At 60.1% G+C, this 112,013-nt stretch carries 112 protein-coding genes, 5 tRNA genes and 3 pseudogenes (2 of these 120 only partly in view); 53 read left to right on the top strand and 67 right to left on the bottom strand.

Translation table 11 applies throughout. The annotated features are described in order from the left end of the window. A protein-coding gene (locus B2Y33_RS09265; RefSeq protein WP_206405381.1) for an autotransporter domain-containing protein crosses the window boundary here: on the top strand, positions 1-2,268 show its 3' portion. The gene continues 894 nt to the left of window position 1, outside the view; only the last 2,268 of its 3,162 coding nucleotides appear in the window; its start codon lies beyond the left edge, outside the window; the stop codon is at positions 2,266-2,268. Between the two features lie 189 nt (positions 2,269-2,457). On the opposite strand, the gene B2Y33_RS09260 is transcribed toward B2Y33_RS09265, so the two are convergent. Beyond that, a complete protein-coding gene (locus B2Y33_RS09260; protein ID WP_049695840.1) occupies positions 2,458-3,171 on the bottom strand; it encodes a hypothetical protein in 714 nt (237 codons plus the stop codon). Between the two features lie 471 nt (positions 3,172-3,642). On the opposite strand from B2Y33_RS09260, the gene B2Y33_RS09255 reads away from it, so the two are divergent. Next, entirely contained in the window at positions 3,643-3,885 is a 243-nt protein-coding gene (locus B2Y33_RS09255; RefSeq protein WP_027916055.1) for a hypothetical protein, read from the top strand. 115 nt (positions 3,886-4,000) lie between these two features. Next, positions 4,001-4,273, top strand: coding sequence for a DUF3077 domain-containing protein (locus B2Y33_RS09250; RefSeq protein WP_028686410.1), 273 nt, complete (start codon positions 4,001-4,003; stop codon positions 4,271-4,273). A gap of 23 nt (positions 4,274-4,296) precedes the next feature. Here the strand turns inward: B2Y33_RS09250 and B2Y33_RS09245 are convergent, their stop codons facing one another. After that, positions 4,297-5,475 (bottom strand): multidrug effflux MFS transporter, encoded by a 1,179-nt coding sequence (locus B2Y33_RS09245; RefSeq protein ID WP_028686411.1) that lies wholly within the window; start codon positions 5,473-5,475, stop codon positions 4,297-4,299. A gap of 144 nt (positions 5,476-5,619) precedes the next feature. On the opposite strand from B2Y33_RS09245, the gene B2Y33_RS09240 reads away from it, so the two are divergent. From B2Y33_RS09240 to B2Y33_RS09230, 3 genes are all read left to right on the top strand, one after another. Next, positions 5,620-6,489, top strand: a complete 870-nt coding sequence (locus B2Y33_RS09240; protein WP_027916058.1) for a LysR family transcriptional regulator — start codon at positions 5,620-5,622, stop codon at positions 6,487-6,489. Positions 6,490-6,655: 166 nt separating this feature from the next. Next, positions 6,656-7,066: a VOC family protein gene (locus B2Y33_RS09235; RefSeq protein ID WP_027916059.1), complete on the top strand. Its 411-nt coding sequence runs from the start codon at positions 6,656-6,658 to the stop codon at positions 7,064-7,066. Positions 7,067-7,227: 161 nt separating this feature from the next. Beyond that, positions 7,228-9,843 carry a GAF domain-containing hybrid sensor histidine kinase/response regulator gene (locus tag B2Y33_RS09230; protein WP_225806647.1) on the top strand — a complete coding sequence of 872 codons (2,616 nt, stop codon included), beginning with the start codon at positions 7,228-7,230 and terminating at the stop codon, positions 9,841-9,843. 51 nt (positions 9,844-9,894) lie between these two features. On the opposite strand, the gene B2Y33_RS09225 is transcribed toward B2Y33_RS09230, so the two are convergent. From B2Y33_RS09225 to pcaQ, 7 genes are all read right to left on the bottom strand, one after another. Further along, positions 9,895-10,065 (bottom strand): hypothetical protein, encoded by a 171-nt coding sequence (locus B2Y33_RS09225; RefSeq protein ID WP_166741483.1) that lies wholly within the window; start codon positions 10,063-10,065, stop codon positions 9,895-9,897. A gap of 226 nt (positions 10,066-10,291) precedes the next feature. Further along, complete coding sequence (gene pcaC / locus B2Y33_RS09220) at positions 10,292-10,693, bottom strand: 4-carboxymuconolactone decarboxylase (protein ID WP_181074318.1); 402 nt, start codon at positions 10,691-10,693, stop codon at positions 10,292-10,294. Between the two features lie 18 nt (positions 10,694-10,711). Continuing rightward, positions 10,712-11,500 carry a 3-oxoadipate enol-lactonase gene (pcaD, locus tag B2Y33_RS09215; protein WP_181074317.1) on the bottom strand — a complete coding sequence of 263 codons (789 nt, stop codon included), beginning with the start codon at positions 11,498-11,500 and terminating at the stop codon, positions 10,712-10,714. Next, positions 11,501-12,871 (bottom strand): 3-carboxy-cis,cis-muconate cycloisomerase, encoded by a 1,371-nt coding sequence (locus tag B2Y33_RS09210; protein WP_181074316.1) that lies wholly within the window; start codon positions 12,869-12,871, stop codon positions 11,501-11,503. It abuts the gene before it with no gap. Between the two features lie 206 nt (positions 12,872-13,077). Then, on the bottom strand, positions 13,078-13,683 hold the full coding sequence (gene pcaG, locus B2Y33_RS09205; protein WP_027916063.1) for a protocatechuate 3,4-dioxygenase subunit alpha: 606 nt from the start codon (positions 13,681-13,683) through the stop codon (positions 13,078-13,080). Between the two features lie 12 nt (positions 13,684-13,695). Continuing rightward, positions 13,696-14,415 carry a protocatechuate 3,4-dioxygenase subunit beta gene (gene pcaH / locus B2Y33_RS09200; protein WP_104926308.1) on the bottom strand — a complete coding sequence of 240 codons (720 nt, stop codon included), beginning with the start codon at positions 14,413-14,415 and terminating at the stop codon, positions 13,696-13,698. A gap of 120 nt (positions 14,416-14,535) precedes the next feature. Beyond that, entirely contained in the window at positions 14,536-15,465 is a 930-nt protein-coding gene (pcaQ, locus tag B2Y33_RS09195; protein WP_027916065.1) for a pca operon transcription factor PcaQ, read from the bottom strand. Positions 15,466-16,147: 682 nt separating this feature from the next. On the opposite strand from pcaQ, the gene B2Y33_RS09190 reads away from it, so the two are divergent. From B2Y33_RS09190 to B2Y33_RS09175, 4 genes are all read left to right on the top strand, one after another. Further along, on the top strand, positions 16,148-18,565 hold the full coding sequence (locus B2Y33_RS09190) for a glucose/quinate/shikimate family membrane-bound PQQ-dependent dehydrogenase (RefSeq protein ID WP_206405382.1): 2,418 nt from the start codon (positions 16,148-16,150) through the stop codon (positions 18,563-18,565). Between the two features lie 115 nt (positions 18,566-18,680). Continuing rightward, positions 18,681-19,961: a carbohydrate porin gene (locus tag B2Y33_RS09185; RefSeq protein ID WP_027916067.1), complete on the top strand. Its 1,281-nt coding sequence runs from the start codon at positions 18,681-18,683 to the stop codon at positions 19,959-19,961. 329 nt (positions 19,962-20,290) lie between these two features. Then, positions 20,291-20,740: a type II 3-dehydroquinate dehydratase gene (gene aroQ, locus B2Y33_RS09180; protein WP_027916068.1), complete on the top strand. Its 450-nt coding sequence runs from the start codon at positions 20,291-20,293 to the stop codon at positions 20,738-20,740. Beyond that, positions 20,737-21,585 (top strand): shikimate dehydrogenase, encoded by an 849-nt coding sequence (locus B2Y33_RS09175; RefSeq protein WP_027916069.1) that lies wholly within the window; start codon positions 20,737-20,739, stop codon positions 21,583-21,585. Before aroQ ends, B2Y33_RS09175 begins: the two co-directional genes overlap by 4 nt. 216 nt (positions 21,586-21,801) lie before the next feature. On the opposite strand, the gene B2Y33_RS09170 is transcribed toward B2Y33_RS09175, so the two are convergent. Together B2Y33_RS09170 and quiC are read right to left on the bottom strand one after the other, a co-directional pair. Then, on the bottom strand, positions 21,802-22,473 hold the full coding sequence (locus B2Y33_RS09170; RefSeq protein ID WP_027916070.1) for a TetR/AcrR family transcriptional regulator: 672 nt from the start codon (positions 22,471-22,473) through the stop codon (positions 21,802-21,804). A 128-nt stretch (positions 22,474-22,601) separates the two neighbouring features. Next, a complete protein-coding gene (gene quiC / locus B2Y33_RS09165; RefSeq protein ID WP_206405383.1) occupies positions 22,602-24,509 on the bottom strand; it encodes a 3-dehydroshikimate dehydratase QuiC in 1,908 nt (635 codons plus the stop codon). Positions 24,510-24,811: 302 nt separating this feature from the next. Here quiC and B2Y33_RS09160 point away from each other — a divergent pair, with 302 nt between their 5' ends. Both B2Y33_RS09160 and B2Y33_RS09155 read left to right on the top strand, forming a co-directional pair. After that, on the top strand, positions 24,812-26,188 hold the full coding sequence (locus tag B2Y33_RS09160; protein WP_196109957.1) for an MFS transporter: 1,377 nt from the start codon (positions 24,812-24,814) through the stop codon (positions 26,186-26,188). Between the two features lie 218 nt (positions 26,189-26,406). Then, positions 26,407-26,588, top strand: a pseudogene (locus tag B2Y33_RS09155) (site-specific integrase); the annotation flags it as partial. Positions 26,589-26,707: 119 nt separating this feature from the next. Here B2Y33_RS09155 and B2Y33_RS09150 read toward each other — a convergent pair. The 9 genes from B2Y33_RS09150 to thrS all read right to left on the bottom strand — a co-directional run bounded on the left by B2Y33_RS09150 (position 26,708) and on the right by thrS (position 34,196). After that, positions 26,708-26,784 (bottom strand) — tRNA-Pro (locus B2Y33_RS09150). Between the two features lie 112 nt (positions 26,785-26,896). Further along, on the bottom strand, positions 26,897-27,253 hold the full coding sequence (locus B2Y33_RS09145; RefSeq protein ID WP_003250681.1) for a MerR family transcriptional regulator: 357 nt from the start codon (positions 27,251-27,253) through the stop codon (positions 26,897-26,899). Then, positions 27,234-27,536, bottom strand: a complete 303-nt coding sequence (gene ihfA, locus B2Y33_RS09140; protein ID WP_003250679.1) for an integration host factor subunit alpha — start codon at positions 27,534-27,536, stop codon at positions 27,234-27,236. The genes B2Y33_RS09145 and ihfA overlap by 20 nt, the downstream gene beginning before the upstream one ends. 4 nt (positions 27,537-27,540) lie before the next feature. After that, positions 27,541-29,922, bottom strand: coding sequence for a phenylalanine--tRNA ligase subunit beta (gene pheT / locus B2Y33_RS09135; RefSeq protein WP_206405384.1), 2,382 nt, complete (start codon positions 29,920-29,922; stop codon positions 27,541-27,543). A gap of 33 nt (positions 29,923-29,955) precedes the next feature. Continuing rightward, positions 29,956-30,972, bottom strand: a complete 1,017-nt coding sequence (gene pheS, locus B2Y33_RS09130) for a phenylalanine--tRNA ligase subunit alpha (RefSeq protein WP_027916075.1) — start codon at positions 30,970-30,972, stop codon at positions 29,956-29,958. 109 nt (positions 30,973-31,081) lie between these two features. Next, positions 31,082-31,438, bottom strand: a complete 357-nt coding sequence (gene rplT, locus B2Y33_RS09125) for a 50S ribosomal protein L20 (RefSeq protein WP_003250671.1) — start codon at positions 31,436-31,438, stop codon at positions 31,082-31,084. 27 nt (positions 31,439-31,465) lie between these two features. After that, positions 31,466-31,660, bottom strand: a complete 195-nt coding sequence (rpmI, locus tag B2Y33_RS09120; RefSeq protein ID WP_003250667.1) for a 50S ribosomal protein L35 — start codon at positions 31,658-31,660, stop codon at positions 31,466-31,468. A gap of 62 nt (positions 31,661-31,722) precedes the next feature. Continuing rightward, the gene (gene infC, locus B2Y33_RS09115; protein WP_173645890.1) at positions 31,723-32,274 is read right to left on the bottom strand and encodes a translation initiation factor IF-3; all 552 of its coding nucleotides are present in this window, start codon (positions 32,272-32,274) and stop codon (positions 31,723-31,725) included. Further along, a complete protein-coding gene (thrS, locus tag B2Y33_RS09110) occupies positions 32,274-34,196 on the bottom strand; it encodes a threonine--tRNA ligase (RefSeq protein ID WP_206405385.1) in 1,923 nt (640 codons plus the stop codon). The genes infC and thrS overlap by 1 nt, the downstream gene beginning before the upstream one ends. Before the next feature lie 336 nt (positions 34,197-34,532). Here thrS and B2Y33_RS09105 point away from each other — a divergent pair, with 336 nt between their 5' ends. Beyond that, positions 34,533-34,838, top strand: a complete 306-nt coding sequence (locus B2Y33_RS09105) for a hypothetical protein (RefSeq protein WP_027916078.1) — start codon at positions 34,533-34,535, stop codon at positions 34,836-34,838. A 162-nt stretch (positions 34,839-35,000) separates the two neighbouring features. Further along, entirely contained in the window at positions 35,001-35,213 is a 213-nt protein-coding gene (locus tag B2Y33_RS09100) for a cold-shock protein (protein ID WP_027916079.1), read from the top strand. A gap of 105 nt (positions 35,214-35,318) precedes the next feature. Here B2Y33_RS09100 and B2Y33_RS09095 read toward each other — a convergent pair whose 3' ends face one another. Then, a complete protein-coding gene (locus B2Y33_RS09095) occupies positions 35,319-35,639 on the bottom strand; it encodes an I78 family peptidase inhibitor (protein WP_027916080.1) in 321 nt (106 codons plus the stop codon). 258 nt (positions 35,640-35,897) lie between these two features. On the opposite strand from B2Y33_RS09095, the gene B2Y33_RS09090 reads away from it, so the two are divergent. Beyond that, a complete protein-coding gene (locus B2Y33_RS09090) occupies positions 35,898-36,110 on the top strand; it encodes a hypothetical protein (protein WP_027916081.1) in 213 nt (70 codons plus the stop codon). Here the strand turns inward: B2Y33_RS09090 and B2Y33_RS09085 are convergent. The 7 genes from B2Y33_RS09085 to B2Y33_RS09055 are packed head-to-tail and all read right to left on the bottom strand — an operon-like array spanning position 36,082 to position 42,997. Next, positions 36,082-37,083 (bottom strand): nucleoside hydrolase, encoded by a 1,002-nt coding sequence (locus B2Y33_RS09085; protein ID WP_027916082.1) that lies wholly within the window; start codon positions 37,081-37,083, stop codon positions 36,082-36,084. The genes B2Y33_RS09090 and B2Y33_RS09085 overlap by 29 nt on opposite strands. Positions 37,084-37,132: 49 nt before the next feature. Then, a complete protein-coding gene (rbsD, locus tag B2Y33_RS09080) occupies positions 37,133-37,531 on the bottom strand; it encodes a D-ribose pyranase (protein ID WP_027916083.1) in 399 nt (132 codons plus the stop codon). Next, complete coding sequence (gene rbsK, locus B2Y33_RS09075; RefSeq protein ID WP_027916084.1) at positions 37,528-38,436, bottom strand: ribokinase; 909 nt, start codon at positions 38,434-38,436, stop codon at positions 37,528-37,530. The genes rbsD and rbsK overlap by 4 nt, the downstream gene beginning before the upstream one ends. Before the next feature lie 9 nt (positions 38,437-38,445). Beyond that, positions 38,446-39,468, bottom strand: coding sequence for a LacI family DNA-binding transcriptional regulator (locus B2Y33_RS09070; protein WP_027916085.1), 1,023 nt, complete (start codon positions 39,466-39,468; stop codon positions 38,446-38,448). A 3-nt stretch (positions 39,469-39,471) separates the two neighbouring features. Then, complete coding sequence (locus tag B2Y33_RS09065) at positions 39,472-40,467, bottom strand: ABC transporter permease (RefSeq protein ID WP_027916086.1); 996 nt, start codon at positions 40,465-40,467, stop codon at positions 39,472-39,474. After that, complete coding sequence (locus tag B2Y33_RS09060) at positions 40,464-42,017, bottom strand: sugar ABC transporter ATP-binding protein (RefSeq protein WP_027916087.1); 1,554 nt, start codon at positions 42,015-42,017, stop codon at positions 40,464-40,466. The genes B2Y33_RS09065 and B2Y33_RS09060 overlap by 4 nt, the downstream gene beginning before the upstream one ends. A gap of 20 nt (positions 42,018-42,037) precedes the next feature. Beyond that, positions 42,038-42,997, bottom strand: coding sequence for a sugar ABC transporter substrate-binding protein (locus tag B2Y33_RS09055; protein ID WP_206405386.1), 960 nt, complete (start codon positions 42,995-42,997; stop codon positions 42,038-42,040). Positions 42,998-43,372: 375 nt separating this feature from the next. Here B2Y33_RS09055 and B2Y33_RS09050 point away from each other — a divergent pair, with 375 nt between their 5' ends. Both B2Y33_RS09050 and B2Y33_RS09045 read left to right on the top strand, forming a co-directional pair. Further along, complete coding sequence (locus tag B2Y33_RS09050; protein ID WP_206405387.1) at positions 43,373-44,461, top strand: asparaginase; 1,089 nt, start codon at positions 43,373-43,375, stop codon at positions 44,459-44,461. A gap of 458 nt (positions 44,462-44,919) precedes the next feature. Continuing rightward, the gene (locus B2Y33_RS09045; RefSeq protein WP_088523184.1) at positions 44,920-45,423 is read left to right on the top strand and encodes a hypothetical protein; all 504 of its coding nucleotides are present in this window, start codon (positions 44,920-44,922) and stop codon (positions 45,421-45,423) included. Between the two features lie 85 nt (positions 45,424-45,508). Here the strand turns inward: B2Y33_RS09045 and B2Y33_RS09040 are convergent, their stop codons facing one another. Continuing rightward, positions 45,509-47,506, bottom strand: a complete 1,998-nt coding sequence (locus B2Y33_RS09040) for a TonB-dependent receptor family protein (protein WP_231977277.1) — start codon at positions 47,504-47,506, stop codon at positions 45,509-45,511. Between the two features lie 266 nt (positions 47,507-47,772). On the opposite strand from B2Y33_RS09040, the gene B2Y33_RS09035 reads away from it, so the two are divergent. After that, positions 47,773-48,018, top strand: coding sequence for a DUF1654 domain-containing protein (locus B2Y33_RS09035; protein WP_028686430.1), 246 nt, complete (start codon positions 47,773-47,775; stop codon positions 48,016-48,018). A gap of 7 nt (positions 48,019-48,025) precedes the next feature. Further along, a complete protein-coding gene (locus B2Y33_RS09030; RefSeq protein WP_027916093.1) occupies positions 48,026-48,715 on the top strand; it encodes an endonuclease in 690 nt (229 codons plus the stop codon). Positions 48,716-48,733: 18 nt separating this feature from the next. On the opposite strand, the gene B2Y33_RS09025 is transcribed toward B2Y33_RS09030, so the two are convergent. From B2Y33_RS09025 to B2Y33_RS09015, 3 genes are all read right to left on the bottom strand, one after another. Then, positions 48,734-49,303 carry an SPOR domain-containing protein gene (locus B2Y33_RS09025; RefSeq protein ID WP_027916094.1) on the bottom strand — a complete coding sequence of 190 codons (570 nt, stop codon included), beginning with the start codon at positions 49,301-49,303 and terminating at the stop codon, positions 48,734-48,736. A 133-nt stretch (positions 49,304-49,436) separates the two neighbouring features. Beyond that, positions 49,437-49,513: transfer RNA gene (locus B2Y33_RS09020), tRNA-Val, on the bottom strand. A 160-nt stretch (positions 49,514-49,673) separates the two neighbouring features. Further along, positions 49,674-49,750, bottom strand: a tRNA-Val gene (locus B2Y33_RS09015). A 199-nt stretch (positions 49,751-49,949) separates the two neighbouring features. Between B2Y33_RS09015 and B2Y33_RS09010 the strand changes: the two genes are divergently transcribed. Beyond that, a complete protein-coding gene (locus B2Y33_RS09010) occupies positions 49,950-51,233 on the top strand; it encodes an NAD(P)/FAD-dependent oxidoreductase (RefSeq protein WP_027916095.1) in 1,284 nt (427 codons plus the stop codon). A 149-nt stretch (positions 51,234-51,382) separates the two neighbouring features. On the opposite strand, the gene B2Y33_RS09005 is transcribed toward B2Y33_RS09010, so the two are convergent. After that, on the bottom strand, positions 51,383-52,066 hold the full coding sequence (locus B2Y33_RS09005) for a peptidase C39 family protein (protein WP_027916096.1): 684 nt from the start codon (positions 52,064-52,066) through the stop codon (positions 51,383-51,385). 221 nt (positions 52,067-52,287) lie between these two features. On the opposite strand from B2Y33_RS09005, the gene B2Y33_RS09000 reads away from it, so the two are divergent. Further along, complete coding sequence (locus B2Y33_RS09000; protein WP_165919234.1) at positions 52,288-52,464, top strand: hypothetical protein; 177 nt, start codon at positions 52,288-52,290, stop codon at positions 52,462-52,464. Between the two features lie 49 nt (positions 52,465-52,513). Here the strand turns inward: B2Y33_RS09000 and B2Y33_RS08995 are convergent, their stop codons facing one another. Both B2Y33_RS08995 and B2Y33_RS08990 read right to left on the bottom strand, forming a co-directional pair. After that, on the bottom strand, positions 52,514-53,266 hold the full coding sequence (locus B2Y33_RS08995) for a TerC family protein (RefSeq protein ID WP_027916097.1): 753 nt from the start codon (positions 53,264-53,266) through the stop codon (positions 52,514-52,516). A 29-nt stretch (positions 53,267-53,295) separates the two neighbouring features. Beyond that, complete coding sequence (locus B2Y33_RS08990; protein WP_059183857.1) at positions 53,296-53,535, bottom strand: hypothetical protein; 240 nt, start codon at positions 53,533-53,535, stop codon at positions 53,296-53,298. A gap of 132 nt (positions 53,536-53,667) precedes the next feature. Between B2Y33_RS08990 and nhaR the strand changes: the two genes are divergently transcribed. The 3 genes from nhaR (at position 53,668) to B2Y33_RS08975 (ending at position 56,579) form a co-directional block, all read left to right on the top strand. After that, on the top strand, positions 53,668-54,561 hold the full coding sequence (gene nhaR, locus B2Y33_RS08985) for a transcriptional activator NhaR (protein WP_206405389.1): 894 nt from the start codon (positions 53,668-53,670) through the stop codon (positions 54,559-54,561). Between the two features lie 83 nt (positions 54,562-54,644). Next, entirely contained in the window at positions 54,645-55,856 is a 1,212-nt protein-coding gene (gene sstT / locus B2Y33_RS08980) for a serine/threonine transporter SstT (RefSeq protein ID WP_049695793.1), read from the top strand. 75 nt (positions 55,857-55,931) lie between these two features. After that, a complete protein-coding gene (locus B2Y33_RS08975; protein WP_049695792.1) occupies positions 55,932-56,579 on the top strand; it encodes a YceH family protein in 648 nt (215 codons plus the stop codon). A gap of 3 nt (positions 56,580-56,582) precedes the next feature. Here the strand turns inward: B2Y33_RS08975 and B2Y33_RS08970 are convergent, their stop codons facing one another. From B2Y33_RS08970 to B2Y33_RS08935, 8 genes are all read right to left on the bottom strand, one after another. Continuing rightward, positions 56,583-56,771, bottom strand: coding sequence for a hypothetical protein (locus tag B2Y33_RS08970; RefSeq protein ID WP_027916102.1), 189 nt, complete (start codon positions 56,769-56,771; stop codon positions 56,583-56,585). 146 nt (positions 56,772-56,917) lie between these two features. After that, positions 56,918-58,480 (bottom strand): alkyl hydroperoxide reductase subunit F, encoded by a 1,563-nt coding sequence (gene ahpF / locus B2Y33_RS08965; RefSeq protein WP_206405390.1) that lies wholly within the window; start codon positions 58,478-58,480, stop codon positions 56,918-56,920. A 186-nt stretch (positions 58,481-58,666) separates the two neighbouring features. After that, positions 58,667-59,230: an alkyl hydroperoxide reductase subunit C gene (ahpC, locus tag B2Y33_RS08960; RefSeq protein ID WP_028686434.1), complete on the bottom strand. Its 564-nt coding sequence runs from the start codon at positions 59,228-59,230 to the stop codon at positions 58,667-58,669. 248 nt (positions 59,231-59,478) lie between these two features. Next, on the bottom strand, positions 59,479-60,834 hold the full coding sequence (gorA, locus tag B2Y33_RS08955) for a glutathione-disulfide reductase (RefSeq protein ID WP_027916105.1): 1,356 nt from the start codon (positions 60,832-60,834) through the stop codon (positions 59,479-59,481). Positions 60,835-60,982: 148 nt separating this feature from the next. Further along, positions 60,983-61,822, bottom strand: a complete 840-nt coding sequence (gene galU, locus B2Y33_RS08950; protein WP_027916106.1) for a UTP--glucose-1-phosphate uridylyltransferase GalU — start codon at positions 61,820-61,822, stop codon at positions 60,983-60,985. Between the two features lie 183 nt (positions 61,823-62,005). Beyond that, on the bottom strand, positions 62,006-62,917 hold the full coding sequence (locus B2Y33_RS08945) for a c-type cytochrome (protein ID WP_059183854.1): 912 nt from the start codon (positions 62,915-62,917) through the stop codon (positions 62,006-62,008). Further along, positions 62,914-63,564, bottom strand: coding sequence for a c-type cytochrome (locus B2Y33_RS08940; protein ID WP_104926317.1), 651 nt, complete (start codon positions 63,562-63,564; stop codon positions 62,914-62,916). Before B2Y33_RS08940 ends, B2Y33_RS08945 begins: the two co-directional genes overlap by 4 nt. Positions 63,565-63,641: 77 nt before the next feature. Continuing rightward, the gene (locus B2Y33_RS08935; RefSeq protein ID WP_027916109.1) at positions 63,642-64,004 is read right to left on the bottom strand and encodes a hypothetical protein; all 363 of its coding nucleotides are present in this window, start codon (positions 64,002-64,004) and stop codon (positions 63,642-63,644) included. 159 nt (positions 64,005-64,163) lie between these two features. On the opposite strand from B2Y33_RS08935, the gene B2Y33_RS08930 reads away from it, so the two are divergent. The 8 genes from B2Y33_RS08930 to csrA all read left to right on the top strand — a co-directional run bounded on the left by B2Y33_RS08930 (position 64,164) and on the right by csrA (position 69,942). Beyond that, a complete protein-coding gene (locus B2Y33_RS08930; protein WP_027916110.1) occupies positions 64,164-64,466 on the top strand; it encodes a DUF1883 domain-containing protein in 303 nt (100 codons plus the stop codon). 8 nt (positions 64,467-64,474) lie between these two features. After that, positions 64,475-64,645, top strand: a complete 171-nt coding sequence (locus B2Y33_RS08925) for a hypothetical protein (protein ID WP_088523181.1) — start codon at positions 64,475-64,477, stop codon at positions 64,643-64,645. Between the two features lie 39 nt (positions 64,646-64,684). Further along, a complete protein-coding gene (locus B2Y33_RS08920; protein ID WP_059183853.1) occupies positions 64,685-65,761 on the top strand; it encodes an NAD(P)H-dependent flavin oxidoreductase in 1,077 nt (358 codons plus the stop codon). Positions 65,762-65,877: 116 nt separating this feature from the next. Beyond that, positions 65,878-66,630, top strand: a complete 753-nt coding sequence (gene modA, locus B2Y33_RS08915; protein ID WP_027916112.1) for a molybdate ABC transporter substrate-binding protein — start codon at positions 65,878-65,880, stop codon at positions 66,628-66,630. Further along, on the top strand, positions 66,630-67,310 hold the full coding sequence (modB, locus tag B2Y33_RS08910; RefSeq protein WP_027916113.1) for a molybdate ABC transporter permease subunit: 681 nt from the start codon (positions 66,630-66,632) through the stop codon (positions 67,308-67,310). Before modA ends, modB begins: the two co-directional genes overlap by 1 nt. Before the next feature lies 1 nt (position 67,311). Further along, positions 67,312-68,403, top strand: coding sequence for a molybdenum ABC transporter ATP-binding protein (gene modC, locus B2Y33_RS08905; protein WP_028686440.1), 1,092 nt, complete (start codon positions 67,312-67,314; stop codon positions 68,401-68,403). A 71-nt stretch (positions 68,404-68,474) separates the two neighbouring features. After that, positions 68,475-69,497, top strand: a complete 1,023-nt coding sequence (locus tag B2Y33_RS08900) for a DNA topoisomerase IB (RefSeq protein ID WP_027916115.1) — start codon at positions 68,475-68,477, stop codon at positions 69,495-69,497. 253 nt (positions 69,498-69,750) lie between these two features. After that, complete coding sequence (gene csrA / locus B2Y33_RS08895) at positions 69,751-69,942, top strand: carbon storage regulator CsrA (protein ID WP_027916116.1); 192 nt, start codon at positions 69,751-69,753, stop codon at positions 69,940-69,942. 41 nt (positions 69,943-69,983) lie between these two features. On the opposite strand, the gene B2Y33_RS08890 is transcribed toward csrA, so the two are convergent. Genes B2Y33_RS08890 through B2Y33_RS08880 form a run of 3 tightly spaced genes read right to left on the bottom strand, consistent with a single transcriptional unit; the run spans position 69,984 to position 72,959 of the window. Continuing rightward, the gene (locus B2Y33_RS08890) at positions 69,984-70,337 is read right to left on the bottom strand and encodes a response regulator (protein WP_027916117.1); all 354 of its coding nucleotides are present in this window, start codon (positions 70,335-70,337) and stop codon (positions 69,984-69,986) included. 11 nt (positions 70,338-70,348) lie between these two features. Continuing rightward, on the bottom strand, positions 70,349-71,794 hold the full coding sequence (locus B2Y33_RS08885; protein ID WP_206405391.1) for an ATPase domain-containing protein: 1,446 nt from the start codon (positions 71,792-71,794) through the stop codon (positions 70,349-70,351). Positions 71,795-71,804: 10 nt separating this feature from the next. Continuing rightward, positions 71,805-72,959: a two-component system sensor histidine kinase NtrB gene (locus tag B2Y33_RS08880; RefSeq protein WP_027916119.1), complete on the bottom strand. Its 1,155-nt coding sequence runs from the start codon at positions 72,957-72,959 to the stop codon at positions 71,805-71,807. Positions 72,960-73,249: 290 nt separating this feature from the next. Here B2Y33_RS08880 and B2Y33_RS08875 point away from each other — a divergent pair. Beyond that, positions 73,250-73,334: transfer RNA gene (locus B2Y33_RS08875), tRNA-Leu, on the top strand. 59 nt (positions 73,335-73,393) lie between these two features. Here the strand turns inward: B2Y33_RS08875 and B2Y33_RS08870 are convergent. Beyond that, positions 73,394-73,582: a hypothetical protein gene (locus tag B2Y33_RS08870; RefSeq protein ID WP_027916120.1), complete on the bottom strand. Its 189-nt coding sequence runs from the start codon at positions 73,580-73,582 to the stop codon at positions 73,394-73,396. A gap of 432 nt (positions 73,583-74,014) precedes the next feature. On the opposite strand from B2Y33_RS08870, the gene adhP reads away from it, so the two are divergent. Then, positions 74,015-75,025, top strand: coding sequence for an alcohol dehydrogenase AdhP (adhP, locus tag B2Y33_RS08865; RefSeq protein WP_028686444.1), 1,011 nt, complete (start codon positions 74,015-74,017; stop codon positions 75,023-75,025). A 99-nt stretch (positions 75,026-75,124) separates the two neighbouring features. On the opposite strand, the gene B2Y33_RS08860 is transcribed toward adhP, so the two are convergent. Next, a complete protein-coding gene (locus B2Y33_RS08860) occupies positions 75,125-75,358 on the bottom strand; it encodes a hypothetical protein (RefSeq protein WP_088523180.1) in 234 nt (77 codons plus the stop codon). Between the two features lie 367 nt (positions 75,359-75,725). On the opposite strand from B2Y33_RS08860, the gene B2Y33_RS08855 reads away from it, so the two are divergent. The 4 genes from B2Y33_RS08855 (at position 75,726) to B2Y33_RS08840 (ending at position 78,403) form a co-directional block, all read left to right on the top strand. Next, entirely contained in the window at positions 75,726-75,947 is a 222-nt protein-coding gene (locus B2Y33_RS08855; protein ID WP_027916123.1) for a hypothetical protein, read from the top strand. Positions 75,948-75,982: 35 nt separating this feature from the next. Next, entirely contained in the window at positions 75,983-76,219 is a 237-nt protein-coding gene (locus tag B2Y33_RS08850; protein WP_080992835.1) for a hypothetical protein, read from the top strand. A 129-nt stretch (positions 76,220-76,348) separates the two neighbouring features. Then, complete coding sequence (locus tag B2Y33_RS08845) at positions 76,349-77,335, top strand: DUF1852 domain-containing protein (RefSeq protein ID WP_059183852.1); 987 nt, start codon at positions 76,349-76,351, stop codon at positions 77,333-77,335. A gap of 27 nt (positions 77,336-77,362) precedes the next feature. Beyond that, positions 77,363-78,403, top strand: coding sequence for a methionine synthase (locus B2Y33_RS08840; RefSeq protein WP_028686447.1), 1,041 nt, complete (start codon positions 77,363-77,365; stop codon positions 78,401-78,403). Between the two features lie 222 nt (positions 78,404-78,625). Here the strand turns inward: B2Y33_RS08840 and hcnC are convergent, their stop codons facing one another. The 6 genes from hcnC to B2Y33_RS08810 form a co-directional block, all read right to left on the bottom strand. Continuing rightward, the gene (hcnC, locus tag B2Y33_RS08835; protein WP_206405392.1) at positions 78,626-79,864 is read right to left on the bottom strand and encodes an NAD(P)/FAD-dependent oxidoreductase; all 1,239 of its coding nucleotides are present in this window, start codon (positions 79,862-79,864) and stop codon (positions 78,626-78,628) included. Position 79,865: 1 nt separating this feature from the next. Further along, positions 79,866-81,260 (bottom strand): cyanide-forming glycine dehydrogenase subunit HcnB, encoded by a 1,395-nt coding sequence (hcnB, locus tag B2Y33_RS08830; RefSeq protein ID WP_028686448.1) that lies wholly within the window; start codon positions 81,258-81,260, stop codon positions 79,866-79,868. Beyond that, positions 81,257-81,562 carry a cyanide-forming glycine dehydrogenase subunit HcnA gene (gene hcnA, locus B2Y33_RS08825; RefSeq protein WP_033695161.1) on the bottom strand — a complete coding sequence of 102 codons (306 nt, stop codon included), beginning with the start codon at positions 81,560-81,562 and terminating at the stop codon, positions 81,257-81,259. Before hcnA ends, hcnB begins: the two co-directional genes overlap by 4 nt. A 210-nt stretch (positions 81,563-81,772) precedes the next feature. Further along, positions 81,773-82,468 (bottom strand): lipopolysaccharide kinase InaA family protein, encoded by a 696-nt coding sequence (locus tag B2Y33_RS08820; protein WP_080992834.1) that lies wholly within the window; start codon positions 82,466-82,468, stop codon positions 81,773-81,775. A 207-nt stretch (positions 82,469-82,675) separates the two neighbouring features. Further along, a complete protein-coding gene (umuC, locus tag B2Y33_RS08815; protein WP_028686450.1) occupies positions 82,676-83,950 on the bottom strand; it encodes a translesion error-prone DNA polymerase V subunit UmuC in 1,275 nt (424 codons plus the stop codon). After that, on the bottom strand, positions 83,940-84,368 hold the full coding sequence (locus tag B2Y33_RS08810) for a LexA family protein (protein ID WP_027916131.1): 429 nt from the start codon (positions 84,366-84,368) through the stop codon (positions 83,940-83,942). Before B2Y33_RS08810 ends, umuC begins: the two co-directional genes overlap by 11 nt. 103 nt (positions 84,369-84,471) lie before the next feature. Between B2Y33_RS08810 and B2Y33_RS08805 the strand changes: the two genes are divergently transcribed. Further along, positions 84,472-85,191 (top strand): SOS response-associated peptidase family protein, encoded by a 720-nt coding sequence (locus B2Y33_RS08805; RefSeq protein ID WP_027916132.1) that lies wholly within the window; start codon positions 84,472-84,474, stop codon positions 85,189-85,191. 123 nt (positions 85,192-85,314) lie between these two features. Continuing rightward, the gene (gene trbK, locus B2Y33_RS08800; protein ID WP_042139095.1) at positions 85,315-85,560 is read left to right on the top strand and encodes an entry exclusion lipoprotein TrbK; all 246 of its coding nucleotides are present in this window, start codon (positions 85,315-85,317) and stop codon (positions 85,558-85,560) included. A 228-nt stretch (positions 85,561-85,788) separates the two neighbouring features. On the opposite strand, the gene B2Y33_RS08795 is transcribed toward trbK, so the two are convergent. Then, a complete protein-coding gene (locus B2Y33_RS08795; protein WP_027916134.1) occupies positions 85,789-87,048 on the bottom strand; it encodes an MFS transporter in 1,260 nt (419 codons plus the stop codon). 349 nt (positions 87,049-87,397) lie between these two features. Between B2Y33_RS08795 and hglS the strand changes: the two genes are divergently transcribed. Both hglS and B2Y33_RS08785 read left to right on the top strand, forming a co-directional pair. Continuing rightward, a complete protein-coding gene (hglS, locus tag B2Y33_RS08790; RefSeq protein ID WP_206405393.1) occupies positions 87,398-88,780 on the top strand; it encodes a 2-oxoadipate dioxygenase/decarboxylase HglS in 1,383 nt (460 codons plus the stop codon). An 81-nt stretch (positions 88,781-88,861) separates the two neighbouring features. Further along, complete coding sequence (locus tag B2Y33_RS08785; RefSeq protein ID WP_027916136.1) at positions 88,862-89,749, top strand: LysR family transcriptional regulator; 888 nt, start codon at positions 88,862-88,864, stop codon at positions 89,747-89,749. A 42-nt stretch (positions 89,750-89,791) separates the two neighbouring features. On the opposite strand, the gene B2Y33_RS08780 is transcribed toward B2Y33_RS08785, so the two are convergent. The 3 genes from B2Y33_RS08780 to sohB all read right to left on the bottom strand — a co-directional run bounded on the left by B2Y33_RS08780 (position 89,792) and on the right by sohB (position 91,711). Further along, positions 89,792-89,992 carry a hypothetical protein gene (locus B2Y33_RS08780; protein WP_027916137.1) on the bottom strand — a complete coding sequence of 67 codons (201 nt, stop codon included), beginning with the start codon at positions 89,990-89,992 and terminating at the stop codon, positions 89,792-89,794. A 474-nt stretch (positions 89,993-90,466) separates the two neighbouring features. Next, a tRNA-Cys gene (locus tag B2Y33_RS08775) sits at positions 90,467-90,540 on the bottom strand. 151 nt (positions 90,541-90,691) lie between these two features. Then, complete coding sequence (gene sohB / locus B2Y33_RS08770; RefSeq protein ID WP_027916138.1) at positions 90,692-91,711, bottom strand: protease SohB; 1,020 nt, start codon at positions 91,709-91,711, stop codon at positions 90,692-90,694. A gap of 196 nt (positions 91,712-91,907) precedes the next feature. Between sohB and B2Y33_RS08765 the strand changes: the two genes are divergently transcribed. From B2Y33_RS08765 to B2Y33_RS08750, 4 genes are all read left to right on the top strand, one after another. Further along, positions 91,908-92,618 carry a histidine phosphatase family protein gene (locus B2Y33_RS08765; RefSeq protein WP_111475612.1) on the top strand — a complete coding sequence of 237 codons (711 nt, stop codon included), beginning with the start codon at positions 91,908-91,910 and terminating at the stop codon, positions 92,616-92,618. 56 nt (positions 92,619-92,674) lie between these two features. Then, a complete protein-coding gene (locus B2Y33_RS08760) occupies positions 92,675-92,992 on the top strand; it encodes an SCP2 sterol-binding domain-containing protein (protein ID WP_027916140.1) in 318 nt (105 codons plus the stop codon). A gap of 199 nt (positions 92,993-93,191) precedes the next feature. Beyond that, positions 93,192-94,259, top strand: a complete 1,068-nt coding sequence (locus B2Y33_RS08755) for a phosphotransferase family protein (protein ID WP_028686509.1) — start codon at positions 93,192-93,194, stop codon at positions 94,257-94,259. A 37-nt stretch (positions 94,260-94,296) separates the two neighbouring features. Then, the gene (locus B2Y33_RS08750; protein ID WP_059183849.1) at positions 94,297-95,064 is read left to right on the top strand and encodes an SDR family oxidoreductase; all 768 of its coding nucleotides are present in this window, start codon (positions 94,297-94,299) and stop codon (positions 95,062-95,064) included. On the opposite strand, the gene B2Y33_RS08745 is transcribed toward B2Y33_RS08750, so the two are convergent. Together B2Y33_RS08745 and B2Y33_RS08740 are read right to left on the bottom strand one after the other, a co-directional pair. Further along, on the bottom strand, positions 95,065-95,886 hold the full coding sequence (locus B2Y33_RS08745) for a class I SAM-dependent methyltransferase (protein ID WP_027916143.1): 822 nt from the start codon (positions 95,884-95,886) through the stop codon (positions 95,065-95,067). Between the two features lie 104 nt (positions 95,887-95,990). After that, entirely contained in the window at positions 95,991-96,341 is a 351-nt protein-coding gene (locus B2Y33_RS08740) for a hypothetical protein (protein WP_023535507.1), read from the bottom strand. Positions 96,342-96,458: 117 nt separating this feature from the next. Here B2Y33_RS08740 and B2Y33_RS08735 point away from each other — a divergent pair, with 117 nt between their 5' ends. From B2Y33_RS08735 to B2Y33_RS08725, 3 genes are all read left to right on the top strand, one after another. Beyond that, positions 96,459-96,746 (top strand): RcnB family protein, encoded by a 288-nt coding sequence (locus tag B2Y33_RS08735; RefSeq protein ID WP_027916144.1) that lies wholly within the window; start codon positions 96,459-96,461, stop codon positions 96,744-96,746. Positions 96,747-96,904: 158 nt separating this feature from the next. Beyond that, the gene (locus tag B2Y33_RS08730) at positions 96,905-98,734 is read left to right on the top strand and encodes an SLC13 family permease (protein WP_206405394.1); all 1,830 of its coding nucleotides are present in this window, start codon (positions 96,905-96,907) and stop codon (positions 98,732-98,734) included. Between the two features lie 119 nt (positions 98,735-98,853). Continuing rightward, positions 98,854-100,275 (top strand): GGDEF domain-containing protein, encoded by a 1,422-nt coding sequence (locus tag B2Y33_RS08725; RefSeq protein WP_027916146.1) that lies wholly within the window; start codon positions 98,854-98,856, stop codon positions 100,273-100,275. 657 nt (positions 100,276-100,932) lie between these two features. On the opposite strand, the gene B2Y33_RS08720 is transcribed toward B2Y33_RS08725, so the two are convergent. Beyond that, on the bottom strand, positions 100,933-101,286 hold the full coding sequence (locus tag B2Y33_RS08720; protein ID WP_206405395.1) for an SH3 domain-containing protein: 354 nt from the start codon (positions 101,284-101,286) through the stop codon (positions 100,933-100,935). Positions 101,287-101,497: 211 nt separating this feature from the next. Between B2Y33_RS08720 and B2Y33_RS08715 the strand changes: the two genes are divergently transcribed. From B2Y33_RS08715 to B2Y33_RS08705, 4 genes and pseudogenes are all read left to right on the top strand, one after another. Further along, positions 101,498-101,683, top strand: a complete 186-nt coding sequence (locus tag B2Y33_RS08715) for a hypothetical protein (RefSeq protein WP_027916148.1) — start codon at positions 101,498-101,500, stop codon at positions 101,681-101,683. 407 nt (positions 101,684-102,090) lie between these two features. After that, positions 102,091-102,621 (top strand): annotated as a pseudogene (locus B2Y33_RS23230) (MCP four helix bundle domain-containing protein); the annotation flags it as partial. A 93-nt stretch (positions 102,622-102,714) separates the two neighbouring features. Next, a pseudogene (locus B2Y33_RS23225) lies at positions 102,715-103,716 on the top strand (methyl-accepting chemotaxis protein); the annotation flags it as partial. A 220-nt stretch (positions 103,717-103,936) separates the two neighbouring features. Further along, positions 103,937-104,464: a ProQ/FinO family protein gene (locus B2Y33_RS08705; RefSeq protein WP_027916150.1), complete on the top strand. Its 528-nt coding sequence runs from the start codon at positions 103,937-103,939 to the stop codon at positions 104,462-104,464. A 116-nt stretch (positions 104,465-104,580) separates the two neighbouring features. Here B2Y33_RS08705 and B2Y33_RS08700 read toward each other — a convergent pair whose 3' ends face one another. The 6 genes from B2Y33_RS08700 to nicD form a co-directional block, all read right to left on the bottom strand. Beyond that, on the bottom strand, positions 104,581-106,797 hold the full coding sequence (locus B2Y33_RS08700) for a TonB-dependent siderophore receptor (protein ID WP_206405396.1): 2,217 nt from the start codon (positions 106,795-106,797) through the stop codon (positions 104,581-104,583). A gap of 188 nt (positions 106,798-106,985) precedes the next feature. Beyond that, a complete protein-coding gene (locus B2Y33_RS08695) occupies positions 106,986-108,278 on the bottom strand; it encodes an OprD family porin (RefSeq protein ID WP_206405397.1) in 1,293 nt (430 codons plus the stop codon). A 135-nt stretch (positions 108,279-108,413) separates the two neighbouring features. After that, on the bottom strand, positions 108,414-109,727 hold the full coding sequence (locus B2Y33_RS08690) for an MFS transporter (RefSeq protein WP_206405398.1): 1,314 nt from the start codon (positions 109,725-109,727) through the stop codon (positions 108,414-108,416). 209 nt (positions 109,728-109,936) lie between these two features. Beyond that, positions 109,937-110,578: an N-carbamoylsarcosine amidohydrolase gene (locus B2Y33_RS08685; RefSeq protein ID WP_206405399.1), complete on the bottom strand. Its 642-nt coding sequence runs from the start codon at positions 110,576-110,578 to the stop codon at positions 109,937-109,939. A 15-nt stretch (positions 110,579-110,593) separates the two neighbouring features. Next, on the bottom strand, positions 110,594-111,346 hold the full coding sequence (locus tag B2Y33_RS08680; protein ID WP_028686517.1) for a maleate cis-trans isomerase family protein: 753 nt from the start codon (positions 111,344-111,346) through the stop codon (positions 110,594-110,596). Between the two features lie 13 nt (positions 111,347-111,359). Beyond that, a protein-coding gene (nicD, locus tag B2Y33_RS08675) for an N-formylmaleamate deformylase (protein ID WP_196109969.1) crosses the window boundary here: on the bottom strand, positions 111,360-112,013 show its 3' portion. It continues 153 nt past the right edge of the window; 654 of the gene's 807 nt are visible here — the last part of the coding sequence; its start codon lies beyond the right edge, outside the window; its stop codon occupies positions 111,360-111,362.

Here is a 112,013-nt window from a genome sequence, read left to right as displayed (position 1 = left end):
AGCATCGGTGGTGCCGTCGTGCGGGACGATGCGCGTACCGACATCGATGCCATCAGCGCCGGTTCTGCCCAGGCGGCGGGCCGTCTCGATCCGCAAACCGCCATTCGCTTCGGCGCCGGCAGCGGTGCGCTGGCGTTCAACCATACCGACAGCAACCTGCAAGTGAACAACCGCATCAGTGGCGCGGGCCGTGTGTACGCGTTCAGTGGCGACACCACCTTGGGCGGCGACCTGACGGGCCTTTCCGGCAGCACGGTAGTGCGTGGCGGGCGGCTGGTACTCGACGGCGATGTAGACCAGACCAACCCACGAGGCACGTCATTGCTGAGTGTGGGCAACGGCACCTTGGTGGTCAACGGTACCGTCGGGCATACCGACGCTTCTGGCAACTACAGCAACCGTGCCCAAGTACTGGCAGGTGGCGTGCTGGCCGGTAACGGACAGGTCGGGAGCACGCAGGTAGCCTCGGGCGGTACGCTGTCGCCAGGTGAAGCGGCACTCGGCACCTTGAACATCAAGGGCGACCTGGACATGGCCGAAGGCTCCAGGTACGCCGCCGACATTGCAGGCAATGGCGGCGCCGACCGGGTTAACGTCAGCGGCAGCGCAACCCTGCGCGGTACGCGTGTAGACGTGACCACCCTCAACGATGCGCAAAGCTATCAGACCGGCCAGACCTACACCCTGCTGGCCGCCCAGGGCGGCGTGGTGGAGGGCGCAGCAGCAGGTACCGCGTATGCGCAGGCGTTCACCAACTCGGCATTTCTCAATGTCAGCCTGCAGCGCACCGCCAATGAACTGAACCTGACCATTGCGCAGAAAGGCACTACACCGCCTGTCGAACCACCTGTGGAGCCGCCTGTGGAGCCTCCCGTGGAACCGCCGGTACAGCCACCTGTAGAGCCCCCGGTCGAGCCGCCCGTGCAGCCGCCGGTACAGCCACCTGTAGAGCCCCCGGTCGAGCCGCCCGTGCAGCCGCCCGTGCAGCCGCCGGTCGAGCCACCTGTCCAACCCCCGGTGCAGCCGCCTGTAGAACCGCCCGTCGAGCCCCCGGTGCAGCCCCCGGTCGAGCCACCCGTGGAACCCCCGGTACAGCCGCCGGTCGAGCCACCTGTTCAACCGCCAACGACAGGCACCCCGGGCATCTTCCAGACCGTGGCGCTCACACAGAACCAGTGGAATACGGCGGGTGCCCTGAGTGGATTGCAACAGAGCGGCGCCCCCCTGCGGCTTTACAACAACTTGCTGGTACTGGATGCAGCCAGTGCCCGCAATGCCATCGATCAGCTGTCCGGTGATTACCACAGCAGCACGGGCACCGCGCTGATTGCCAACAGTCAGGTCGTGTCTGGGGTGCTCGGCACCCGCGTTCGCGGTCTGTTGGACAACAACACCGTGCACATGCCGACAGGGGCATCGAACCTGATGCCGGCCACCCCAGAGGCGCAAGGCGGCGCATGGGCACAAGTGTTCGGCAACTGGTCGAAGCTCGATGGCAACAACGGCGCCAGCGGCTTGCACCAACGCACCGGCGGTGTGCTGATCGGCGCAGACGGCAGCATCACCCAGGATTGGCGTGCCGGCGTGTACGGCGGTTATAGCCGCTCCAAGTTCGATGCCGATGACCGCGATGCCAAGGGTCACAGCGACAACTATCACCTGGGCCTGTACACCGGCGCCCAGATCGACGCGCTGCGCCTGAGTGCAGATGTGGGCTACACCTGGCACAAGCTCGACAGCAGCCGCAACGTTGCGTTTGCCGGTTACAGCGACCATCTCAAGGGCAAGCGCGACGCCAACACGCTGCAAGCCAGTGGCGAAGCGGCCTACCGCATCGGCCTGGGCGCGGTGGCGTTGGAGCCGTTCGTAGGGGTGTCCTACGTGAACTACGACGCCGACCGTTTCCGCGAAAAGGGCGGCGCAGCGGCCCTGAACGTGTCGAGCGAGAAACAGGACACCTGGTTCTCCACGGTCGGCATGCGGGCCTCGACCCACACACGCGTGGCCAGTCACGATACCCAACTGTTCGGCTCCCTGGGCTGGCGCCGAGCCTACGGCGACCTGGACCCACGCAATGAGCAGGCGTTTGCAGGCGGACCGAACTTCGAGGTGCAAGGGATTGCCCAGACGCGAAACGTGGCACTCACTGAAGTGGGGGCGAAGGTGCAGCTGAACCGTCAGACCGATGTAGGGCTGTCGTATCAAGGGCAGTTTGGCTCTGATTCCCGGTTCCATTCGGTCAATGCCGGGATCACGGTTCGCTTCTGAGGAGCGGCGGGGGTAGAGCCCCCTGCCCGCCATAGTGACTGCTACATCCGGGGCTGCCAGGCAGCCTTGGATGGGCTGCGCACGCGCTCGCACAAGATCAATCCCCTGCGGTTGTGCAGGGGCGCCAGCCCATAGCGGCACAACGCTGCCTCAAACAGAGAGATCACATTACCTCCGGCCCGCGCTCACTCAGGGGCGCATCAGCGGCTCGATCCCGATCCACGTCTTGACCGGTTGATAGCACAGTTGCAACGGTGGGATGGCGACGTCCTGACCCTGCACCTGCAGATTGCCCAGGTGAATGGTCCACTTGGACTCGGCGTCAAACGTGTCCGTCGGGAAAATCACATAAACGGACCCGTAACGCTTGTTGTTGGTGATCTTCGGAATTTTGCTGTGCACTTCGTCTGCGTTGATGTCATACGGCGAAGGTCGCGCCTGCTGCGGCGCGAATGTCGGATAGTCATATACCGGGCCACCCAGATAAAGCTCGGGTCTGGCATTCAATCGCGAACCGTCATTGAGGGTGATGAACGCCTGCCGGCTGTCATAGAGGATGGGTATCGGCGCGGCCCCGCGTGCGGAACCGGACGCAGGCCGCTGACGCCCCTCGTTGTAAGCGATCAGTTGTACATAGAATTCCGGTCGCGGGTATTTTTCCCCTGGGTACTGTACATGCAGCACCTGCTCGAATGGTTCGTCGCGCCAGCGCGCGGAGTAATCATAGAGGTAGGTTTCGAGGTGGATGGCTCCGCCGTCTGGCAGGCCTGCAACCTGAAATTCGTGCTTCGTTTCGCAAACATCCGCGTACGCTGCGCGCTCCCGTTTCCACGGCACGCAGGCAGTAAGCGAGGCTGCACAAAAAAAGATAAGGAGTGAAAGCGTGCGCGTGCGATAAGTCATGACCGGCCCTGGTCTGGCGTGATGAGTGATTTCAGGTACTGACGCGTGGGTTCGATATCCATGTTGCCCATAGGCGAACGTACCAAGGTATTGGACAAAGGTGGATGAGCTAGGTCCGTGTGTTCAATCATCGAAGACGCCAAGGGGTGACAGTGCAGCAATCGCATTGCGAAAAAATCAGATTTAAGCCCTTCCCTGTAGGCCATTTCCCAAAGATACTCCCTGCGCCCATTTGTTGTTGCACATGAACGGTGTGGATTCTAGTCTCGCCGGGTCGCTGCCAATTCAGCGACCGGTTTTGACGGACCGAGAACGCTGCCTCATGTGCACACTTTATGGTGGCTGTACGTGCGGGCACCCTGTGGTGCGCCGAGTGCCAACGTCTCGGTCCGTCAACCCGCGTACAGCTACCACCCTCATTGCTTGACGGCCTGAATGTGGTAGTTCCTCCTTCCACGTTGGAGTTGAACCATGCTCAAGATCGTCCCCGATCCCCCTCTTCACAGTGGCTCCCTTGAAGACATTTTGGTCCAGGCCACCGAATACGCCACGTGCGCGGCCGCCGTGGTGCAACAGGCCATGTCACTGGGTTTCAGGTCGCCCGCTTCGGTGCTGATGCTGACCTCTCTGCATGAACTCGAGACGCTGAAGGCTCTGCTCGAGTCAGCGGTAACGCATGTCCAGATGCGACCGAAGCATCCAATCTGCCATTGACCCGTAACTGTTGAAAAGTGCGCTCGCATGGCGAACCGTCCGTTCACCCCGCTGGGTGTTGGTTCGCCAGCGATGTGGCTCGTGCAAGCACTGCACCCTTTTGAGGAGAACGAAGATGTCCGGAGAAGAAACCACGTTTACCGTTGGCCAAACCACCTTCTATCAGGGCACCGACCAAACAAGCCCTCTCTTCCGTATCGAGCCCGGTATACCCTGTGAGATGGCCCGCGAGCAGGCCTCGGAGCTAATGGGTTACGCTCGGGACATGACCCTTGACGGCTTGATGGAAGACAAGCAGCACTTGATCTGGGCTTCCCACTACCTCTGCGCGATGGCCAAGGCCTTGCTTGACGACGCGCAACTGGGCGAAGCGCTGAGCCAGCATTAAGCGTGCAGGCCAACCCGAGCGCGCTACCCTCGCTGCGCCGGTTGCTTGCGATAGGCCAAAGGGTTGCACGCAGACAATGCCACACAGCTCAACACCGCCACCGCCCCGGCGAGTACACCAAACCCTGTGCCTGATACCGCACTCACACCCATTGCCACAACGGCTGCGCTGCCAATCTGGCAAAACCCCACCATCCCCGATGCAGTGGCCGCATGCCCATGTTCGCTGGCGATAGCCCCCGAAATCGCCAGCGACAACGACGAGCCGTTGGCCAGGCTGACCAGGCACATCGGCAGCACCACGGCCGTCACGCTGCGCCACCCCATGGTATAAGCCAGAAGGAACCCCATGGCGCCCACTACGAAGCAGGTAATGCCTATCGCAACAATACGGTCGTAAGGCAAGCGGTCAAGCAACCGCCGGGTCAACCGGTTAGCTCCGATGATGCCCAAAGTAAGCGGCACGTACAGCCACCCGCTTTGCGCCTCGCTCAAGCCTGCTTGTACGAAAAGAAATGGCGACTGCGTCAAATAAACGAACCAGGCGCAGTAGATTGAACACACCACTACTGTGTAGCGGCAAAAGTTGCGGTCACCCAGTACGCGGCCGAAGCCGGCGAAGGGTCCCGTCCTGGTACGCGTCGCGACCGGTAGCGTTTCAGGCAATACAAACAGTGCCAGAAGCAGTGCTAGCGCCCCGAATGCGGCAACGAACAGAAAGTCGGCTCGCCAGCCGAACGCCACGGCCAAGTGCCCGCCGATTGCAGGGGCCAAGGCCGGCGACAGTGACACAAGGGGGTAAACCACGGCGTAGACTTTCGCCGAAGTGCGCTTGTCGCAGGTATCGGCAATCAACGCGCGACCAATCACCAGCCCCGCCGCCGCTCCCAGCGCTTCTACCATACGCCACGCTATAAAGCCCATGTAGCTGCTGGACAGCGCGCAGCCCATGGAGCCCAGCAGATAGAGAACGCCACCGGCCAGCAGCACGGGCTTGCGTCCACGTCGGTCAGACAGTGGGCCATAAACCAACTGCGCAAAAGCCAGTGCCAGCAAATAGAACGAGACGGTTTGCGGCATTTGCCAACTGGCAACGCCAAATTCAGTGGCCATGCCCGGCATCGCGGGTAGGTAGATATCCGAGGCGACGAGGCCGAAGGCGCTCAGCATGGAGACTGTCAGGATGAAAGATAAGCGAGGCATGGTGCTCCTGATACCCGGCTTAAGCCGGCTGCGTGATTCGGACGGTGATTCAAGCCCGCTATGTTATGCAGCGTGTATCAATGCGAAAATGCACGTAATCGCAGTCCAGGGCTGCATATTTGCATCTTCAGGAAGCGTGCAACGATGAATTGGGATGACGTACGTATTTTCCTCGCGGTGCACCGTGCCGGCACCCTGCGGGCCGCAGCCACGGCGTTGGGCATCGACCAGACCACAGTCGGTCGGCGTCTGGCGGGGCTTGAGCAGACGCTGGGCAGCCGATTGTTTCTTCGCAGCACCGGTGGCCTGGCGTTGACTACCACCGGGCAACAGCTCGTACAGAAGGCTGAAGAGATGGAGCGGATGGCCGTCTCCTTCGAGCGCCAGGGTGAGGGCAACGATCCTCATCCATCGGGTGAGGTGCGCCTCACCACCACCGATGCGCTGGCCGTGGATTTCGTCATACCTGCGATCGAGCAACTGCGGGTCACTCATCCGCAGGTGCGGGTAATTCTGACCACCACCACTCGTCTACTGGACTTGGGGCGCAGGGAGGCCGACGTGGCCGTGCGCACCGTACGGCCGGAGCAACCTGACCTGATCGTGCGCCGGCTGGCTCACTGGCCTGTGGGGCTGTATGCGGCACAGCGGTACCTTGACCTGCGTGGAAAGCCAGAACCTGGCAGCGCCTTGGTAGGCCATGACATCGCCTTTTACCAACAAGGTGTAACCGCCCGGCAGGACGATACACTGGCGGGAGAGCCCAGGTCCGGCGGCCGGGTAGTCGCGGAGCTGGACTCGAGCCTCATGTTGGCGACCTTCGTGCGCGCCGGGCTGGCCCTGGGTGAGCTGCCGGAATACATGGCCCAGCGCGATGCCAGTTTGGTGCGCGTCTGGCCTGATCGACAGCGGGCCACGCCCTATGAAGCCTGGCTCGTGTTGCATCGGGACCTGGCACACACGGCACGGGTGAGGGTTGTAGTGGATGCGATTGTTGCGGCTTTTGCCGAGTGAGGGTCATCTAGGCGCTGCTGGGCCTAACCCCTCATCGCCAGTGAGCCTTAAGCTTTCTGAACCCAGCTACCCTGGGCGTGACATCTGACTGGGTGAGCGATGGCATTGCCTTTCTCAGATGAGCTGTGTGTTACTGCTGTCGATCAACGGATCTTATGGAGCGTAGATGTTCAGCCACATTCAGCTAGGTGCTCGCGACCTGCCGGCCATGATCAGGTTCTACGATGCCGTACTTGCCACCCTGGGGCTTGTCCGCATGCCCGACAACCACGATGGCGGCCCGCAGGGTGCTGGATGGCAAAGGCCGGACAGGGAGTGGCCTCAGTTCTACGTGCAACTGCCGTTCAACGGACTGCCGGCGACATGGGGAAACGGCGTGCAAATAAGTTTTGCCGCCGCTTCGCAGGATCAGGTGCAGGCGGCATGGCGTACAGCCTTGGCGATGGGTGCTCAAGATGAGGGCGCACCTGGGTTGAGGCCGCAGTATGCCTCGGATTACTACGGTGCTTATTGCCGGGATATTGAAGGGAACAAACTCTGCTTTGTGCATGCAGCTGGCGTGATGTCGCCAACATGATCAAACAGGACGAATTCCCCACCTTGTTAGTGCTAGAGGTGGGTTTTTCTGAGAGACTCCCGGTTCTACGCGTCCGCCAGTAAACGCCGGTAACGCACTCCCCTTCTTTTTCGCACTGACCAGACTACAGATCAAGACGCTGTGGCCGTTGGGAGATTCGTTTGCGCAATGATTCCAAGCACCCGGCCAGCGATGACCGCCTCAACCACGTGCTCAATGCCAGCGAGCGCCTGGCCAGGGCCGAATCCGTGGAAGAAGTCGTTGCCGTGTTGCGAGACAATGCACGCGCGGCGGTAGGAGCTGAAGGTATTACAGTCATCCTCGAAAATCACGGCAAGTGCCTCTACGTAGCCGAGGATTCGGCATCTGCCCTATGGCAAGGGCAGGATTTTCCAGCCGACACCTGTGTTTCAGGGTGGGCCATGCAGCATCAAGAAACGGTTGTCATCGCTGACATTCGGCTCGACTCACGCATACCCAGCCAGGCGTACTCCTCGACTTTCGTCCGCAGCCTTGTGATGGTGCCCATCGGGCGGCCTTTGCCGGTGGCTGCGTTGGGCGCATATTGGTCCGAGGCAAAAGACCATGATCTCGATACGATCAACAGATTGGAGAACCTGGCGCGGCTGGCAACGATTGCCATCGAAAATGCGCGTCTGACCCAAGCGCGTAACCGTGGGGCGGCACTTGCAGCGGCGCAAAACCGAATCCTGGCACTGGCGGTTACATCGACCCCTCTGAGCACCACGCTGGAGGCGATCGTTCGCGAGGTGGAGGGGCTATCGGTTTCAGGTTTCGTTGGGAGCATTCTGCTCTTTGATGAGCGGGTAAGCCATGTGCACCACTGTGCAAGCCCCAGCCTGCCTGGCGTCTACCGTGAAGCCCTTGCGGGCGCCCCCATCGACCTGGGGCTGGATGCCTCGAGCACCCTGGCGGCAGTGGACATCAGCACCCGCTCTCGGTGGGCCACCCTTGGCGATTTGACCTTCGAACATGGGCTGCACCCCTGCTGGTCGACATCGATCCGTTCAGCCCAGGGCGAAGTGCTTGGCCTATTCGTCCTGTACCACGCTGAGCGCCGGGAACCACTGCCCGCCGATATGGAAATCATCGATTTCGTGACCCAGACCGTGGGGCTGGTCGTGCACCGCTCCCGTTCGGACTGCGCGGTTCGTTCCAGTGAGCAGAGGCTGCGTCTGGCAGTTGACCATGCTGACGTAGGCTTCTGGGACGTGGATTTCATCAATGACACGCTGGTATGGCCTTCGCAGACCAAGGCGATGTTCGGGATGTCAGCTGACGCGCCGGTCACCCTCCAAGATTTCTATGCAGGCATACACCCTGACGACTACGAGGCAACGATCGACGCATTCGCGGCAGCGATCGATCCGCTGCGCCGTGCACTCTACGACGTGGACTATCGAACCGTCGGCCGCGATGACGGCATCGTACGCTGGGTGGCGGCCAAAGGCCGTGGCGTCTTCGACCACACCGGCCGGTGCTTGCGCGTGACCGGGACAGCGATAGACATCACTGCTCGCAAGGTCGCCGAAAACGCGCTCAAAGAGCTCAACGCCTCCCTCGAAGAGCGGATCGCCAGAGCCATTGCAGAGCGTGAAGAAGTACAAAAAGCATTGCGTCAAAGCCAGAAGATGGAAGCGATGGGGCAACTTACCGGCGGCGTCGCTCACGACTTCAACAACCTCCTCACCCCTATCGTCGGCACCCTGGACATGCTCCAGCGCCGGGGCGTGGGCGGCGAACGCGAGCAACGGCTGATCGCTGGTGCGATGCAGTCGGCAGAACGTGCCACGACGCTTGTCCAGCGGCTGCTTGCCTTCGCACGTCGACAACCCCTTCAGACGAGTTCGGTGGACGTGGCAAAGTTATTGAACGGCATGGCCGACCTTGTGGCCAGCACCATTGGGCCTCAAATCAAGGTCGTGGTCGATGTTCCGGCAAATCTGCCAGCGGCCATCGCGGATCTCAATCAACTTGAGATGGCCATGCTCAATCTTTCGGTGAATGCGCGTGACGCGATGCTTGACGGCGGCACGATGCGCATTTCCGCCAGCACGGAAATGGTCGACATTGACCACCGCTCGAAACTTCCGGCAGGCGAGTACCTGTGCCTGTCAGTTGCTGATACGGGGATTGGCATGGATGCGACCACCCTCGCCCACGCGGTGGAGCCATTCTTTTCAACCAAAGGTATCGGCAAAGGCACCGGGCTGGGCTTATCCATGGTGCATGGCCTGGCCTCGCAACTTAACGGTGCGCTCACCCTTCATAGCGCTCCAGGGCTAGGTACGAATGTAGAGCTTTGGCTGCCTCGCAGCACAACCGAACCCAATGAGGCACTGCGCATCGACCCACTCCAGGAGTCACCGCTGGTGCGCGGCACCGTGCTGCTGGTGGACGACGAAGAACTGGTGCGGGCAAGTACGGCGTACATGCTCGCTGAGCTGGGATACTGCGTGGTCGAGGCTGCGTCCGGTGAGCAGGCATTGGAATTGATGCACACTAAACAGCCGTTCGACCTGCTTGTCACCGATCATCTCATGCCCGGCATCAGTGGGACCGAGCTGGCTAGAGCGGTTCGCATTAGCAGACCTGACATTGCGATTCTGATCATCTCCGGCTACGCAGAACGTGAAGGCATTGATCCGGCGCTGCCTCGGCTCAACAAACCCTTTCGAAAGTATGAGTTGGCCACAAGGTTAGCTGGGCTGCGCGGCGGATCGAGGGACGCGCCTTTATTGCCTCAGGTGGTTTGAAGGGTCAGATTTTGCAGTTGCACTCATCCATCAGTTAGGCAAGTACGCGCCTCAGGCCCGCTTGCGATACCCAGCTATGAGCAATGCCAGCCCAGGCGTCAGCAAGCCGACTGCGGTATACCCGAAAGCGGCCTGCCCTGAGGCGCCAACGGCTGCAAATGCCGTACCCACGGCAATCAGGGGTATGGCGACGAAGTAAAACGGTTTAGCTACCTTGCTCATATCGAACCTCCTGTTAGCACTCATGTGTGCGGGGCATCCAAGCTTACATGCACGCGTGTTCGGTAGGGTAGCCATGCTTGACCAAGCCCCCCTACTTGAACGCCGATAACTACAGCCCGCTTCGACCGTTCGAAAAAGTTAGTACGTAGGGCTGCGCCGCGTTGCAACCGTAACTGCCCGCTCGGCGATTGATGGCGCGTCTTTCAACCCTGGCGACTCGAGGCATTCATCTGGCAGAATCGAGGGATTCCACGCCAAGCTCGTCCCACACCGATTCGGCCAGGTGGAAGGTGGCGTTGGCAGCCGGGATGCCGCAGTAGATGGCGCTCTGCATCAGCAACTCCTTGATTTCCTCTCGCGTTACGCCGTTGTTCTTGGCCGCGCGCAAATGCAGCTTCAGTTCACCTTCGCGGTTCATGCCGATGAGCATCGCAATAGTGATGAGGCTGCGTGTGTGGCGCGACAGGCCCGGGCGAGTCCAGATATCGCCCCAGGCATGGCGGGTAATCATTTCCTGAAACTCTTGGTTGAACGGCGTCAGGTGCTTGAGACTGTGATCAACATGGGCTTCACCCAGCACAGCGCGGCGTACCTGCATACCAGCTTCGTACCGTTGTTTCTCGTCCATCGGATGGTCCTCGCGCGCTTAGGCGGTCAGGAAGGCCAGCACGTGCTGGCTGAAGGCATCACTGGCCTGCACGTTGGAAAGGTGCGCGGCGTGGAGTTCGACCAGCTCGGCACCGACAATGCGCGCCTGCATCAGGCGGCCGTGCTCGATGTTAGTCACCGGATCGCTGCTGGCGCAGATGATCAGTGTCGGCACACCGATAGCACCGAGCTGCTCGCGATAGTCGGCGTCGCGCACCGCAGCACAACTGGCGGCGTAGCCTTGCGGTGAAGTCTGTGCCAACATGTCGACAATGGGCTCGACCTTGGCGGGCTCGGCCTTGGCGAAGTCGGCGGTGAACCACCGTGAGATCGAGGCATCGCGCAGATCGCGCATGGCCTGAACGCCACCGGCCAGCACGACTTCGATGCGCGAATTCCACACCTGCGCATTGCCGATTTTTGCAGCCGTGTTGCAAAGCACCAGGCGCTCGATACGCTCAGGGGCATGGATCGCCAGCCACTGGCCAATCAGCCCACCCATGGACAGGCCGCAGAAGCTTGCCCGCTGAATATCAAGTCCGTCGAGCAACGTCAGCACGTCGCCCCCAAGTTGTTCGATGCTGTAGGGGCCCTCGCTGACCAGCGACCGCCCATGGCCTCGGGTATCGTAACGAAGTACTTGAAAGTGCTCGGTGAAAGCCACCATTTGCGCATTCCACATGTGCAGGTCGGTGCCCAGCGAGTTGGACAGCACCAATACGGGCGCACCAGGCGGTCCTTCGAGTTGATAGTTGAGGTCGCCATCGGCAAGTTGTAGGGTAGGCATCTAAAGCTCCTCACGCGAAACGTTCGAATGTGCAGCGACAGCACATTGGACCCATCGGCGCGCTTGACCGAGGTATTGGGCCGGGTCGAGCAGGCGATCAAGCTCAGTGGCACAGAGCTGTGCGCTGACTTCGGTGTTGGCCGACAGCACTGCGCGAAGGTGAGTCCCCTCCTCCACCGCCTCGCGGCAACACTGTTCGATCAAGTGGTGGGCGGCATCCCGTCCGATGCGCTGCGCCAGAGAAATGCTCACCGCCTCGGCCAGTACCAGACCTTGTGTCAGTTCGATATTGCTGCGCATGCGCTCGGCATCCACCTCCATCCCAGATACCACCAGCAACGCCTGCTGCAGTGCGCCGGAAATCATGCAACACAGCTCCGGAAGGGTTTCCCATTCTGCATGCCATAAGCCCAGACTGCGTTCGTGCTCCTGCGGCATGGCCGCGAGCATGGTGGAGACCAGCCCTGGCGCGCGTACGGCGACGCCGATCAGCACGGCGGCGCTGACCGGGTTGCGTTTGTGCGGCATGGTCGAAGAGCCACCCTTGCCCGGCGCGGAAGGTTCGAAAACTTCACCGACCTCGGTCTGCATCATCAAACTCAAGTCCCGGCCCAGCTTGCCCAGGCTGCCGGCGATCAAGCCGAGCAGGCTCGCGAACTCGACCAGGCGATCGCGATGCGTATGCCAAGGTTGTTCAGGCAAATTCAGCCCCAACTCGCGGGCCAAGGCCTCGCTGACTGGCCAAGCCTGCTCGCCCAATGCTGCCAGGGTGCCGGAAGCACCCCCGAACTGGAGCACCAGTAGACGTGGCTTTAGCTGCTCAAGGCGCTGGCGGTGGCGAGTCACTACACCGAGCATGCCTGCCAGTTTCATGCCCAAGGTTACCGGCGTGGCCTGCTGCAACCAAGTGCGCCCGATCATTGGGGTATCGGTATGACACTCGGCCTGCGTTGCCAAGGCGTTGGCCAGATCGGCGAGATCGCTTTCGAGCACCTCGACAGCGGCGCGCAGCTGTAGCACCAAGCCACTGTCCATGACGTCCTGGCTGGTGGCGCCATAGTGTACGTAGCGTTCTGCGTCTGGGCTTAGGGCGGCGACGCGCTTGCCCAGCGCCTTGACCAGTGGAATCGCCGAGTTGCCAGCGCTGACGATTGCATGTGCCAGCTCCGCCGGATCGTAGAGGTCGGCGTTGCAGGCGGCGACGATCGGCGATAGCACCTCAGCGGGAATCAAACCGGTGCTCGCCTCGGCACGTGCCAACGCGGCCTCGAAATCCAGCATACCCTGCAGTCGTCCACTGTCGCAGAAGATCGCACGCATGGCCGGCCGGGTGAAATACAAGTCGAAAAGTAGATTGCTTGGGCTGCTCAAGCGGGTACTCCAAAAATCGGGAAAGTTATCTGGTGCACAGCGTCTGCCTCAGGGGCCCACCGGCAAAATCAGGACCGCTGCGCGGACCTTCTTTCGAGCTGAGAGGCCGCAAGGGCAGCTCAGGCCCGTTCGACAGCCAGCGCGCCAAGCCCTGACTACGCTCCTGGCGACGGCTCGGCAACAGAGCCAGCGCCAAATGGGTACGCTCAGCAGTCAAAAAAAACGGTTTCCCCCTCGCCTTGGATCCGCATATCGAAACGGTAGGCCAGATTGCCGTTCACCTCACAGCGTTTGGCGATCAACGTCTGGCGACGCTGTGGCTGCTCGATCAAGTTGAGTACCGGATCGTCCTGATTGGCCTGGACTTCATCATCGAAGTAGATACGCGTATGCAGGTGGATATTGATACCCCGGGCGAAAAGCAACACGTTGATGTGCGGTGCCATCGGCACTCCAGCGGCGTTTTTCACGACACCCGGCTTCACCGTCTGCAACGTCCACTCGCCCGCATCGAAGGTCGTGGCGGTACGTCCGAAGCTGTTGAACGACTTCTCCAAGTCAAAGCGGGTGTCGTAGACCCCTTCATGGTTGGCCTGCCAGATTTCAAGGAAGGAATCGCGCACTAAATGGCCATTGCCATCATAGACATGGCCGAACAGCAGAATGTGCTCGCCAGGGGCATCTGGCTTGGCCAATTGATTCCAGATTTCCTGCGGACGTGGGGCAACACCGGCGGCTTCCAGAGCCAGTCCGATATGAACGTAAGGTCCGGCGGTCTGCGAAGGGGTTTCGGGCAGCAGTTCAATAGGCATGTACGTGAGTCCTTAGCGGTTTTCGAAGTGCGTCTTGCGCTGGCCGCGCAATACGATGTCGAAACGGTAGGCCAGGCAATCCATGGGGTTGGCCATGCCCATGTCGAGCTTGGCGATCAGGCTCTGTACCGCTAGCGGGTTTGCGATCGACTTGACGATGGGGCACATCGCAATCAAGGGGTCGCCTTCGAAATACAGCTGGGTGATCAATTTAGCGGAGATCGACGGGCCACTGATGGAGAAGTGGATGTGCGCTGGGCGCCAGTCATTGGGTCCGTTACGCCACGGGTACGGGCCGGGCTTGACGGTACGGAACATGTAGTTGCCTGCGCTATCTGTCAGCGTGCGGCCGACACCTCCAAAGTTGGGGTCCATCGGTGCCAAGTAGCGGTCGTTCTTGTGTCGATAGCGGCCACCAGCATTGGCCTGCCACATCTCCACCAAGGTATGCGGGATCGGCTTGCCGTATTGGTCCATGACCCGGCCGGAGACGATGATGCGCTCGCCGATCGGCAGGCTGCCGGTGTTGAAGTTGAGCAGCAGGTCGTTGTCATGATCGCCCATCTTCAGGTGCGAAAAGTCCGGCCCTGTGGTCTCCGAAATAGACTGCGCAATGCTCACCAACGCCTGTCGCGGCGAGCGGGTGATCGACGTTTTATAATCGGGCGTAAGGGCTTTGGGGTGCCAGTTGCGGTCTCGTATGACGAAACGGCCGGTGTCCAGTTCGGACATGGCGGTCTCCTGTTGTTGGCGTTATAGGAGCCTGGAAACTATCAGGCATGTGCGCCGCAGTTTCCGCGAGCCTGCCGGATCTGAAAACTGAAAAGGCGCCGCGTATCCATAACCAACGGGTTATGGATACGCGTGCACGCGATACTCCTGGCCTAGCTCGCGCAACACTTCCTGGCACCAGCGTGCGCCGAGGGACAGTGGTAAGGCGGCGTTGCTGCAGATGCCCACCGAGCCACCCCCCTCTTGCAGCTGCGGCGCCAGTTCCACCAACTCCCCTTTGGCCAGGGGGCTGCGCACGGCATCGGTCGGCGCCACCCAAACCGCTTCGCTGGTATCGACATAACGCCGGCTCAGGCTTAATGACAGGGTTTCCAGTCGTCGATTTGGCAAACGCAGACCGTGCTCGACGAGCAGGCTTTCGATGCGTTTGCGGATAGTAGTGCCAACTGTCGGAAGGACCATTGGATAGTCCTCCAGCGCGACCGTATCGAAAGCCCTCTCGAGCAGTGGATGGCCGGCTCGTACCACCAGGGTCAGGGGCTCGTTGTAGAGATGCTCGAAGGTCAGTCCTTGGATCTGCGGACTATCAGTCATGCGCCCGACAACCAAGTCCAGCTCGCCCACGCGCAATTGCGACAGAAGAGGCGCGCTGGGCCCGGTAACCACGCTGATCACCAGCGAGCAATGGCGCCTGTGCAGACGGCGCACCACCTCCGGCAGAAACTCGCCCTCGACCGTGGACAGCACGCCAAGGCGCACGTTGCTGGGTTGGAAGTCTCCGCCGCGTAGGCTCTCCACCCCTTCGCGCAGTGTCTGCACGCTGGGCCCGGCATAACGCAGGAAGACCACCCCGGCCTCAGTCAGCGTGGCGCCTTCCTTACCACGCTCGAACAACTGTGCGGTCAGCGCATCCTCTAGCTCCTTGAGCGTCTTGGAGACGGCAGGCTGGCTGATCGCTAGCCGATCGGCTGCACGCGCCAGGCTGCCTAGGCGTGCCACTTCCAAGAAGCACTGCAGGTGACGAAACTTGATGCGTTTGTCGATGCTCATCGGTCACTCCAGAAGGCCTTGGGCCACTGCCCCGTGCCGGGTTAGAACACGCCGTGAACGTACACCAGCACGCAAAGGCTCATCGGGTCGGAGAACGCCTGTACCGTCATACCGGTGTAGCCAAATTGCGCTTGGCCTCCTGGAGCAGGCGCTGAGTGATCGTATGCAGCATTTTGCTCGTAATTGACCTCACGGCGGCCGATTACTATAAACGCCGTAACGCCGACATCAAACGCTCACGTTGGGCTGGCTACCCGTCAAGGACCTATTACTGCCCAAGGTAGACGTGGCACAGGCAGAGAAACAACAGCGCCATAAATCGACGGTGAGCATAAATCGCTGATGCGCCGGTAACTCAGGTGGTCATTTTCGTCGATCACTGGGGTCCACTGTGGCCAGCCAATGTCCGTCAGAAAGGTCAGATTGATGAGACCGGGCGGCTGCCAGGTCTGATGCCTGAAAGCTCAACCTACACATAGCCGTGACAAATCGATGTTTTTGACGAAATTTTCACGTCATTTAACTCGGCATGTTATAGAAAATTACCTACACATTTCGATAATTTCGTCGCATCTTGGCAACGTTGGCGTTGCAATACGCTATCTCGGAGATAAATGTACTAACTTGTTAATTAGCTTGCTAAGGGCTTATGCTTTGCGCATTCCATCGCGAGATCCTTGGCATGAACGACTCACCGCGCGCATCTGGCGCCTCGAAAATCATTCTGGTTGGCTTTGGCGCGGTCATCGCCCTGCTTGGCCTACTGCTGGCTGCTGGCGGCATCAAGCTGGCCAGTCTGGGCGGCTCTTGGTACTTCCTGATCGGCGGTTTGGCCATGGCGATCGCCGGCATCCTTATCGCCCGCAGTAAGGTCGCTGGGGCCTGGCTGTATGCCGCGTTCCTGCTCGGCACCGCACTGTGGGCCGTGATTGATACCGGACTGGTGTTCTGGCCATTGTTCTCGCGCCTGTTCATGTTTGCCGTGATCGGTACCGTCGTCGCGCTGGTGTACCCGCTGCTCAAGCGCGCCAACGGTACCGGTACTGGACGCGGTGCCTACGCTGTCGCTGGTGTGATGGCGGTAGCGGTTGTGGTCGCGGCCGGCAACATGTTCGTCGCCCACCCAAGCGTGGCCCCGACCGGAATAGGCCCGGGGCTGACCGCAGTCGCACCTGCGCATGCGCAAAAAGACTGGGCTCACTACGGCAATACCGAAGGGGGCAGCCGCTTTGCCGCCCTTGATCAGATCAACCGCGGTAACGTCGACAAGCTGCAGGTCGCCTGGACCTACCACACCGGCGATGTCGCTATCAGTGATGGCAACGGTGCCGAAGACCAGCTGACCCCGCTCCAGGTCGGCAACAAAGTATTCATCTGCACGCCGCACAACAATCTGATTGCACTCGATGCCGACACCGGCAATGAGCTGTGGAAAAACACCATCAACGCCCAATCGAAAGTCTGGCAGCGCTGCCGCGGCCTGGCCTACTTCGACGCCACTGCGCCACTGGCCCAGCCCACCCAGCCGAACAGCTCACCCGTCGTTGCAGCTGCGCTAGCGCCTGGCGCCAACTGCCAGCGCCGCCTGCTGACCAATACCATCGACGGTCGCCTGATTGCAGTCGACGCTGACACTGGCGAGTTCTGCCAGGGCTTTGGCACCAATGGTCAGGTCAACCTGAAGGCTGGCCTGGGCGATGTACCGGACTCCTTCTACCAGCTGTCCTCGGCACCGCTGATGGCCGGCACCACCGTGGTTGTTGGCGGCCGTGTTGCAGACAACGTACAGACCGACATGCCAGGTGGCGTGATCCGTGGCTTTGACGTCATCACTGGGCAAATGCGCTGGGCCTTCGACCCAGGCAACCCTGAGGACCGCAATGCCCCCGCCGACGGCAGCACCTACGTGCGCAGTACGCCGAACAGCTGGGCGCCGATGTCCTATGACCCTGCGATGAACACCGTGTTTCTGCCGATGGGCTCATCGTCCACCGACATCTACGGTGTTGAACGCAGCAAGCTCGACCACACTTACGGCGCCTCGGTATTGGCCTTGGACGCCACTACCGGTGACGAGAAGTGGGTTTACCAGACCGTCCACAACGACCTGTGGGACTTCGACCTGCCGATGCAGCCGAGCCTGATCGACTTCACCAAGGACGACGGCCGGACCGTCCCTGCGGTGGTAATCGGTACCAAGGCCGGGCAGATCTACGTGCTCGACCGTGCTACCGGCAAACCGCTGACCCAGGTCGACGAGGTGCCGGTCAAGCCAAGCAACATCCCCAACGAGCCGTACTCACCCACTCAGCCCAAGTCGGTCGGTATGCCGCAGATCGGTGCTCAAACCCTGACCGAATCGGACATGTGGGGCGCTACGCCATACGACCAACTATTGTGCCGCATCGACTTCAAGAAGATGCGCTATGACGGCCTTTACACCGCACCTGGCACCGACGTATCGCTGAGCTTCCCGGGCTCGCTGGGCGGCATGAACTGGGGCAGCATCTCCACTGACCCGGTGCATGGTTTCATCTTCGTCAACGACATGCGCCTGGGGCTGTGGAGTCAGATGATTCCGTCGCAGAATCAGGCTGAAGCTGCCAGTGGTGGCGAAGCACTGAACACCGGGATGGGGGCGGTACCGCTCAAAGGTACGCCGTACGCAGTGAACAAGAACCGCTTCCTGTCGATTGCCGGAATCCCGTGTCAGGCGCCACCGTTCGGCACCCTGACCGCAATTGACATGAAGACCCGCCAGGTCGCCTGGCAAGTGCCGGTCGGCACCGTTGAAGACACGGGTCCGCTTGGCATCCGCATGCACCTGCCGATCAAGATCGGCCTGCCAACGCTGGGCGGCACCCTGTCGACCCAAGGCGGCTTGGTGTTCATTGCCGGTACCCAGGACTTTTACCTGCGCGCCTTCAACAGTGGCAACGGTGAAGAAGTCTGGAAGGCTCGCTTGCCCGTCGGCAGCCAGGGTGGCCCGATGACTTACGTGTCGCCCAAGACTGGCAAGCAGTACGTGGTCGTCACCGCAGGCGGTGCCCGCCAGTCGACTGACCGTGGCGATTATGTAATCGCCTACGCCTTGCCATAACTGGCGCCTCTCCCGTACAGCACGAGGCCGCTCCTGCACACACGTTGCAGTGGCGGCCTCATGCATTTAGCGGCGCCGTTCATCATCACCTTGCGATTTCCAGGAAAGCTGCGTAATGTCCTTCGTGTTCCGTTTGTCCCTTGCTCCCATCACCGCCGGCCTGCTTCTGGTCCTGGCCAGCAACGGTGCCATGGCCGAAGCCGATCTGCTGCGCCGCAGCACCTTCACTGGCGACTGGGGCGGCCTGCGCCATCAATTAGAAGACAACGGCGTCAAGTTCAGCGCTGACTACAGCGGCGAAACCGCCTACAACACCGATGGCGGTCTGCACCGCTCGGCGCGCTATTCGCAGAACATCAAGCTTGGCGTGCAGTTCGACTTGTCCCGCTTGTACGGACTGGACAACGCCGGCAAGGTCCAACTGAGCATCAACGACCGCCGCGGGCACAGCGCTTCGGAAGAACTGGTAGGCAACCGCCTGCCGATCCAGGAAAACTTCGGTGGCCTGTACACCCGCCTCACCGAGCTCAGCTATGAGCGCAACTTTACCCCGGCGCTGAATATCAAGCTCGGCTACATGGCCATGGGCAACGACCTTGGCGGCCTCGACAGCGGGATCCTGTGCAACTTCATGAATGCCGGCTTTTGCGGGCATCCGCTGAACATGTCCGGCGGCAGTGGCTGGACCAATTACCCCAACGCGCGGCTCGGTGCACGGGTCAAATACGACCTGTCGCCAGCCTGGCAAGTGCGCGTGGCGGCGTTCAATGTCGACCCCGAGAGCAACGGCAACTCCAGCCGTGCCTGGAAGCTTGGCCCCAAGCACACCACAGGCACGGTGGTGCCGGTGGAGCTGGTGTACAGGCTGCTGGGCGAGCTACCGGGTGAGTACAAAGTGGGTTATTACTACGACAGCTCAAACGTCAAGCGCATTGGCCGCAATGACGAAGTGGCCGGCCGTGGTGGGCACTACCTGCTGATCGATCAGGCGGTATGGAATGACCCGGGCGTGGCAGGCCGCAGTTTGCATGCCTTTGGTCAGTACTCGGCATCGAGCAAGGCTGCATCGCCGTTTACAAAATGGTATGGCACGGGTGTTGTGCTGTATCAGCCGTTTGCAGGGCGCCCGCGGGATACCTTGTCGCTGGGCTACGGCCGCGCCGTACCGAACCCCCGTAGTCGAGCTGTGCTGGAGGATGCAGCTGCGCGCAATGATCAGGAGTTCCCGACCATCGACAGTGCCGAGCAGTTGATCGAGCTGAGCTATGGATATCAGGTCACACCCTGGCTCAATCTGCGACCGGATCTGCAGTACATCATCGAGCCTGGGGCATTTACCGGCGCTGATATTGATAATGCGCTGGTAGTCGGATTGCAGGTCAAGGCCAGTTTCTGAAGCGCTCTGGATGGCACGGCTTGGTAGTCCTTTCCGCTTCCTGGGTGTCCTCTCGTCATGCTTGCAGCCCCTGGGGTCGGGGCAACGAGACGCCCCATGGTCGGGCATGGCGATAGCTAGACGGCGCGAACACGGCTGTAGCAACAAAGCTACGCGTGGACCTGTTAGACAGGCCCCAACACAGCGCATTCAAGTTTCGCGCTGCCAGGCAGCCGAACTTCGTGGTTCGGTAATCGCACATATTCAACGTGCAATCACGTACATCGATTGACGAATTAACCAGATAGTACAAACATCGGAGCTCCCAATAACAACACAGTGATCTGCCAATGACGCCCCGCATCCTCGTGCTCAACGGCCCCAATCTCAATCTGCTTGGCACCCGCGAGCCGGACCAGTACGGTCGCGAAACGTTTAGCGACCTCGCTAATAGCTGCGGCGCCAGCGCTCGCGATCTGGGCCTGGACATCGAATTCCGCCAGACCAACCACGAAGGCGAATTGATCGAATGGATCCACGCTGCCCGCAGCCGTTGCGCCGGTATTGTGATCAACCCAGGCGCGTGGACCCATACGTCGGTGGCCATTCGTGATGCACTGGTGGCCAGCGAGCTACCGGTGATCGAAGTGCACTTGTCCAATGTGCACAAGCGCGAGCCGTTCCGGCATAACTCATTCGTTTCATCGATTGCAGTCGGGGTGATATGCGGTCTGGGCAGCGCAGGTTATCGCATGGCGCTGGCACACCTTGGGCACATGTTTGTCGAGCAAGCAGCATGAGCGAGCAAAGCATTCTGGTTGGCCTGATTGGCCGCGGCATCCAGGCATCGCGCACCCCTGCTCTACATGAGTGTGAGGGCGACGCGCAATCGTTGCGTTACTTGTACCGGCTGATCGATGCCGATGAGTTAGGACTCAAAAACAGCGCCCTGCCCGATTTGCTCGATGCTGCTCAGCGCACCGGTTTTACCGGACTCAACATCACCTTCCCGTTCAAGCAAGCGGTCGTGCCGTTGCTCGATGAACTGTCCGATGAGGCGCGTAGCATCGGCGCGGTCAACACGGTGGTCTTCAAGGACGGCAAGCGGATCGGCCACAACACCGATTGCCTGGGCTTCGCCGAGGGGTTCAGACACGGCCTGGCTGACGTCCAAAAACGGCGTGTGGTGCAGATGGGCGCCGGTGGCGCCGGGTCTGCCGTCGCCCATGCGCTGCTGACCGAAGGTGTCGAACAGTTGGCGCTGTTCGACATAGATTTCGCCCGCGGGCAAGCTCTGGTCGACAACCTCAACGAGCGCTTCGGTGCAGGCCGAACCAGCCTTGGCATTGACCTGGCCGCCACCCTGGCTGACGCCGATGGCCTAGTCAATACAACGCCGGTGGGTATGGTCAAGCTACCGGGCACACCCGTGCCCGTCGGATTGCTGCATGCACGGCTATGGGTCGCCGAGATCATCTACTTCCCGCTTGATACGGCACTCCTGCGCCACGCTCGAGCACTCGGTTGCCGGACCCTGGACGGTGGCAAGATGGCGGTGTTCCAGGCGGTCAAGGCATTCGAGCTGATCAGCGGCAATGCTGCTGATGCTGGCAGGATGCAGGCGCATTTCGCCAGCATGGACTGAAGTGAGCTCGCCTGTTGGTGTAGATACCTGACACTGACGGGCCCAGGGGGCCTGATCAGGCAGTCGTTCATGAGCGCCGCACCGTGCTGATGCCCTTGCCGGACCGCTTCGATGCATTCGCCGTGGATCAGCCCAGCAAGGGCATCACGCTTTGGCTGCTCAATGACGATCAGGCGTTTTGCGGTCATTGGGCAGGTACAGCACGTGCCGTCTCTTTCATGCCTGGATATAGCGCAGCACCACGTCGCCGATCATCTGTTTGTGGCGCTGCTTGATCTGCTCGTCGGTCATATCGATCTGGAAGATCTCACCGAAGGTGTGTCGGTTGGAGACCCGATAGAAGCAGAACGAGCTCATCAGCATATGCAGGTCGATGACTTCGATACCCGCGCGAAAAACGCCCTCGGCAACGCCGCGTTCCAGCGAGCGGCCGAGCGTCTTCAACACCACGCTGCTCATCTCGCGGATCACCGGTGATTGCTTGACGTATTCGCCATAGTGGATATTTTCGGTCGAGACGATACGCACGAAGTCGACGTTGTGATCATGGTGATCGAAGGTGAACTCCACCAGTCGGCGGATGGCCTGCTCCGGCGGCAATGACTCCAGATCCAGGCTGTGCTCGGTCTTGCGAATGTCGCCATAAAGCTTGACCAGGCACTCGACGTAGAGCTGCTCCTTGCTGCCAAAATAGTAATAGATCATGCGCTTGGAAGCAGCAGTACGCTCGGCGATGGCGTCGACGCGGGCACCGGCCAGGCCCTGCTGGACGAACTCGCCAATTGCGGCCTGAAGGATATCCTCGCGGGTCTTCTCCGGGTTGTTCTTGCGCGATTTACGGCCCCCGTCGGAGGCAGGCTCGCCAAGGCTGACTACGGAATCATTCATACCCACTCACAGCCTGATTATTGGAATGGGTGGGATTATCCGTCACTGGTGCGACGCAGGGAAGCGCGCGGAGGGTGGCACCGGTCAGGTTTTGTCACAGGGGCGCCGGCCCAGGGCCGGCATCTGCCTTACAACACCGGTTTGCGCGGGGCCCCGCTGCGGGCTTTGGCCATGGCCGCCAGGCGGACCGCAACATTGGCAGCGCCATAACCGGCATACCCACCCTTGCGCTGAATGATTTCGAAGAAGAAACGCTTCTCGAAGGGCTCGGTATACACATGGAACAGCTCGCCACCCTGCGCATCACGGTCGTACAGCACATTGTAGTAAGCCAGTTCGCTAAGGAATTCGTCGTCGAAATCAAACCTGGCCGCGAGGTCATCGTAATAATTCAACGGGATCTCCAGCAGCGGCACGCCAGCGTTTTTCGCCCGCGCCACCTCGCCAAAGATGTCGGCACAGTCAAAGGCGATGTGGTGCACTCCCGAACCACGGTAGCTTGACAGCGCGTGAGCAATTGCGGTGTTGCGATTCTCGGAAATGTTCAGTGGCAGGCGCAGTGTGGAGCATTGGCTGCGCAAGGCACGGCTCTTGACCAGGCCATAGGGATCGGGCAAGACCACTTCGTCGTCGGCCTCGAAGTCGAACAGGCTCTTGTAGAACAGCACCCAGCTGTCCAGCGATTCGGCCGGAATGGCCAGGGCCATGTGATCAATGCGTTGCAGGCCGCCGCCAGCGTCGGGGGCGGCATCCAGGCGGAAATCGCTGTCGTAGATGGTATGCCCGGCACCTGCCTGCTCGACCAAGTAGATCAGGCTGCCATCCGGCGAACGCACGGCCGGGATCTCGCGTTCGTTGGGCCCGACCAGGCCACGGAACGGCTGACCACCGTAGGCGGTAGCGCGCTGCAAGGCGGCCTGAGCGTCCTTGACCCGTAGTGCGATGGCGCACAACGAGGGACCATGGGCTTCGAAGAAGTTGTGTGCAAATGAATAGGGCTCAGCGTTGAGCACGATGTTGATATCGCCTTGACGCAGCAGTCGAACACCCTTGCTGCGGTGAGCGCCGGCTTCGACAAAACCCAGACGCTCGAGCCAACCACCCAGACGTGCACCGACTGACTCATCGACGGCAAACTCAAGGAATTCTACACCGTCGTAGGCACTGGCGGGGGCTGGGTCAAACAGTACCCCAGGCTCGATCCGCTGGGCTTCGTGCTGCAATTGCAGGCGCGTCTTTTCTTCCAGATACAGGAGTGAACGCAGCCCATCGGCGGCAATCTGCCGGGTAGGTGCGGCGCGAAAGCCATCGTTGAAGATTTCCAGCGACAACGGCCCGCGGTAGCCGGTTTGCAGAATCGGTGCGAGAAAGCCCGCCAGGTCCATCTCGCCCTGCCCTGGGAAGCAGCGGAAATGACGGCTCCACTCCAGTACATCCATGGCCAGGATGGGTGCATCCGCCATTTGCACGAAGAAAATCTTGTCGCCTGGAATCTGACGGATAGCGCTCGGGTCGCCCCGCAGTGACAAGGTATGGAAGCTGTCGAGGATCACGCCCAGCTCCGGATGATCGGCCTGGCGGATCAGGTCCCAGCCCTGCTGGTAGGTATTGACGTGCCGGCCCCAGGCCAACGCTTCATAGCCAATACGCAGGCCGCGGACACCGGCACGTTCGGCCAGCAGCCGCAGGTCGTCGACCAGAAGCTGCCCATCGCCCAGTGCGTCCGCCTGACTGTTGCTGCACACCAGCATCAGATCAGTGCCTAGTTCCTGCATCAGGTCGAATTTGCGTTCGGCGCGCTCGAGGTTTTTCTCCAGACGCTCGCGGCGACAGCCTTCGAAATCGCGAAATGGCTGGAACAGGGTGATGGCGATGCCTAGATCGGCGCACATCTGACGGATCTCGCGCGGGCTACCGGCGTAGTAGAGCAGGTCATTTTCAAAAATCTCGACGCCGTCAAAGCCGGCTGCGGCGATGGCTTCGAGTTTCTCCGGCAGAGTGCCGCTCAAGGATACGGTGGCAATCGAACGCTGCATGCTGGGGTTCCCTTTATCTGAAAGGCATCAGCCAACGAACCCTTGCAGGCGCTTGGCGCACTCGATTATTCGCGGGTAAAGTCACGCCATCAATGGGTTTTGTACGAAATGGTTAGTTTTCGTTCGATTACCGAACGAAAGCGGGTTTGTCGAATTGATTCGCCGCTCACGCCTGGTTGAACATGGATCCAGTTACAGATCATTCGAGCATTTCACTGCCCTGCGAACGCTCAGCAGATCCTGACCTACAAGCCCAACGTCACGACCTAACAAGTTCAATAACAAGAACAACGGAGACAACAATGGCTCACTCCAGCTCCCAAGCTAAGAAAGCGACCGCCAGTGGGTGGATAGGCTCGGCTCTCGAGTACTATGACTTTTTTATCTACGCCCAAGCCGCAGCTTTGATCTTCCCGCAGTTGTTCTTCCCGTCGATGGACCCCACGATGGCCATCATCGCGTCGCTGGCAACTTATGGCGTCGGTTACCTGGCCCGTCCCGTGGGTGCGGTTGTCCTCGGTCACTGGGGCGATACCCGCGGTCGCAAAAACGTTTTGCTGCTGTGCATGTTTCTGATGGGTATTTCGACCATGGCCGTAGGCCTGCTGCCCACTTACCACGACATTGGCATCATTGCCCCAATTGTTCTTGCGCTGCTGCGCCTGGTTCAGGGCTTTGCAGTTGCTGGTGAAATCTCCGGTGCTAGCGCCATGATCATGGAACATGCGCCCTTCGGACGGCGAGGTTACTACGCCAGCTTCACCTTGCAGGGGGTTCAGGCCGGTCAGATAATGGCTGCTGCGGTGTTCCTGCCACTGGCCTACTTCATGCCAAGCGAAGCGTTCAGCGATTGGGGCTGGCGCATTCCTTTCCTGCTCAGCGCATTCGTGCTGGTAGCCGGTTTCATCATCCGCAAGGAGGTCCATGAGACCCCGGCCTTCGTCGAGGGCGAACAGGTAGACAAGATCGCCCGCTCGCCCGTCAAAGAAGCCTTCAAGTACAGCTGGAAGCACATGGTGCTGGTCGTGTTCATGGCGCTGATGAACGTCATTCCGGTGGTTGCGACGGTGTTCGGCGCAGCCTATGCAGTTCAGCCGGCCTACGGCATTGGTTTTGACCAAAGCGTCTACCTGTGGATCCCAGTAGTGGGCAACATCGTCGCAGTGCTCTTGATCCCGTTCGTTGGTAGCCTGTCTGACAAGATCGGCCGGCGTCCGATCATGATCACTGGCTGTCTGGGCTCGGGGCTGCTGGCTTTCGGTTATCTGTATGCGATCAGTATCCAGAGCGTGCCGCTGGCCTTTGCCGCTTCGATCCTCATGTGGGGTATGGTCTACCAAGGCTACAATGCAGTTTTCCCAAGCTTCTTCCCGGAGCTGTTCAACACGCGCTACCGCGTCTCGGCCATGGCCATCGCACAGAACGTCAGCACCATGTGCACCGCCATGCTGCCAGCAATCTTTGCTGCCATTGCACCACCGGGCTCGGACAACATCTGGCTTATTGTGGGGGGGTCGGCGTTTTTCATCACCTGCATCTGTGCCTTAGCCGCCTATGTCGCGCCTGAGACATACCGCTTGGCGATGGAAGATCTCGGCAGCCCAGACGCCAAGCCGATCGATGAAAATGCATACGGCGCCCTCTGCAAAGACAGGCTCAAGCCTGCTGCCACTCACTGAAAACCGGTCGGGGCGGCATGCAGCCCCACCCGCCAGCGCCCATTCGCCACGCAGCATCAGTCAAAGTTTGAGTCAGCCAGCTCGGTGTTGCCCTGTATTCAGCGACGCTCAGGCAGGGTCATTGCCGAGACGGCAATGACCGAGTCATCTTCCAGCCACGCTGGCACGCTTGGCTGATAGCGCTGACCGCTGCCGACGAGCGCAGCACTGTAGTCTAGGCCTCGATCAGGATTCACAATTTCGAGCACACTTTCGGTCGGCGCCTGAAGGCTGCAGGGTTAACCAAAGAAGACCGCAAGCCGTCTTAGGACACAAGAATGGCAACGTGACCAGTTACTCTCCGGGCACGGAGATCAGCCAACTCATTGAGGCGGCAAACAAAGTTCCAGCCAGGGACTAGTTGGCCAAGGCTGTGCAGGTTGAAGAGGAACCATGCGTAACACCCTGAGAAGTCACGCAAAAGTCACGGACATGAAAAAGGCCACCCCTTTCGGAAATGGCCTAAGTCATTGAATATAATGGTCGGGACGGAGTGATTCGAACACTCGACCCCTTGCACCCCATGCAAGTGCGCTACCGGGCTGCGCTACGCCCCGACTCGGTTTGAAGCATGTTCTCGTTACCGCTGAGAACGATGAAGAATATACCCTAACCTTTTGATTAATGGAAGCTTTTTTTAAAAAAATTTCCACTCATCTTAAACAACGGTCACTTCTTCAACACCACCAGCACATCTTCCAGCTCCACAATCATCTGACGAATCAGCTGTTTGTACTGGCTCGACTCATCCTTGGCCTCATCACTGGAAAGCCGCAAGCGCGCCCCGCCGATGGTAAAGCCCTGGTCGTAAAGCAATGCGCGGATCTGGCGGATCATCAGCACGTCTTGGCGCTGATAATAACGCCGGTTGCCCCGCCGCTTCACAGGATTGAGCTGATCGAACTCCTGCTCCCAATACCGCAGCACGTGCGGTTTTACAGCGCAAAGTTCGCTCACTTCACCAATGGTGAAGTACCGTTTGCCCGGTATGGGGGGCAGTTCGTCGTTATGGCTTGGTTCCAGCATAGGCCTCAACCCGGGCCTTCAACTTCTGCCCTGGACGAAAGGTGACGACGCGCCGTGCGGTGATCGGGATTTCTTCCCCAGTCTTGGGGTTGCGGCCCGGCCGTTGGCGTTTATCGCGAAGGTCGAAGTTGCCGAAACCGGACAACTTGACCTGCTCGTTCTCTTCAAGTGCGTGCCGAATTTCTTCGAAAAACAGCTCGACCAGCTCCTTGGCCTCACGCTTGTTAAGCCCCAGCTCCTCGTACAGCCTCTCGGCCATCTCAGCTTTCGTCAGAGCACCCATGCCGTTATTTCCTTAACGTGGTGTTCAACCTTTGTTCGAGCGAGGTGAGGATAGTGTGCAAGGTAGTGTTCACCTCATCGTCGTTAAGAGTGCGCGATGGATGCTGCCAGGTCAAGCCGACTGCCAGGCTTTTTCTATCAGGATCAATGCCTTTACCCTGGTAGACATCAAACAGCCTGAGGTCTGTGAGCCATTCGCCTGCATTGTCACGAATTACGTCAAGTACGTCTTGAGACGCTACATCACGTCCTGCGATCAACGCCAGGTCACGACGGGTTTCCGGGAACTTGGACAGCTCGCTGAATTTCGGCAACCGGCCTTCGACCACATCGGCCAGCACCAACTCGAAAACGAAGACTTGACGGTCCAGGTCCAGGGCTTTTGCAAGCTCGGGATGGAGCGCGCCCAAATAGCCAACAACCTTGCCTTCACGCTGGATTTCAGCCGTCTGACCAGGGTGCAAGGCTGGATGCTTGCCAGCGACGAAGGTGAAATCGTCCAGCGCGCCGGAATAACCCAACAAGGCTTCCACATCGGCCTTCACGTCGAAGAAGTCGATGGTGTCACGGCCATTGGCCCAGCCTTCAGGCAAGCGGCTGCCCGTAACGACGCCGGCAATCATCGGCTCCTGCGCCAAGTTGCCCAGTTGGCCAACGAAACGCAGGCCACTTTCGAACAAGCGCACCCGGTCCTGCTGGCGATTGAGGTTGTGCTGCACTGCCTTGACCAGGCCCGGCCACAAGGAGGCACGCATGGCCGCCATGTCGCTGGAGATGGGGTTGGCCAGCAACAGTGGCTCTACGCCTGGGCTGAACAACTCGAACAGTTTGGGATCGATGAAGCTGTAGGTAATGGCTTCCTGATAACCACGAGCAACCAGCAGACGACGCAGGTTCGGCAGCTCGCCACGGGTTTCCGGACGGGCTTGCGGCGCCAGGCATGCCTGCGGGTAACGCACGGGCAAGTTGTTGTAACCGTACAGTCGCGCGAGCTCTTCGATCAGGTCGACTTCAAGGCTGATATCGAAGCGGTGGCTCGGAACGTTGACCGTCCACTGCCCTGCCCCGTCCGCCTCGGTAGCCAGACCAAGGTTGTGGAGCAACTGCTCGACCTGGGCCGGGTCCATTTCCATGCCAAGCATCTGGGCGATGCGCTCGGCACGCAAGGTAACCGGGGCGATGCTGGGCAGGTGTTGTTCGCTGACGGCTTCGACGATGGGGCCGGCTTCACCGCCTACCACTTCCAGTAGCAACGCGGTCGCACGCTCCATGGCTTCACGGGCCAACTGGGAATCGACGCCGCGCTCGTAACGGTGCGAGGCATCCGTGTGCAGGCCGTAGGAGCGGGCTTTGCCTGCGACGGAAATCGGCTCGAAGAACGCGCTTTCCAGGAACAGATCGCGGGTTTTGGCAGTATCGACGCCGCTGTGCTCGCCGCCCATGACGCCGGCGATGGCCAGGGCGCGGGTGTGGTCGGCGATGACCAGGGTGTCGGCACGCAGTGCAACTTCCTGGCCGTCTAGCAGGACGAGTTTTTCGCCCTCTTCGGCCATGCGCACGCGAATGCCGCCGTTGATCTCTGCCAGGTCAAAAGCGTGCATCGGCTGGCCGAGTTCGAGCATCACGTAGTTGGTGATATCTACGGCAGCGTCGATGCTGCGCACGTCGCTGCGGCGCAGACGCTCGACCATCCAAAGCGGCGTCGGCTTGCTCAGGTCAACGTTGCGGATCACCCGACCCAGGTAACGTGGGCAGGCAGCCGGCGCTTGGACCTCGACCGGGCGTACTTCGTCGTGCGCGGCAGCCACGGCGGGTACCAGCGGGCGGGTAACCGGTACGTCGTACAGCGCGCTGACGTCGCGGGCCAGGCCAGCGATCGACAGGCAATCGCCCCGGTTGGGGGTAAGTCCGATTTCGATACTGGCATCATCCAGACTCAGGTACTGGCGAATGTCCTCGCCTACCGGCGCATCGCTGGCCAGTTCGAGCAGACCGTCGTTTTCTTCACTGATCTGCAATTCCGCCGCCGAGCAGAGCATGCCGAAGGACTCCACACCGCGCAGCTTGGCCTTCTTGATCTTGAAGTCGCCAGGCAGTTCGGCGCCGATCATGGCAAACGGGATCTTGATCCCTGGCCGTGCGTTAGGCGCGCCGCACACGACCTGGAACGTTTCCTGACCATTGCTGACCTGGCACACACGCAGCTTGTCGGCGTCCGGGTGTTGTTCGGTGGCAAGGATTTCACCCACCACGATGCCGCTGAACTGGCCAGCAGCAGGGGTTACGCTGTCGACTTCCAGGCCGGCCATGGACAGGCGGGCCACCAGTTCGTCACGGGAGACTTGCGGGTTTACCCAACCGCGCAGCCACTGTTCACTGAATTTCATGCTGTTCTTCTCCTGAAGGTTGCGTCGATTGGCTTAGCGGAATTGGGCTAAGAACCGCAGGTCGTTGTCGAAGAACAAACGCAGATCATTGACGCCATAGCGCAGCATGGCCAGGCGCTCGGCGCCCATGCCGAAGGCAAAGCCCTGGAATTCTTCAGGATCGATGCCCGACATGCGCAGCACGTTCGGGTGCACCATGCCGCAGCCCATCACTTCCAACCAGCCGGTCTGCTTGCATACCCGGCAGCCATTGCCCGAGCACATGACGCACTGGATATCCACCTCAGCAGACGGCTCGGTGAAGGGGAAGAACGATGGACGGAAACGCACCGCCAGTTCTTTTTCGAAGAACACACGCAGAAATTCTTCGATGGTGCCCTTGAGGTCGGCGAAATTGATGCCGCGGTCAATCAGCAAGCCTTCGACCTGGTGGAACATCGGCGAGTGAGTGATATCCGAGTCGCAGCGGTAAACGCGGCCAGGGCATACAATGCGAATGGGTGGCTGGGTGGACTCCATGGTCCGTACCTGCACCGGCGATGTGTGGGTACGCAGCAGCATGTTGGCGTTGAAATAGAAGGTATCGTGCATCGCCCGGGCCGGATGGTGGCCCGGGATGTTGAGCGCTTCGAAGTTGTGATAGTCGTCTTCGACTTCAGGACCTTCGGCAATGCCGTAGCCAATGTGCGTGAAGAACTGTTCGATGCGTTCGAGTGTACGGGTGATGGGGTGCAAGCCACCGGTGGCCTGGCCACGGCCTGGCAGGGTCACATCAATGCATTCGGCAGCCAGGCGAGCGCTGAGCTCGGCTTCTTCGAAGGCTGCCTTGCGTGCGTTCAGCACAACGGTGACGCGCTCTTTGGCGTCGTTGATCAGCGCGCCCACTTTGGGCCGCTCCTCGGCTGGCAGGTTGCCCAGGGTCTTCATCACCTGGGTCAGCTCGCCCTTCTTGCCGAGATAGTTGACCCGGATCTGTTCCAGGGCATTGATGTCTTCAGCGCGCTCCACGGCCTCCAGGGCTTGGGAGACCAGCGCATCCAGGTTTTCCATGTACAGACTCCAGATACGAAAATAGGGGAAGAGCTTTGAAGGCTCTTCCCCTATCGATGACGTTCAATGCCCGGCGACGCAAGCGTCGCCGGGTGATTGTCGCGGGTACTTAAGCCAGAACGGCTTTAGCTTTCTCGACAATCGCAGCAAACGCCGCTTTTTCGTTCACTGCCAGATCGGCCAGAACCTTACGGTCGATTTCGATCGAAGCCTTTTTCAGGCCAGCAATCAAACGGCTGTAGGACAGACCGTTGGTGCGGGCACCGGCGTTGATACGAGCGATCCACAGTGCGCGGAACTGACGCTTCTTCTGGCGACGGTCGCGGTAGGCGTATTGGCCTGCCTTGATGACCGCTTGCTTGGCAACACGGAATACGCGCGAACGTGCACCGTAGTAACCTTTAGCCAGTTTCAGAATTTTCTTGTGACGCTTACGGGCGATGACGCCACGCTTAACACGAGCCATGAGTAACTTCCTCTATCTTAACCAGAATTAACGTACGCGCAGCATGCGCTCGACTTTTGCCACGTCGGACGGGTGCAGCAAGCTTGCACCGCGCAGTTGACGCTTACGCTTGGTCGACATTTTGGTCAGGATGTGGCTCTTGAAAGCGTGCTTGTGCTTGAAGCCCGAAGCGGTCTTCAGGAAGCGCTTCGCAGCACCGCTCTTGGTTTTCATTTTTGGCATGTTGGAACTCCGCATTCGATAAAAATTACACAATAATCATCAGGCCTGCCGTGCCCGGGAGATTACTTCTTCTTTTTGGGGGCGATGACCATCATAAGCTGGCGTCCTTCCATCTTAGGATGCTGCTCGACGGAACCGTATTCGATCAGGTCAGCTTCAACCCGCTTCAACAGCTCCATGCCCAGCTCCTGGTGGGCCATCTCACGACCACGGAATCTCAGAGAGATCTTGGCCTTGTCCCCTTCGGTAAGGAAACGTACCAGGTTGCGTAGTTTTACCTGGTAATCCCCTTCTTCCGTCCCTGGACGAAACTTGATTTCTTTAATCTGGATCTGTTTCTGGTTTTTCTTGGCTTCGTTGGCCTGCTTCTTCTTCTCGAAGAGGTGCTTGCCGTAGTCCATCACCTTGCAGACGGGCGGAAGCGCGTCTGCAGAGATTTCCACCAGATCCAGCTTCGCTTCTTCAGCGATACGAAGCGCTTCATCAATCGAGACGATGCCAACCTGCTCGCCGTCTGCGCCAATTAACCGAACCTCGCGGGCCGAGATATTCTCGTTGATCGGGGCCTTCGGTACAGCACGTTTATCATTTCTCATTTCACGCTTAATAGTCATTACTCCGTTGTTTGGCGACCACGCCGGGAAACCGCTTGCGTCAGGAGCTCAGCGAACTGGGCGACGGGCATGGAGCCCAGGTCAGCGCCTTCGCGAGTACGCACTGCTACGGTCTGCGTTTCGACTTCGCGGTCCCCTATAACCAAAAGGTACGGGACCTTGAGCAAAGTATGCTCACGGATTTTAAAGCCGATCTTCTCATTTCTCAAGTCCGACTTGGCACGGAAACCGCTACCGTTCAGAGTTTTCTCAACTTCAAGGGCAAAATCGGCCTGTTTGTCGGTGATATTCATGATCACCGCCTGCGTCGGCGCCAGCCAGGCAGGGAACACGCCGGCGTAGTGCTCGATCAGCATGCCGATGAAGCGCTCGAACGAACCCAGAATGGCGCGGTGCAGCATGACCGGGCGCACGCGGCTGTTGTCTTCGGCGATGTAGCTGGCGTCCAGACGCTCCGGCAGGTTCGGGTCGTACTGCAGGGTGCCGCACTGCCAGTTACGGCCGAGGCAGTCACGCAGGGTGAACTCGATCTTCGGCCCATAGAAGGCGCCCTCGCCCGGCTGGTATTCCCACTCCAGGCCAGATTCGTTCAGGGCATCGGCCAACGCGCCCTCGGCACGGTCCCACAGCTCTTCGGAGCCAACACGCTTGGCCGGACGGGTGGACAACTTCATGGCGATGTCGCTGAAGCCGAAGTCCTTGTACACATCCAGGGTCAGCTTGATGAAGTCGGCCGCTTCTTTCTTCACCTGCTCTTCGGTGCAGAAGATGTGGGCATCGTCCTGTACGAAGCCGCGCACACGCATGATGCCGTGCAGGGCGCCAGATGGCTCGTTGCGGTGGCACGCACCAAACTCGGCCAGGCGCAGCGGCAGGTCGCGGTAGCTCTTGAGCCCTTGGTTGAAGACCTGCACGTGGCAGGGGCAGTTCATTGGCTTGACTGCGTAGTCACGGCTCTCCGACGACGTGGTGAACATGTTCTCGGCGTAGTTGGACCAGTGGCCCGAACGCTCCCACAGGATGCGGTCGACCACTTGCGGGGTCTTGATTTCCTGATAACCGTTCTCGCGCTGGACATTACGCATGTACTGCTCGAGCACTTGGTAGACAGTCCAGCCGTTAGCGTGCCAGAACACCATGCCCGGTGCTTCTTCCTGCAAATGGAACAGGTCGAGCTGCTTGCCGATCTTGCGATGGTCGCGCTTCTCGGCTTCTTCGATGCGCTGGATGTAGGCCGCCAGCTGCTTCTTGTCCGCCCAGGCAGTGCCGTATACGCGCTGCAACTGTTCGTTCTTGGCATCGCCACGCCAGTAGGCGCCGGACAGCTTGGTCAGCTTGAATGCCTTGAGGAAACGGGTGTTGGGCACGTGCGGGCCGCGGCACATGTCCACGTATTCTTCGTGATAGTACAGGCCCATGGCCTGCTCGTTCGGCATGTCCTCGACCAGGCGCAGCTTGTAGTCTTCGCCACGGGCGGTGAACACGTCGATGACTTCAGCGCGCGGAGTCATCTTCTTGATGACGTCGTAGTCCGTGTCGATCAACTGCTGCATGCGCCTCTCGATGGCCGCCAGGTCATCCGGCGTGAAGGGCCGCTCGTAAGCGATATCGTAATAGAAGCCTTCGTCGATCACAGGGCCGATCACCATCTTGGCGGTCGGATACAGCTGCTTCACCGCGTGGCCAACCAGGTGGGCGCACGAGTGACGAATGATCTCCAGTCCCTCTTCATCTTTGGGGGTGATGATCTGCAGCGTAGCGTCGTTCTGAATCAGGTCGCACGCGTCGACCAGCTTGCCGTCTACCTTGCCGGCAACGGTGGCCTTCGCCAGACCGGCGCCGATGGATGCGGCGACCTCGGCAACGGACACGGGGTGATCGAACGAACGCTGGCTGCCATCGGGAAGAGTAATGGTGGGCATTGGCGCCTCCTCTCCTAGTGGTGACCCCTACCAAAGGTCACGTGGGTTGGGATGAGCCAGTACAAGATCCGAACCTGCCTTCCGTTTGACGGGAAGCCTGCCTCACAGTGGCAGAAGCCTTTGGGCTTGCGGGGACGAACCAGAGTGACTGGAAAGAAAATAGAACAGCAGCGGGGACGTTGTCAGCTGCAAGCCGGGCATGCTAGCACGCAGTCAGAGCCGTGCGCAGGAATATTTGGAAATTGCCGCCGGCGGTGAACTTCCGCGACAGCTTCCCTATCAGACGTGTGGAAGCAACCTGCTCTTGATGAGAACTGACCCAAGGAGTAATCGGTTATGCGAGTTCCGTCTCTTCTGGCCCTTGCGGCCGCTGGCGCCCTGCTGATGCCAATGGCCGCGAACGCTGGCAACTTCCCTGCCGGCAAGGAAAATGCCTATATGGCCCAGTGCACGCAAGTTGCCACTGGTCAGGGCGTTGATGCCGCCGCAGCGAAAAAGCACTGCGACTGTGGTGCACAAGCGATCAAGAAGAATTTCTCCGACGCTGAAATTGCCGACCTCGACAGCAAGGATGGCGTTGACGCCAAACTCATGCAAAAGGCGCAAAGCGTCGTGAAACAGGCCTGCGCACCTAAAAGCTGACGCTGTGTAGCTGCCGGTGATCCGGCAAGAAATTGCGCTGGATCACACTGGGGTGAAGGTAAAAGACGCGACAGCCGCAGAATTAGACTATGATGTACCCGTGCTCCGTAGCTTCGGCCACATTGCACCACCGAAAATACTAAATGTTCTGGAGATTCACCCATGTCCAATCGCCAACAAGGCACCGTCAAGTGGTTCAATGATGAGAAAGGCTTCGGCTTCATCACCCCAGCAGGCGGCGGCGACGACCTGTTCGTTCACTTCAAAGCCATCGAATCTGACGGCTTCAAGAGCCTGAAAGAAGGCCAAACTGTTTCCTTCGTCGCCGAGCGCGGCCAGAAGGGCATGCAGGCTGCGCAGGTTCGTCCGGAGTAATTCGGATAGCCGTAAAAAAACCCGCCCTCGTGGCGGGTTTTTTTTGACTTGGCTTTGACGGCTCACGTACAGGGCACAGGCGCCCTCGATACGCGAGTTAGATCTTTAGCCGCAGTTGACGCGTGTCACGCGCCCTTGCTCGTCGACGTTCAAGTTGAGCCGCTCTGAGCGGTATTCCAGGGTCACCACATCGTGGGGCTTGAGGATGCGCGCCATTTGCGAACCGCTCGCCTTGCGGGCCTGCTCCAGCAGCTCTGCGCTCCCCATCTTGCCCACTGCAAAATCAGCGCCGCTGGCCTGGCAGCGTCCATCATTGCCCGCAGGTGCCTCAGGCACTTGGCCGCCACTGGAGTCTCCACCAGTGCTGCAGCCCGCCAGGACAGCAGCCACCGCCAGGGTCGCCAGATAAGCACGGGTACGTAACATGAAGCCTCCTAGATCATTTGGGAACTGCCTGATCCGACAGCCTCACCTTAAATTCGTTGCAAAACTGGCCAAGTCTGCACCATCAGGGCGGCTGATGGGGGACACAATCGTGACCGAATTTTACCGCCCGGCCCACACGCCGCTTGGTTTGGCCTGCAAAGTCATGATTTACTTTAAGAAGTGAAGGCATAGTGCCTGCTACGAATGCCAGGTTTGGACGTTCGTTCTTTCATCCCGCGCCGCAAGCGAGAGCTTTTCATGAGCACCCACAGCATCGATGCCGACATCAAGGTCAAATGGGCGGAGGGGCAAAGCGCCTATAGCCCCAGCACCCCGGAGGAGTTGCTGCTGATCGCCATCGACCTCCTGGTACGCGACCGCGGCGCAGAGGCAGCGCGCGGCTTCATCGACCAGGTGGTCGAACGGTATGCGCCACGCCTTGCTACTTCAAACGCGCCAGCCGCTCGCTAAGCAGGTCGAACAGCCCCTGGGCATCCCCCTCCTCTACCCACATGACATTGGCCGGTTGCTTGAGCACCCCGTACCAGTCTGCCACTGTCTGGCCGAAGGTCGGCCCCTCGCGGGTGTCGATCGTCATGTGGATCCGCCGGCCGCTGAACTGGTGGGGTTTGAGCAGATAGGCGATGACGCTGGCGTCATGCACCGGGCCACCGGGCATTCCGTATAACGCCATGTCATGGGTGATGTAGGCATTGAGGATGTCCACCACACGCTTGCTGGCCTGTGTGTTGACGCCGGCCAGTTGCTTGAGCCGTGCGTCGCTGGTCAGCAGCTTGTGGGTAACGTCCAGGGGCAGGTAGGTCAACGGTACGCCACTTGCCAGTACCACGGCAGCCGCGTGTGGGTCGGCATACAGGTTGAACTCGGCCGCAGGCGTGATATTGCCACCGTTGAAATGAGCCCCGCCCATCACCACCACTTCCTTGATGCCCTTGGCGATCTCCGGGCGCTGGATCAAGGCCAGCGCCAGGTTGGTCTGTGGCCCAAGCATGGCCAGCGTCACGCTGTGTGGCGGGGCGGTACCTAGCGTGTCGACCAGGTACTGAACAGCGTTGCCGCTCGCCAAAGGCTGCTTGGGTTCATGTACCTCTACCCCGGTGACACCTTCTTCACCGTGCACTTCGGCCGCGTAAATGGGGGCGCGCACCAAGGGGCGACCCGCACCGGCGTACACCGGAATATCCTCACGGCCTGCCCATTCGCGGGCAAGACGGGCGTTACGGGCGGTCTTCTCCAGACGCACGTTGCCGGCAACTGTCGTGATGGCACGAATCTTAAGCTCATCAGGCGAAGCCATGGCCAGAAAGAGTGCAACCAGATCGTCAGCCCCCGGATCGGTGTCGATGATCAAGTCGATGGGTGCCGCTTGTACGGCAGACGCTGCGGCCATGAGAGCGAGTCCTTGAAGCAGGGGTTTTAGCATGACGAGGCACTCCTGTTGCCAGTGGATAACGAGTAGGAAACCGTCAGTGTCAGAACGTTACGCCAGACACCAGGGCGATATTGCTGTAGGGCTGGCACTCACCCGTGCGTACCATGGCCCGCGCCTTACGCGACAGTAGCTTGAATGCTTCATGGGGCATGTATTCACGCTCGCCCAGCGTGCCCTTCAGGCGCTCGATTTCTGCAAAAGCCGGCGGCGCCACGGTTTGTATTTCTTCGGCCAACAGGTGACGCTCGACCTGCAGTTCGCTCAGCACACAACGCAGCACACTGGCGAAATCAGGCAGCCCCGGGGTGACGGCCAAGTCGATCAGCTCGACGCCGGGCGGTACGGGTAACCCGGCATCGCCGATGATCAGGATGTCGCCATGGCCCATGCTGGCAATGGTCCGGGACAGTGCAATGTTCAGCAAGGGCGTCTTCTTCATGGCAGTAGCTCCGCGAGCCTGGGAATGGAAGGTTGCGCGCCGGCGCGGGTCACCGACAGGGCAGCAGCCCGTTGCCCGAAGCGGATTGCCTCGCCCTCCTCTAGGCCCTGCACCAGCCCCGCCGCAAAGCCTCCGATGAAGGTGTCCCCTGCGGCAGTGGTGTCCAAGGCTTGCACCACGGGTGCTGGATAATGCTGGTGGCCAGCGGGCGTGACCAACAAGGCACCTTGTGCGCCGAGGGTGATGATCACCTTGCCAGCTCCCAGCGCCAGCAGGCGCGCGCCCGCCAATAAAGCGCTGGCCTGATCGTGCACAGCAACACCGGTCAGCGCCTCGGCCTCGCTTTCGTTGGGCGTCAGGTAATCGACATGGCTGAACCATTCGGCGGGCAGCGGCCCCGTTGCCGGCGCCGGATTGAGTATCACCCGCTTGCCGAGCTGACGACCCCTGGCCAACGTCCAGGCCACGGTAGCCAATGGCACTTCAAGTTGGCAGATGATCACCTGCGCCGCCTGCAGCAGGCCGTCGAAGCGCGCTACGGCGTCTGGCACCAGCAACCCGTTGCCCCCAGGCACGATCACGATGCAGTTCTGGCTGGCCGCATCCACGGTGATCATCGCCACCCCTGTGGACACGCCGGTGCAGGTGACCACGCCCTGGCAGTCAATCCCTTCTACTTCCAGGGCATTGCGCAATTGCGGGCCGTAGGCGTCGTCGCCTACGCAGCCAATCATTGCCGCGCTGGCGCCCAGCCGCGCGACCGCCACGGCCTGGTTGGCCCCCTTGCCTCCGGCGGCGGTGAAGAAGGTATCGCCGGCCAGTGTCTCGCCAGGCCGTGGCAAGCGTTGGGCGCGCGCCACCAGGTCCATGTTGAGGCTGCCGACTACCACGACCTTGGCACTCATGTTGTTTCCTTAGCGGTAATCGTTGAACAGGTCCGGGCGCGGCCCGGTGGACTCGCGCAGAACGATGCGCGGGGTGACGATGCGCTGCTGCGATGCGCTGTTGCAGGGCTGAGCGATACGCGCCAGCAGCAGTGCCGCAGCGCTCTCGCCAAGCTCGCGGATCGACTGCCCCACTGTGGTCAAAGGTGGGTAGACGTAGCGGCTCAGCTCGATGTCATCGAAGCCGATGACCGACAGCGCACCCGGCACGTCAATGTGGCGCTCGGCCGCTGCGCGCAATACGCCGAAGCCGATCATGTCGTTGCCCGCGAAGATGGCCGTCGGCCGCGCCCCTGCCAACAGCTCGGCAGCTGCAGCGTGGCCGCCGGGGCTCGTGAAGTCGCAGTGGCGCACACGCTCAGCGGCCACGGTAACGCCCGCCTCGGCCAAGGCCCGACGAAAGCCGCGCAGGCGCATCTGCGTCACCCCGGTTTCTGCTGGCCCACCGATGTAGGCAATATCCCGATGGCCAAGCTCCAATAGATGGCGCGTAGCCAGGTAGGCGCCCAGCTCGTGATCGATGCGCACCAGGTCGGCGTCGACGCCTTCGAGCTCCCGGTCCACGATGACCATGGGTGTGCGCACCCCTGCCAGGCTTTGCAACAAGTCGTCATCCTGCCCTACCGACCCGACCACCAGCCCATCGATGCGCTTTTCGAGCAGCACGCGCAGGTAGTTGCGCTGTTTTTGGGGATCGTCGTCGGAATTGCACAGGATCACGCAGTAGCCATTGCGCTCGCAGGCGTCTTCAATACCTCGGGCCAGCTCGGCGAAGTAAGGGTTGACGCTGTTGGGCACGAGCAAGCCGATGGTGGCCGTGCTGCGCGCCTTCAACGACCGCGCGACGGCGCTGGGCACGTAGTCCAGTTCCCGAATGGCGGCCTCGACTTTGAGCCGGACAGGCTCGCTCACCGGTCGCGTTTTATTCAACACATGGGACACTGTGGTGTAAGAAATCCCCGCCAGCGCCGCGACGTCTTTGATGGTTGCCATGGTTCAGTTCCGCCGGGCTGCGCGCCGGCTGCGATAAGTATCGAGCACCACGGCAATAACGATCACAGCCCCGGTAATGATGCGCTTGGTCGGCTCACTGGCCCCGATCTGCGCAAGGCCTGCCGCCAGCACCGAAATGATGAGCACACCAAAAAAGGTGCTGATGACTGAGCCACGCCCACCCATCAGGCTGGTACCGCCGATCACGACAGCGGCAATCACCTGCAACTCCAGGCCAGAGCCCGCGTTGGGGTCGGCTGCCTCCAGGCGCGACACCTGAAACAACGCAGCCAGGCCAGCCAGCAGCCCCATCAGGGCGAAGACCAGCACCTTGTAGGGACGCGGATCGATACCGGCCAGGCGCACAGCCTCTTCGTTGGTGCCGATCCCGATCAGGTAGCGCCCGAATACGGTACGGGTGAGTACCAGGTGAGCGATCACGATCACCAGCAAGGCGATGATGAACGCGGGCGATATCCCGAAGGCTATCGGGTTGGAAAACCAGGCATAGGCATCACCAATGTAGGCCGTGCGCGAATCGGTGAACTGGTAGGCCAGGCCGCGAGCCATTTCCAGCACCCCCAGCGAAACGATGAACGAAGGGATACGCCAGGCCACGGTGACGACGCCGGTAACGCTGCCAGCCAATGCGGCTACCGCCATGCCCAGCAGTGCAGCCGGCACGATGCTCCAGCCCCAGCCAAGGATCGCCACGCTTACAGTCGATGCGGCCAGGGCCAGCACCGAACCGACCGACAAATCGATGCCGCCGATGATCAGCACGAATGTCATACCCACGGCCAATACCATCAGATCAGGTATCTGGTTGGCCAGGGTACTGAAGGTACTGTATGACCAGAAATGGCTGCTCAGCATCGAGAACAGCACGATCATCGCCAGCAAAGCGCCGGCCAGGCCCAGGTAAGTACCAAGGCCCAGGTAGGTGCCGCTGCGGCGTGCCGGGGCAGCGCTTTGGTTTTCGAGCGGTGTGGTTTTCATGCGTCCATCCTGGGGGCTGCAGGGTGCAGCAGTGCGTCACGTTTCTGATAGCCGGCGAAGGCTGCCGCCAGCAACTGGTCCTGGGTCCAGTGGTCACGTTCGAAGGTGTCGATCAAGCGACCGGCAGACAGGACCGCGATGCGGTCGCAGATCAGCATCAACTCGCGCAGGTCGCTGGAGACCACGACCAAAGCCTTGCCCTGCCGCGCGAGTTCGGCGAGCAACCCGTAGATATCGAACTTGGCACCGACGTCGATGCCGCGCGTGGGCTCGTCGAACAGCAAGACCTGGCAATCGCGCTCAAGCCAGCGGCCGATTACCACCTTCTGCTGATTACCACCCGACAGCTCGCCAACCACCTGATCGGCGCCGGCACTGCGAATGCGCATGGCCTGTATTTGCCGCTCGGCCAGTTCGCGTTCGGCTCCGCGGTCCAGGACACCGGCCCGCGACACCGCACCCAGGTTGCCCAGGGCGATGTTGGCGCTGATCGACTGGCTCAACAACAGGCCTTCGCCTTTGCGATCTTCAGTGATCAGGGCAATACCCGCGCTGACGGCGGACTTCGGCGAATCGATGGTGACAGGCAGCGGCGGCTGGCCAAGGGCGATGCTACCGCTGTCAGCGCGGTCGGCGCCGTAGATCAACCGCAGAAGCTCGGTACGACCCGCGCCGATCAGCCCGGAGATACCGAAGATTTCCCCTGCACGGACTTCGAAGGACACCTCACGCACCTTCTCACCCCGGCTGAGCTTGTCCACCCTGAGCAATGGACCACCGATGGAGCGGCGGCCCAGGTCGATGTGTTCTCCCAGCTCACGCCCAACCATCAGGTTGACCAACTCGGCGCTGCTGTAGCGCTGGATCGGCTCGTCGCATACCAGCCTGCCGTCGCGCAGCACGACGATGCGTTGCGCGACGCGCTGCAGTTCTTCGAGCCGGTGGGAGATATAGACGATGGCCACCCCCCGGGCGCGCAAGCGCTCGATCTGGGTGAACAGCAACTCGACCTCGCGGGCGGTCAACATGGCGGTGGGCTCATCGAAGATCAGCACGTGGCAGTCTCCGATCAGGTTGCGGGCAATCTCGACCATTTGCTGGTGACCGATGCCCAATTCTCCGACCGGTGTATCGGGGTCAATCGCCTCGAGCCCGACCTGGGCCATGGCATCGACAGCCATCTGGCGTAAGCGCTTCTGGCTGATCCAACCGAAGCGGCTGGGTAGGTTGTCCAGAAACAGGTTTTCTGCGACGGTCAGGGTGGGTAACAGGTTCAGTTCCTGCATCACCATGCGCACGCCGAGGCGCTCGGCCTCGCTGCGACTGACCGGCGCATATGCCTGCCCACGGTACAGCATGTGCCCGGCAGTGAGGGTTTCCAGGCCGCTGAACAACTTGGACAAGGTGCTCTTGCCGGCGCCGTTCTCGCCGGTCAAGGCCAGTACCTCACCAGCACGCAGCTCCAGGCTCACCTCGCCCAGCACTGGCTGGGCGTACGTCTTGCCGAGGCCGCGGGCAGTCAGGACCACGTCATGGACCGATGCGGACATCGCCGTGTCTCCTGGCAGCATCAAGGCTTCTTCGTGATCAGTTCGACCGGGGTCTGGATGACGTTATCGGCATCCACATCGGGCTTCTCGCCCTTGACCATTTTCAGCGCGGCCTGGATACCGAACACAGCCTGCTGGCTAGCTGCCTGGTCAAGCGTTGCCAGTACGCGGCCATCGGCAATCATGGGCTTGATGGCATTGATGTTGTCGTAACCGACAACCTGCACCTGGCCAGCCTTGCCAGCGGCCCGTACCGCCGAGACTGCACCCAAGGCCATGCTATCGTTGCCCGCCAGCAATGCCTTGAGCTCAGGGTATTCGTTGAGCATGGACGCAGCGACGGCATTACCCTTGTCGATTTCCCAGTTGCCGCTCTGTGTAGAGACGATCTTGATTTGCGCAGCGTCCATCGCATCCTTGAAGCCTGCGGTACGCTGCTGGGCATTGGTCGTGGTCGGCACGCCTTCGATGATGCCCACCTGATCGCCCGCCTTGAGTTTTTCCTTGGCCAGGTACTCGCCCACCAGGCGTGCGCCCTTGCGGTTGTCAGGGCCTACGAACGGTACGCTGATGCCTTTGCTCTTGAGCAGTTCAGAGTCAAGGCGGTTGTCGATGTTGATCACCACCACCCCCTGGTCCATCGCCTTTTTCACAGCTGAGACCAATGCCTTGGAGTCGGCCGGCGCGATCACCAGCGCCTTGGCACCGGCGTTGACCATCTGCTCGACGATGCGGATCTGCTCGCCCGTGTCGGTCTCATTCTTGATGCCGTTGGCAACCAGGTCGAATTCGTCTGCATGGGTTTTCTGGTAGGCCTTGGCGCCGTCTTCCATGGTGCGGAAAAACTCATTGGCCAATGACTTCATGACCAGCGTGACCTTGGGTTTGTCTTCGGCATGAGCAGCAGACAGTGGCAGGGCCATGGTCAAAGAAGAAAGAACAGCGGCGGCCAACAAGCGGCCTGGGAAAGGCAGTTTCATGGGCGATGACTCCGAATCTTGTTTTTTTATCGGAAAGCAAACGTTTGCGCTGGGTAACTATGCGAACGCGGTAGGCGTTTGTCAAATACGTTTAGCTGAAGCCAGCGCAAGATTATCCGTAAATTTCCGGATAACCGAACACGTTTCCCTACAATTAATCGGGTTTTCGAATGAAATACTTCCGGCCCTGATTACGCAAGTCATTCGATGCCCCGGCCAAAACATCATCCTCAACAGCGCCCGCTGCGGGGTTGAACCTGTCCGAGCGCGGTGTCACGAGCTGTTACAGAGGCCCCCGGGGACCTGGTACGGAACATGCCTTACCGACTGCGCGACGTACTAAAACCATCTCATTAGGAAGAGAGCACAAAAACGATGAATGCCGCACTTAAATCCTTTGCCCCCTGCGCACTCGCCCTGCTGCTGATCCTGCCAACCACGGTTTCGGCCGAAGAAGCCAAAACCCAGCAGAAGCTCGCCAACGTGGTCATCCTGGCAACCGGCGGCACGATAGCCGGTGCCGGTGCCAGCGCCGCCAATAGCGCCACTTACCAGGCCGCCAAGTTGGGCGTCGACAAATTGATCGCCGGCGTACCGGAACTGGCAGACCTGGCCAACGTGCGTGGCGAGCAGGTCATGCAGATTGCCTCCGAGAGCATCTCCAACGACGATCTGCTCAAGCTGGGCAAGCGGGTGGCTGAGCTGGCCGACAGCAAAGACGTGGATGGCATCGTCATCACCCACGGTACCGATACGCTGGAAGAAACCGCCTACTTCCTGAACCTGGTCGAAAAAACCGACAAGCCTATCGTGGTCGTCGGCTCCATGCGCCCCGGCACCGCCATGTCGGCAGACGGCATGCTCAACCTGTACAACGCCGTCGCCGTCGCCAGCGATAAGCAGTCGCGCGGCAAGGGCGTGCTGGTGACGCTCAATGATGAAATCCAGTCGGGCCGTGACGTCAGCAAGTCCGTGAACATCAAGACCGAAGCCTTCAAGAGCGCCTGGGGCCCGATGGGCATGGTCGTGGAAGGCAAGTCCTACTGGTTCCGCCTGCCAGCCAAGCGCCACACCCTGGACTCGGAATTCGACATCAAGCAGATCAGCAGCCTGCCTCAGGTGGACATTGCATACGGCTACGGGAACGTGACCGATACGGCCTACAAGGCATTGGCACAGAACGGCGCCAAGGCGCTGATCCACGCAGGCACCGGCAACGGTTCGGTATCTTCGCGCGTAGTGCCCGCACTGCAGGAGTTGCGCAAGAATGGCGTGCAGATCATTCGCTCTTCCCACGTCAACCAGGGTGGCTTCGTGCTACGCAACGCCGAGCAGCCTGACGACAAGAACGATTGGGTAGTGGCCCACGACCTGAACCCACAGAAAGCCCGCATCCTGGCCATGGTCGCCATGACCAAGACCCAGGACAGCAAAGAACTGCAGCGGATTTTCTGGGAATATTGATCAACCCTGTAGTAACCGGTGCCATCTGTGGCACCGGTACTTGGGAGCTAGGTAAACTTGGCGCTTACAGCTACATGGCTGAAATATAATGCTCAGGCATCACATTTTGCCGGCAATAAACCAATGGATACCCGAGCGCATTCCTCATTCCGAAAGCGCACTCCTAGCACGCCGTACACTTTCACAGTTAACACCCTTCACGTTCAGCGCACACCCGTTAATTCGAAAACTGTCAGCGCGTACTGACAGCGCCATTTCGCAACGCGCAAAACCTCACGCAAAGCCGAAAAACCAATACCCTAGTAGAACGCCCTCCTGGCTTGACGAAGCCTCATTGCCGAATGCTTTAGATCGCCTAGCCAAATGCATGTTTCGATAGTATTGAAGCACCCGTTCGAATAAGCGTACCTGCAAGCGCTCGTGCTACGCTACCGTCCCAATCGCCAAGGACCACCGTAATGAATTCGAAAACAGCCTCTGCAGCCCTAATCCTCCTCATTGGGTCCATTGTCTCCCCCGCGTGGGCCAGTACAGCACAGGCCATCAACTCGGTGAAACAGGGAAAAGCGGTATGGGAGTTCTATGAGTCAGCGGTCGCTGACCCAGCCCAGATAACCTTGCTGTCAATTGACATTGAGGCCACTTTCCAAGATGACCCCAATAACTACAAAGACCTCAATAATACATTTGCAGAGAATATGGGCTGGTTCAAAAAGGGCACAAGAGGGTCAGACCTGCTTGTGCTGCGCTCAGAACCGTCGTCCCATTCAGAACATGGTCGCTATTCAATCACTTTCAAGGATCTTAGTGCTAAAGAATGTCGGTTCCTGGCGAGCTATCCATCATTCAAGGATCGGTTTGATCATCTGGAAGTGAATCAAACTAAAACCGCGGCTGCTTCGTCATGCAAATCCAAGCTGTTCGGGTCTGATGACAACGCAATCAAATTCGTAAGCCGTTAGTCAAAACTCAAGCCTCCATGCTCAGCCCAAGTGTCGATGCGCGACGCTTGAGCTATGGGTACACGGTGTGCTCGCTTCAACCTCACTACTTGAACTGATATTCCAAGCCAGCACCGGCGTACCACGAACGCCCTGGGGCTGCCTCGTAGTAGCGTTTATTGCTGTCACCGACAATCACCGAACCCACGTATTGACGGTCGAACACGTTGTCCAGACGCACCAGTTGATGGAAAGTCCAGGGGCCGACCTGCTGCTCGAAGCGCGTGCGCCAGTTGAACACAGCATAGGCAGGCGCAGCTTTCTGCTGGTTGCTGTCCTCGACGAATACCTTGCTACGGTACTGCCCCTCGAACCCCATGCTGACCGAAGCGGTCGGTTTCCACACCACTTCTGCATACAGATTGTCTCGCGGCACGCCCGGCAAGCGATTGCCACTGTCGATGACTTGTCCGCCTTGCTTGAAGTCATCGGCGTAGCGAGCGTCGGTATGGGTGAACACCCAGGTGGTCTGCCAGTGCTCGGCAAAGTCGCTCTGCATGCTGGCTTCAAAACCACGGCGCACGGTCTGCCCGGCGTTGTGATAGCTGGTGCGGCCGTTAGTGGAATTATCGACCACGATTTCGTTATCCGTGCGGATCTCGAACAGGGCAGCATTCAGCCGCGTGGTCGCGCCCAGGCGATATTTCACCCCTAGTTCATATTGCTTGCTGGTTGCTGGGTCCAGCCCGAAGTTGAAACTTTCCTGCAAGCCTGGCGCATAGGCCATTTCAGCCTGTGTAGGCGTTTCGAAGCCCTTTCCTACGCTGGCATAGCCACGCAGATCAGGCGTGAAGGCGTACATCACCGACAGCGTCGGGTTGGCCTGCTGATAGCGCTTGACACCGCTGGCGTCACCGTTTTCCAGGTAGTGGTCATCGACCTTCATCTTCATGGTGCTGTAGCGCACGCCCAGCTCGCTGGTCCAGTTGCCGATTTCCCAGTGCGCCTGCACATAGGGGTCCAGGCTGGTCGCGATGTCTTTCTCGTCGCGCTTGAGCTCGCCCTTGACCCCCAGTTGGTCGCCCCGGAAGTTCTGGAAGCCCCGACGGTCATCCGTGCTCTGGTCGTAGTCGGCACCCACGGTGAGCGTGAAATGGCCGGGAACGGCCGGTACCGGCTGAATCCAGCGCAGCGTACCGCCGTGAAACTCGCGGTCAAAATCCACCACACCACCACCGCGCTGGCTGTTGGAGGCGATTTGCCGAGGAATCGACAGGTACTGCACCACGCTCCGACGCCCTGCGTAGAGATTGAACTGAAGGGTAGCGTCGCCAACGTAGCGCTCGTAGTTCATGCCCACCTGCTGGTGATCGATGCTCTTGCGCGTGTTGTAGTCCCTTGCGCCATCGGCGACCGAACGTGGGTCGTGCTTGTAGCTGGACCAAAGCTGACCCAGCGGGTCTTGCGTGTTGTTCTGTTCCAGGCTGCTGTAGGTCAGCGCCAGGCGTGAATCGGTATCTGGCCTGATGTGTACCTTGGCGAACGTCTGGTCGCGCTTGGCCGCGCTATGGTCGCGATACCCATTGGTGTCCATGCGCGAAGCGTCCAGCACGAAACCCCCGATCTCGTTGCCCCCCCGTGCCGACAGGTGATGCTTGCTGAAGCCATCGCTGCCAAAGGTGGTTTCGGCACCCAGGCGAGCCGGCCCCACCCCGTCACGGCTGAACATCTGGATGACACCGCCAGCGTTGCTGCCATAAAGCGTAGCGGCCGGGCCGCGCAGCACCTCGATACGGTCGGCCACATCCAGGTTCAGCGTGGCTGCCTGGCCCTGTCCATCCGGGGTGCTGGCTGGGATACCATCGCTGAGCAGCTTGATACCGCGCACGCCAAATGCAGAGCGAGCACCAAACCCGCGGGATGATATCTGCAGGTCCTGGGCATAGTTCTGGCGATTCTGCACCACTAGGCCAGGGACCTTCGTCAGCACCTCTGACAAGTTGACGCCAAGTTGTCCATCGGTGCCATTGGACAGGTCGACCGTGTCCACCGAGAACGGCAGATCGAAGCTGCTGGTAGGCGCGTAGGCACCCGTGACAACCATCGGATCGATAACGATCGCGGTTGCCGGGTCGGCCCAAGCTTGATTATGAGAAGTGACACCACCGACAAACAACAGGGCGAGGTGCGTGGAAGAGGTAACGCGTAAGACCAATCGATACATGAGCAATTTCCGGAAAGTTCCGCTATTACAGCAGACCCTGGCCTGAATCGCGAACATGGCGAGGGCGATCCACAGAACTTTGCCTTCAAGCTGTTGCGAAATCCCTTACAGTGAAATACTGTACGTGCATACAGCAAAAAAAGGAAATGCCTGTGTCTACCTCCTCGCCCTCACCTGCCAGCTACCAACAACTGGGCATGCGCATTCAGAAAATCATCAACAACCCCATTGCCCAGCGCAGCCGGGCGGCTTTGATTTTTCGCCTGGAACAGGAAACACCAGAGGACTGGGACACGTTGCTGGCCGAGATTGCCGAAAATGACAACGTTACCCTCGCCCACCGCGACGATGGTGGCGTACAGCTTTTCTGGACCGTGCCCAAGGAAGACTGACCGCGCCATGAGAGTTTCGCTTATTGCAGCAGCCTGCCTGCTGATGGCTCCGCTTGCCTATGCCGATGCGCCCCGGACGTTCCAGGAAGCCAAGAAGGTGGCCAGGCAACTCTACGCACCACAATCCACCGAGTTCTACTGCGGTTGCAAATACAACGGCAACAAAGTCGACATGGCTTCATGTGGGTATTCACCACGCAAGAATGCCCAACGCGCTTCACGCATCGAGTGGGAGCACATCGTGCCGGCCTGGCAAATCGGCCATCAGCGCCAGTGTTGGCAAAGCGGCGGTCGTAAGGCCTGCTCGCAGCACGACGAGGTATACAAACGCGCCGAAGCCGACCTGCACAATCTGGTGCCAAGCGTTGGGGAGGTCAACGGCGACCGCAGCAACTACAGCTTCGGTTGGCTGCCGGAACAACGTGGGCAATACGGCCAATGCCTTACCCAGGTGGATTTCAAGGCCAGGAAGGTCATGCCGCGGCCTTCGATCCGCGGCATGATTGCACGCACCTATTTCTACATGAGCAAGCAATACAACTTGCGCCTCTCAAGGCAGGACCGTCAGCTGTTCGAGGCATGGAACAAGACGTATCCGCCGCAGCCTTGGGAGTATCAACGCAACCAGCGGGTCGGGTGCCTGATGGGGCACGGTAATGAGTTTGTAGGGCCGGTCGACCTCAAGGCGTGCAGCTGATCGACCGGCCACGAGCGCTTAGCGGGCTGCGCCGTGCTGGATGACCACCGAGTCGGTGCCAAGCTTGGCCATGACTTCATCGCGACGGGCCTGCGCCTGCTCCCGGGTAGGAAACGGCCCCAGCAGCACCACAGGCTTGCCGTCCCGGTACTCCACCGAAGACGGAATACCTTTCTCGATCAGACGCGCGGTCATGTCGCTGAGTGCACCCATGTTGGCGCCCTGGACCACTTCGACGTCCCATCCCTCTGGCGCGGGCTCACCTTCGAGCGCTTGCGCACGGCGCTGCAATTCAGCACCCCCACACAGCTCCCGAATACGCAGGTTGTCGCCATTGTCGTCGACAATGATTTCGTACTGACCGTCGCGTTTGATGGCCACATAGCTGCGGTAGGCCTGGAATTGGCCGGCATCGTCCTTGCCGCGCACCTGACCGCAGATCGTACCCTGCGTATCGATGCGAACGTTACCGAACTTGGCGGTCTTGGGATTTTGCAGGTGTTCGGCCACACGCTTGTGCACGCCCTCCACCTCGTTGTCACAGCCCGCCAGGGCCAGCACTGCCATTACCACCACCAGTTTGCGCACGCGTGTACCTCCAGGTTCGAAGAGGCGGATTCTACCACGCGAGACTGAGCATCGAACTGCGGCCAAAGGTTACAGGCTGATTCCGCCGGGCATGCAAAAAGGGCGATCATTTCTGATCGCCCTTTTTGGGATTTGGTAGGCACAATTGGACTCGAACCAACGACCCCCACCATGTCAAGGTGGTGCTCTAACCAACTGAGCTATGTGCCTGTCGTGTGGTGCGCATAGTAGAGACTCACTGAACACCTGTAAAGCTTTTTTTTCGATATAAATCAAAAACTTTCGAGCAGCCGGAGAATTGGAGCCATCTAGGAGCTTCCAAAGCTAAACGCAAAAAAGGGTGACCCTTGCGGATCACCCTTTTTCAATTTGGTAGGCACAATTGGACTCGAACCAACGACCCCCACCATGTCAAGGTGGTGCTCTAACCAACTGAGCTATGTGCCTGTCGTGGTGCGCATTCTACGCAATTACAAAGGCGTGTCAACAGTTTTTTTGAAGCTAACCCACTGAATTGCAAACTCTTTATAAAGAGGCGTCAGGCGCGAGCACTGTTCATGATTTTCAGCGGACGACTAGCGGGTGTTTATTATTATTGATAGCATCGCTACATTCGTTAAAAATATAAAACACGAGGTTCTGCAGCATGGCTAACACCCCCTACCCCCAGTCCTACTACGCCGCCTCGGCCAACCCGGTGCCGCCACGTCCGGCGCTGCAGGGTGAGGTGCAAACCGATGTCTGCATCATCGGCGCGGGCTACACCGGCTTGTCCAGCGCCCTGTTCCTTCTGGAAAATGGCTTCAAGGTAAGCATTGTCGAAGCGGCCAAGGTAGGCTTCGGCGCATCGGGTCGCAACGGTGGCCAGATCGTCAACAGCTACAGCCGCGACATCGATGTCATCGAGCGCACCGTGGGTGCTCGCCAAGCCCAGCTGCTAGGCCAGATGGCCTTCGAAGGCGGGCGCATCATTCGCGAGCGGGTGGCCAAGTACAACATCCAGTGCGACCTCAAGGACGGTGGCGTGTTCGCTGCGCTGACCAGCAAGCAAATGGGTCACCTAGAATCGCAAAAGCGCCTGTGGGAACGTTTCGGCCACAACCAGCTGGAGCTGATGGATCAACAGCGCATCCGCGAGGTGGTGGCCTGCGACAACTACATCGGCGGCATGCTCGACATGAGCGGCGGGCATATCCATCCACTCAACCTGGCCCTCGGCGAAGCTGCTGCGGTCGAATCGTTGGGCGGCACCATCTATGAACAAACTCCGGCGGTGCGCATCGAGCGCGGCGCCAACCCGGTCGTGCATACCCCACAGGGTAAAGTGCGCGCCAAGTTCATCATCGTGGCGGGCAACGCCTACCTGGGCAACCTGGTCCCGGAGCTTGCCGCCAAGTCGATGCCTTGCGGTACACAGGTCATCACGACCGAACCCTTGGGCGATGAACTGGCGCGCACACTGCTTCCCCAGGACTACTGCGTCGAAGACTGCAACTACCTGCTCGACTACTATCGCCTGACCAGCGACAAGCGCCTGATCTTTGGAGGCGGCGTGGTTTATGGTGCACGGGATCCGGCCAACATCGAGGCGATCATTCGTCCGAAGATGCTCAAGGCCTTCCCGCAGTTGAAGAACGTCAAGATCGACTACGCCTGGACCGGCAACTTCCTGCTCACCTTGTCGCGTCTGCCACAAGTCGGCCGTATCGGTGACAACATCTATTATTCCCAGGGGTGCTCAGGGCACGGGGTCACCTATACCCATCTGGCAGGCAAAGTCCTGGCCGAGGCCATGCGTGGCCAGGCGGAGCGGTTCGATGCCTTTGCCGGGCTGCCGCACTACCCCTTCCCGGGCGGTCAGATGCTGCGCGTGCCCTTCAGTGCCTTGGGCGCTTGGTACTACAGCTTGCGTGACCGTCTGGGCTTCTGAGTCAAGACGTGGCAACCGGTAAAGGGCTGCCACTGGCGTGATGGGGTTCACTCATGTTCGCCGGGCCGCGTTGCGGCCCATGCCGACCAGCCCAGCGCCCCGGCAAGGCCACGCCTTCAGTGACCGTGGAAAGCCAAATGCGAGCAGCCTCACTTGAGGCTGTCCAGGGCCTGCCTGGCCGCCAGTTCCTGGCCCGCACGCGCCAGATCGTCAGCGGCCTGTTGCCAGCGCTGACGGTCAACGTTCGCCGGCAACTCCCCCGGCGGCTGCACCAGGATTGCCCAACGGCCCTCTTTCGCCCAGGCAGAGGCGAAATCGTCGAATGCCATCACCAGGCGGCGCTGCATGCCTGCACGCATCAGCACACGCTGTTTGTAACGGTCATACCCTATCAATACCGCATACCTGGGTTCGCTCCACCATGCCGAACCGTCCTGGTAGCGAACCAGCACCGGGTTTCCAGCGGCCACCTGCGTCAACAAGGCATCTAGCCGCTTGTCCAAGGGGTACACCACCCTACCGTAGTCGCGCGCAACGCGCGGGATGCTGGTATCTAGGCTGTCGATACCTGTGGGCAGGTTCAGCGGCTGATCGAGCAGCCCAGGCGTGATGGGCGCACCTTGCTGCGACAGAATCGCGGCCAATGCCATGGCTGCGCTGTGGTTGGCGTTACCGCGGTAGAACGGAACGCTGCTGAGCTCCACCCGCTGGGGCAGGCCCTGGAGTGCGGTAGAAGGTGTCCCGGCACAACCTGCCAAGGTGACACCCAACCAGCACGCCAGGATGAGCTGGCGAACGACCTTGGTCGGCGACGAGAAGGTGAAATTGGGCATGGATACTCGCTTGCTGAACGCAGGGCAGGCAGCGCCCTGCTGTGTTCGCGATGATAGGTCCCACAACGATGGCGGTACAGTCCGACAGGGCATGTTGGCGAATCATCTCGGCACCGCAGGCGTTATTCGATGGAACGTACCCACGCAAGGGCTACACTAATCAAGTGTCTGGAAGGCAATCGCTGGCGTATCAAGCGCTCGCCGTAGAGATGGAGGCACAAATGAATATGACCTTGGCAATCATCATGCTGGTGTGCATGTGGCTCAGCGTTGCAGCGGCCATGCTCTGGGGCGTACTGCGCATCGCACGGCGGCACGCTCAACCCGTTGCGCAACCACAGCCACGCCCTCAACCCGCCCCTGCACGGCGTGCTCCACACGCAGCAGCGGCGCACTGAACCCACCTGAAACATGCAGCGAATGGGGCGCCATGCGCCCCGCCTGCTGTCACCCTTGCTTGGCCTCACGCTTCAGCCGTGCTCGACGCGCCAGGATATTCAGAATCTCGATAGCGGTTGAGAACGCCATGGCGGCATACACATAGCCCTTGGGCACGTGGGCTCCGAAGCCCTCCGCGATCAGCGTCATGCCGATCATGATCAGGAAACCGAGCGCCAGCATGACAACGGTTGGGTTGTCGTTGATGAAGTTGGCCAGCGGATCGGCCGCCACCATCATCACGATCACGGCAGTGATCACGGCGATGATCATGATAGGCAAGTGCTCAGTCATGCCTACTGCGGTGATAATGCTGTCTACCGAGAACACAATATCGAGCAACAAAATCTGGAAAATCGCTGCGGCGAAGCCCAAGGTAACGGTAGAAGAAGCCTTGGACTCTTCCTTGGCACCGTGTGGGTCGACGTTCTCGTGAATTTCCTTAGTGGCCTTCCACAGCAGGAACAGGCCGCCGGCGATCAGGATCACATCCTTCCAGGAGAAGGCGTTGCCAAACACCTCGAACACAGGGTCGGTCAGCTGCACGATCCAGGCAACGGTGCTCAGCAGTGCCAGGCGCATCACCAGTGCCATGCTGATACCGATGCGGCGTGCCTTGGAGCGATACGCGACTGGTAGTTTGTTGGTCAGGATGGAGATGAAGATCAGGTTGTCGATACCCAGTACAACTTCCATGGCCACCAGCGTGGCGAGCGCCACCCAGGCTGTCGGGCTAGCGGCAAGTTCCAGCAAATATTCCATTGTTCACATCCTGTCACGCGGGTTGGGGATCAAATGTCCTGGGTTTCGGAAGCGGTGTCATCTTGCTCGGGCTCTCGCCGGTCGGTCCCAAGCGCGTCGCTCAAGGCCTGCTGGGCCGCCTGGTTGGTTTGCTCGATCACCTGCTGAGCCGACTTCGCCGCCTGGTCAAGCACTTGCTGGGCAGACTTCTCGGCCTGATCGCAGCCGGCCAGGGCCAACAGCGTCATGCCCATGACCAGCGCAGTACCCATTGATTTGAAATACAGCATAGGCGTCTCCGGAATGATGTGCGCAGGCGCGTATCCGCCTGAATGAAGTGGATTCTAGAGGGCGCAATACTTCTGTAAAATTCGTATTTTCAAGCGATATACTTCGGTTTTTCCGAATCGGCATCTGCGCTAATGCTTAACTATCGCCAGCTCCACTACTTTTGGGTGGTAGCCCGAACCGGCAGCATCGTTCGGGCGAGCGAGCAATTGAATCTGACGCCACAGACCATCAGCGGTCAGATCACGCTATTGGAACAGGCTTATGGCGTCGAGCTGTTCCAGCGGGTTGGCCGGCAATTGGAACTCACTGAGACCGGACGCCAGGCGCTGACGTATGCCGAGCAGATGTTCCAGCTGGGGGGCGAACTCGAAGCCATGCTGCGTGCCGGCCCTCAGGAGCAGATCCTGTTCCGGGTCGGGGTGGCTGACGTGGTGCCCAAGTCCATTGTCTATCGATTATTGGCACCCACCATGGAGCTTGAGAACGTGCTGCGCATCAACTGCCGTGAAGACAAGCTGGAGCGGCTCCTGGCCGACCTTGCCGTTCAGCGACTGGACCTGGTCATTTCAGACAGCCCGATGCCGCCCCACCTGGACATCAAAGGGTATAGCCAGAAACTGGGAGAATGCGGCCTGAGCTTTTTCGCAACCCCAACATTGGCCCTTCAGCACGATGGCCCGTTCCCTGAATGCCTGCACGATGCGCCGCTGCTCATACCCGGGCAAGAAACGGTGCTGCGCAGCCGCCTTCTACGCTGGCTTGGTGATCAACATCTTCAACCGCGCATCGTCGGCGAGTTCGACGACAGTGCCTTGATGCAGGCGTTCGGGCAGTCTGGCAGCGGCATCTTCGTGGCGCCCAGCGTGATTGCCGAAGAAGTGTGTCGGCAGTATGGCGTACAGTTGATTGGGCAAACCGAGGCCGTGAACGAGTCCTTCTACGCCATTTCGGTCGAGCGCAAGGTCAAGCATCCTGGCATCGTTGCCATCACCGAAGGGGCGCGACGCGAACTGTTCAACTGGTAGCGCTCCCCACAACGGGCAGTAAGTGCCTGGGCGAGGTCTATGGTAAAGTCCAGCCCTTTTCGAATTTCAGGACCTCGCTGCGCATGACACCGCTTCTTCGCCTTCTCAACCGCACCGGCCTGGTGACGCAAATCGTTATCGGCCTGGTGGCAGGTATCGCGCTTGCCCTGATCGCCCCCACCGTTGCCCGTGACCTGGGCTTTCTCGGTACGGTGTTCGTCAGTGCCTTGAAGGCGGTGGCGCCAGTGCTGGTCTTCGTTCTGGTCATGGCATCGATTGCCAATCACCGGCACGGACAGGAAACCCATATCCGCCCCATCTTGGGGCTGTACTTGCTCGGCACATTCGCCTCGGCTGTCGTGGCGGTGGTTGCCAGCATGGTATTTCCTTCGCACCTGGTACTGAACGCAGCGGATGCCGCCCTGAGTGCACCGGGCGGCATCAGTGAAGTGTTGAAGAACCTGTTGCTCAGTGCGGTCGACAACCCGATCAACGCGTTGCTCAATGCCAATTTCATCGGCGTGCTGACCTGGGCTATCGGCCTGGGTATCGCGTTGCGCCGCGCCGGTGACACCACCCGCAAGGTAGTCGACGACCTGTCCAACGGCGTCACGCTGATCGTGCGCATCGTCATTCGCTTTGCGCCACTGGGCATCTTCGGCCTGGTCACCTCCACCTTGGCTCAGTCAGGGCTCAAAGCCATGTTGGGGTACCTGCACCTGCTGGCGGTACTGATCGGGTGCATGCTGTTCGTCGCCCTGGTCATGAACCCGCTGATCGTATTCTGGAAAACCCGTCGAAATCCCTACCCACTCACCCTGCTGTGTCTGCGCGAAAGCGGCATCACTGCATTTTTCACCCGCAGTTCGGCAGCCAACATCCCTGTGAACATGGCGTTGTCCGAACGCCTTGGGCTGCATGAGGATACTTATTCGGTATCCATTCCGCTGGGGGCCACGATCAACATGGCTGGCGCTGCAATCACCATCACCGTATTGACGCTGGCGGCGGTGCACACCTTGGGGATTCCCTTGGACCTTCCCACGGCAGTGTTGCTCAGTGTGGTAGCGGCGGTCTGTGCCTGCGGTGCGTCCGGTGTGGCCGGCGGCTCCCTGCTGCTCATCCCATTGGCCTGCAGCTTGTTCGGCATTCCCAGTGAGATCGCCATGCAGGTTGTGGCGGTGGGGTTCATCATCGGCGTGCTGCAGGATTCTGCCGAGACCGCGCTCAACTCCTCCACCGACGTGCTGTTCACCGCAGCCGCCTGCCAGGCCGAAGCGCGCCGCAGCGCCTGATTTAGCCGGGCCGTCTTGCGGCCCTCCCCTCATACACCTACGCTAATGGCCTTTTCCCAGCAATGAGACAGGGCCATGTCCGAGCAAGACACCACCACTGAAGGTCGCTTGAGCAGCGTCGAGATTCGCGTGCTCGGCTCGCTGATCGAGAAACAGGCCACCAGCCCGGAAAGTTACCCGCTTACCCTCAACGCCCTGCTCCTGGCCTGTAACCAGAAGACCAGCCGCGAACCGGTGATGAACCTTACCCAGGGCCAAGTGGGTCAGGCGCTGCGCAGCCTCGAAGCACAACAGATGGCACGCTTGCAGATGGGCAGCCGCGCCGACCGCTGGGAACACCGGGTGGACAAGGCGCTGGAATTGGTTCCTGCGCAGTTGGTGTTGATGGGGCTGATGTTCCTGCGTGGCCCGCAAACCTTGAGCGAGTTGCTGACCCGTAGCAACCGCCTGCACGATTTCGACGACACCGACCAAGTTCGCCACCAGCTAGAACGTCTGGTGTCACGGAACTTGGCCGTGCACCTGCCGCGTCAGGCTGGCCAGCGTGAGGACCGTTACACTCATGCGTTGGGTGACCCGGCAGACATCGAAGCCATTCTGGCTGCAAAGCAGCAGGAGAGCTCAATGCGAAGTGGTACCAGCACGGTTACGCAGGATCGAATCGAGGCACTTGAAGCGCGCATCGCTGCACTGGAAGCGCGGCTGGACGCACTAGGCGGCTAGTCTTCAGCGGTCTGATTTGGGGAAGTTGCGGCAGCTCTTGCGCTCGGTCATTTCGCGATCGCTTGGGCGCTGGTCGACAAACACCGTGTGGCCGTTGCTGTAGATCTCAAGGTAGCCCCAGTGCAGGTCTTGTTCAGTCTGCCCGGGCTTTGGCGGCACTAGCCACCAGGGTTCGCGGCTGATCAGGGTCATGGCGTGGCTCCTGAGGGGTCTGCTTGTAAGCATAGACACCCTCATGGTTCGTGGGTTTAGCCAGGCCCATGACAAGACCCCCGCATGCGCTGCGCCATGGGGCACGGCCAGTTCATGCGAGGGTTGCGGTTCTGCTGAAATGTCGCTTATGCAGGCGCGGAGGTGCGGATCAGGTGGTCGAAGGCGGCCAGAGACGCCTTGGCCCCTTCGCCAACGGCGATCACGATCTGCTTGTAAGGCACCGTCGTCACGTCACCTGCAGCGAACACACCGGCAATACTGGTCTGCCCTCTGGCATCGACGATGATTTCGCCGCGTGCCGACAGTTCAACGGTGCCTTTGAGCCAATCAGTGTTCGGCAACAGACCGATCTGAACGAAGATCCCCTCCAACGCCAGCTCATGCTCGATGTCGCTGGTGCGGTCCTTGTAGCGCAGGCCAGTCACTTTCTCGCCATTGCCGATCACTTCGGTGGTCAGTGCCTGGGTGATGACCGTCACGTTAGGCAAGCTGTGCAACTTGCGTTGCAGCACCGCATCGGCACGCAGCTGGCTGTCGAATTCAATCAACGTCACCTGCGCCACGATACCCGCCAAGTCGATCGCCGCTTCCACGCCAGAGTTACCACCACCGATCACCGCCACGCGTTTGCCCTTGAACAACGGGCCGTCACAGTGCGGGCAGTAGGCCACGCCACGGCCACGGTATTGCTGTTCGCCCGGCACATTCATTTCGCGCCAGCGAGCACCGGTGGCCAGGATGACCGTCTTGGCCTTGAGCGAAGCCCCGCTCGCCATGCGCACTTCATGCAGGCCACCGTCGGTAGCCGGAATCAGTGCTTCACCGCGCTGCAGGTTCATGATGTCCACGTCATACTGCTTGACGTGTTCTTCAAGCGCGGTGGCCAGTTTCGGGCCTTCGGTTTCATGCACGGAAACGAAGTTCTCGATGGCCATGGTGTCGAGCACCTGCCCGCCGAACCGTTCGGCGGCCACGCCAGTGCGGATACCCTTGCGCGCGGCATAGATGGCGGCAGAGGCACCCGCCGGGCCACCGCCTACGACCAGTACATCGAATGCTTGTTTGGCGTTGAGCTTCTCGGCCTGACGTGCGCCGGCGTTGGTGTCGATCTTGCCAAGAATTTCTTCAAGGCCCATGCGCCCCTGGCCGAACACCTCACCATTGAGGTACACGCTGGGCACGGCCATGATCTGGCGGGCATCGACTTCAGCCTGGAACAACGCACCATCAATGGCTACATGGCGCACGCTGGGGTTGAGCACCGCCATCAGGTTCAATGCCTGGACCACATCCGGGCAGTTCTGACAGGACAGCGAGAAGTAAGTCTCGAAGTTGAACTCCCCTTCCAGCGTCTGGATCTGCTCGATCACTTCCAGGCTGGCCTTGGAGGGGTGGCCGCCCACTTGCAGCAGCGCCAGCACCAGGGAGGTGAACTCGTGGCCCATGGGAATACCAGCAAAACGCAGGCTGATATCGCCGTTGGGGCGATTGAGCGAGAACGAAGGGCGGCGGGCGTCGTCGCCATCGGCTCGCAGGGTGATGAGGCTGGACAAGCCGGCGATTTCTACCAGCAGGTCGTGTAATTCGCGGGACTTCGCACCGTCGTCGAGGGAGGCAACGATCTCGATCGACTGGGTGACCCGCTCCAGGTAGGTTTTCAGTTGCGATTTAAGCGTGGCGTCCAACATACGGGCGATTTCCTTTTTCAAACTCAGATACAAAAACGCCCAGGCGAAGTCGCCCGGGCGTTTGACGGGGCGGTAAGTGGTTCAGCTGTGGCGGCTGCTTACCGCCCGCGTTTGGCACATGACTGGCTGCTCATCCCGCAAGGCCTGTGCGGCGCTGCCGCTGCACAGGCGCTTATCGGGCGACAATCAGATCTTGCCGACCAGATCCAGCGACGGCGCCAGAGTGGCCTCGCCTTCTTTCCACTTGGCTGGGCAGACTTCGCCTGGGTGGGCGGCGACATACTGGGCAGCCTTGACCTTGCGCAGCAGCTCGGTGGCGTCACGACCCACACCGCCGTCGTTCAGCTCGACGATCTTGATCTGGCCTTCGGGGTTGATCACGAAGGTACCGCGGTCCGCCAGGCCGGCTTCTTCGATCAGCACGTCGAAGTTGCGGGCGATCACATGGGTCGGGTCGCCGATCAGTGGGTACTGAATCTTGCCGATGGTGTCCGAGGTGTCGTGCCACGCTTTGTGGGTAAAGTGGGTGTCGGTGGAAACACCGTAGATCTCAACGCCCAGTTTCTGGAACTCGGCATAGTTGTCAGCAAGGTCACCCAGCTCGGTCGGGCAAACGAACGTAAAGTCGGCTGGATAGAAGAACACGACAGACCATTTGCCTTTCAGGTCGGCTTCGCTGACCGGGACGAACTCGCCCTTGTGGTAGGCAGTCGCGTTGAACGGTTTGACCTGGCTGTTGATGATAGGCATGAGAGACGCTCCTTCATGGGTTGAAATCAGTTGACGGAGAGAATCCTAACCGCATGGACCGATAAAGGCTCATTGGCAAACCTGATGCTCATGATTGGTTTTGGCTATGAGTGGGACAGGTTAGAGAGCGCTTACCGCGGTAATGCCCAAGCGCGCGGCTAGCCTATGAAACCGACCGCGCATGGGGCGACGATTACGTAATCGTCGCCCCGCAAGCAGGCCGCACGTTGCATGCGGCCTGGGCTGAGTCAGCGGGTCACCGTGCGCAGAGTCACGAACTCTTCCGCTGCCGTGGGGTGCACGCCGATGGTTTCATCGAACTGTTGCTTGGTCGCGCCCGCCTTGAGTGCGATGCCAAGGCCCTGGATGATCTCGCCTGCATCCGGCCCGACCATGTGGCAACCCAGTACCTTGTCGGTCTTGGCATCTACCACCAGCTTCATCAAGGTCTTTTCCTGAATGTCGGTGAGGGTCAGCTTCATGGCGCGGAAGCGGCTTTCAAAGACCTTGACCTCGTAGCCCTGCTCGACGGCCTGTTCTTCGGTGAGCCCTACCGTGCCGATAGGCGGCTGGCTGAACACGGCCGTGGGGATGTTCTGGTAATCCACGGGGCGGTACTGCTCCGGCTTGAACAGACGCCTGGCCACAGCCATGCCTTCGGCCAATGCCACCGGGGTCAACTGCACACGGCCGATTACATCTCCAATGGCCAGGATCGAAGGCGCCGTGGTCTGGTACTGATCGTCTACGCGCACGTAGCCCTTGTCATCGAGTTCGACACCAGTGTTTTCCAGGCCAAGGTTGTCCAGCATCGGACGCCGGCCGGTGGCGTAGAAGATGCAGTCGGCAACCAGTTCCCGCCCGTCCTTGAGCGTCGCCTTGAGGCTGCCATCCTCAAGCTTGTCGATGCGCTGGATGTCAGCATTGAACTGCAAATCGAGCCCGCGCTTTTCGAGCTCCTCCTTCAGGTGAGTGCGCACCGAACCATCGAAGCCGCGCAGGAACAGATCGCCGCGGTACAACAACGTTGTCGCAGCGCCCAGCCCTTGGAAGATCCCGGCAAACTCCACTGCGATGTAGCCGCCGCCCACCACCAACACCCGCCGCGGCAGGTCCTTGAGGTAAAACGCTTCGTTGGAGGTGATCGCCAATTCCTTGCCCGGGATGTCCGGCACCTGGGGCCAGCCGCCAGTGGCGATCAGGATGTGCTCGGCACTGTAGCGCTGGCCTTCGACTTCGACCTCGTTAGGTCCGGTGATGCGCGCATGACCTTGAACCAGGGTCACGCCGCTGTTGACCAGCAGATTGCGGTAGATACCGTTGAGCCGTTCGATTTCACGGTTCTTGTTGGCAATCAAGGTGCCCCAGTCGAAGTGCCCTTCTTCCAGGGTCCAGCCGTATCCAGCCGCCTGCTCCAGCTCATCAGCCACATGGGCGCCGTACACCAGCAGCTTTTTGGGCACACACCCCACGTTGACGCAGGTGCCGCCCAAATAGCGGCTCTCGGCAACCGCTACCTTGGCGCCAAAACCGGCAGCGAAACGTGCGGCGCGCACGCCACCGGAGCCGGCGCCAATCACGAACAGATCAAAATCGTAGGCCACTTTTCGTTCTCCAAAAAAAAGCTGCAAGCTTCAAGCGGCAGGCTGCACGAACGGGCAGCGTGGCTTGTCACTTGCAGCTTGGTACCGGCAGTTTCAAGCTTCAAGCATCAGGCGGCAAGAAAAAATGCGCCTGGCTTGCAGCAGGGGCTCAGTAAGCCTTGCCAGCCTTGTAGTAGTTCTCGAAGCAGAAGTTGGTCGCGTCGATGTAGCCCTCGGCGCCACCGCAGTCGAAACGCTTGCCTTTGAATTTGTACGCGATCACGCAGCCGCTCTGGGCTTGCTTCATCAAGGCGTCGGTAATCTGGATCTCACCGCCCTTGCCGGGCTCGATGTTCTCGATGATATCGAAGATGTCGGGCGTCAGGATGTAACGGCCGATGATGGCCAGGTTGGACGGCGCATCCTCGGGTTTGGGCTTCTCAACCATGTTGGTGACACGGAAAATGTCGTCACGAATCATGTCGCCGGCAATGACACCGTATTTGTTGGTTTCCTGCGGATCGACTTCCTGAATGGCGACGATCGAGCAACGGAACTGGTTGTACAGCTTCACCATCTGGGTCAGCACGCCATCGCCTTCCGGGTTGACGCACAGGTCATCGGCCAGCACCACTGCGAACGGCTCGTCGCCGATCAGGGGACGGCCAGTGAGGATCGCGTGACCCAAGCCTTTCATTTCGGTCTGACGGGTGTAGGAGAACGAGCACTCGTCCAGCAGGCGACGAATGCCTACCAGGTACTTCTCCTTGTCGGTGCCCTTGATCTGGTTTTCCAGCTCGTAGCTGATGTCGAAGTGATCTTCCAGTGCGCGCTTACCGCGGCCGGTAACGATGGAGATCTCGCTCAACCCTGCATCCAATGCTTCCTCAACGCCGTACTGGATCAACGGCTTGTTGACCACTGGCAGCATTTCCTTCGGCATGGCTTTGGTGGCTGGCAGGAAGCGAGTGCCATAGCCGGCTGCCGGGAACAAGCATTTCTTGATCATAAACGTCCTTAACAAAGGCTAGGCCTGGGGGTTACGGCGCAGTCTAATCAGGCGGCGGTCACCTTACAATGCCCCGCCTGTGGCCGATCGTTGGGAACATAGAGGCAACCGCTCACGGATAGTTCAAAGGGCCGCCCAATATTCCTCACCGGTACGTCACCCCTCCAGGCCGTTGCCCAGCTTTCAGCGACCGGTGCCCTGCCCGATCAACACACCTTCGATCTTCTGGCCGTAGAGATTGATCCCATCATTGGCATGGAACTTCAGGCGGGTTTTCTCGATGGAGCCCTCTACCAACCTCGGGTCCTGGGGCCGCTCGTGCCGGTTTATCCAGGCCGCCACGTCCCAGGCCTGCTGGTCGCTGAGCGAGCCCGGTCGACCCAGCGGCATGTTGTACTTGATGAATGACGCCGCCGTATTGATCCGGTGCATGCCCGCCCCCCAGTTGTAGGCGTCCCTGCCCCATAGCGGCGGCATCACATACTCGCCCGCCACCTTCTGGCCTTCGCCCTTCTTGCCGTGGCAGATCGCGCACTGCTCGAGGTACACCTGCTGCCCACGCTTGAAGTCATAGCCCCCCGCTGGCGGCGCCACTTCCGGATAGCCTCGCCCGGCCAACGGCACACCGGTCGGCGCTTTGGTAGAGAGCCAGTAGGAATAAACCGACAGCGCGGTCATCTCCGGGCTGTCAGCCGCCGGCGGCTTGCCGTTCATGCTGAACTGAAAACATCCCTGGATTCGCTCGGCATACGTGTTGACCTTGTCGTTTTTCTTTCGGTAGGCCGGGTACATCGGGTAAGCGCCCCACAGAGGGGCCGAGTGCGCCATGCGCCCTTGATCAAGGTGGCAATTAGAGCAGTTCATGCCGTTGCCAACCGCTTCAGGCATCAGACGTCGGGTATCGACGAACAGGGCGTGCCCCTCGCGCACCATCTTCCCAAACGCATTGTCCGGCAACTCGCCCTCTGCCGGCGGCACGAAGCGCGGTTGCGCCTGTGCATTCGGCACTTTGAGCTGGGACTGGTCTTCCATGGTCACGGGGCTGGCGTGAACGCTACCTGCTGCCAGCAGCAGGGCTGTAAGCAAAGGCTTCATGGCTTGGCCTCCAGGTTGGCAGGAAGAGCGAAAAACGCGGAAACGGCCGTGATCTCGTCGGGGGTCATGGCCTTGGCCACGCCGACCATCAACTGGTTGGGGTCGTTGCTGCGCGTTCCATCACGCCAAGCGTTCAGTTGAGCCGCCAGATAAGCGGCGGGCTGGCCAGACAACGGCGGGAAATGCTCGCCTACGCCGCCACCGCCTGGGCCGTGGCACTGGATACATCCAGGGACGTGCCGGTTCCAGTCGCCATAAAGCGCAAGCCGCAGCGTTGGATCATTGGCGATTTGCTGACGACGCAGGTCACCGGTTGCCGGCGCCGGCAAGCTGGCCAGGTAGGCACTCACCGCTGTGATCTCGTCCTCGGACAATGCCTTTGCCAAGGGCGCCATGACCGCCTGCTGTCGAGTACCATTGCGCCAGTCACGCAGTTGCTTGCTCAAGTAAGGGGCCGGCAGGCCGGCGAGCCGTGGGAAGCCTGCTGCGCCGATACCGTTGCCATCGGCACCGTGGCATCCGATGCAGGCGAGGGCTGCAGGGTCGGCGCCCCCTTGGGTAAAGACTTTCTGGCCATCTGCAGCGTGGGCCGATGCCCAGGCCAGGGACATCAGGCCACCGATCACCATGACGCTGAATGGTCTCATCACGAACCTCCTTTTCTATTGTTATATGCTTAGGCCCAAAACATATAAGCAAAAGAAGGTCGGTCACTTGCGCTGGGTCAATCCCCGGAAATACAAGCCGTCGCGGCTTTACGCACATCACCCGGGCGCAATGGGAAGTTGCTCAGACGTTCATGCAACTTGATGCTGCTGCCATTGTTGCCACGCTGGCTGATATCCAGAAGCGCGCCTGGGCCCTCGCCTGGCGAAAACTTCTGCGGCACGATCAAACGCAATCCATCACCGCGTTTTTCTTCCGTCAACGGGCCACGCGAGTCGGCCAGCCGGGCCTTCACGCAGTCGGCATATTCACGTGGCGTCTTGCCTGACATCACATCCATCGTCTCATGGGATTGTTCTAGGTCAGACACACTGGCGCACCCGGCCAGGGTCAGCATCCACGCCGCCAACATCCACTTCATCTGCTGCACCTCTGTCATCAGGAACACCGTTCGACCGTGATCTGGCTCTTTTGCTCCCTGTACTGGCAGATTTATCTGCGCCCGGTCAGCAGCCCGGCGCGCTCACCGCGCATCGTGTTATCGTGCGCGTTTGCAAAACCAGACTTTGCGGAGCCACACATGAAATTCGTACACCAGCGCGAGCACCTCAACGAGGACGACATCGTCGTCATCGAGTGCTCCCAGCGCTGCAACATCCGTCTGATGAACGACGCCAACTTCCGCAGCTTCAAGAATGGCGGTCGTCACACCTATCACGGCGGCCACTTCGACAAGTTCCCCGCCAAGATCACCGTGCCCAGCACCGGTTTCTGGAACATCACCATCGATACCGTGACGACCCGTCCGATCTCGGTCACGCGCAAGCCCAGCCTTACGCACAAGATCAAGATCATCCGTCGTTCCTCGTCGCAGCTCAGGTAAGGCCAGCCATGACCCAAACCATCAAGTACGTCATCAAGTACAAGCTCGAAGGCCAGCGCCGCTGGGATTTCGCCCTCATGTCAGACGACTCTCGGGAACAAGCGCTACAAGCCCTGCGCAAGATCCATGGTGAAGACGTGGACAAGGTCAGCGACATCCAGGTCAGCAAGGCACTCTAATCGCCCAATCTCCATCCATTGCGCCTGAAGGAGCGTCGCATGAGCCAGTGGTCCGATCGCCGTGTTCTCGATTTGCTGGGTATCGAACTGCCCATCCTTCAAGCGCCGATGGCCGGGGCATCAGGTACGGCGATGGCTATTGCGGTAAGCCAGGCCGGTGGTCTGGGCGCATTGCCTTGCGCCATGCTCACGCACCAGCAGGTACGCGAGCAAATCGCTGTCTTTCGAGCCGCCAGCCCTGGCCGCGCCCTGAACCTGAACTTCTTCTGCCATCAGGTACCTGCATCCGATGCTGACGCCCTCACCGCTTGGAAGCAGGTGCTCGAGCCCTACTATCGAACGCTGGGGGCTGATTTCGAAGCACCTGCACCGGTGTCCAACCGCGCGCCTTTCGACGAACACAGCTGCCAGCTGGTCGAGCACCTGCGCCCTGAAGTGGTGAGTTTTCACTTCGGCCTGCCTCAGGCTGACCTGCTGCGCAGGGTCAAAGCCAGTGGGGCCCGAGTACTGTCCAGTGCCACAACCGTCGAAGAGGCACGTTGGCTGCAGGATCGCGGCTGTGATGCGATCATCGCCATGGGTTATGAGGCTGGCGGGCATCGCGGCATGTTCCTCAGTGAAGACATCACCACCCAAATCGGTACGCTTGCGCTGGTGCCGCAGGTGGTCGATGCCGTCGATGTCCCGGTGATTGCGGCCGGTGGCATTGGCGATCACCGTGGTGTGCTGGCCGCACTGGCATTGGGTGCCTCTGCGGTGCAGATCGGCACCGCCTACCTGTTCTGCCCCGAAGCCACCGTGTCGTCGTTTCATCGGCAGGCGCTGGACAGCGCGTCCGCCAGCGACACGGCCCTGACCAACCTGTTCACCGGTCGCCCGGCCCGCGGTATCCATAATCGCCTGATGCGCGAGCTGGGCCCCATGAGCGCGCAGGCACCCCTGTTTCCGCTCGCAGGTGGCGCATTGATGCCACTGCGGGCAATCACTGAAGCCCAAGGCAGCAGTGATTTCAGCAACCTTTGGGCAGGCCAGGCACTACGCCTCGGCCGGCACTTGTCCGCTGCAGACCTGACCCGTGACATTGCAGACAAGGCATTGGCTCGTCTGAACCGCTAACCGGACCGATCGAGCGCGCCGTGCCTTGCTTGAGCCTCGATCCAATAAAAACAGCTGCAAGCAACTGGCGAAGCGCTATATAGTCAGGCATATAACGAAAACCAGGAGCTTTCCCAATGCGTTCTCGCCTGCCTTATCTAGCCGCCCTCGCCAGCCTGATCACCCTGAACACTGCCTGGGCCGACGAGGTCCAGGTGGCTGTCGCTGCCAACTTCACCGCACCAATCCAGGCCATCGCCAAGGACTTCGAGAAGGACACCGGCCATAAGCTGATTGCAGCCTACGGCGCTACCGGACAGTTCTATGCCCAGATCAACAACGGTGCCCCTTTCGAAGTGTTCCTGGCCGCAGACGACAGCACCCCGGCCAAGCTCGAGAAAGAGCACGCCATCGTGCCAGGCTCACGCTTTACCTACGCCATCGGCACGCTGGCCCTGTGGTCGGCCCAGCCTGGGTATGTGGATGACAAGGGCGCAGTCTTGCAGCGCAATGCATACCAGCACCTCGCGCTCGCCAACCCGAAGACCGCCCCTTACGGCCTGGCGGCCACGCAAGTGCTAGAAAAGCTCAAGCTGACCGAGGCGACGCGCGACAAATGGGTAGAAGGTCAAAATATCACCCAAGCCTTCCAGTTCGTCTCTACCGGTAACGCAGAACTGGGCTTCGTGGCGCTGTCGCAGATCTTCAAAGATGGCAAGGTGCAGAGCGGTTCGGCCTGGATCGTCCCGGCTTCCTTGCACGACCCCATTCGTCAAGACGCGGTGATTCTGGAAAAAGGCAAGGACAACCCGGCTGCCAAGGCCTTGGTGGACTACCTCAAGGGCCCCAAGGCAGCTGCGGTGATCAAAGCCTATGGCTATGAAATTTGATGCCGCTCGATGCCAGTGACCTTGGCGCCATCTGGCTCACCCTGAAGCTGGCCAGCCTGACCACCCTGATTCTTTTAATCGTAGGCACACCTGTTGCCTGGTGGCTGGCACGCACGCGGTCATGGTTTCGCGGGCCGATAGGCGCCATCGTTGCCCTGCCCTTGGTGCTGCCGCCGACGGTGATCGGGTTTTACCTGCTGATTGCACTAGGCCCGCATGGCTGGCTTGGCCAAGGGATTGCGGCACTGGGCCTGGGCAATGTGGTGTTCAGCTTCTCGGGCCTTGTAATCGGCTCGGTCATCTACTCGATGCCCTTTGTGGTCCAGCCGTTGCAAAACGCTTTTGCCGCCATTGGCAAGCGCCCCATGGAAGTGGCGGCCACGCTGCGCGCCGGGCCCTGGGACAGTTTCGTGCATGTGGCGCTACCACTGGCCCGTCCGGGTTTCATCACCGCCAGCATCCTGGGTTTTGCCCACACCGTAGGCGAGTTTGGTGTCGTGTTGATGATCGGAGGCAACATTCCAGACAAGACCCGCGTGGTATCCGTGCAGATCTTCGACCATGTCGAGGCGATGGCCTACACCCAGGCGCACTGGCTCGCAGGCGCCATGCTGGCGTTCTCTTTCTTGGTGCTGCTGTTGCTGTACGCAGGCCGACGCGGCAATGCGGGCTGGAACTGACATGACGCACTCGATCGTGGCACGCCTGAAACTGGCACGCGACGCTTTCACCCTGGACGTCGACCTGCAACTGCCAGGGCGCGGTATCAGCGCATTGTTTGGACACTCCGGCTCGGGCAAAACCAGTTGCCTGCGCTGTCTGGCCGGGCTGGAGCGCCCTGGCCAAGCGTATGTGGAAATCAATGGCGAGGTCTGGGAGGACACCGCTCGTGGCGTCTTTCTACCGCCCCATCAGCGCCCGGTGGGCTACGTCTTCCAGGAGCCCAGCCTGTTCGCGCACCTGACCGTGCGTGGCAACCTGGAGTTCGGCTGGCGCCGTGTGCCGTGGACCCAGCGCAAGGTGGACCTGGAACACGCCAGCGAGCTGCTGGGCATCGGCCACCTGCTGGCGCGCCGGCCCTCGACGCTATCGGGTGGCGAGGCGCAACGCGTCGGGATTGCCCGCGCGCTGCTCAGCAGCCCCCGGCTGCTGCTGATGGATGAGCCCCTGGCTGCCTTGGACGGGCCCCGCAAGCGTGAAATCCTGCCTTACCTCGAGCGCCTGCACGAGGAACTGGACGTGCCTGTGGTTTATGTCAGCCACGCACAGGACGAAGTGGCGCGGCTGGCTGACCACGTCGTGCTGCTGGAGCATGGACGTGTGGTAGCGAGCGGCCCGGTTGCCCCTACCTTGGCGCGTCTGGACTTATCGTTGGCTCAGGGCGAGGATGCCGGCGTGGTGCTCGAAGGCCAGGTGACAGGCCATGACCCGCACTACGACCTGCTTGAACTGCGCTTGCCTGGCAACAACGGGCTCGTACTACGTTTCGCACACCCCATCCGGGCCCTGGGCAGCGCCTTGAGGGTCAAGGTCCACGCTCGCGATGTCAGCCTGGCGCTCACCGCCGACGGCACCTCAAGCATCCTCAACCGAGTGCAGGTTCAGGTACGCGCCACCCACGCTGCCGACAACCCAGCCCATTTATTGGTCAGCCTGGATGCCGACGGCAGCACCCTGCTCGCCCGTATTACGCGTTTCTCGGCGGACCAGCTTGGGGTACACCCAGGCCAGCGCCTGTATGCACAGATCAAATCGGTTGCATTGCTGAGCTGACGCGCAGAAATGGAGCAACGGCCAAGCGGCCGTTGTCCATTGATCAGTGACTTGATCGAGGCCTGCCGCCCATGCTCGACTGCCCGCTTCCCGAAACCCTGCATTACGTCGACGACAGCCAGCCCGGCTTGACTCGTCGCCGCTGGCGCGACCGCTTCATCTACCTGGACGCCAATGGTGAACGGGTCCGCGACCCTGAAACACTGGCACGTATCGCCGCACTGGTGATCCCACCGGCCTATACCGATGTCTGGATATGCGCCGACCCGCAAGGGCACTTGCAGGCCACTGGCCGCGATGCCCGTGGCCGCAAGCAGTACCGCTATCATGCCCAATGGCGTGAAACCCGTGACCAGCACAAATACGGCCGAATGCTCGCCTTCGCCCAGGCATTGCCAAAGCTGCGCTCACAATTGGAAACCCACTTGTCACGACCGGGCCTTGACCGTGAAAAGGTCATGGCCCTGGTAGTCAGCCTGCTGGACCATACCCTCATCCGCATTGGCAACCAGCGCTACATGCGCGACAACAAGTCCTATGGGCTGACGACCCTGCGCAATCGACATGTAGAGGTCAAGGGCAGTACCATCCGCTTTCAGTTCCGTGGCAAGCGTGGCGTCGAGCACGATGTGACGCTGCGTGACCGACGCTTGGCGGCCTTGCTGAAGCGTTGCATGGAACTGCCCGGCCAAGCGCTGTTCCAGTATCTGGATGCCGATGGCCAGCGTCACAGCATTGGTTCGAGCGACATCAATCAGTTTTTGCAACAGTTGACTGGCGCCGACTTCACGGCCAAGGACTACCGTACCTGGGCCGGCAGCAGTCTTGCGTTGGACCTGCTCAGACCCTTGGCCTGGGAGCCTGAAACCGAGGCCAAGCGCCAGGTCGCTGCCATTGTCAAACAAGTCGCCTCGCGCCTGGGCAACACCCCCGCCGTGTGCCGACGCTGCTATATCCACCCAGCGGTGCTGGAGCATTACACACTCGGGCGGCTGGCCGCCTTGCCCAAGAGCCGAGTGCGCAAGGGGCTGGACCCGGAAGAGGTCGCTTTGCTGGTCTTTCTCAAGGCATTGGAACAGCAGGCCGCACATTGAGCTTGTCTATCCACTCCATGATGCAAAGGTATTTCCTATTGAACGAGGCCCCCACTATCCTTCCCAACAGAGCACCTTGTCCTACAAATCCTTTATACGGTAGCTGGCTGTTCGCATCCCTTCTTCGTGCCATAGATTTTGACATTTTGGGAATTACTAGGCTTCTAAAGCGTCTTTAATGGAAGGAAAAGGGATAGGCTCCCACCGCTAGCGCACATGGCCTGCGGACTTTTTTATCACCAAGGAGAAGTACATGCTGATACTCACCCGTAAGGTTGGCGAGAGCATCGTCATCAACGATGACATCAAAGTCACCATTCTGGGCGTCAAAGGGATGCAGGTGAGAATAGGCATCGACGCACCCAAGGACGTTCAAGTGCACCGCGAGGAGATCTTCAAACGCATCCAGGCCGGCAATCCGGCCCCTGAGAAGCAGGACGATTGACACCGATCATTCAAGCGGGCTGCAGGGATGCGCCCACAGCCTTAGCCCTTCAGTAGGCCACGCACGGTCGCAATCATCTCGCCCATGTCGAATGGCTTGTCGAACACTGCCGCGAATAATGTCGGGCATCCCTCGCTGGCCTGGGCGCCGCTCATGAGGATGACCGGCAGCGTTCGCAAGGCAGGATCTGCCCGCATGGCACGTACCAGCTCCTGACCATTGAGCACGGGCATCATGTAGTCGGTGATGACCAACTGCACCTGTACGCGTTTGAGTACCTCCAGCGCTTTCTGGCCGTTACTCGCCTTTTCGATCGCATACCCTTCGTCTTCCAGGGCAAAACCCAAGATCTCGGCTATCAGGTATTCGTCGTCGACGATCAGCACAGTCTTCATGTAAGAGAAACCTAAAGGCTCCCTTGCGGCACAGCTGTGCCAGAAAGGGCCCCGCTGGTGCCTTCGAACGCTCTACGCAGTGAGATCCCAGACGATGCGATTACAAGCTCATGCAAAGACGCGTCGTGAGCACTGTCGCGTACTTTCAGGATGGAGAGCATTCGGCGCAAGGTGCCGTCGTGCTCAACGAATCGCATCAACACCAGGTTGTCGACGATGCTTGATAAATCGGGCGCTGGCGCAGTGATCTCCGCACCAAAGATATCGCGCATTTCCCAGGTCAGCATCACACTCACCTCTCGATTGCGCAGCTCTCCGGTCAACGCGCGAAAAAAGGCATTCAGACGGTCAGGCTCCGTGGACAGGCGGCTCCATGCGCCCAGGCTGTCGATAAGGACTCGCTTGGCCCCGGTTGCCTGCACCTGTTCGATCAAGCGCGCACCCAGCTGATCCAGCAGCACCTGCGTACAAGGCTCCCAGCACAGTGTCAAGCTCTGGGTCTGTTCCATGGCTGCAAAGTCGTACCCCAGCGAAGCCGCCTTGATGCGCAGGCGATCGGGTGATTCGTAGAAACCGAAATGCAAGCCGGGCGCCTGGGGTGTGCTGGCCGCCAGAAACGCCATGCCAAGCGAGGTCTTGCCAATGCCCGACGGGCCGATCAGAAGCGTTACAGAGGCGCAGGACAGTCCGCCATCGAGCATGTCGTCGAGCGTCGACACACCACTGCTGATCCGTGATGCAACCGCACTAGCGGGCGCACTGGGCTTGGCGAACAACGACTCCAGACGCGGAAACACCCTCACACCGGTATCGTCGATCAGGCACTCGTGACGCCCGGACAAGCCTCCACTGCCACGTGTCTTGCGCAACTGAATCGTGCGAACGGCGCGGCTACCCATCATCTGCTCACCCAGTTCGATCACGCCGTCGACCATCGTGTGTTCAGGGCTGCCTTCTTCGAGCCGCGCACTGGTCAACAACAGTACGGTGCAGCCAGCAAAGGCTGCATGACCTTGCAGCGCCGAGACGAATTTTTTGGTATCGAGCGATGTTTCGGCACGTAGGCGGGCATTGAGTACGCCATCGACGATGAGCAGGCTGGCCTTGTGTCGACTGATCTCCTGCCTCAGCAACCTGACCACGGCATCAAGGCCATCCTGCTCCAGGGTGTCGAAGGCGCTGACGAACTGGATCTGATCGCCGACCATCGAGGGGTCGAAGAAGTCCAGCGTGCCCAAGTATTGAAATAGCCGCTCATGGGACTCGCTGAGCAACGTTGCCACCAGCGCCCGGCCCCCCTTGCGCACATGCTCGCAGGCCAGTTGGTTGGCCAGAATGGTCTTGCCTGCGCCAGGTGGGCCCTGCACGATGTACGACGCACCCGCCACCAACCCACCTTTGAGCAGGGCATCGAGCCCGTCGATACCTGTCAACAATCGCTTGAGTGTCTGAGTCATGCTGTGCCCCTCACGGCTCGGTAACTGGCTGGCTTGAATGAACGGGCAAATACAGCCGCATGCACGTGCCGACCCCCAGCTCGCTTTGCACGCTGATGGCACCGCCGCTTTGCCTGGCAAATCCGTACACCTGGCTCAGGCCCAGGCCGGTGCCCTGACCGAAGGGTTTAGTGGTGAAAAAGGGTTCGAAAATACGTGGCTGTACCTCCGCCGCCATGCCCTCGCCGCTGTCTTGCACCTCGAAGCACACGAAGTGGCCGTGCAGGCCATCGACCTCACCTGTCAGCGACACCGCTTCGACGGTCAGCACGATGCGGCCTTCCTCGGCTATAGCATCCCGGGCATTGAACAGCAGGTTGAGCAACACCATTTGCAACTGACCAGCATCCACTTCGATGATGGGAAGATCGGGCTGCACTCGCGCATCCAGTGTGACCGAACTGGGCAGTGCGTGAACAAGCAATCCATGGGTGGCGTCGATCAGTTTGGCCGGCTCTATACAGGTCACCTCGAGCTTGCGATGACGCGCAAAGCTGAGCAGCTGACGGGTCAGGTCGGTGCCGCGCTGGCCAGCTTCCAGAATGTTGTGCAGCATGCGCTGAACGCGCTCTGGGTCCGGGGCGGCAAGGGCCAAGCGTGCAGAGCTGAGGATAATGGTCAGCAGGTTGTTGAAATCATGTGCCAGGCCACCGGTCAACTGACCCAGCGCCTCGAGCTTCTGAGCCTCGAACAGCTGCGCTCTGACGGCGTCCAGTTGCATCGCTGACTCACGGCGGTCGGTAATGTCCCGCGTGACCTTGGCAAGCCCGACGACCTGGCCTTGGTCATCGCGAACCACATCGAGGGCCACCAATGCCCAGAAGCGCGTGCCGTCTTTGCGCTGGCGCCACCCTTCATGCCGCGACACCCCCTGTTCGAGCGCTTGACGCAACAACTGCTCAGGCTTGCCTTCGGCGCAGTCTTCAGGCGTGAAGAACAGGGAAAAATGACGCCCCACCACTTCATCGGCGCTATAGCCCTTGATCCTCTGGGCGCCCGCATTCCACGAGGCGATATGGCCGGTGGTATCGAGCATGTAGATGGCGTAGTCCACCACCGACTGGACCAATTGCTCGTAACGATGAGCAGGCATATCTGAATTGACCTGGCAATCAGTTGAAACCATGCGAGCTCCATCGGCACGGCAGGTGAACATCATCCAAACGGCTAGAGCTCAGACCTTGACGCACGCTGTTCACCTTCATTGCGCAGTCGTCGGCCCGACCATCACATCCAGTGACTTGGCTAACATTGGGCCAAGCTCATGACACTGTCAATCGGCCAGGTGTGATGGGATGCGATGTGCGGAATATGGCAGCCAAGGTTGACTCTGCTATAACGGTGGGTTATAAAGCCGCCTTGATTGCACAGCCCTTCTGTCTGAAGTGAGCCGGCCCCCGTGGCCCTTTCAAGCGTGCGAGTGTGGTGGAATTGGTATACACAGCAGACTTAAAATCTGTCGGCGTGAGCCTTGCGGGTTCGAGTCCCGCCACTCGCACCACATCCTGAAGAAGGCGCCCAAGGCGCCTTTTTTGTTGCCTGTCTTTTGCTGGCCCGCCATCACTCATCCTCGCAGTCGTCGAACCACGCAGGATGATCGCGCTCTTCTTCTTCCAGCGCGTCAAGCGATGGCATCTCGATCTCGTCTTGCGCCCCATGGGCATCCGGCTCGAGCGCGTCTTGTTCATCGTGAAATTCATGATCCAGCAAATGATCATGCTCAGGTTCGTGCAGGTCGTCGTCGCGCATAATGAGCCTCGATTCAAGTGGCACGCCTGTATAGGCTCAACGGCTTCTGCGGTCAACGCCGCAGTGACTTAATCCCAGGTTAACGCCCTGCGTTCAACGTAGGAGCTCTCCCTTCAAGACGTTGTTGGCCCGCTCGTTCCTGGCGGGCATTTTTTTGTCGGTCAGCAGGGCCTGCCACTGCCCAGTCGCACATTTTCTTCACGTACGACGTACCCATCACCTTCTCTTCACGAAATGATCACATTCGCCTTGGCACTCTGACCGTGCTCCGTATGTTCTTGCAGCCCGCCGCATTCTTGCCGCGGGCTTTTCTTTTTGTCGCCGCCCTCAACGCCACCGCCTTCCTATGACCTGCGGCAGTTTTCCACTTGCAAGCGGGCGCTATTCTGCATGGGCTAGCTTCAAGTCAACCGAATAGACACGGAGGTTCGTATGAAAGCTGCTGTCGTAGCCCCAGGCGGTCGCGTTGAGGTGGTCGAAAAACATGTTCGCCCTCTCGAATACGGCGAGGCCCTGCTGAAAATGCAGTGTTGCGGCGTTTGCCACACTGATTTGCACGTCAAGAACGGTGACTTCGGCGACAAGACGGGTGTTGTGCTGGGCCATGAAGGCATTGGCGTGGTGCAGGACGTCGGTCCTGGCGTAACGTCCCTCAAACCGGGCGATCGCGCCAGCGTGGCCTGGTTCTATGAGGGCTGCGGCCACTGCGAGTATTGCACCAGCGGCAATGAAACGCTGTGCCGGCAGGTCAAGAACGCCGGTTACACCGTAGACGGTGGCATGGCCGAGGCCTGTATCGTCAAGGCCGACTACTCGGTAAAGGTACCGGAAGGGCTATCGTCCGCTGCGGCCAGCAGTATCACCTGCGCAGGCGTGACCACGTACAAGGCAGTCAAGACGTCCAACATTCGTCCCGGCCAGTGGATCGCAATCTACGGCCTCGGCGGGCTGGGCAACCTGGCACTGCAGTACGCCAAGAACGTCTTCAACGCCAAGGTCATTGCGATTGATGTCAACGAAGAGCAACTGCGCTTCGCGACTGAAATGGGAGCCGATCTTACCATCAACCCCTCCAGCCAGGATGCTGCCAAGGTCATCCAGGCCCAGACCGGTGGCGCCCATGCCGCTGTGGTTACCGCCGTGGCCAAGGGCGCCTTCGATTCGGCCGTCGATGCTCTGCGTGCCGGTGGGCGGCTGGTGGCCGTGGGGCTACCGTCAGAAGCGATGAACCTGAATATCCCGCGCTTGGTGCTCGATGGCATTGAGGTCATCGGTTCGCTGGTGGGCACGCGCCAGGACCTGCAAGAGGCCTTTCAATTTGCTGCCGAAGGCAAGGTGGTGCCAAAGGTCAGCCTGCGCCCCATCGAAGACATCAATCAGATCTTCGAAGAGATGCTCGATGGGCGCATCAAGGGCCGGATGGTGATCCAGTTCGAGGGCTGAACGAGGCCCTCCACTCAAGCTGTGTGCAGCGGGCAGCGGCCCTGTTCATCGGGGTCGCCAGCCACTGCAAGGGTGGCTGCAGACCGCTGAGCGCCGTGCTCAACGGCCATGACCTCGCACCGCATAGGCCGACGTCGTCGCTTTTCTGCTGCGCCCTTCATAGACCCAGACCTGAGATCCTGGCAACTGCGCCATGACCTCGGCTTCCTCCGCTTCTGCACGCGGTTTCTCACAGGCGTCTTTGGCCTTTGCACACGCCTGCGCACGCTCACGCTCGTCCGATGCCGCCTTGAGCATCTTGTTCAAAGATTCGACCATACTGGAATAGTCCATTGCCTGACTCCTTTGCGGAAGGTGTTCACCTGATGAGCCTGATCATAGCGAGCCAACCTTTCAGAAACTGGCAACGCAAAACGCAATAAATCGTGGGTCTCTTACTTGATGACCCCCACTGCCGCGCGAGGTTCAGCCAAAGCGATCAACAGGTACCTTGAGACTAGCAGTCCCTGCTGTGTTTATCTGTCCCCGCCTCCACATCAGCCATGATCTCCACGCGCCTCGAACAGTTATCAAGGCGCTGCTACGTTCGTCGGAGAAGGTCACCAACAGCGAAGTATTGCGCTCTACTTACACAGGAGTCCCCGTTCAAGGTCCAGGTTCTATGGGACGTGGACGTTTCTGCTCAACCGGAGTAATCGTCATGACAGAAGAAGAAGCGAGTGATGTTGTAACGCGCATCCAACACGAACTCAGCCATCAAGCTCGTGTTGCTACGCGCATTGAAATACATGATCTGGGCCTCTGGGCACGTCTGGAGAAGGCGCACTTCACGACGACCATTCACGGCAACCAGTTGTTCGAAAAACCCGTCGTGATCGTACCCAGGTGCGATGCGTCATACACCATCCTTTACACCTGTTGAGCCAACGCGTTAACCGGTCGCCACGGGAGTCTCGAATGAGTATCCGTAGTCTTAAGAGGAACCTGCCTGCTGATCCACACAAGCCAGGGTGGGTACTGGGCTGGGGCGTGTTGAGAGATCGTCATCCGTGGCATTTTGTCGACGTCTACGCTGACCAGCGTACGGCCCACATCGAAGCCCAACGTCGAGGGAGTGGGTATGTGGTGGAATATGGCGCTCATCGCCTGGGCTCGAATGACTTTGTCTGTGGCGTCAGCCTTCCTGAAGGCTGACGCGTGCGCCTGGCTTCATGAGTCCTCTTGATCCTGTGCTGAAATCAATTCAGTAGGGATACCTGTGCGCTCACTCTAAGATGACCCCCACTTTACAGGGACAGACTCAACGAGTGGACCTCAATACTCATGACGCATCAAGCCATTACCTACTCGCTCAAACGCACGCGATTTGACGAACATTATTGCCCGTGCGAAAACACGCGGCTGACCACCAACTTTGCCAACTTGGCAAGGGGTTCACTTCGCGAACAGAACCTTCGCCACACACTGGGCATGATCAATAATCGCTTCAACGCGCTGGCCCACTGGGACAACCCTGCCGGTGACCGCTACACCGTAGAGCTGGATATCGTATCGGTGTACATTCACTTTACAACCGAGGTCACGCATACGCCGCTGCCCTTGATCGAAATACTGTCCACTGCCGTCATTGATCATCACACCGGCCAGCGTTTGCCGGGCATAGCCGGCAACAACTTTTCGTCCTATGTGCGCGATTACGATTTCAGCATCGTGCTGCCCGCCTATAACGTCCACCGCCCGGACTTCAGTGCCCCTGCCGATTTTGGCGTGCTGCACGGTAAACTTTTCAAAGGGTTTGTGGGCTCATCGGTTTACCAGCAACACTTTATCAAACCACCGGTCATTTGCCTGAGCGTGTCAAGTAGCAGAACCTATCAGCGCACGGGGCATGACCACCCCGTGTTGGGCCAAGAGTACCGGCAGGATGACTATTCATTGACCGATGCTTATTTCAAGCAAATGGGCTTGCGTGTTCGTTATTTCATGCCTGCAGGCAGCCGGGCGCCGCTGGCCTTGTACTGTTCGGGCGACTTGCTCAATGACTACACCTCATTGGAACTGATCAGCAGCTTGAGCACGATGGAAACCTTTCAGAAAATCTATCGTCCCGAAATTTATAACGCCAATGCAACGGCCGGCGCCACGTATCAGCCTAGCCTGCAACACGAAGACTACTCTTTGACGCGCATTGTTTACGACCGTGTAGAGCGCAGCCGTTTGGCCGTTGAACAAGGAACGTTCGCTGAGGCCCACTTCATCAAGCCTTACCACACGCTGCTCGAACAATGGTCTGCACACTTCGCAGGTTGATCGCCTCCTCGCACAAGGTCGAATTTCATGAACACATTGCTCCCCACCTCTACCGCTGGCAGCTTGCCCAAGCCGACCTGGCTGGCTCAGCCCGAAACCCTCTGGTCACCTTGGAAACTGCACGGCGATGCCTTGCTCGAAGGCAAGCAGGACGCACTGTGCCTGGCGCTGCACGAACAGTCGAGCGCCGGGATAGACATCGTCAGTGACGGCGAACAGACGCGTCAACATTTCGTGACCACGTTCATCGAGCACCTGAGCGGCGTGGACTTCGAGAACCGGCAGACTGTGCGCATCCGTGATCGCTACGACGCCAGCGTTCCGACAGTGGTAGGTACCGTGGCCAGGCGCAAGCCCGTGTTCGTCGACGATGCCAGGTTCTTGCGCGCGCAGACTCGACAGCCTATCAAGTGGGCGCTCCCAGGGCCCATGACCATGATCGACACGCTTTACGACAGCCACTACAAGAGCCGCGAAAAGCTCGCATGGGAGTTTGCCGTGCTGCTCAACCAGGAAGCCAGAGAGCTGGAAGCTGCAGGTGTCGACATCATCCAGTTCGACGAACCCGCCTTCAACGTGTTCTTCGATGAAGTGAACGACTGGGGCATCGCCACGCTCGAGCGGGCGTTGGAAGGCCTCAAGTGCGAGACAGCAGTGCATATCTGCTACGGCTACGGGATCAAGGCCAACACTGACTGGAAGAAAACCCTGGGTGCCGAATGGCGCCAGTATGAAAAGGCGTTTCCCAAACTTCAGCAATCGAGTATCGACATCGTGTCGTTGGAATGCCAGAACTCACGCGTACCCATGGACCTTATCGAGTTGATCCGCGGCAAGAAAGTCATGGTCGGCGCAATCGATGTGGCCACGCACGCTATCGAAACACCCGAGGCCGTTGCCGATACGCTGCGCAAGGCGCTGGCATTCGTGGACGCCGACAAGCTCTACCCATGCACCAATTGCGGCATGGCGCCCCTGCCCCGCTCGGTTGCCCAAGGCAAATTGCGCGCACTGACAGCAGGCGCTGCAATCGTGCGGCAGGAATTGTCGGGTGCAAAAGGGCCATGAGCGCACGTCAGTTTGCATTCGACAGTCGTCCTCCGCGGCAAAACTGAACACACTGGCGCCACTGAATTGACCGTTCAGTGGCTAGCGGCGACCACCCGAATCAAGGGTTTGCGCCTTGGCGTCTGCCGCACCCTTTGCCATGGCCAAATCGATCAGCACATCTTCACGCATTGCCTGACGCACAGCCTGGCGAGCCGCTTTCACACGGCCCGCCAGGCCCTCTCACGCCGGCAGCGCCACCTTGCTGAACCGCTGCGCCAGAAACGGGGTGATGTCCAATGGCAAAGCCTCCTCGTGGACCACCTTGTCCAGCATTACCCCCGTGATTGCCGAGGTCAGCACCCCGGTGCGGAAATGCCCGCAGGCGTTGAAATAACCCGGCATCTCATCCACGGGCCCGAGGATGGGTAGCTCATCGGGCGAGCCTGGCCGCAGGCCGGCCCAGGTACGCTTGAGGTTGACCTGTTCGAGTGCCGGGACGCAGCGTATGGCGCCCTGGACCAGGCTGCTGATCTCCGGGAAAGTCGTGGTGACATCGAAGCCTTTCTCCTCGGTGGTGCTCCCGATGAGAATCTCCCCATTGTCCTTTTGCGCCATGTAGCAGTCACTGGTGGTGATGCACCCATCAAGCAGCTTGGGTAGGCGCTCGGTCAATACGATCTGCCCTTTGACAGGTTTGACGGGGATGGACGTGCCCGTGGCCCACTCGCTCAGTTCGGCAGCCCAGGCGCCGGCCGCATTGATCAGGGTGTCGCAATGGAAGTCACCGGCCTGTTCGGTACGAACCCCTTTGATGCGTCCGCCCTGATGCAACACGCCGGTGACACGCGTGTTGAGATACAAATCGACGCCATTTTGCCGTGCACCTTCCATGTAGGCGTCCCCCAGGCGAAATGGGCTGAGCTGGTGGTCGCAGAGAAACTCCAGCGCACCGTGCGCGCTTTCGGTGACCGATGGCTCCGCCTTGCGAAGTGCCTGGCGGTCCAGCCAACGGATCTGTGACTGCAGGTGAGGGATGTGCTTGACGATGTGCTCGGCGTAAAGCTGATCCTCATCGTCCTGAATCACGTACTTGAGTCCAGTGCGCTCGAACTTGAAGTCCATCCCGTGGCGCTCGATCAGCTCCTGGTGCAGTTGCGGATAAAGCGCATTGGACTGCAACGCCAGATCGAAGAAACATTGCGGCAGGATGTGCGGGGTGCTCGAGTCCACGGCCACCGCCGCACCGTGAGCCTGGCGCTTGGCCTGGGAAGACAGCATGCGAAAGAAAATCACCCCGCAGCCCAGGCCCACCGATTCGCCGATGGCCCACAGCCCGCCTGCCGAAGCACGTGTGGCATTGCCGGGCCGCTTGTCGTCGATCAGGGCAATGCGCAGGTTGCCGCGCTTGGACAGCTGGTACGCGCAGGACGCGCCGATTACACCAGCACCGGCAATCACGATGTCATAGGTCTTGTTCATGTCAGGCCTCCGTGCCTGCGTGCTTGAATGCCGAAAACGGTACCGGGTCTACCGGGAATCGCGGCCGCAACCAGCCTACGTCAGCACGCCCCGTCGCGGCGCGCAGGCGATCGCTGCAATAGCCCACGCACATGCGTCCCTGGCAGTCCCCCATGCTCACCCGCGTGCGCATCTTCAGCCCGGCCATATCCTGAACCCCCTGCTCCAATGCCAGGTCGATGGCCTCGCGCGTCACCTGCTCACAGCGGCAAATCACCGTGTCAGCCTGTGGCAGCTCGACCTGTGCTGGCCCCCGCGCGGTATAGCGCTCGACGCCAGAGCGAAAACGCTTGATGCTTGCCAACTGGCCCAGGTAACGCTCGCGCCGTTCAATGGCCTGCGCAGCGTTCAGCACGCCACGCTGCTGCAGAATTGACACAGCCGCGATGCGTCCGGTCAGCATTGCTGCCTCCCCTCCGCGTATGCCGGCCATGTCGCCTGCCAGGTGAATATGCTCCAGGCTGCTTTGCTGCCATACGTTGCACTCGGCGCGCAGGTAGCCATCGGTGCTGTAACCATGGGCAAGCCCTAATTGCTGGCTAAGCTGCGTACGCGGGATGAAGCCGTAGCCTACCGCCAGCGTCTGCACCGACTCGCGACGCACATGGGTCATGTCCGCTTTCCAGGCATCGTCGTAGGGCGCCACGCTGACTTCGGTCAACTCACCTTCGCCCCGCGCCTCGACCACGCCCCAGCCATAGTGCATGGGAATGCCGTGCAGCTTCAGGTAGGCCAGCATGCTCAGGCCGTCGAGGAACAACTGGGGCTTGTTCATCAGCGCCAGGCTCTGGCGTGCGATACGGTTGAACGCACAGGCCTCGTACACCCCCGCCACCTTGGCACCGGCGGCGTGCAACTGACAGGCAACCAACGGCAGTAACGGGCCTGTGCCAGCGATCAGGGTCGTACCCAATGGCTTGACCACGTTACTTTTGATCTGCAACTGCAACCCGCCGAGCAGCATGACGCCCGGCAGGGTCCAGCCCGGGAACGGCACATTGCGCTCATGGCAACCGGCTGCCAGGATCAGTTGCTCGAAGGCCAGCGACTGCAACTGTTCCTGCTCGTCGAGTACTACCAGGCTATGGTCATCACCGCCCACGACACGGCTATTGAGCCGCAGGTCGATAGACTGCGCACGGGCGGCGAAGTCGGTGTGCAGTTTACCCAGAGCCTTGCTGTAGCGAGCGCCCAGGTAGCCCAGGTCGACACCTGCGCGCAGCGGGCCACGATAGACCACCCCGCCGGGGCGCGATGCCTCGTCGATCAGCGTGCAGCGCACGCCCGCGTCCACCAACTCGATGGCGGCAGCCATCCCCGCCGAACCCCCTCCAACAATGACTGGATGCCCGCTCATACCCGCGCCTCCCCGACAATCGGATTGACTTGGGTTTCGACGCGCATACCGGCCCGCACCAGCGTCTGACAGGCGCGCCGCTTGGGGCGTCCATCGATAGCGACCAGGCAGCAATGGCATACGCCCATGCCGCAGAAAGCGCCGCTGACCTGGCCATGGTCGTTGAGGGCGAGCTGACGCACGCCCACGGCGTTGAGCACACTTAGAACAGTTTCGCCCGGGGCGGCAGTCACGGCCGTGCCGTTGATGGACAGGGGGATTTGTTCAGCCGGGAGTGGCTGTATATCGAGGGTTCGTTCCATGAAATGTCGTCTGCCTTCCGTGATTGAAAGACAGACAGACTACGGGAGGCGTCAGGCCAGAAAATTGACCTGAGACGGGGTTTTAAAGCTTTTTTACAGCCCTTTTTGAGCGCTGCAAGCAAGCCCTCTACCTGGTGAAGAACGTTTGTAAGCGAAGCCGCCTATTGCCGCTGCAATCAACGCTTCGCAGCCCCGACACTTCACATGCCGTCAGAGGAATCGCTCCACATCCCTGCCGAACACCTGCCGATAACCCTTGCAAAACGCCTCCCACTCGGCCGTTGCCCAGTCAGACCTGCGCTTGACCTGTCGTAGGTCGTGGCGGCTGGCTTTCATTGCGGTCAGCCGCTGCCTGGCTTTCTCGAAATCCAGCAACGCGATCTTGATGCCCGACTCGTCGAAGGCGACGAACACATGCTTCAAGTACAGGCAACCATGCTGCCAGCGGCCAAGGTTCAGCGTGGCCAGTGCACGCCCATACGCTTCAAGAATGTCGTGGTGTAGCTTGGGCTCGATGGTCTTGTCCAGGCCTTGGAGGTAAAAGTCTTCAAGCGATACATAACCGTCCAGCGCTGCCGTGACCATCACCGCACGCCACTCACCGTCCTGCTTGTGGACGTCGCTGTGCAGCAGCAATGGCGTAGCGACGCCCAGCGCGGCAGCGGCACGCAGCGCCTTGGCCTCACGGGCCACTGTCGGATAGCCGAACGGGTGCACAAGGCTACGGTAGATATGGCCGACCTGCTGCTTCTTGTAGAACGTGAAGCCGTCGAGCTCGACCTTCAATACACCGCTCTCACCGCCCCTGCGGATATTCGGCGGCTCTACCCACACCCCAGGAGCACTCAGAATGGCCTGCACCGGCGGGTGAGAGGCCTCATGGCCAGACGCGCTAACGTGTTTCATTAAAACCTGCTGAATATTGAGCCACACTGCGGCAAGGGGCGAAATATATCAGCCAAATCTGAAAGAAAGCGATTATTGCGACACGGCGTTGATCGTTTTTTACAGGGATGAACAGACAAAACTGCGGGCACAATCGCCATTGTCTGACAATCCTGCAACCGCCAAGCCTCCGTCGCGCCCGCTCGTCAGCGTCAAGCCGCTTCGCACTCAACCCCTGATGGTCCATAGTTGATCGATTCGGGTGGTGTAGGACTGGCTCATCATCTCCCGTTTCATGCCCCATTCCGGCGCGGCTGGCACGCTGGCTGCACGGACCGTCCCCCTGCCCCAACGCTCATTGATGCTGTCCAGTACTTCCATGAGACGATCGCAGGCCGCCGATTGCCTTGAGGCGAACAAGTCCCCCGAAAAATCACCCGGTTGACGCAGGTCCATCAGCAACACCTCCGCCTTGCTGTAACGAAGCCCCGGCCGGAAGATCCGCTCTACGGCATCGGTAGCCAGCTGGGTCATCAGCAACGTGTCGCAGGTCGGATAGGGAAGCTCCACCCATGCGCCTTGAGCATGGTGCACTTCGTTCGGGTTGAACATGCCCGTGCGGATGCTCACCCGCATGCGCTTGCACACCGATCCCTGGGCCCTGAGCTTTTCGGCGGCACGGCCGACGTACGTGGCCACTGCCTGCTTGATCGGCGCCAACTCGCTCAGGCGCGTGCCGAACATTCGGCTGCTGCAGATTTCCTGCTTGGGCGGTTCGACATCGTCCAGCTCCAGGCAAGGCGTGCCTGCCAGTTCCCTGGCCGTCTTTTCCACCACCACGTTGAAGCGTTGCCGTAACGTCCAGGCATCGGCGCGGGCCAAGTCCATCGCCGTTCGAATGCCCATGGCCTCCAGGTGCGCCGTCATCTTGCGCCCAATACCCCACACCTCCTTGACCGCAGTATTGCGTAGCACCCAATCCCGTTTTACCGGGTCGGTGATGTCCACAACGCCGCCAGTGTGGCTCTGCAGTCGCTTGGCAGTGTGGTTGGCCAGCTTGGCCAAGGTCTTGGTACGTGCGATACCTACACCGACAGGGATGCCGGTGCACTGGGCAATGCGCAAGCGCAGCCGGTGCCCGAACAACGTCAAGTCCTGGGTCATGCCCGTGAGCTCAGCGAAACATTCGTCGATGCTGTAGACCTCGGTGGCAGGCACCATCGCTTCGATCAGCGTCATCACCCGCTCGCTCATGTCGCCATACAGCGCGTAATTGCTACTGAATGCCACCACACCGTGCCGACGGAGTTTTTCCCGCGCCTGAAAATAAGGCTCGCCCATTTTCACGAATGGCTTGGCGTCATAGGACCGGGCAATGACACAACCGTCGTTGTTGCTCAGCACCACGATCGGCGTCTTCGCCAGATCAGGCCGAAATACGCGCTCACAGCTGGCGTAGAACGCGTTGCAGTCGATCAGCGCAAATATTGGCTCACTGCGCATGATCGCGGACGCTATAGCGCACCACGCCCCAAATGAGCAGATCATCACCCTCCATGACATAGCGCGGGGGGTAGGCTCGGTTCTCGGACTTCAAGATCACCACACCGTCACGTCGGTGCAGGCGCTTGCAAACGGGCTCACTGTTGATGGCCGCAATCACGATATCCCCGTGCTCGGCTTCGCGCCCCCGGTCCACCACCACGATATCGCCCGAATAGATGCCAGCGCCTTGCATGCTGTCACCCTCCACTTTCACCAGATACACATGCGGTGCGCGGATGTCGAATAACTCATCGAGGGATATGTAGCCCTCAAGATGATCCGCGGCAGGCGACGGAAAACCGGCCGGAACGTAATACGAATAAATCGGAAGTGGTTCAGAGCTGCCACGTGGCGCGCCCAGGAAGGTGATGGTCATGAGAGAAAGTCCAATGCAAACTGTATGCATATACAGTTAATCTGGCATCGGCGGACGGGTCAATCCTGAACGTGTGAATTTCTGACGGACGAGAGGTGAATACATGTGCGGACGCTACTCGATCTACGAGTCGATGGATCACTACTTGCGACAGCTGGCGCTGGACTTGGTGGTGATCAACGGCTACGACCATGAACCGGTTGATCGCTATAACGTGGCGCCTTCTACCCGCGTCGAAGTTATACGCCAGGCTGAGGCAGGTCTGCACGTAGACAAAGTGAAGTGGGGATGGTCGCCTCGCTGGGCCAAAGGCAAGCGACTCGACCCTATCAATGCCCGGGCCGAAACCGTAGCCACTGGCAAGTTTTTCAAGGGTCTGTGGCCACATGCAAGAGCGCTCGCCCCTGCCAATGGCTGGTTCGAATGGCTGCCAGATGCGCAAGATCCCAAGCGCAAACAACCCTACTACATCACCAGCGCCGACGGTGCACCGCTCTACTTTGCCGCGCTTGCCGAAGTTCACCAGAACCTTGAACCAGACGCGCACGATGGTTTCGTGATCATCACGGCCGCCGCTGATCAAGGCTTGATCGATATTCATGACCGAAAGCCCCTGGTGTTGGCGCCGCACCTTGCCAGGGAGTGGCTGGACCCCGCCACTTCAACGCAGCGCGCCGAGGCGATCGTGGCGACAGGCTGCCGTCCGGCCACTGACTTCCGCTGGTATCCGGTCGACAAGGCCGTTGGCAATGTTCGCAACCAGGGTGCGCAACTGATAATGCCGATTGCCGAACAGAGCAGGCAAGGTGATCTCGAATTCTGAAAAGGGCGTTATGCGTGGATGTGCCAGCCAAAACACTCAGCTGGCGTGATAGTCTGCGCACCCGCAGGCTGGCTAGCAGACAACTTGGACGCACCTTGAAATAGACCGACGAAGGATTCCGTCATGGACAGAAAACGCGCCCTCCTCCTCCCGCTTGTTGGGTTGATCACCCCGCTGGCAGGCTGCACCGAAGAGAAAGTGCCCGAGCCAACGGCAGACAATTGTGGCCCGCAACTGTACGGAAAAAACCTTGCCAGCTTGTCAAAGGATGCAAACCGCAATGTGTTCATCGCGAACTGCGAAAGTTTCCTGGCGGCGAAGAAAATGACGGAATGGAAGTTCGAGAAAAGCCCCAAGGGCAAGTACTGAGCGGCTGGCCGAGGTGATTGCCAATCCGATGATCTAGCCGCAGGGTCGTCAAGCTTGCCGAGCAGGAACACCGCCTTTACAGGCGGCGTTTTCAAGCAGACTCAGGGCGCTCAGTCCTTCGCGTACGAGCACGCCTTTAGCAGAAGCGGTGACTGCACTGGGTCATTTCTTGGAAAGGTGAGCCAAGGTTTACCGAGCACGCGCCCCCGCCTTATCGGCCACCACCGATCATTCACGAGCCGGATCGAATTGTTTCTCACGGATGCACAGCAGCGGGATCATGCCGCAAAGGAAATAAGCAGCGCCAACGATCAGGAAACCGACACCGATCGAGCCCTGGCTGGCGAAGAAGCCAATGGCAGCCGGTGACACCGCAGCACCGATACGCCCGATATTGTAGGCACCGCCAACCGCAGAGCCACGGAACTTGGCCTCGAAGCTTTCCGTCATGTACGTGGCGTTGACGCTGTAAGGCACGCCATAGAGGAAGCCGAAGACGATCAACAGCCACAGAATGTTTTCCGGCTGGTTGAACAGCACGATGATCGGCAGGAACAGCGCCGTCCCCAGGCAACCCGCGGCAAACACTTTGCGCCGCCCGAACTTGTCCGCCGCCATGCCGGCGATGACCTTGCCAAGGATCGAAGCGGTGTAGGTGCCGACCAGGAACGTGGTCATCTGCTTGAACGCCATGCCCAACTCGGTCTCCAGGTAGCTGGGCATCCAGTTGTTGACGCCATAGTTACCAAACTGCAAGAAGCCTGCAGTCAGCGACCAGAGAACGAACATCTTCGCGGCATTGGGGTTGGCGAAGATCTGTTTGTACTTGCCGCCCTCCACACGCTCACGCGCCTTGCGCTCTGCACGATCGGCACTCTGCAAGCGGGTCCAGGTCGAAGGTTCCGGCACCATCTTGTGCATCAGCAGGGCAAGAATCACCGGTGTGACGCCCACGAAGAACAACGTGCGCCAGCCGTAGCTTGGCAGTATCCAGGCAGCGAGCAGCGTTGCAACGATATACCCGACCGACCAGCCCGCTTGCAGGCTGCCAAGGACGGTATTTCGGAACCGGGTAGGTACGTACTCGGCCATGAGTGTATTACATGCAACGTACACCGAACCAAGGCCTAGGGCCGAGACAAAGCGGATGATCGCAAACTGTACATAGTTCTCGGTAAAGCCCAATAGCCCCGTACCGAGGCTGAACAGCAGCACACTGAGCACCACGGTGCGCACCCGCCCAAGGCGGTCGGTTGCCCAGCCACCGTAAATGCCCCCAACAGCCATGCCGGCCAGGGTGCAGCTGCCGAGCATGCCTGCCTGCAGGCCAGTCAGGCCGAATTCCGTTTTGAGCGTGGCCAGGCTATAGGCCAGGATCATGACATCGGCGCCATCGATGACCATCGTCAGGAAGCAAAACACGAAGGCTGTGATCCAGGTCCGCTCGGTGGACGCGGCGATGACCCCGGCGGGGTTAGGGTTGTGCATGTTTTATCCTTATTATGGCGGGTTACGACGTGCCTGTTCCGGCACTACACGGCGCTGCAGTAACAGCGCAGGCGGCGGGCACAGCCCACCGTCAAAGGCCGTCACAACCTGCGGTAAAAGCTATGTTCACGCAAACGAAAAAATATCGGGCCTGCATTCCCGGTAGGAATGGCCTGATTTGCAAGGTACAAGCCGCTGTGACTGCCGACTCAGCATGCCGTGGCACTGCCGGTGCACGTACCAGACGCCACGCATGCGAAAAAGTCAGGCAGCGATTCGGTTAATTCGTTTGCCAGGCCGGCGCGTCACCGTGATCAATGCAGGCCTCGAATTTTCCAGGAGGCTCACCATGGACCCGGTCCGTTTCATGCACCCCGATGCAATCCGTGCGCTTTTCAGTACCGCCCTGTCAGCGATGTACAAGCAGGAGGTACCGCTCTATGGCGATTTGTTGGACTTGGTCGCCGAAGTCAATGCCCAGACCCTGGCCGCTCAGCCTGCATTGGCAGAACGACTGCGTAGCAGCGGTGACGAGCAGCGCCTGAGCGTGGAACGCCATGGCGCGATCCGTGTTGGAACGGCCGAGGAGCTGCAAGGCTTGCGCCGACTGTTTGCAGTCATGGGCATGTCGCCAGTTGGCTACTACGACCTGAGCATCGCCGCCGTGCCAGTACATGCCACCGCATTCCGACCTATCGAGGCAGCGTCGCTGCGCGCCAATCCGTTCAGGGTGTTCACCTCGCTGTTGCGGCTCGAATTGATCGAAGACCCACAACTGCGTGAACAGGCCTGCCAGTTGCTGAGCGAGCGGACCATTTTCACCCCTGGCGTAATGGCGCTCATCGACCGCCACGAATGTGACGGCGGACTTACCGATACGGACGCTCAAGCGTTCGTCCAGGAGGCGCTGGAAACCTTTCGCTGGCACCAGAGCGCGACGGTCAGTGCCCAGCAATACCGCGCCCTGCATGACCAGCATCGCCTGATCGCTGACGTGGTGGCGTTTCGTGGGCCGCACATCAACCACCTCACGCCCCGCACTCTCGACATCGACCGCGCTCAGGCCCAGATGCGTTCGCGCGGCATGACCCCCAAGGCAGTCATCGAAGGGCCACCGCCGCGCCAGTGCCCAATCCTGTTGCGCCAGACAAGCTTCAAGGCCCTGCAGGAAGCGGTGACCTTTGCTGGTGGTGATGGGGCACCGGGGCATCACACGGCTCGTTTCGGAGAAATCGAGCAGCGCGGCGCGGCGCTGACACCTGCGGGCAAAGCACTGTATGACCGGCTGTTGAGCCAGGCCAGGCAAGCGCTGGGCGCAGCACCATCGGCGGACAATGCCGAGCAGTATGCGCACCTACTCAAAACGGCATTCAGCGCGTTTCCTGACGACTACGCCTCGCTGCGCACGCACAAGCTCGCTTACTTCAATTATTTCGTGAGGGATGCGGCCAAAGCGCATGGGACGGATCTCGAAACGCTGATCGAACAAGGCGCGGTCGGTTTCGAGCCACTGGTGTATGAGGACTTCCTGCCTGTGAGCGCTGCCGGGATCTTTCAGTCCAACCTCGGCGACAGCACCAAGGCCGACGCCATGACGCAAGGCAACCAGCAGGAGTTGGAGGCAGCGTTGGGCGCTCGCGTGATCGACGAGACGACCCTGTACGCCCAGGCCCAGGCGCAATCCATCGCGTCCTGCCTGCGCGCGCTTGAAATCCAGGCAACCAGCGCATAGATTGGCCGACCGCCCAGCCGCCTTGGCCCAGGCGGCTCGTCCGGCCTGCCTGGCCATAGTCTTAGGTGATGCCTGCAAGCCATGCACAAGAAATTGCTTCCGTCCATGATGTCGCTGCAGTGCTTTGAGTCCACTGCCCGTCATGCCAGCTTCACCCTCGCTGCCCGTGAACTGAACCTGACGCAAAGCGCCGTCAGCAAGCAGGTCGCTCAACTTGAGCAAATGTTGCAGCGTCGGCTGTTCAATCGGTTGCGTGGCGGCTTGCAACTGACCGCCGTGGGCGAGCTGTACCTGAGCGAAGTTGGCAAGATCCTGAGCCAAACGGACATCTCGACGCGCTTCATCCTGACGTTCGATGGCCAGGCAGAAACCTTGAGAATCGCGACCCAACCGACATTCGGCTCGCGCTGGCTGATTCCTCGGCTGCCGGCATTCAGCGCAGCGTATCCGCACGTGCGGCTAAGCGTGCGCAATGAACTGGAGCCGTTCGACCTGTTACAGGCCAAGGCGGACGTTGCATTCTTCTATGGGCGTGGCACCTGGCCCGGCGCCCAATGCGTCGAGCTGTTTCGCGAAGACGTCGTGCCCGTGTGCGCCCCTGCCCTGCTGCTGCACCGGCCGCTGAAGGCTATCGATGACATTCACAGCCATACGCTCTTGCAGTGCGTTTCGCGACCCGAGGCGTGGCATGACTGGCTGGGTGCTCAGGCGATGACATCCAGAAACAGCTACAGAGGCCCGCAGTTCGACACCTTCGACCTGTGCATTCGCGCAGCGATCGCAGGGTTGGGTGTGGCCTTGGTACCCAGGTTCATGGTGACAGAAGAACTGCAGCGCGGCGCCTTGCTGATTCCGCTGCACTACTATGCACCCAGCCCGGATGCTCACTACGTGGCCTATGCGACCCAGAGCCACGATTCACCGAAGATCCGCAACTTCGTGGACTGGGTGTGCGAGCAGACGTCTTGAGCGGACCTGCGTCCGCGCCTCATGCACCCGCATGAGCGGGAGCTACCACTTGTCCGCCATGTAAAACATGCCGCCACCCAGCGCGGTCAGGAACAGCCCGCCCAGCACGTCTGTCAGCAAGGCCTCGCCATGAATGTACGCTTCGATTTGAGTGGCAAGAAACAAGACGGCCAATACCAGAACCACGGCCGATACGCGGCGCTGAATCTTGAACCTGGATTTTTCGGGGCCGATCCACCACATGCGCATTTTCCTTGAGCGGGTTGAGTATTGAACCTTAGCTACATCACCAGCCGTTGACCAACGACCAGGTGTGAACGCCGCTGGCCAGTGTCTTGGCTCGGAAGGTAAACACACTGCGCCAGCGTAGTATCACAAGGTCGTCATAAGGTAAGCCGCGAAGCCCTTGGCGACGCGCCAAGGCTTCAAGGCGGACAGGTGGTCGAACACTCGGCTGGAGTTGCCTGCCAGCCCTGCAAGCACAAGGTAAACAACCCACTTTCGCAGCGCCCTTGAGATTTTTCTTTTCATGACTCGAAACAAAGGGTGCGCCTCGGGAAAATCCTACCGCTTGAAGCGAAAAAGCCCAAGATCCAGTGCGCAGTTGATCCAAACCGCGCCAGCATTGACCAGCTCCCTTTGGCTGCTGAGCACTGGAGAAAATCGCGGGCATTAAAAAAGCCCCGCAACCCAAAGGGCTGCGGGGCTTTCGAATGGTGGAGGCCGAGGTCGGAATCGAACCGGCGTAGACGGATTTGCAATCCGGAGCATAACCACTTTGCTACTCGGCCTCAAAGTCGGGATCTAGCGGCTTACACCTCGCTATCTCCCCGAAACACTGCGCCTTTAAAGCGTGCTGCGTTTCGATGGGCGCCATTATGTCTACATTCACGTAACCGTGCAACCCCCTGAACGAAAAAAAATTTCAGCAGGTTCAAGGTGTTAGCGCAGACGGCCAAGTTTGCTCCATAACCCTACCAGCGTATTCTCCACGGTGCCGCTGGCCGCCATGCCAATGCGCTCCTGCAGGCTCTTGCGCTCTGCGAAGTGCAGGTGGAACAGGTTGGCACTGCGCGCGCGTTCGCTGAGGTATTCATCGCTGGTCTGCAACGTGTCCACCAGCTTGCGGTTCAGGGCTGCAATGCCCAGCCACACTTCACCGGTGGCCACTTCATCGATGTGCAGCTGGGGGCGGTAGCGGGCGACGAAGTCCTTGAACAGTTGATGCGTGACATCCAGGTCTTCCTGGAACTTTTCCCTGCCCTTTTCGGTGTTTTCACCCAGCACGGTAAGGGTGCGCTTGTACTCACCGGCAGTCAGCATCTCGACATCGATGTCGTGCTTCTTCAACAGGCGATTGATGTTGGGCAACTGTGCCACGACGCCGATGGAGCCGAGCACCGCAAAGGGTGCGCTGATGATCTTCTCGCCGATACAGGCCATCATGTAGCCGCCGCTTGCAGCCACCTTGTCGATGCATACCGTCAAGGGGATGCCGGCCTGGCGAATGCGGGCCAGCTGGGAGGCAGCCAGGCCATAGCTGTGCACCAGCCCGCCCCCGCTTTCCAGACGCAGTACCACCTCGTCTTGAGGGGTGGCGAGGGTGAGCAGTGCGGTGATTTCGTTGCGCAGGCTTTCGGTTGCAGATGCCTTGATGTCGCCATCGAAATCGAGCACGAAGACCCTGGCTTTTTCGTCCGCCTTGACCTTGCGGGTTTTCTTCTCGGCCTTGGCCTGCTGCTTGCGTAACGCCTTGAGCTGAGCCTTGTCGAACAGGCCTGATTCCAGCCGCTCGCGCAGGTCCTTGTAGAACGCATTCAAGCGGGTAACCTGCAATTGCCCACCCGGTTTGCGCCGCCCTTTACCGCGCAAGCCGGCAATGGCCGACAGCACGATGAGAACAGCGATGACCAGGGTGGCGGTTTTGGCGAGAAAGCTTGCGTACTCGGCAAGAAACTCCACGGTGACTCCTTCGATAGCTGCGCCAGAAGGCGCGTGAATGGTACAAGCATACCGGTGCACCCCAGGCGCTGCCAGGGGATGTAAACGCTGGCAACACCTTTCAAACGACCTTTTCAAACGCTTGTATGTTTTTTCGTTGACAGCGCTGTGCACCGCACCCTAACCTCGGCAGCAACCTTCAACAGCGGAAGCGTTCGTGGGCAACCTCTACCTGATTCGACATGGCCAAGCCTCCTTCGGCGCACAGGACTACGACGTGCTGTCACCCGTTGGCGTGCGCCAGAGCCAGGCGCTAGGTGAGCACCTTGCCCAGCTAGGGATACGGCTGGAGCGGTGTGTGGCGGGCGATCTGCGCCGCCAGCAAGACACTGCCCGCCTGGCCCTTCAAGCGATGCAGGCCGGTGGCAACGCCGTGCCGGCTGTTGAGACCGACGCTGCATTCAATGAGTTCGACGCCGATGGGGTGATTCGCGCGCTGTTGCCTGGCTTGTCGATAGACGAGCCCAACGCGCCAGAAATCCTGAGCAACGTCACGCATCACCGCAGCGAATTTCAGCGCCTGTTCGCACTCATGGTGCAGCGCTGGCACGCAGGCACCCATGGCAGCGACGAACTGGAAACCTGGGAAGCGTTCACTGCCCGCGTGCGCGAAGGGCTGAACCGCGTGCTCGACAATGCAGGCAATGGCGACAACATTGCCATTTTCACCTCCGGTGGCACCATTGCCGCCTTGCTGCACCTGGTTTCAGGCATTACCCCGGACCAGGCATTTGCCTTGAACTGGCAAATAATCAACACGTCGCTGAGCCAATTGAAGTTCAAAGGCCGCGACGTGGCATTGGCTTCTTTCAACAGTCAAGCCCATGTGCAACTGTTGAGGACGCCGGCGCTCATCACCTATCGGTGAGCCCGGCCTGTTGTGTCCCTGCGGGGACGTGAAAATCACTCTATAAGGAATGCGCCATGACCTCCGTAGCTGATGCCGTCAAAAAGATGCAAGAGAAATTCAACCCATCCGCTGCCCAAGGCCTGGACCTGGTATTCGGCTTCAACATTACCGATGAAGACAAGCACTACGCCCTGATCGTCAAGGACGGCACCTGCCAACTGCAGGAAGGCGAGAACCCGGACGCCAACTGCACGTTGGTGATGGACAGCGAAACGCTCAAGGGCATCGTCAGCGGCGAAACCGACGGCATGCAGGCCTTCATGGGTGGCAAGCTGCGCGTGGAAGGCGACATGATGCTGTCGATGAAGCTCAGCGAACTGTTCCCGTCCTGAGCAGCATCCCTGGATGACCCTGAACCGAAGCCCACAAGGCTTCGGTTTTTTTTGGTCCGGCGTTTGTCGGCACGGCAAGCATCAAGGGCATTGATCGACCAGCAACACCCCGGCCAATGGCGACCTGGGACGCTTGTCCCAACCAAGCGCAAGCATTAGATTGCAAAATAGTCCGCGTGATCGAGAATAAGGAAAACCCATGACGCTCACCGACGAGTCTACGCAAGTACGTTCCGGCGAAGAGCTTGACCTGGCAGCCATCGACGGCTATCTCAAGGCGCACATTGACGGCCTGGCCGGCGCGCCCGCCGTCAGCCAGTTCCCGGGTGGCGCGTCCAACCTCACTTACCTGGTCAAATACGCCGATCGAGAATTGGTCTTGCGCCGACCGCCGTTCGGGCAGAAAGCCAAGTCGGCGCACGACATGGGCCGTGAGTTTCGCATTCTCAACCAGCTCAACAATGGGTTCCCCTACTGCCCCAAGGCTTATGCGTACTGCACCGATACCCGCCTGATCGGCAGTGAGTTCTACGTCATGGAGCGCGTCAAAGGGATCATCCTGCGCTCGGACATTCCCGCGGCACTGAACCTTGACGCTGCACGCACAACGGCCTTGTGCAAAAGCTTCATCGACCGCTTGGTGGACTTGCACCGTGTGGACTACAACGCCTGCGGCTTGAGCGACCTGGGTAAGCCCGACGGTTACGTGCAGCGCCAGATAGAAGGATGGGCCAGCCGTTACGACAAGGCCATGACCCCCGACGCCCCGCGCTGGGAGCAGGTCAAGACCTGGTTGCGTGAGAAGATGCCTGCCGACCACGCCACACCTGCCATCGTGCATAACGACTATCGGTTCGACAATGTCATCCTGGATGCCGACAACCCGATGTGCATCATTGGCGTACTGGACTGGGAAATGGCCACGCTGGGCGATCCTTTGATGGACCTGGGCAACAGCCTGGCGTACTGGATTCAGGCAGACGACCCGGCGCCAGTACAACTGATGCGCCGCCAGCCGAGCAACGCTGCGGGCATGCTTACCCGGCGCCAGTTCGTGGACTATTACGCCGAGCGTGCAGGCATCGACCTGGACAACTTCGATTTCTACTACTGTTACGGCCTGTTCCGTCTGGCCGGCATCGTCCAGCAGATCTACTTCCGTTATTTTCACGGCCAGACCCAGGACAAGCGCTTCGCCCAGTTCATTCACATGAACCGGCTGCTGGAGCAGATGACCTTGCAGGTCATTGCCAAGTCGAGCCTCTGATCACCAACGCACCTTACGACCACAAGGGACCAGCAGCATGCCGCAGACCCACCTGTTCGACCTTCAGGGCAAGATCGCCTTCGTTTCCGGGGCCAGCCGAGGCATTGGCGAGGCGATTGCACACGTGCTGGCGCAGCAAGGCGCACATGTGATCGTCTCCAGTCGCAAACTCGAGGGCTGCCAACACGTGGCCGATGCCATCATCGCGGGCGGCGGCAAGGCCACGGCAGTGGCGTGCCACATCGGCGAGCTGGAGCAGATCCAGCAGGTATTCGCCGGCATACGCGAGCAGTTCGGGCGGCTGGACATCCTGGTGAACAATGCCGCGACCAACCCACAGTTTTGCAATGTGCTGGACACAGATCCAGCGGCGTTCCAGAAAACCGTGGATGTGAACATTCGCGGCTATTTCTTCATGTCGGTGGAAGCAGGCAAGCTGATGCGCGAACATGGCGCCGGCAGCATCATCAACGTGGCGTCGATCAATGGCGTATCGCCTGGCCTGTTCCAGGGCATCTACTCGGTGACCAAGGCTGCAGTGATCAACATGACCAAGGTGTTTGCCAAGGAGTGTGCGCAGTTCGGGATTCGCTGCAACGCCTTGTTGCCGGGCCTGACCGACACCAAGTTTGCATCGGCATTGGTCAAGAACGAGGCTATCCTCAATACCGCGCTACAGCAGATCCCGCTCAAGCGCGTGGCAGACCCCAAGGAAATGGCCGGGGCTGTGCTGTACCTGGCAAGCGACGCCTCCAGTTATACAACCGGGGCGGCGCTCAACGTCGACGGTGGCTACCTGTCCTGATCAGGTTTTGACGGCTGTCAGGGTATAACTCAGCGGCAGGCGAGCGGGTTGCTCGCGCAACCGCCACTCCCCGTCCGGGCCCTTGTCCATTTGCCCCGGCAGTGCCTCCCACGGCACGCTTTGGTGTTCTACCAGCGCTGTCAGCTGCAACCCGTTGGCCATCAACGCGGTGATCAGCTCGCCCAACCCGTGGTTCCACTCGTGGGTCTGGGTGTTGGCCAATCGCTGCGAGGTGGCCACATAGGTCTCGTCGCTCTGCCATACGGTTGGCTGCTCGCATTCGAAATACGGATAGTCGAGCTGCAGGCGGTCCTGATGGCCTTCATTGACCGCCCACAGCATGGGGTGCCCCTCGCGCAAGAAAAGCCGGCCACCGGGTTTGAGCAGGGCTGCCACGGTGTGTGCCCACGGCGCAATGCGCGGCAGCCAACACAGGGCGCCGATGCCGGTATAGACCAGATCGAACGTGCCTGCCGGTAACACCTGGGCTGCGGCGTACACATCGGCCTGATGGTAGTCGATGGGCGTAGCGCACAGGGTTGCCAGGCGCCGGGCCTGCGCCAGGGAGGCCGGGGAGAAGTCCAGGCCGCACACATCGGCGCCCAGCCGGGCAAGCGAAAGCGTGTCGGTGCCGATGTGACATTGCAGGTGCACCGCCCTTTGCCCCTCGATATTGCCCAGCATCGGCAGGTCGAACTGAACAGTCTGTGAAAGGTGCGCAGGGCGTTGGACGTACTGATCGAACTGGTAGTCCTGCGAGGCTGCGTGCAGCGGTGCGCGCTCGTCCCAATTGGCTTGGTTCAGCTGTGATGAAGGGTTCACGGCGACATCCTTGATGGGTAATGGGGCATGCTAGCGGCCGATGCCACACACCTGACAGCGTTCGGATGCTAAAAAGTGTAAAGCCCTGGCTCGCCCCTTGCCCGTCAAAGACAGGTTGCAGCCGCCGCCCGGCGCTGCAACGAGACGCCGTTGTCGTTCTGGGTGTAGTAATCGACACGCGCACCGCCGTCCTGCGGGTAGACATCGACGAACGTTTCGGCCTCGCGGGTATAGACGGTAAAGCCACCTTGCTTGCGCGGCTCCAGGTAGCCGCTGGCGTCCTGGCCGAACACACGCTCTTCCTGCCACCCGTACTGGATGCACTGGGCAACGCGTTCAGGCGCCTTGCGCGAATTCATGTGCGTAGTGGGTTGGCCGCTACGGGCCGCATCCATGGTCGCAGAAGCACAACCGACCAGCAGCACGGCTGCGGCCACGGGCAGAATCACACGCATGGTCCATCCTCGAAATCATTTAAGAAGGAGGCGACTCTAGCACTGGCATGCACGAGAGTGAATTGTGGCGCGACTTTCGCTGTCTTAGCACAAACACCACGCAACAAGGAAACCGCCATGAAACTGCACTACCTGCTCCTCGCTGCCCTGCCCTGCCTGCCCATGGTCGCCACTGCAGCGACGTCTACCGACGATAGCGTGCAGAATTCGGCCACCCACAACCGTGAACTGAAAGAAGGCGACAAAGCCCCGGATCAATACAAGCGCGACAATGAGGCCATCAAGGACTGGAAAGCCAAAGGCCTGCCGGCACCGGAGAAGGAAAGCCATTGGGTGAGCATGGGCGATCGTTACGTCCTCGTACAAACGACCAATGGCGTGGTCCTGGCCATCCGCACCAAATGATCCATTGCTCGGGCGGGTGCCAGGTACCTGACACCCGCCCGAGCACCCGCGTCGTTCCTCCCCGATAAACACTGCAATACATCAACACCTCGTTCACGCTCAGGTGGCACACTACCGGCTATCGTTCATGTGCCCTGTGTGAAGGAACACCTTTCCCGATGAATCTAGAGCTGACATGGGTGCTGGCCCTGCTTGCCATTGTCGTCGTGCTGTTCATCATCAACCGTCCACGCATGGATGTCGTGGCGCTGCTGGTGATCGTGGCATTGCCATTGTCGGGCGTGCTGACGATCGAACAGGCGCTCGCAGGTTTCAGCGACCCGAACGTCGTGCTGATCGCTGCGCTGTTCGTCATCGGTGAAGGGCTGGTGCGCACTGGTATCGCCTATCGCATCGGTGAGTGGATGAGCGAACGGGCGGGCAACAGCGAGGCCCGACTGTTGGTACTGCTGATGGTCGCGGTGGCCGGCCTGGGCTCGGTCATGAGCTCCACGGGAGTAGTGGCCATCTTCATACCGGTCGTGTTGAGTATTGCCGCGCGTTTGAAACTCTCGCCCAGCCGCCTGATGATGCCGCTGAGTTTTGCCGGCCTGATCAGTGGCATGCTCAGCCTGGTGGCGACCCCGCCCAACGTGGTGGTGCACAGCGAACTGGTACGCCATGGTGAGCAAGGCTTCTCGTTCTTCAGCTTCACGCCCTTTGGCTTGGTGGTACTGGTGCTGGGTGTGGGCTACATGCTTCTGACCCGACACTGGCTCAATGGCGAGGTGCGCAAGGATGGACGTGTCGAAACCCGGCGGACCCTGCTGGACCTGGTTCTGGACTACAAACTCAATGGTCGTGAGCGTCGCTTGCGCATTCGCCCCCAATCACCGCTGATCGGCCATACCCTGGGCGAGCTGGAGCTGCGTACCCGCCACGGGGCCAATGTCATCGGCATCGAACGTCAACACAAGTTCACCACACGCGTCATTTCGCCTGATTCCAATACCGTGCTGCACCAGGGTGATGTACTGCTGCTGGATCTGTTTGCCAGCCGCGACGATTTGCGCAGCCTGTGCCAGACCATGCAACTGGAACCCTTGCACTTCAAGGCCGCCTACTTCATCGACCAATCGCAGGAGGTAGGCATGGCCGAGGTGTCCCTGCCACCGGGCTCGCAACTGATCGGCAAGAGCATCCTCGAGCTGGGCTTTCGCTCACGCTACGACCTCAACGTGGTGGGCTTGCGCCGGGAGCAGGCGGCCGTGCAAGACCAGTTGGTCGAAGAAAAGCTGCGCCTGGGCGACACCCTGCTGGTGGTCGGGCCGTGGAAGGCGGTACGCCAGCTACAAGGCAAACCGCGCGATTTTCTGGTGTTGAGCTTGCCGGCCGAGATCGACCTGGTGGCACCTGCTCGCCGGCGCGCGCCCCAGGCGTTGTTGAGCCTCGCGGTGATGGTTGGCCTGATGGTCAGCGGCGCGGTGCCCAATGTCATGGCAGCGTTCATTGGTTGCCTGTTGATGGGCGCAGGCCGTTGTATCGACATGAACAGCGCCTACCGTTCGATCCATTGGCAAAGCCTGATACTGATCGTAGGCATGTTGCCATTTGCCCAAGCCTTGCAGAAAACCGGTGGCATAGACTTGGCCGTCGGGGCGCTGGTGAATGTGCTGGGCGACGCCGGGCCCAGCGCCATGCTGGCCTGCCTGTTCACGGTCACGGCAGTGATCGGGCTGTTTATCTCCAACACTGCAACCGCAGTGCTGATGGCACCGGTTGCCATCTCGACCGCAACGCAGCTGGGCATGTCGCCCTACCCCTTTGCGATGACAGTGGCGCTGGCGGCCTCGGCGGCCTTCATGACGCCGGTGTCTTCGCCGGTGAACACGCTGGTGCTTGGCCCTGGACAATACCGATTTGCGGACTTCGTGAAGATAGGGGTGCCGTTCACGCTATTGGTGATGGGGGTCACGGTGGTCATGGTGCCGTGGTTCTTCGGGCTGTGAAGTAGGCGGCATACGCAAAAGCTTCGAGCGGGGCAGATTGACATCAACTAGCCGGAACAACACACTGATGCGCAATTGCCCCAGGTGCGTTCAGCGGTCGTCCTGGATATCGTTTCCGCTTGCCGGTCGAGCCCATGGTTTTTCCAGCCCAATCGCGCTTGTTGCCCTACGCCGCACTGTTCAGCCTGACCTTCGCGCTTACCATTGGCGGCATTCTGGCTCGCCCGATCGAATCCCTGTCCTTGTTCTGGCCAGTCAATGCCGTACTGGCAGGCGTGTTGCTGCGCTATCCACGCCAGGCAACTGTGGCTGGCTTCGTGTTGATGTGGTTGGCCATGGTTGGCGCGGACCTGCTCTGTGCGAGTGCCCTGGGGCCGGCGCTGTGGTTCAACCTGTGCAACATGGGCGTCGTGGTCACCGTTTGGCAATTGCTATCGCGCTTGCCGCGCCTGCATCGGCGCATGCGCACGCCCCACGGGGTGCTGAGTGTGTTTGGCGCATGTGCAGCCGGGGCCTCGGTGGCTGCGAGCCTGGCCTCGGTGATGGCTGCCCCCTGGTTCGAACAGTCCCTGCGCAGCACGTGGCTGGCGTGGTTCAGCGAGCAGTTTTCCACCGCAGTACTGGTGCTGCCGGTGATGCTCACCGCACCGGCCGCGCGTACCTTGCTGCGTGGTGGGAGCCAAAGGATTCGCCTTGCGCCCCTGATGGTCATGCTGGTGTCGCTGGCGTTCAGCATCGCGTTCGGCGGCCCCGGCGCCATCGCGTTTCCGATCGCAGCCCTTTTGTGGTGTGCTTGGACGTACTCGCCCTTCCTGGTTTCGTTGTTGACGCTGACAGCCGGTAGCACGTTGATCGTTGCCGTTGCCCAGAGCCTCATGCACTTCAGCGTGCCGCAGAGCGAGTCGGGTGTAACGGCGCTGATGTCGGCGCGCCTGGGCATCGCCATGCTGGTACTGGGGCCGCTGGTAGTGGCCTGCGTGACCCAGGCCAATCGCAGCCTGCTTGCGCGTTTGGCGCACCAGGCCACCACCGACCACCTTACGGGCACTTTGAGCCGCAGCGCTTTTACTCGGCGTGCAAACGCGCTGCTGGAGAGTCGTCAGCATCAGCAATTCCTGCCACTGACGCTGATGATGCTGGATATCGATCACTTCAAGTCCATCAACGATGCCCACGGGCACGCCGTTGGCGACCAGGTGCTGCGCCAGTTCGCCGATGCGTTGCAGGAACAGTTGCACAGCGGCGAAGTATTCGCGCGCATGGGTGGCGAGGAGTTCGTGATCATCGTGCCAGGGCTTGCACCGGACAGGGCGCAATTTACGGCCGAGCGCCTGCGCCGTGCCGTTCAGGACCTTCAGGTGGAGCAAGCCGGCCAGCGCTTGCAGATCACCGTCAGTATCGGTCTGGCAGGCTGCGACGAAGGCATGCCGACGCCAGACCTGACCACACTACTGGCTAGCGCCGACAAGGCGCTTTACCTGGCCAAGGCGAAGGGACGCAATCGCGTGGAGCAAGCTGAGCCGCAGCGTCGAGCCATCTGAGGCTTCTGCTGCGCGCTCACTGAAGTCAAGCAGCTTCACCCGGCAACTCGAGATCATCGCCGGTCCATCAAGCCAGTTGATAAGGCGGTTTGGGCAAAGAGAATGTGTGACGGCTCCGCTCGATTAGGCAGTCCAAAAGCCAGACGAAATGTTGCTCAATTTCTGCTCAATTTAACGGAGCCCGCCGGGGGCTTGGGTTACAGCACGTTATCCACAGACCTACCCACTTTTTCTGTGGACAGATTTCCCAGCCTGGAGAACGACTTATCCCACTTCGACCATTGAACAGATGCGCCGGACAGATCGGCGGCTGTGCTAACGCCGAGCCTGAAGACTGACTGGGGATAGCGCTGGAATGCGGCGCAAACGACAAGCCCGCCTGGGCACTGGAAACCCGGCGGGCTGAAAAGGGAAATGGTCATGCCATCAACTGGGAGGAATGGTCCCCAGCAGCCCGATCATGATGGTCAACAGCAGGAAACCACCCAGGAACAGCGCCAGCTTGCTCATTGAAACCTCGACAGTGTGATACGGAATGACGTTATTTTCCGTTCTTCACTGATATGGTTACAGATTCAGGTTTGTAGAAAAAAAGCAGATCAGATCAGGAATGGGCGCCCCACGTAGCCGTCCACCGTAGCGCGGGGTCGTTTACCTTCACATCAGTTGCTGGAGCTTGCCGACAGGTAACCACCCCAGCTCCCCATCACCATGACGACGACACCATAGCCAGCCGTTGAGCAGGCGCAACCGCTCAACCAACTGGCCTGGTTCCACATCCAGCTCGTGGGCGCAATAGTGATCCAACGCCCTACCCTGATTGAAGTCCAGGCGCTCGATAAGCTGCTCCGGCACCCAGCCTGGCTCCTGGCCCGTGCAACTGCACAGGTACCAGTCCTGCATGCCCGGCTCACTCTCAAAACGCGGCCCCACTTCCAGCAGCGTGCCTTGAGCGAAATGCAGAGGGCGTCGGTAGGCACTGCGATGCCGCTCGATCACGATGAAATGCACAGGCCTCTCCTTGGCCGGAAACCTTCGAGCCTAGCAGAAGCTGCAGAAGTTGCTGCCTCGCAGCCTCTTTGTAGGAATATGTATCCCGCGATGTAGGAGGTTTCCTTAGACTTCGTTCTCGCTGTATGAAAGATCAGTTTATGAGGTGGAACTGACCTGTTACGGTCAGCCTTTCCTACAACAGCAAGGACGCTATCGTTAAGAGAACTCTATGGACGACTACAATGAGCCGGCGTTGAGACTTCAAAAAACCCTGTTGAACCTGCGCCGCGAGCGAGACAAGCTCAAAGGCGAAGGCAAGTACGATGAGGCCAGCGCATTGGCGGTATCGATAGCGCGAATCGAAACCACGCTGGCACAACTGCCGGCGGCGTTTAAGCCTGACACACTGCAATAGCCCCAGCGGCCTCGGCCCTTACGAGGGGCGAGGCTGCCTGTTTCCAAGGCTCACAGCTGACATTCGATACTCGCGCGCCTTCAAACAGGCCTATGTTGACGAACGATTCAAAGACCTGCGGCCGATCCAATCAGCATTTTCTTGATCCAGATCAATACGAAATAAATTGTTACCTAAATAACCCTGCACAATGACCATAAGAACAGGCTCGCGGTGTGCTGAAAACCATGGCAATTGAGCGATCCAACGGCGAACTACGCCGTTCGTAAACTGCTTATGTTTATTCTTAAAGTTTATTGCTCAAGGTGCCGATAGCTGTTTCAACGAGAGGGCTGCAGCCTTATTACCACGGTCACCCTGCTGGACTTGCTTAGCCTAGCAAGCATTGCTACACCAAGGAGCTACACATGTATTTTCGGAACTTGAAAATTGGCACACGCGCGGCTGTCATCTTTACGCTGGTCGCCCTCCTCGTACTGATCCTGGGGCTGGCATCGTTGTACCGCATGCACACGATGGACAAGGCCACTGACGAAGTGCGCACCGAATGGTTACCGTCAATCATGCTGCTGGACGAGGTCAGCATGAACCTGGGCCGCGCCCGAGCACTGACCTTGCGCAGCGTTCTGGAAGAAAGCCCCAGCGCCAGGGCCGCGACACTGGACAAGATCGCGGACATCTCCAAGCACTACCAGGAACAAATCAAAACGTACAAGGCAACAGCGACAGAAGAACGAGACCGGGCCCTGTACGACGCATTTCTGGCCAGAAGCGAGACCTACCATAGGTTGCAGGACGCAATTCTTGACGCTGTACGCAGGAACGACATTGCAGAAGCGACCCGCCTGGTCAACGGTGAACTGGCCAACTACGCCGACGCAATGATGAAGTCGCTGATCGAGCTGACCCAGTACAATTCCAACGGCGCAACCAACGCCTCCCAGATCAGTACGGACGCCTATGATCAGTCCTTCTCGATTATCACGGCGACTATCGTGGGCATCATCGTACTGATGATTGCGCTGGCCATCATGCTGACCCGCAGTATCGTGCGGCCTTTGAGCGAAGCGGTGGCCGTTGCCGAGCGTGTGGCCTCGGGTGAGCTCAACCAGGTCATCACGGTGACGGGTAGCGACGAACCCGCGCTGTTGCTGCACGCCTTGTCCAGAATGAAAGACAGCTTGCGCGAGACGATTGCCGGCATCGCAGCCGCCTCCGACCAGCTCGCCTCGGCGTCCGAAGAGCTGTTCACGGTCACCGAAGACACCAGCCGCGGCCTGCATCAGCAAAGCGCCGAAATCGACCAAGCCGCCACGGCCGTGAACCAAATGACCGCAGCGGTTGAGGAAGTGGCCAGCAATGCCGTCAACACCGCCGATGCCTCCAAAGGTGCAGACCAGACCACCCGTGAGGGCCAGCAGCGGGTCAATGATGCGCTGCAATCCATTGGTCAGCTCGTCGGCGATGTCACGACCACTTCCCAGGAAATCGAACAGCTGGCCACCAGCGCCAACGAGATCAGCCGGGTACTGGATGTCATCGGCTCGATCGCAGGCCAGACCAACCTGCTTGCGCTCAACGCTGCCATCGAGGCTGCGCGCGCCGGTGAAGCCGGCCGTGGTTTTGCCGTGGTCGCCGACGAAGTCAGGGCGCTGGCGCACCGAACCCAGCAATCGACAGCCGAGATCGAAGGCATGATCACAGGCATTCAGTCGGGCACCGAGTCTGCAGTCGGGGCCATGCACGCCAGCAAAGGGCGGGCGTCAGGCACCCTGGAAATCGCCCAATCCGCAGGCCAGGCACTGAACACGATTGCCGAAGCCATTTCGTCCATCAACCAACGCAACCTGGTGATCGCCAGCGCCTCCGAAGAGCAGGCCCAGGTGGCCCGCGAAGTGGATCGAAACCTGGTGAACATCAGGGACCTGGCGATGCAGACCTCGGCCGGCGCGAACCAGACCAGCGCCGCCGCCCAGGAGTTGTCACGCCTGGCTGTGGACCTGAACGCGATGGTCGCCAAGTTCAAGGTCTAGGGCTGGATGACAGAGGGGCAGCGGCCTGTCGGGAAAGCTTGCACCGTGCCCCTGGGGCAAGGATTCGCGCCATTGTGTGACGCAAATACCGCTGCCCTGGAGCAAGACCGTCGTGGGTTTCTGTAAAAAAAGCGACGATTTGTGCCTTTTGGGCTGCTCACCGGGGCTGCATCGCATATCCTTGCACCACGCAATCAACCTTGAAGCAGTGAATTGAACGATGAGCTTTGAACAACTGGCAGCGCTACGGGATCGCCTGCGGGCTGAAAAAGAGCAGCAACAGGCAAGCGCCCCAGCGCCGGCCAAGCGCAAGCCCCCGCAGAAGACCAAGCCGCGTGAACTGGACCCGGCAGTGGCCGCCATCTGGCCGCTGCAGAAGCACTTCCCGTTGGCCTTCCCTGTCAACCCTGCGCCGAAAGTGCCGCTCAAGGAGGGCATCTTCAAGGATGCCGAGCAACACCTGGAGCTGCTGGGCATTACCCGTGAGCAACTGAAGCTGGGCATTTCCACCTGGTGCCGGGGCAACCGCTACTGGACCAGCATGGTGGAAAACGCCCCGCGCCTGGACCTTAACGGTGAGCCGGCAGGCGTGGTGACCGCCGCCCAGGCGATCCATGCCAAGCGCCAGGCGGCCCAGCAGCGTAATCAGGAACGCCGCAAGCGGGCGCAAGCCAAGGCACAGACCGCTGCGCCTGCAGCACAGGGCGAGGCTGCAGACGAGCCGGCAGTGGAACAGGCCGCTGAGTAAAGGCTTGGTCTGAGCAAGCGCCCATCGCCCGTTCGCCAAGCGCGCGGGTGATGGGCGCTGCGGGCTATCACATGGCCGCCGACTGGCCGAGTGTACAGCGCAACCTGGTCATCGCCTCAGAGCCTCCAATCCAGGCTGACCATCATCGTACGTGGCTCACCGTGGTACACGCCGTTGTAGAAGCCGACGTTGTTGTAGTAATGCTCGTCGAACAGGTTCTTGACGTTGACAGAAGCAGTCAGGTGCTCATCGATCCGGTAGCGCGCCATCAGTCCAACCACCGAAAATGCCTTCTGGCCGATCTCGTCCTTGGCCGTGATGATTCGATCACCGTCGCGCCCTACCGGTCGGTTCGCCAGCCTGAAATTGTCGCTCTGCCAGTCCAGGCTTGCCCCTACGGTCAATGCTGGTGTTAGGGCATAGGTGCTGGACAAGCGCACCAGGTTCAAGGGTTGTTCGGTGTTCTTTCGCTTTTTCTCGGCCGTGGCAGCATGCGTATAGCTGTAGCCCAGGCTCATCTGCCACCCGGTCATCACCTCGCCTGCGACTTCAGCCTCGAAACCTTCGACAACCACGCCTTTGCCACCGCTTTTGTAGAATACTTCGTTGCCATTGGGCGGCACTGAGTCGTCTTGTTCCGCCACGTTGTCCTGCTTGCTGCGAAACACTGCCGTGCTCAGGTTCAGGCGGTCAGCGAACAGGCTGCCCTTGAGCCCCACCTCATAAACCTTGCCTACGATGGGCTCCAGGTACTGCTTGTTGACGTCTCTCACGGTTTGCGGGTTGAAGATATCGGTGTAACTGACATAGGCGGTGAACTGGTCGGTCAGATCGAAGAGTACGCCGGCATAGGGCGTCCACTGATCATTCTGGACCTGCCTGGTAGTGGACTGATCGGTGACTTGCAGGGCATCACCGTAATCCCACTCCCGCCGTTGCGTCTGCCAACTGCCGTAGCGGCTGCCAATCACGATGTGCAGGCGATCCGTGGGGTTCAGACGTGTTGCAATATAGCCGGCCTTCTGACGAATACTGGAGCGCGAACTGTCCAGCCCGGTTTCGAGGTCATAGAACGTAGGGGTGGCCCCCATGTACTTCCAATCGGCAATCGTCTCGAAACCGTCGGGTACAGGCAGATCAAGGCGGTGGGGTTCACTGTCGCGCCGTCGCGACTCGCCGTAACCGATCATGAAATCATGGCTGCGGCCGAACAACTGGAAAGGGCCCGCGAGGTTGAAGTCCAGCGCGTCCATCTGCTCGGAGCCCCCGAAGTGCGAGTACCAGGCCTGCATGCCGCTACGGTCGGCTTCGGGGAAGCCATTGCCCCCATAGTAGACCTTTCCGTCGCTGTCGCTTTGCCGGTGGGTATACGCCACCTTCATGACCCAGTCGTTGGCCAGATACTGGTCGAGGGTGGCGAATACCGTCTGGTCTTTGAGTGGCCAGGAAGACCAGGGCGCACTGAGGTTGGTGGAACGGGGCAAGTTGGCTTTGCTGCCGTCGGCGTTCCAGAACGGTACCGTGCCCCAGGATGACCCTTGCACATGCTTGTTCTGATAGTCATACCCCACCGCCAGCACGGTGCTTGGGGTCAGGTCGGCTTCAAGCACGCCGTAGGCCACTTCACGCTGGGTGGCATACTTGTCCATGAAAGACTTGTTGTCGCGGTACGCCAGCACGGTGCGTCCGCGCAGACGGCCGTCCCAGCCCAGCGGGCCACCCACGTCCAGGTAGCTGTAGTAATTGTCGAAACTGCCACCACTTACACCACTCTTTACCGCCAACGCGTGCGTAGGGCGCTTGCGAACCATTGCGATGGTGCCCGAGGGATCGCCTGCACCTGTGGTCAAGCCTGTGGCCCCACGCACGACTTCGATTCGATCGTAGATGATGGTGTCGGAGTCGGACTTGAGCCCCGAGAACGTGTTGAGCATGCCATCGATCTGGAAGTTGTTGATGGCGTAACCACGCGAATAGTAGCTCGGTCGCTCCGAGTCATTGCGTTGCACCGTAACTCCCGTGACGTGAGCCATGGCCTCGGACAGGCTGTTGAGCTGGAAGTCGTCCAGCTGCTGGCGGGATATGACCGAGACCGATTGGGGTGTCTCCTTGATCGAGAGATTCAACCGGGTGGCTGCGCTCATGCTACCGGTGGTGTAGGAGCCACTGCGTTCAGTGACGCTGCCAAGGCCGGTAGCAATCACATCGGTTGAGCCCAGCTCCAGCACGGGGCCGTCTTGGCTTGCCTGGGTATCGGCAAAGGATGGCGGGCAGATTAAGCAAGCGTACAGGCCGAGGGTGAAGGTAGTGGGATGGGAAATGGACGGGGGCATTGCGAGCTTACTCCTTGCGCGTGAAAATCCGTGCGCGCAAATCTACATCATAATCATCCTCATATGATAATTAATCGCATAAACCGCTACAGCTGAGCGGGGTTGTACACCTGGTCGCTTTTAGCCGGCCAGGTGCACGTCTGAGGTGGCCGTTCGTCGTGCTCGCCTGATGGTGTCCGCTACAACCTCTAGAACAGCTTCATGGTATAGCTGAGCACCACGCGGTTTTCGTCGATATCTGTTCGGTAATTGGAGCGAGCCATCACATTGCGCACGCGCACGCCGAGCCCCTCCAGCGGCCCACTTTGCAATACGTAGGCCAGGTCCAGATCCCGCTCCCGATCACGCCCTTCAAAGCCCAGCCCGGTTTTGACCTCCCGGCCTTGTACGTAACGCAATGTCGAGGTCAGCCCGGGGATCCCCCATGCCGCAAAGTTGTAGTCATGCCGCACCTGCCAGGAACGCTCCCCAGGCGCCGAGAACTCGTAGGTCGGCAGGGTATTACCCATCGGGTTGGTGTTGGCGCCCACCTGGATGAAACCGTCCTCCCCGCCTATCTGCTGGTAGCCCACGTAAAACGTATGCCCGCCCGTTCTCGCCGAGAACAGGCTGAACAGCGCATGGTTGTCATAGTTGCCGGCAAGCTTGCGCCCATCCTCGCGGGCCTGGAAATAGCCGGCATTCACACCCAAGGTCCAGTCACCTAGGGGCTCGGCGTGCTTGAGGCTGTAGAATCGCTGCTGGTAGATGTCCTGCAGCTGCGCCTGCCATACCCCCACGCTGGAGCGGTTGTCGTTGAAGGCATAGTCGGCGCCCAGGTAATTGAAGCGGTCACTGGTAAAGCGGGCCAGCCGCGCGGGGTTGATGGGGTCGTTGACCAGCGCATACATTTTCTGACTGTTGGACGAGTCGCGCAGGCTGGTGGAGCGAAATTGGCCGGCACTGAGCGTCAGCCCAGCAAACTCATGTGACTCCAGCATTGCGCCCTGATAAGTCGGTGGCAGCAGGCGCAGGTCGCTGAACAGCAACACAGGCAGATTGGGCATTAATTCCCCCACCTTCAATTCGGTTTGGGAAACCTTGAACTTGAGCGCCGCGCCCACGCGGCTGTAATGGTCGGCGGACGTGCCGCTGTCAAGGCTTGGCAGTAGGCCTGAGCGTGCATGTTCGGGGCTGCTGTCGAGTTTGAAACCCAACAGGCCGGTCACATCGACCCCGGCACCAATGATGCCCTGGCTATAACCTGAGCTGGCGTTGAGGATGAAGCCCTGCGCCCACTCCTGAGTACGCGATTGGGTGCTTGCTCCCTTGATATCGGCGTAGTCGCGGCTGAAGAAATAATTGCGAGCCTGGAGGGTCGCACGGGCGCCTTCGATGAAACCGACCTCTTCAGCCGGTGCCTCGGTACACAGCGCGGCTGCGATGCAGCCGCCAGCCAGGCGTGCCTTCGGGAAAAAACGCGGTGCAGTGCAAGCGTGCATGGGGCGATTCCTGAAATTCGGGCAACAGCAATCCACCGGCGAGACAAACGCCCGCCGACGTGCAGATTGCATTGAGAATGGGTGGGCAGGCCGGCATCGGCCCGCCTGCCCTACCGGGCGTGAAGCGCTGGACCGCTAGCGGTTGACCAGCTTCGCTGGCAGGGCGATGACCAGGAAGCAACTCAGGAGCAAGCAGCCGGCGAACACCCACAGCGCCGCGTGGGAAGTACCGGTCCAGTCAGTGACCAGGCCCATCAGCGAGTTGCTGACCAGCCCGGCAATGTTGGCCACCGAACAGGCCAGGGCAAAACCGGTGGCGGCTGCCGTTCCTTTCAGGAAGGTCGCCGGCAGGCTGAAGAACACCGGCACCGCACCAATGATCGCGGCCGAGGCGACTGCGAACAGCAATACAGTCATGACCAGGTTCTGGCTGAACAAGGTGCTGCTGGCCATGGCGATGGCGCCGACGATGAATGGGACGATGATGTGCCAACGACGCTCACGGTGACGGTCGGAGCTGGCGCCGATCATCAGCATGCCGGCCAGTGCGGCGAGGCTCGGGATGGCAGTGAGCAAGCCGATGTGGAACGTGTCGCTCACCCCTGCATCGCGGATGAAGGTCGGCATCCAGAAGCCCATCGCGTAGGCGCTGAGCAGGATCGAGAAATCGATACCGCCAAGCATCCACACCTTGAGGTTGAAGAACCCGTCACGGAAACTGTGCTTGCTGTCCTTGCCCTCTGCATCGTCGGCGGCAAGGTCTGCTGCCAGCTGAGCCTTGTCTTGGCTCGACAACCACTTGGCCTGCTGGAAGTGATTGGGCAAGGCCCAGAAGGTCAGAATGCCGAGCAGCACGCTGGGGATCGCCTCCAGCAGGAACAGCCACTGCCAGCCATGCAGGCCGTGGACCTGATCGAAGTGCCCCATGATCCACCCCGAGATAGGCCCACCGATCACGCTCGACAGCGGCAGCCCGATCATGAACAGGGCGATGATGCGCCCGCGTCGGTAAGTGGGGTACCACATGGTCAGGTAGAACAGTACCCCTGGCAAAAACCCTGCTTCGGCCGCGCCGAGCAGAAACCGCAGGATGTAGAACTGGGTGGTGCTGCTGACGAACATGGTGCACGCCGACAACAGGCCCCAGGTGATCATGATGCGGGCGATCCACAGCTTGGCACCGACGCGCTGCAGAATCAGGTTGCTGGGCACTTCGAAAATGATGTAGCCGACGAAGAACAGCCCGGCACCCAGGCCATAGGCGGCGGTGCTGAACTGCAGATCTTCGAGCATCTGCAGTTTGGCGAAGCCGACGTTGATACGGTCCAGGTAGGCGGCAAGGTAGCAAAAGCACAGGAAGGGAATGAGCCTCCAGGTGATCTTGCTGTACAGCGCTTTGGTGCCCTGATCAATGTCGCTATGGACCGTGGTTGCATTCGCAATTGGCATTTCCTGTCTCCTGGCGGGCGACTTTGTGGTTGTTTTTAAGGCCAGCAGTTTTCGACGCACAAGGACCGTCGCACGCTACACGCGACAGGCCCAGGCCACGCCTGAAAAACCCCGAGTGCTCCTGCGGGGCGACCGCCCGGACAGCAGGCGGTCATGAACGTGCTTCCGGCACCGTTCCTTGATTGTTATTGGGTAGGCGCCTGCCGGTGTCAGCCGGTCAATTGCCTGAATTGCGCCATCGCTTCCTGGCGGGAAACCACATCGCCGTACTTACTGTCGATGTCGAACAGGTTGGCGTGGTGCGGGTCGTCATGGCGATCACCCACACATTCGCGCACCACGATGGTTCGAAAGCCATGCTGCATCGCATCTACCGCGCTGGCGCGGATGCACCCGCTGGTGGAGCAGCCGGCCAAGACCACGGTGTCCACTCCTTGGGCGTGCAGCAGCGGCGCCAGGCTGGTGCCGAAGAAAGCGCTGGCGTACTGCTTGCTCAGCACCACCTCCTCCGGCTGTGGGGTAACGGCCTCGCAGAACGCCGCCAAGGGGTTACCCTCGACCATGTCCTTCATCACCGGCGCCTTGCGCACCCATACCCCGCCATCGACAAAATGCGGGGGCTGGTAGCGGATGTTGGTATGCACCACCAGGATGCCGCAATCGCGGGCTAGCGCCAGCAGGTCCGCGGCCTGCGCCACTGCCGTGACGACGCCTGGGGCGTACAGCGCAGCCCCCGGCGTGGTATAGCCCTGCATGAAGTCGATCATCAGCAGCGCCGGTGCGCGACCAAAACCGATACGCTGCCCCCATACACCCTGATAGTTGTCCCGAGCACTTTGTGCCTCGCTCATGTCTACCTCCCGATTTCAATAGGCGCCCGACAGCAAGGCGCCGGCACCTGGCACCACCGCCTCAAGGTCCAGCGCCTTGAGCATGGCGTAGGTGGTAGCGATGGCAGCGGTGACCACAGGCTTGCCGGTCTGCGCCTCGACTTTGGCCACGGCCGGCAACGACTGCATCTGCACGCAGGCCGACAAGACCACCACATCCACCCCTTCAAGGTTCATGCCGGCGACGATACCGGGCAGGTTGGCGGGGTCGTGACGGGCCACGGCCAGGTTGTCGGGAATCTCCAGGGCACGCCAGTCTTGAACCTCGAAGCCTTCTTCGCGGATATAGTTCACCACAAGCTCGGTCAGCGGCTTCATGTACGGGGCGACGATGGCGATGCGCTTGGCCTTCATCACATGCAAGGCTTCGACCAGCGCTCCGGCACTGGTGATGACCGGCGCCAGTGCATCATTATCGGCAGTCGCCTGCCTGAGGCGCTGTTCGGATTGCCGGTGATAGCCCAGGCCCATGGCCATGATCGCCACCAGGCAGGCGTAGCCCAGTACATCGACCCTGGCATCGGACAGCTCCACCGCGCAGCGGTCGGACTCGGCATCCATGGCCGCCAGTTCTTCCTTTCTCACCTGCTTCATGCGCATGCGGCTGGAATGAAAGGTGAAGCGCTCCGGGCGGATGGCTTGGCGCGCGTTGAGCATCGCCGGTATCTCGGTTTCCATGGTGGTGTTGGAACTCGGCACGATCTGGCCGATGCGGTATAGCTTGGTCATGTCTCGTGCTCCTTCAGGCAAGGGATCGATCGAGGAAGAGGCCGAATGCAGCAAAGAAACCATCGAGGTCGTCCCAGGGAATCATGTGCCCAGCGTTGGCAACCTGTACGACCTGAATGTCAGGCTTGAGCTCACGGATTTCGGCGATGTCGCACGGCTCGATTACCCCGCCACGCCCAGCCACCATCAACAACGCCGGCTGGCGTACAGCGGGCAGGTACTGATGGATGTCTACCTCGTGGAAGTCATCGAAGGCCCGCACGATCGCAGGCTCGTAACAGGTGTGCAGCCACTCGGCCCTCAGCGCCAACTGCTCGTCGCTCCAGGTGGCGCAATAGGTGCGCATGTCCTCGCCACTCATACCCATGCTGGCCTGGCGAATGGAATCGACATACCAGGGCAGCTTGCTTGGGTAGGCGCGGCGCCCTGGCCCGGATACCGGCGGGTCGACCAGCACCAGCTTCTGCAAGCCTGGCGCGCCGTTGGCAGCGGCACGAATCGCGAACCGTGCGCCCATCGAGTGCCCAACCAAGTGATAACTGTCCAGCCCCAGCGCGGCGGCAAAGGCGGGAATGTCGGCGGCACAGGCATCGGTGCCGTAGTCCAGATCGGGGCCGCTTGATGACAAACCACGCCCGCGCACATCCAGCACGTAAGTATCGAAGTG

It is taken from the genome of Pseudomonas sp. UBA5666 (assembly GCF_002420785.1).
Classification (GTDB): domain Bacteria; phylum Pseudomonadota; class Gammaproteobacteria; order Pseudomonadales; family Pseudomonadaceae; genus Aquipseudomonas; species Aquipseudomonas fulva.
This window is presented reverse-complemented; position numbering and strand designations above follow the sequence as displayed.

Excerpts from the sequence above, each read along its gene's own strand:
- trbK (WP_042139095.1), top strand. The coding sequence starts at position 85,315 with ATGGACAGAAAACGCGCCCTCCTCCTCCCGCTTGTTGGGTTGATCACC.
- B2Y33_RS08680 (WP_028686517.1), bottom strand. The coding sequence starts at position 111,346 with ATGACCAAGCTATACCGCATCGGCCAGATCGTGCCGAGTTCCAACACC.
- B2Y33_RS08795 (WP_027916134.1), bottom strand. The coding sequence starts at position 87,048 with ATGCACAACCCTAACCCCGCCGGGGTCATCGCCGCGTCCACCGAGCGG.
- B2Y33_RS09260 (WP_049695840.1), bottom strand. The coding sequence starts at position 3,171 with ATGACTTATCGCACGCGCACGCTTTCACTCCTTATCTTTTTTTGTGCA.
- B2Y33_RS08890 (WP_027916117.1), bottom strand. The coding sequence starts at position 70,337 with ATGAAGACTGTGCTGATCGTCGACGACGAATACCTGATAGCCGAGATC.
- B2Y33_RS08750 (WP_059183849.1), top strand. The coding sequence starts at position 94,297 with ATGCCGCAGACCCACCTGTTCGACCTTCAGGGCAAGATCGCCTTCGTT.
- B2Y33_RS08730 (WP_206405394.1), top strand. The coding sequence starts at position 96,905 with ATGAATCTAGAGCTGACATGGGTGCTGGCCCTGCTTGCCATTGTCGTC.
- B2Y33_RS08870 (WP_027916120.1), bottom strand. The coding sequence starts at position 73,582 with ATGCGCGACGACGACCTGCACGAACCTGAGCATGATCATTTGCTGGAT.
- B2Y33_RS09255 (WP_027916055.1), top strand. The coding sequence starts at position 3,643 with ATGCTCAAGATCGTCCCCGATCCCCCTCTTCACAGTGGCTCCCTTGAA.
- B2Y33_RS09095 (WP_027916080.1), bottom strand. The coding sequence starts at position 35,639 with ATGTTACGTACCCGTGCTTATCTGGCGACCCTGGCGGTGGCTGCTGTC.
- rpmI (WP_003250667.1), bottom strand. The coding sequence starts at position 31,660 with ATGCCAAAAATGAAAACCAAGAGCGGTGCTGCGAAGCGCTTCCTGAAG.
- B2Y33_RS09190 (WP_206405382.1), top strand. The coding sequence starts at position 16,148 with ATGAACGACTCACCGCGCGCATCTGGCGCCTCGAAAATCATTCTGGTT.
- B2Y33_RS08810 (WP_027916131.1), bottom strand. The coding sequence starts at position 84,368 with ATGACCATCACCTTCCTGGGCGCGCCACGTGGCAGCTCTGAACCACTT.
- B2Y33_RS08690 (WP_206405398.1), bottom strand. The coding sequence starts at position 109,727 with ATGCCAATTGCGAATGCAACCACGGTCCATAGCGACATTGATCAGGGC.
- B2Y33_RS09160 (WP_196109957.1), top strand. The coding sequence starts at position 24,812 with ATGGCTCACTCCAGCTCCCAAGCTAAGAAAGCGACCGCCAGTGGGTGG.
- hglS (WP_206405393.1), top strand. The coding sequence starts at position 87,398 with ATGGACCCGGTCCGTTTCATGCACCCCGATGCAATCCGTGCGCTTTTC.
- B2Y33_RS08940 (WP_104926317.1), bottom strand. The coding sequence starts at position 63,564 with ATGAGACCATTCAGCGTCATGGTGATCGGTGGCCTGATGTCCCTGGCC.
- B2Y33_RS09145 (WP_003250681.1), bottom strand. The coding sequence starts at position 27,253 with ATGCTGGAACCAAGCCATAACGACGAACTGCCCCCCATACCGGGCAAA.
- B2Y33_RS09235 (WP_027916059.1), top strand. The coding sequence starts at position 6,656 with ATGTTCAGCCACATTCAGCTAGGTGCTCGCGACCTGCCGGCCATGATC.
- quiC (WP_206405383.1), bottom strand. The coding sequence starts at position 24,509 with ATGCAGCGTTCGATTGCCACCGTATCCTTGAGCGGCACTCTGCCGGAG.
- B2Y33_RS09040 (WP_231977277.1), bottom strand. The coding sequence starts at position 47,506 with ATGGTTGTCACGGGTGCCTACGCGCCTACCAGCAGCTTCGATCTGCCG.
- B2Y33_RS09085 (WP_027916082.1), bottom strand. The coding sequence starts at position 37,083 with ATGCTAAAACCCCTGCTTCAAGGACTCGCTCTCATGGCCGCAGCGTCT.
- B2Y33_RS09060 (WP_027916087.1), bottom strand. The coding sequence starts at position 42,017 with ATGTCCGCATCGGTCCATGACGTGGTCCTGACTGCCCGCGGCCTCGGC.
- B2Y33_RS08935 (WP_027916109.1), bottom strand. The coding sequence starts at position 64,004 with ATGAAGTGGATGTTGGCGGCGTGGATGCTGACCCTGGCCGGGTGCGCC.
- pheT (WP_206405384.1), bottom strand. The coding sequence starts at position 29,922 with ATGAAATTCAGTGAACAGTGGCTGCGCGGTTGGGTAAACCCGCAAGTC.
- B2Y33_RS08715 (WP_027916148.1), top strand. The coding sequence starts at position 101,498 with ATGGACGACTACAATGAGCCGGCGTTGAGACTTCAAAAAACCCTGTTG.
- B2Y33_RS08885 (WP_206405391.1), bottom strand. The coding sequence starts at position 71,794 with ATGACTCAGACACTCAAGCGATTGTTGACAGGTATCGACGGGCTCGAT.
- B2Y33_RS09005 (WP_027916096.1), bottom strand. The coding sequence starts at position 52,066 with ATGCCCAATTTCACCTTCTCGTCGCCGACCAAGGTCGTTCGCCAGCTC.
- aroQ (WP_027916068.1), top strand. The coding sequence starts at position 20,291 with ATGACGCCCCGCATCCTCGTGCTCAACGGCCCCAATCTCAATCTGCTT.
- sstT (WP_049695793.1), top strand. The coding sequence starts at position 54,645 with ATGACACCGCTTCTTCGCCTTCTCAACCGCACCGGCCTGGTGACGCAA.
- B2Y33_RS09065 (WP_027916086.1), bottom strand. The coding sequence starts at position 40,467 with ATGAAAACCACACCGCTCGAAAACCAAAGCGCTGCCCCGGCACGCCGC.
- B2Y33_RS08685 (WP_206405399.1), bottom strand. The coding sequence starts at position 110,578 with ATGAGCGAGGCACAAAGTGCTCGGGACAACTATCAGGGTGTATGGGGG.
- B2Y33_RS08855 (WP_027916123.1), top strand. The coding sequence starts at position 75,726 with ATGACAGAAGAAGAAGCGAGTGATGTTGTAACGCGCATCCAACACGAA.
- B2Y33_RS08755 (WP_028686509.1), top strand. The coding sequence starts at position 93,192 with ATGACGCTCACCGACGAGTCTACGCAAGTACGTTCCGGCGAAGAGCTT.
- csrA (WP_027916116.1), top strand. The coding sequence starts at position 69,751 with ATGCTGATACTCACCCGTAAGGTTGGCGAGAGCATCGTCATCAACGAT.
- B2Y33_RS08845 (WP_059183852.1), top strand. The coding sequence starts at position 76,349 with ATGACGCATCAAGCCATTACCTACTCGCTCAAACGCACGCGATTTGAC.
- B2Y33_RS09055 (WP_206405386.1), bottom strand. The coding sequence starts at position 42,997 with ATGAAACTGCCTTTCCCAGGCCGCTTGTTGGCCGCCGCTGTTCTTTCT.
- B2Y33_RS09105 (WP_027916078.1), top strand. The coding sequence starts at position 34,533 with ATGCGAGTTCCGTCTCTTCTGGCCCTTGCGGCCGCTGGCGCCCTGCTG.
- B2Y33_RS08880 (WP_027916119.1), bottom strand. The coding sequence starts at position 72,959 with ATGGTTTCAACTGATTGCCAGGTCAATTCAGATATGCCTGCTCATCGT.
- B2Y33_RS09240 (WP_027916058.1), top strand. The coding sequence starts at position 5,620 with ATGAATTGGGATGACGTACGTATTTTCCTCGCGGTGCACCGTGCCGGC.
- B2Y33_RS09030 (WP_027916093.1), top strand. The coding sequence starts at position 48,026 with ATGAGAGTTTCGCTTATTGCAGCAGCCTGCCTGCTGATGGCTCCGCTT.
- hcnB (WP_028686448.1), bottom strand. The coding sequence starts at position 81,260 with ATGAGCGGGCATCCAGTCATTGTTGGAGGGGGTTCGGCGGGGATGGCT.
- pcaQ (WP_027916065.1), bottom strand. The coding sequence starts at position 15,465 with ATGAGCATCGACAAACGCATCAAGTTTCGTCACCTGCAGTGCTTCTTG.
- ahpC (WP_028686434.1), bottom strand. The coding sequence starts at position 59,230 with ATGCCTATCATCAACAGCCAGGTCAAACCGTTCAACGCGACTGCCTAC.
- B2Y33_RS09175 (WP_027916069.1), top strand. The coding sequence starts at position 20,737 with ATGAGCGAGCAAAGCATTCTGGTTGGCCTGATTGGCCGCGGCATCCAG.
- umuC (WP_028686450.1), bottom strand. The coding sequence starts at position 83,950 with ATGCGCAGTGAGCCAATATTTGCGCTGATCGACTGCAACGCGTTCTAC.
- B2Y33_RS09250 (WP_028686410.1), top strand. The coding sequence starts at position 4,001 with ATGTCCGGAGAAGAAACCACGTTTACCGTTGGCCAAACCACCTTCTAT.
- rplT (WP_003250671.1), bottom strand. The coding sequence starts at position 31,438 with ATGGCTCGTGTTAAGCGTGGCGTCATCGCCCGTAAGCGTCACAAGAAA.
- rbsD (WP_027916083.1), bottom strand. The coding sequence starts at position 37,531 with ATGAAGAAGACGCCCTTGCTGAACATTGCACTGTCCCGGACCATTGCC.
- B2Y33_RS08930 (WP_027916110.1), top strand. The coding sequence starts at position 64,164 with ATGAAATTCGTACACCAGCGCGAGCACCTCAACGAGGACGACATCGTC.
- B2Y33_RS08850 (WP_080992835.1), top strand. The coding sequence starts at position 75,983 with ATGAGTATCCGTAGTCTTAAGAGGAACCTGCCTGCTGATCCACACAAG.
- modC (WP_028686440.1), top strand. The coding sequence starts at position 67,312 with ATGACGCACTCGATCGTGGCACGCCTGAAACTGGCACGCGACGCTTTC.
- B2Y33_RS08945 (WP_059183854.1), bottom strand. The coding sequence starts at position 62,917 with ATGAAGCCTTTGCTTACAGCCCTGCTGCTGGCAGCAGGTAGCGTTCAC.
- B2Y33_RS08970 (WP_027916102.1), bottom strand. The coding sequence starts at position 56,771 with ATGACCCTGATCAGCCGCGAACCCTGGTGGCTAGTGCCGCCAAAGCCC.
- B2Y33_RS08840 (WP_028686447.1), top strand. The coding sequence starts at position 77,363 with ATGAACACATTGCTCCCCACCTCTACCGCTGGCAGCTTGCCCAAGCCG.
- modA (WP_027916112.1), top strand. The coding sequence starts at position 65,878 with ATGCGTTCTCGCCTGCCTTATCTAGCCGCCCTCGCCAGCCTGATCACC.
- B2Y33_RS09100 (WP_027916079.1), top strand. The coding sequence starts at position 35,001 with ATGTCCAATCGCCAACAAGGCACCGTCAAGTGGTTCAATGATGAGAAA.
- B2Y33_RS09050 (WP_206405387.1), top strand. The coding sequence starts at position 43,373 with ATGAATGCCGCACTTAAATCCTTTGCCCCCTGCGCACTCGCCCTGCTG.
- B2Y33_RS08760 (WP_027916140.1), top strand. The coding sequence starts at position 92,675 with ATGACCTCCGTAGCTGATGCCGTCAAAAAGATGCAAGAGAAATTCAAC.
- galU (WP_027916106.1), bottom strand. The coding sequence starts at position 61,822 with ATGATCAAGAAATGCTTGTTCCCGGCAGCCGGCTATGGCACTCGCTTC.
- adhP (WP_028686444.1), top strand. The coding sequence starts at position 74,015 with ATGAAAGCTGCTGTCGTAGCCCCAGGCGGTCGCGTTGAGGTGGTCGAA.
- hcnC (WP_206405392.1), bottom strand. The coding sequence starts at position 79,864 with ATGAACAAGACCTATGACATCGTGATTGCCGGTGCTGGTGTAATCGGC.
- B2Y33_RS08780 (WP_027916137.1), bottom strand. The coding sequence starts at position 89,992 with ATGTGGTGGATCGGCCCCGAAAAATCCAGGTTCAAGATTCAGCGCCGC.
- B2Y33_RS08695 (WP_206405397.1), bottom strand. The coding sequence starts at position 108,278 with ATGCACGCTTGCACTGCACCGCGTTTTTTCCCGAAGGCACGCCTGGCT.
- modB (WP_027916113.1), top strand. The coding sequence starts at position 66,630 with ATGCCGCTCGATGCCAGTGACCTTGGCGCCATCTGGCTCACCCTGAAG.
- B2Y33_RS09010 (WP_027916095.1), top strand. The coding sequence starts at position 49,950 with ATGGCTAACACCCCCTACCCCCAGTCCTACTACGCCGCCTCGGCCAAC.
- B2Y33_RS08920 (WP_059183853.1), top strand. The coding sequence starts at position 64,685 with ATGAGCCAGTGGTCCGATCGCCGTGTTCTCGATTTGCTGGGTATCGAA.
- B2Y33_RS08785 (WP_027916136.1), top strand. The coding sequence starts at position 88,862 with ATGCACAAGAAATTGCTTCCGTCCATGATGTCGCTGCAGTGCTTTGAG.
- pcaD (WP_181074317.1), bottom strand. The coding sequence starts at position 11,500 with ATGCCTACCCTACAACTTGCCGATGGCGACCTCAACTATCAACTCGAA.
- B2Y33_RS09045 (WP_088523184.1), top strand. The coding sequence starts at position 44,920 with ATGAATTCGAAAACAGCCTCTGCAGCCCTAATCCTCCTCATTGGGTCC.
- pcaH (WP_104926308.1), bottom strand. The coding sequence starts at position 14,415 with ATGTCCGAACTGGACACCGGCCGTTTCGTCATACGAGACCGCAACTGG.
- B2Y33_RS09185 (WP_027916067.1), top strand. The coding sequence starts at position 18,681 with ATGTCCTTCGTGTTCCGTTTGTCCCTTGCTCCCATCACCGCCGGCCTG.
- B2Y33_RS08990 (WP_059183857.1), bottom strand. The coding sequence starts at position 53,535 with ATGCTGTATTTCAAATCAATGGGTACTGCGCTGGTCATGGGCATGACG.
- B2Y33_RS08735 (WP_027916144.1), top strand. The coding sequence starts at position 96,459 with ATGAAACTGCACTACCTGCTCCTCGCTGCCCTGCCCTGCCTGCCCATG.
- B2Y33_RS08705 (WP_027916150.1), top strand. The coding sequence starts at position 103,937 with ATGAGCTTTGAACAACTGGCAGCGCTACGGGATCGCCTGCGGGCTGAA.
- B2Y33_RS08740 (WP_023535507.1), bottom strand. The coding sequence starts at position 96,341 with ATGCGTGTGATTCTGCCCGTGGCCGCAGCCGTGCTGCTGGTCGGTTGT.
- ihfA (WP_003250679.1), bottom strand. The coding sequence starts at position 27,536 with ATGGGTGCTCTGACGAAAGCTGAGATGGCCGAGAGGCTGTACGAGGAG.
- B2Y33_RS08820 (WP_080992834.1), bottom strand. The coding sequence starts at position 82,468 with ATGAAACACGTTAGCGCGTCTGGCCATGAGGCCTCTCACCCGCCGGTG.
- B2Y33_RS09035 (WP_028686430.1), top strand. The coding sequence starts at position 47,773 with ATGCCTGTGTCTACCTCCTCGCCCTCACCTGCCAGCTACCAACAACTG.
- B2Y33_RS08700 (WP_206405396.1), bottom strand. The coding sequence starts at position 106,797 with ATGCCCCCGTCCATTTCCCATCCCACTACCTTCACCCTCGGCCTGTAC.
- B2Y33_RS08925 (WP_088523181.1), top strand. The coding sequence starts at position 64,475 with ATGACCCAAACCATCAAGTACGTCATCAAGTACAAGCTCGAAGGCCAG.
- pcaC (WP_181074318.1), bottom strand. The coding sequence starts at position 10,693 with ATGGACGAGAAACAACGGTACGAAGCTGGTATGCAGGTACGCCGCGCT.
- rbsK (WP_027916084.1), bottom strand. The coding sequence starts at position 38,436 with ATGAGTGCCAAGGTCGTGGTAGTCGGCAGCCTCAACATGGACCTGGTG.
- B2Y33_RS09090 (WP_027916081.1), top strand. The coding sequence starts at position 35,898 with ATGAGCACCCACAGCATCGATGCCGACATCAAGGTCAAATGGGCGGAG.
- ahpF (WP_206405390.1), bottom strand. The coding sequence starts at position 58,480 with ATGTTGGACGCCACGCTTAAATCGCAACTGAAAACCTACCTGGAGCGG.
- nhaR (WP_206405389.1), top strand. The coding sequence starts at position 53,668 with ATGCTTAACTATCGCCAGCTCCACTACTTTTGGGTGGTAGCCCGAACC.
- B2Y33_RS09000 (WP_165919234.1), top strand. The coding sequence starts at position 52,288 with ATGAATATGACCTTGGCAATCATCATGCTGGTGTGCATGTGGCTCAGC.
- B2Y33_RS08860 (WP_088523180.1), bottom strand. The coding sequence starts at position 75,358 with ATGGACTATTCCAGTATGGTCGAATCTTTGAACAAGATGCTCAAGGCG.
- B2Y33_RS08995 (WP_027916097.1), bottom strand. The coding sequence starts at position 53,266 with ATGGAATATTTGCTGGAACTTGCCGCTAGCCCGACAGCCTGGGTGGCG.
- pcaG (WP_027916063.1), bottom strand. The coding sequence starts at position 13,683 with ATGCCTATTGAACTGCTGCCCGAAACCCCTTCGCAGACCGCCGGACCT.
- B2Y33_RS09225 (WP_166741483.1), bottom strand. The coding sequence starts at position 10,065 with ATGAGCAAGGTAGCTAAACCGTTTTACTTCGTCGCCATACCCCTGATT.
- B2Y33_RS09245 (WP_028686411.1), bottom strand. The coding sequence starts at position 5,475 with ATGCCTCGCTTATCTTTCATCCTGACAGTCTCCATGCTGAGCGCCTTC.
- pheS (WP_027916075.1), bottom strand. The coding sequence starts at position 30,972 with ATGGAAAACCTGGATGCGCTGGTCTCCCAAGCCCTGGAGGCCGTGGAG.
- thrS (WP_206405385.1), bottom strand. The coding sequence starts at position 34,196 with ATGCCCACCATTACTCTTCCCGATGGCAGCCAGCGTTCGTTCGATCAC.
- B2Y33_RS08975 (WP_049695792.1), top strand. The coding sequence starts at position 55,932 with ATGTCCGAGCAAGACACCACCACTGAAGGTCGCTTGAGCAGCGTCGAG.
- B2Y33_RS09070 (WP_027916085.1), bottom strand. The coding sequence starts at position 39,468 with ATGGCAACCATCAAAGACGTCGCGGCGCTGGCGGGGATTTCTTACACC.
- B2Y33_RS08900 (WP_027916115.1), top strand. The coding sequence starts at position 68,475 with ATGCTCGACTGCCCGCTTCCCGAAACCCTGCATTACGTCGACGACAGC.
- infC (WP_173645890.1), bottom strand. The coding sequence starts at position 32,274 with ATGACTATTAAGCGTGAAATGAGAAATGATAAACGTGCTGTACCGAAG.
- hcnA (WP_033695161.1), bottom strand. The coding sequence starts at position 81,562 with ATGGAACGAACCCTCGATATACAGCCACTCCCGGCTGAACAAATCCCC.
- B2Y33_RS09170 (WP_027916070.1), bottom strand. The coding sequence starts at position 22,473 with ATGAATGATTCCGTAGTCAGCCTTGGCGAGCCTGCCTCCGACGGGGGC.
- B2Y33_RS08805 (WP_027916132.1), top strand. The coding sequence starts at position 84,472 with ATGTGCGGACGCTACTCGATCTACGAGTCGATGGATCACTACTTGCGA.